At 37.6% G+C, this 83157-nt stretch carries 85 protein-coding genes and 1 pseudogene (1 of these 86 cut by a window edge); 32 read left to right on the top strand and 54 right to left on the bottom strand.

Annotated elements, in window-relative coordinates:
- Positions 1-217: 217 nt before the first annotated feature.
- The 9 genes from DX933_RS00680 to DX933_RS00645 all read right to left on the bottom strand — a co-directional run bounded on the left by DX933_RS00680 (position 218) and on the right by DX933_RS00645 (position 13108).
- Complete coding sequence (locus tag DX933_RS00680) at positions 218-781, bottom strand: hypothetical protein (RefSeq protein WP_190279363.1); 564 nt, start codon at positions 779-781, stop codon at positions 218-220.
- Positions 781-1416, bottom strand: coding sequence for an SCO family protein (locus DX933_RS00675; RefSeq protein WP_123314554.1), 636 nt, complete (start codon positions 1414-1416; stop codon positions 781-783). Before DX933_RS00675 ends, DX933_RS00680 begins: the two co-directional genes overlap by 1 nt.
- An 85-nt stretch (positions 1417-1501) precedes the next feature.
- Positions 1502-3184 (bottom strand): cbb3-type cytochrome c oxidase subunit I, encoded by a 1683-nt coding sequence (locus DX933_RS00670; protein WP_123314553.1) that lies wholly within the window; start codon positions 3182-3184, stop codon positions 1502-1504.
- Between the two features lie 17 nt (positions 3185-3201).
- Complete coding sequence (locus tag DX933_RS00665; RefSeq protein WP_123314552.1) at positions 3202-3669, bottom strand: cytochrome c oxidase subunit II; 468 nt, start codon at positions 3667-3669, stop codon at positions 3202-3204.
- A gap of 13 nt (positions 3670-3682) precedes the next feature.
- On the bottom strand, positions 3683-3829 hold the full coding sequence (locus DX933_RS18305) for a hypothetical protein (RefSeq protein WP_190279362.1): 147 nt from the start codon (positions 3827-3829) through the stop codon (positions 3683-3685).
- Positions 3830-4206: 377 nt separating this feature from the next.
- Positions 4207-7920: a helicase-exonuclease AddAB subunit AddA gene (gene addA / locus DX933_RS00660; RefSeq protein ID WP_123314551.1), complete on the bottom strand. Its 3714-nt coding sequence runs from the start codon at positions 7918-7920 to the stop codon at positions 4207-4209.
- 171 nt (positions 7921-8091) lie between these two features.
- Positions 8092-11574 (bottom strand): helicase-exonuclease AddAB subunit AddB, encoded by a 3483-nt coding sequence (addB, locus tag DX933_RS00655; protein WP_123314550.1) that lies wholly within the window; start codon positions 11572-11574, stop codon positions 8092-8094.
- Positions 11575-11856: 282 nt separating this feature from the next.
- Entirely contained in the window at positions 11857-12408 is a 552-nt protein-coding gene (gene lepB / locus DX933_RS00650) for a signal peptidase I (RefSeq protein WP_397315581.1), read from the bottom strand.
- A 49-nt stretch (positions 12409-12457) separates the two neighbouring features.
- Entirely contained in the window at positions 12458-13108 is a 651-nt protein-coding gene (locus DX933_RS00645) for a TVP38/TMEM64 family protein (RefSeq protein WP_123314548.1), read from the bottom strand.
- 273 nt (positions 13109-13381) lie between these two features.
- Here DX933_RS00645 and DX933_RS00640 point away from each other — a divergent pair, with 273 nt between their 5' ends.
- The 3 genes from DX933_RS00640 (at position 13382) to DX933_RS00630 (ending at position 16871) form a co-directional block, all read left to right on the top strand.
- Positions 13382-14740 (top strand): APC family permease, encoded by a 1359-nt coding sequence (locus tag DX933_RS00640; RefSeq protein ID WP_123314547.1) that lies wholly within the window; start codon positions 13382-13384, stop codon positions 14738-14740.
- A 62-nt stretch (positions 14741-14802) separates the two neighbouring features.
- Positions 14803-15759, top strand: coding sequence for an acetamidase/formamidase family protein (locus DX933_RS00635; RefSeq protein WP_123314546.1), 957 nt, complete (start codon positions 14803-14805; stop codon positions 15757-15759).
- 737 nt (positions 15760-16496) lie between these two features.
- On the top strand, positions 16497-16871 hold the full coding sequence (locus tag DX933_RS00630; RefSeq protein WP_123314545.1) for a hypothetical protein: 375 nt from the start codon (positions 16497-16499) through the stop codon (positions 16869-16871).
- Here the strand turns inward: DX933_RS00630 and DX933_RS00625 are convergent.
- The 3 genes from DX933_RS00625 to DX933_RS00615 all read right to left on the bottom strand — a co-directional run bounded on the left by DX933_RS00625 (position 16868) and on the right by DX933_RS00615 (position 19457).
- Entirely contained in the window at positions 16868-17356 is a 489-nt protein-coding gene (locus tag DX933_RS00625; RefSeq protein WP_123314544.1) for a competence protein ComK, read from the bottom strand. The two genes, DX933_RS00630 and DX933_RS00625, sit on opposite strands and share 4 nt — an antisense overlap.
- A 232-nt stretch (positions 17357-17588) precedes the next feature.
- Positions 17589-18584 (bottom strand): lipoate--protein ligase, encoded by a 996-nt coding sequence (locus DX933_RS00620; protein WP_123314543.1) that lies wholly within the window; start codon positions 18582-18584, stop codon positions 17589-17591.
- A 144-nt stretch (positions 18585-18728) separates the two neighbouring features.
- Positions 18729-19457: an MBL fold metallo-hydrolase gene (locus tag DX933_RS00615; protein WP_123314542.1), complete on the bottom strand. Its 729-nt coding sequence runs from the start codon at positions 19455-19457 to the stop codon at positions 18729-18731.
- 99 nt (positions 19458-19556) lie between these two features.
- On the opposite strand from DX933_RS00615, the gene yhfH reads away from it, so the two are divergent.
- The gene (gene yhfH, locus DX933_RS00610) at positions 19557-19685 is read left to right on the top strand and encodes a protein YhfH (RefSeq protein ID WP_123314541.1); all 129 of its coding nucleotides are present in this window, start codon (positions 19557-19559) and stop codon (positions 19683-19685) included.
- A gap of 231 nt (positions 19686-19916) precedes the next feature.
- Entirely contained in the window at positions 19917-21725 is a 1809-nt protein-coding gene (gene pepF, locus DX933_RS00605; protein WP_190279361.1) for an oligoendopeptidase F, read from the top strand.
- Between the two features lie 62 nt (positions 21726-21787).
- On the opposite strand, the gene hemY is transcribed toward pepF, so the two are convergent.
- The 4 genes from hemY to DX933_RS00585 all read right to left on the bottom strand — a co-directional run bounded on the left by hemY (position 21788) and on the right by DX933_RS00585 (position 27447).
- On the bottom strand, positions 21788-23194 hold the full coding sequence (hemY, locus tag DX933_RS00600; RefSeq protein WP_123314540.1) for a protoporphyrinogen oxidase: 1407 nt from the start codon (positions 23192-23194) through the stop codon (positions 21788-21790).
- Positions 23184-24122: a ferrochelatase gene (hemH, locus tag DX933_RS00595; protein WP_123314539.1), complete on the bottom strand. Its 939-nt coding sequence runs from the start codon at positions 24120-24122 to the stop codon at positions 23184-23186. Before hemH ends, hemY begins: the two co-directional genes overlap by 11 nt.
- Positions 24123-24146: 24 nt before the next feature.
- A complete protein-coding gene (gene hemE / locus DX933_RS00590; RefSeq protein ID WP_123314538.1) occupies positions 24147-25181 on the bottom strand; it encodes a uroporphyrinogen decarboxylase in 1035 nt (344 codons plus the stop codon).
- Between the two features lie 103 nt (positions 25182-25284).
- Positions 25285-27447: a transglycosylase domain-containing protein gene (locus tag DX933_RS00585; protein ID WP_123314537.1), complete on the bottom strand. Its 2163-nt coding sequence runs from the start codon at positions 27445-27447 to the stop codon at positions 25285-25287.
- Between the two features lie 467 nt (positions 27448-27914).
- On the opposite strand from DX933_RS00585, the pseudogene DX933_RS00580 reads away from it, so the two are divergent.
- From DX933_RS00580 to arsC, 9 genes and pseudogenes are all read left to right on the top strand, one after another.
- Positions 27915-28085 (top strand): annotated as a pseudogene (locus DX933_RS00580) (helix-turn-helix domain-containing protein); the annotation flags it as partial.
- 271 nt (positions 28086-28356) lie between these two features.
- Positions 28357-28665: an ArsR/SmtB family transcription factor gene (locus DX933_RS00575; protein ID WP_123314535.1), complete on the top strand. Its 309-nt coding sequence runs from the start codon at positions 28357-28359 to the stop codon at positions 28663-28665.
- A 175-nt stretch (positions 28666-28840) separates the two neighbouring features.
- Positions 28841-29149, top strand: coding sequence for an ArsR/SmtB family transcription factor (locus DX933_RS00570; protein ID WP_123314534.1), 309 nt, complete (start codon positions 28841-28843; stop codon positions 29147-29149).
- Between the two features lie 57 nt (positions 29150-29206).
- Positions 29207-30091 (top strand): permease, encoded by an 885-nt coding sequence (locus DX933_RS00565; RefSeq protein WP_190279365.1) that lies wholly within the window; start codon positions 29207-29209, stop codon positions 30089-30091.
- Between the two features lie 15 nt (positions 30092-30106).
- Positions 30107-30262, top strand: coding sequence for a hypothetical protein (locus tag DX933_RS18300; protein WP_190279360.1), 156 nt, complete (start codon positions 30107-30109; stop codon positions 30260-30262).
- Between the two features lie 31 nt (positions 30263-30293).
- Positions 30294-30494 carry a hypothetical protein gene (locus tag DX933_RS00560; protein ID WP_123314532.1) on the top strand — a complete coding sequence of 67 codons (201 nt, stop codon included), beginning with the start codon at positions 30294-30296 and terminating at the stop codon, positions 30492-30494.
- Positions 30495-30656: 162 nt separating this feature from the next.
- Complete coding sequence (locus DX933_RS00555) at positions 30657-31004, top strand: ArsR/SmtB family transcription factor (RefSeq protein ID WP_123314531.1); 348 nt, start codon at positions 30657-30659, stop codon at positions 31002-31004.
- A 15-nt stretch (positions 31005-31019) separates the two neighbouring features.
- Positions 31020-32318, top strand: a complete 1299-nt coding sequence (locus DX933_RS00550) for an arsenic transporter (RefSeq protein ID WP_123314530.1) — start codon at positions 31020-31022, stop codon at positions 32316-32318.
- Positions 32319-32343: 25 nt separating this feature from the next.
- A complete protein-coding gene (arsC, locus tag DX933_RS00545) occupies positions 32344-32763 on the top strand; it encodes an arsenate reductase (thioredoxin) (RefSeq protein ID WP_123314529.1) in 420 nt (139 codons plus the stop codon).
- A gap of 56 nt (positions 32764-32819) precedes the next feature.
- On the opposite strand, the gene DX933_RS00540 is transcribed toward arsC, so the two are convergent.
- The 7 genes from DX933_RS00540 to DX933_RS00515 form a co-directional block, all read right to left on the bottom strand.
- A complete protein-coding gene (locus tag DX933_RS00540; protein ID WP_123314528.1) occupies positions 32820-34073 on the bottom strand; it encodes an NAD(P)-binding domain-containing protein in 1254 nt (417 codons plus the stop codon).
- 134 nt (positions 34074-34207) lie between these two features.
- On the bottom strand, positions 34208-34363 hold the full coding sequence (locus DX933_RS18295) for a hypothetical protein (RefSeq protein ID WP_190279359.1): 156 nt from the start codon (positions 34361-34363) through the stop codon (positions 34208-34210).
- Positions 34364-34376: 13 nt separating this feature from the next.
- Positions 34377-35249, bottom strand: coding sequence for a permease (locus DX933_RS00535; protein WP_123314527.1), 873 nt, complete (start codon positions 35247-35249; stop codon positions 34377-34379).
- 52 nt (positions 35250-35301) lie between these two features.
- Positions 35302-35616, bottom strand: a complete 315-nt coding sequence (locus DX933_RS00530; RefSeq protein ID WP_123314526.1) for an ArsR/SmtB family transcription factor — start codon at positions 35614-35616, stop codon at positions 35302-35304.
- Positions 35617-36518: 902 nt separating this feature from the next.
- Positions 36519-36902, bottom strand: coding sequence for a DUF6262 family protein (locus DX933_RS00525; protein ID WP_123314525.1), 384 nt, complete (start codon positions 36900-36902; stop codon positions 36519-36521).
- Complete coding sequence (locus tag DX933_RS00520) at positions 36892-38916, bottom strand: tyrosine-type recombinase/integrase (RefSeq protein ID WP_123314524.1); 2025 nt, start codon at positions 38914-38916, stop codon at positions 36892-36894. Before DX933_RS00520 ends, DX933_RS00525 begins: the two co-directional genes overlap by 11 nt.
- Entirely contained in the window at positions 38913-39980 is a 1068-nt protein-coding gene (locus DX933_RS00515) for a tyrosine-type recombinase/integrase (RefSeq protein ID WP_123314523.1), read from the bottom strand. The genes DX933_RS00520 and DX933_RS00515 overlap by 4 nt, the downstream gene beginning before the upstream one ends.
- Positions 39981-40230: 250 nt before the next feature.
- Between DX933_RS00515 and DX933_RS00510 the strand changes: the two genes are divergently transcribed.
- The gene (locus DX933_RS00510; protein ID WP_223805827.1) at positions 40231-40737 is read left to right on the top strand and encodes an antibiotic biosynthesis monooxygenase family protein; all 507 of its coding nucleotides are present in this window, start codon (positions 40231-40233) and stop codon (positions 40735-40737) included.
- 79 nt (positions 40738-40816) lie between these two features.
- Here DX933_RS00510 and DX933_RS00505 read toward each other — a convergent pair whose 3' ends face one another.
- The 6 genes from DX933_RS00505 to DX933_RS00480 all read right to left on the bottom strand — a co-directional run bounded on the left by DX933_RS00505 (position 40817) and on the right by DX933_RS00480 (position 45122).
- Positions 40817-41293, bottom strand: coding sequence for a thioredoxin family protein (locus tag DX933_RS00505; protein ID WP_123314522.1), 477 nt, complete (start codon positions 41291-41293; stop codon positions 40817-40819).
- A gap of 1 nt (position 41294) precedes the next feature.
- Positions 41295-41726 (bottom strand): disulfide oxidoreductase, encoded by a 432-nt coding sequence (locus DX933_RS00500; protein ID WP_123314521.1) that lies wholly within the window; start codon positions 41724-41726, stop codon positions 41295-41297.
- A 169-nt stretch (positions 41727-41895) separates the two neighbouring features.
- Positions 41896-42525: a response regulator gene (locus DX933_RS00495; RefSeq protein WP_123314520.1), complete on the bottom strand. Its 630-nt coding sequence runs from the start codon at positions 42523-42525 to the stop codon at positions 41896-41898.
- Positions 42522-43592: a sensor histidine kinase gene (locus DX933_RS00490; RefSeq protein ID WP_123314519.1), complete on the bottom strand. Its 1071-nt coding sequence runs from the start codon at positions 43590-43592 to the stop codon at positions 42522-42524. The genes DX933_RS00495 and DX933_RS00490 overlap by 4 nt, the downstream gene beginning before the upstream one ends.
- A gap of 8 nt (positions 43593-43600) precedes the next feature.
- Positions 43601-44368 (bottom strand): cell wall-active antibiotics response protein LiaF, encoded by a 768-nt coding sequence (gene liaF, locus DX933_RS00485; protein ID WP_123314518.1) that lies wholly within the window; start codon positions 44366-44368, stop codon positions 43601-43603.
- 112 nt (positions 44369-44480) lie between these two features.
- Complete coding sequence (locus DX933_RS00480) at positions 44481-45122, bottom strand: phosphatase PAP2 family protein (protein WP_123314517.1); 642 nt, start codon at positions 45120-45122, stop codon at positions 44481-44483.
- Between the two features lie 105 nt (positions 45123-45227).
- Between DX933_RS00480 and DX933_RS00475 the strand changes: the two genes are divergently transcribed.
- Positions 45228-45665 (top strand): ferritin-like domain-containing protein, encoded by a 438-nt coding sequence (locus DX933_RS00475; RefSeq protein ID WP_123314516.1) that lies wholly within the window; start codon positions 45228-45230, stop codon positions 45663-45665.
- Between the two features lie 215 nt (positions 45666-45880).
- Positions 45881-47059, top strand: coding sequence for a M20 metallopeptidase family protein (locus DX933_RS00470; RefSeq protein ID WP_123314515.1), 1179 nt, complete (start codon positions 45881-45883; stop codon positions 47057-47059).
- A gap of 49 nt (positions 47060-47108) precedes the next feature.
- On the opposite strand, the gene DX933_RS00465 is transcribed toward DX933_RS00470, so the two are convergent.
- Positions 47109-48323, bottom strand: coding sequence for an ABC transporter permease (locus DX933_RS00465; protein ID WP_123314514.1), 1215 nt, complete (start codon positions 48321-48323; stop codon positions 47109-47111).
- Positions 48316-49059, bottom strand: coding sequence for an ABC transporter ATP-binding protein (locus DX933_RS00460; RefSeq protein ID WP_123314513.1), 744 nt, complete (start codon positions 49057-49059; stop codon positions 48316-48318). The genes DX933_RS00465 and DX933_RS00460 overlap by 8 nt, the downstream gene beginning before the upstream one ends.
- 519 nt (positions 49060-49578) lie before the next feature.
- On the opposite strand from DX933_RS00460, the gene DX933_RS00455 reads away from it, so the two are divergent.
- The 3 genes from DX933_RS00455 to DX933_RS00445 all read left to right on the top strand — a co-directional run bounded on the left by DX933_RS00455 (position 49579) and on the right by DX933_RS00445 (position 51314).
- On the top strand, positions 49579-50007 hold the full coding sequence (locus tag DX933_RS00455; protein ID WP_123314512.1) for an HIT family protein: 429 nt from the start codon (positions 49579-49581) through the stop codon (positions 50005-50007).
- Between the two features lie 154 nt (positions 50008-50161).
- Positions 50162-50683 carry a tryptophan transporter gene (locus DX933_RS00450; RefSeq protein ID WP_123314511.1) on the top strand — a complete coding sequence of 174 codons (522 nt, stop codon included), beginning with the start codon at positions 50162-50164 and terminating at the stop codon, positions 50681-50683.
- Between the two features lie 271 nt (positions 50684-50954).
- Entirely contained in the window at positions 50955-51314 is a 360-nt protein-coding gene (locus DX933_RS00445; RefSeq protein ID WP_123314510.1) for a YtxH domain-containing protein, read from the top strand.
- Positions 51315-51560: 246 nt separating this feature from the next.
- Here the strand turns inward: DX933_RS00445 and DX933_RS00440 are convergent, their stop codons facing one another.
- From DX933_RS00440 to DX933_RS00430, 3 genes are all read right to left on the bottom strand, one after another.
- Positions 51561-52451, bottom strand: a complete 891-nt coding sequence (locus DX933_RS00440; RefSeq protein WP_123314509.1) for a glycine betaine ABC transporter substrate-binding protein — start codon at positions 52449-52451, stop codon at positions 51561-51563.
- Between the two features lie 65 nt (positions 52452-52516).
- Positions 52517-53374, bottom strand: a complete 858-nt coding sequence (locus DX933_RS00435; RefSeq protein WP_123314508.1) for an ABC transporter permease — start codon at positions 53372-53374, stop codon at positions 52517-52519.
- Positions 53367-54566 carry a quaternary amine ABC transporter ATP-binding protein gene (locus tag DX933_RS00430; protein ID WP_123314507.1) on the bottom strand — a complete coding sequence of 400 codons (1200 nt, stop codon included), beginning with the start codon at positions 54564-54566 and terminating at the stop codon, positions 53367-53369. The genes DX933_RS00435 and DX933_RS00430 overlap by 8 nt, the downstream gene beginning before the upstream one ends.
- A 315-nt stretch (positions 54567-54881) precedes the next feature.
- Here DX933_RS00430 and DX933_RS00425 point away from each other — a divergent pair, with 315 nt between their 5' ends.
- Entirely contained in the window at positions 54882-55364 is a 483-nt protein-coding gene (locus tag DX933_RS00425) for a GbsR/MarR family transcriptional regulator (RefSeq protein ID WP_123314506.1), read from the top strand.
- A gap of 93 nt (positions 55365-55457) precedes the next feature.
- Here the strand turns inward: DX933_RS00425 and DX933_RS00420 are convergent, their stop codons facing one another.
- Positions 55458-55808 carry a DUF1878 family protein gene (locus DX933_RS00420; protein WP_123314505.1) on the bottom strand — a complete coding sequence of 117 codons (351 nt, stop codon included), beginning with the start codon at positions 55806-55808 and terminating at the stop codon, positions 55458-55460.
- Positions 55809-56040: 232 nt separating this feature from the next.
- Between DX933_RS00420 and DX933_RS00415 the strand changes: the two genes are divergently transcribed.
- The 3 genes from DX933_RS00415 (at position 56041) to DX933_RS00405 (ending at position 58270) form a co-directional block, all read left to right on the top strand.
- Positions 56041-56583: a DUF3267 domain-containing protein gene (locus DX933_RS00415; protein ID WP_123314504.1), complete on the top strand. Its 543-nt coding sequence runs from the start codon at positions 56041-56043 to the stop codon at positions 56581-56583.
- Positions 56584-57075: 492 nt separating this feature from the next.
- The gene (locus DX933_RS00410; protein ID WP_123314503.1) at positions 57076-57261 is read left to right on the top strand and encodes a hypothetical protein; all 186 of its coding nucleotides are present in this window, start codon (positions 57076-57078) and stop codon (positions 57259-57261) included.
- A gap of 103 nt (positions 57262-57364) precedes the next feature.
- A complete protein-coding gene (locus DX933_RS00405; protein ID WP_123314502.1) occupies positions 57365-58270 on the top strand; it encodes a peptidylprolyl isomerase in 906 nt (301 codons plus the stop codon).
- 103 nt (positions 58271-58373) lie between these two features.
- Here DX933_RS00405 and DX933_RS00400 read toward each other — a convergent pair whose 3' ends face one another.
- The 5 genes from DX933_RS00400 to DX933_RS00380 all read right to left on the bottom strand — a co-directional run bounded on the left by DX933_RS00400 (position 58374) and on the right by DX933_RS00380 (position 64497).
- Positions 58374-58574: a sporulation YhaL family protein gene (locus DX933_RS00400; protein WP_123314501.1), complete on the bottom strand. Its 201-nt coding sequence runs from the start codon at positions 58572-58574 to the stop codon at positions 58374-58376.
- Positions 58575-58684: 110 nt separating this feature from the next.
- A complete protein-coding gene (gene yhaM / locus DX933_RS00395) occupies positions 58685-59629 on the bottom strand; it encodes a 3'-5' exoribonuclease YhaM (RefSeq protein ID WP_123314500.1) in 945 nt (314 codons plus the stop codon).
- Positions 59630-59682: 53 nt separating this feature from the next.
- The gene (locus tag DX933_RS00390) at positions 59683-60231 is read right to left on the bottom strand and encodes a GbsR/MarR family transcriptional regulator (protein WP_123314499.1); all 549 of its coding nucleotides are present in this window, start codon (positions 60229-60231) and stop codon (positions 59683-59685) included.
- Between the two features lie 35 nt (positions 60232-60266).
- The gene (locus DX933_RS00385) at positions 60267-63257 is read right to left on the bottom strand and encodes an ATP-binding protein (RefSeq protein ID WP_123314498.1); all 2991 of its coding nucleotides are present in this window, start codon (positions 63255-63257) and stop codon (positions 60267-60269) included.
- 16 nt (positions 63258-63273) lie between these two features.
- A complete protein-coding gene (locus tag DX933_RS00380) occupies positions 63274-64497 on the bottom strand; it encodes a metallophosphoesterase family protein (protein ID WP_123314497.1) in 1224 nt (407 codons plus the stop codon).
- A 271-nt stretch (positions 64498-64768) separates the two neighbouring features.
- On the opposite strand from DX933_RS00380, the gene DX933_RS00375 reads away from it, so the two are divergent.
- Positions 64769-64954: a YhzD family protein gene (locus DX933_RS00375; RefSeq protein WP_123314496.1), complete on the top strand. Its 186-nt coding sequence runs from the start codon at positions 64769-64771 to the stop codon at positions 64952-64954.
- Between the two features lie 69 nt (positions 64955-65023).
- Here the strand turns inward: DX933_RS00375 and DX933_RS00370 are convergent, their stop codons facing one another.
- Positions 65024-65797, bottom strand: coding sequence for an enoyl-CoA hydratase (locus DX933_RS00370; protein WP_263363154.1), 774 nt, complete (start codon positions 65795-65797; stop codon positions 65024-65026).
- A gap of 154 nt (positions 65798-65951) precedes the next feature.
- Entirely contained in the window at positions 65952-66320 is a 369-nt protein-coding gene (locus tag DX933_RS00365) for a YlbF family regulator (RefSeq protein ID WP_123314495.1), read from the bottom strand.
- Positions 66321-66467: 147 nt separating this feature from the next.
- On the opposite strand from DX933_RS00365, the gene DX933_RS00360 reads away from it, so the two are divergent.
- Both DX933_RS00360 and DX933_RS00355 read left to right on the top strand, forming a co-directional pair.
- The gene (locus DX933_RS00360; RefSeq protein WP_123314494.1) at positions 66468-67343 is read left to right on the top strand and encodes a PucR family transcriptional regulator; all 876 of its coding nucleotides are present in this window, start codon (positions 66468-66470) and stop codon (positions 67341-67343) included.
- Positions 67344-67465: 122 nt separating this feature from the next.
- Positions 67466-68563 carry an ABC transporter ATP-binding protein gene (locus tag DX933_RS00355; RefSeq protein ID WP_123314493.1) on the top strand — a complete coding sequence of 366 codons (1098 nt, stop codon included), beginning with the start codon at positions 67466-67468 and terminating at the stop codon, positions 68561-68563.
- 100 nt (positions 68564-68663) lie between these two features.
- Here DX933_RS00355 and DX933_RS00350 read toward each other — a convergent pair whose 3' ends face one another.
- Together DX933_RS00350 and fumC are read right to left on the bottom strand one after the other, a co-directional pair.
- Complete coding sequence (locus DX933_RS00350; RefSeq protein WP_123314492.1) at positions 68664-68870, bottom strand: alpha/beta-type small acid-soluble spore protein; 207 nt, start codon at positions 68868-68870, stop codon at positions 68664-68666.
- Between the two features lie 141 nt (positions 68871-69011).
- Positions 69012-70400, bottom strand: coding sequence for a class II fumarate hydratase (fumC, locus tag DX933_RS00345; protein ID WP_123314491.1), 1389 nt, complete (start codon positions 70398-70400; stop codon positions 69012-69014).
- Positions 70401-70741: 341 nt separating this feature from the next.
- Between fumC and DX933_RS00340 the strand changes: the two genes are divergently transcribed.
- A complete protein-coding gene (locus DX933_RS00340) occupies positions 70742-71656 on the top strand; it encodes a zinc dependent phospholipase C family protein (RefSeq protein ID WP_123314490.1) in 915 nt (304 codons plus the stop codon).
- Positions 71657-71763: 107 nt separating this feature from the next.
- Here the strand turns inward: DX933_RS00340 and DX933_RS00335 are convergent, their stop codons facing one another.
- From DX933_RS00335 to DX933_RS00325, 3 genes are all read right to left on the bottom strand, one after another.
- Positions 71764-73065: an MFS transporter gene (locus DX933_RS00335; RefSeq protein ID WP_123314489.1), complete on the bottom strand. Its 1302-nt coding sequence runs from the start codon at positions 73063-73065 to the stop codon at positions 71764-71766.
- Between the two features lie 41 nt (positions 73066-73106).
- The gene (locus DX933_RS00330) at positions 73107-73691 is read right to left on the bottom strand and encodes a YdcF family protein (protein ID WP_123314488.1); all 585 of its coding nucleotides are present in this window, start codon (positions 73689-73691) and stop codon (positions 73107-73109) included.
- A 154-nt stretch (positions 73692-73845) separates the two neighbouring features.
- Positions 73846-74079, bottom strand: coding sequence for a hypothetical protein (locus DX933_RS00325; protein ID WP_123314487.1), 234 nt, complete (start codon positions 74077-74079; stop codon positions 73846-73848).
- A gap of 257 nt (positions 74080-74336) precedes the next feature.
- Between DX933_RS00325 and DX933_RS00320 the strand changes: the two genes are divergently transcribed.
- Positions 74337-75218 (top strand): cation diffusion facilitator family transporter, encoded by an 882-nt coding sequence (locus DX933_RS00320; RefSeq protein ID WP_123314486.1) that lies wholly within the window; start codon positions 74337-74339, stop codon positions 75216-75218.
- An 85-nt stretch (positions 75219-75303) separates the two neighbouring features.
- On the opposite strand, the gene DX933_RS00315 is transcribed toward DX933_RS00320, so the two are convergent.
- The 3 genes from DX933_RS00315 to DX933_RS00305 all read right to left on the bottom strand — a co-directional run bounded on the left by DX933_RS00315 (position 75304) and on the right by DX933_RS00305 (position 76951).
- Entirely contained in the window at positions 75304-75861 is a 558-nt protein-coding gene (locus DX933_RS00315) for a GNAT family N-acetyltransferase (protein ID WP_123314485.1), read from the bottom strand.
- 77 nt (positions 75862-75938) lie between these two features.
- A complete protein-coding gene (locus DX933_RS00310) occupies positions 75939-76232 on the bottom strand; it encodes an AzlD domain-containing protein (RefSeq protein WP_123314484.1) in 294 nt (97 codons plus the stop codon).
- Positions 76229-76951, bottom strand: coding sequence for an AzlC family ABC transporter permease (locus DX933_RS00305; RefSeq protein ID WP_123314564.1), 723 nt, complete (start codon positions 76949-76951; stop codon positions 76229-76231). The genes DX933_RS00310 and DX933_RS00305 overlap by 4 nt, the downstream gene beginning before the upstream one ends.
- A 386-nt stretch (positions 76952-77337) precedes the next feature.
- On the opposite strand from DX933_RS00305, the gene nhaC reads away from it, so the two are divergent.
- Positions 77338-78714: a Na+/H+ antiporter NhaC gene (gene nhaC / locus DX933_RS00300; protein WP_123314483.1), complete on the top strand. Its 1377-nt coding sequence runs from the start codon at positions 77338-77340 to the stop codon at positions 78712-78714.
- 157 nt (positions 78715-78871) lie between these two features.
- Here the strand turns inward: nhaC and map are convergent, their stop codons facing one another.
- Positions 78872-79627, bottom strand: a complete 756-nt coding sequence (map, locus tag DX933_RS00295) for a type I methionyl aminopeptidase (protein WP_123314482.1) — start codon at positions 79625-79627, stop codon at positions 78872-78874.
- Between the two features lie 414 nt (positions 79628-80041).
- On the opposite strand from map, the gene DX933_RS00290 reads away from it, so the two are divergent.
- Together DX933_RS00290 and DX933_RS00285 are read left to right on the top strand one after the other, a co-directional pair.
- Entirely contained in the window at positions 80042-80203 is a 162-nt protein-coding gene (locus DX933_RS00290) for a YjcZ family sporulation protein (protein ID WP_123314481.1), read from the top strand.
- A 37-nt stretch (positions 80204-80240) separates the two neighbouring features.
- Positions 80241-80357 (top strand): YjcZ family sporulation protein, encoded by a 117-nt coding sequence (locus tag DX933_RS00285; RefSeq protein WP_123314480.1) that lies wholly within the window; start codon positions 80241-80243, stop codon positions 80355-80357.
- Between the two features lie 124 nt (positions 80358-80481).
- Here the strand turns inward: DX933_RS00285 and DX933_RS00280 are convergent, their stop codons facing one another.
- From DX933_RS00280 to DX933_RS00270, 3 genes are all read right to left on the bottom strand, one after another.
- Positions 80482-81858, bottom strand: coding sequence for a dipeptidase (locus tag DX933_RS00280; protein ID WP_123314479.1), 1377 nt, complete (start codon positions 81856-81858; stop codon positions 80482-80484).
- Positions 81859-81928: 70 nt separating this feature from the next.
- The gene (locus DX933_RS00275) at positions 81929-82396 is read right to left on the bottom strand and encodes an S-ribosylhomocysteine lyase (protein ID WP_123314478.1); all 468 of its coding nucleotides are present in this window, start codon (positions 82394-82396) and stop codon (positions 81929-81931) included.
- A gap of 118 nt (positions 82397-82514) precedes the next feature.
- Positions 82515-83157, bottom strand: the 3' portion of a protein-coding gene (locus tag DX933_RS00270; protein ID WP_123314477.1) for a YhcN/YlaJ family sporulation lipoprotein. The gene runs 17 nt beyond the window's last position; 643 of the gene's 660 nt are visible here — the last part of the coding sequence; the start codon falls outside the window, past its right edge — the gene reads right to left on this strand; it ends in the stop codon at positions 82515-82517.

The following is an 83157-nucleotide window of genomic DNA, read 5'->3' as shown; positions in this document are numbered from 1 at the left end:
AGACTCCTCTCGTTATTTAAAGTTGGTTTGACGGCCATCTTCTATTATAACGTTTGGAGTTTTTTTGGATACAACTCTAAAAGTTTCGTTTGCACACAGGCAGAGCCTGTGGTTTAAAAAGATTAATAAAAACAGTCATGTTTATCTTTTCGTGATAAACATGACTGTTTTTTCATGATGGGAGACTAGCTATGTTCCAGCCCATCTCCCCACTGATCTATTCACTTTCATATTCCGATTGGTCTGTAAACGTAATATAGATCAAATAAATAATGATACAGATTGCCATGGTAAGAAAGCCCCACCCCAGTGTTAACTGGTCCACAAGCAAGTAATTATTACAAAGCTGAACTGGTACGGCGATATAAAGCCAGCCCATGGCAACAAATAAGATTGCAAAAAACATAAAGATCGCATATTTAAAGGACTTTGATAACTTTTTCCAGCTGTCTCGAAGTGGAACTCCCGCTAGAAACGTTAAACTAATAAATTTAAACCATTCCATTGCTTGAAAAGTAAGTGCCTCATCCATCGTTCTGGGAATCATCCAATAACCAAACACAACTAGAAATAACAATATTCCTGGAACACCATCAGGGTTCCATTTCTGAAAAAAGCTTGGAAAGCGGTGTTGGAAATATTTTGCCATCAAAAATCCAGCTGCAATCAACATAGGCATTTGCATATGCATGTGAATAATCATGATCGATTCCATTAAGTTTGCGACGGGAGGAAGGACGAGAAAGATAAATAAGGCAAGCCCGTAAAGAAATTGCTTCATCAGCCTTTCCCTCCCTTGGTAAGATAATCTTCAATTTTCTTAGCTGAACCATCGATGTCTGTATAATCCATTACATCCAGCAATGTGCCCTGTTGATCAACCAGGTAAAATGCCGAATTATGAGCGAAATTACCATAGTTATCAGGGATAACGATTACCCCAAACTCATCCAACAGGTTATCTAATTCTTGCTGATCTGCAATCCTCGCCATTCGCCACGTTTCACCATCACTATTAAAATAATCCTTATATTTATGCAAGGTCGCTGGATCATCTCTTTCCGGGTCAAAGCTAATACTTAGAAAGACGATATCCTCGCCAATATAAGACGTAGGTATCTTGTTATACACCTGTGCCATATTCATTTCTAAATCCAGACATACAGTCGTACAATTTGTATAAATGAATGTAATTAAAACATATTTCCCCTCAAACTCCGAAAACGAATAAGTACGATTATTACTGTCTTCCAACGTTACATTGGGAAAATCCGGTTGCTCCTCTACCAACTGATTCACACGCGCTGTTTCAGCAGTAAAAGCGGTAAATCCATCTGTGCCGACATAATATAATAGAATTCCAAAAATAAAAATAAGACCAATGGCAATTTTTTTCCGCTTGCTTCCGTTGACCATGAGGGTTCACCTCCCAAATTGAGTTGGCGTAAAAAAATAGATGGAGATTGCCCAATTCAGATTGGACAACCTCCAGTGTTTCACATTACCAGGTCTTAAATGGTGGAGATCCTGGAGGTGCGTTCACAATTAAGTCTACTAATGGGATAACATAACCCATTGCAACTACTGCTAGCATCAAGATAATCCATAGACCCCAACGTTCTGTCCACATAGGGGTTGGTGCAGCGTTATCCTCTGGTTCTCCGATTGGAAATTCTGTTTCACCCTTAGGTGCTTTGAACATGAGATAAAATACGATATAAACCATCATGACTACAGCGATAATCAGTAAGGTTCCGCCGATGGCCAACAAGATGAGATATGGATCCCAGCCTAATGCTGTTGCATTATCTCCGTAAGTGGAATAAGAAGTTCTTCTTGGTGAACCAAACAATCCAACTGTATGCATGGCACCAGACATGAACAACATACCAACTGTCCAAATAATCGTCTGGATGATACCAAGTCGATTCATTCTTGGTGTAAATTCACGCTTTGCCATATGTGGTACAAGCCAATAAGCAATTCCGAAGAATGTCAGTGCGACTGATGTACCTACTGTTAAATGGAAGTGTCCTGTTACCCAAAGTGTGTTGTGTACAACTTGGTTTAATTGGTTGTTGGTCTGTGCAATACCACCAGCTCCAGCAGGGATAAATGCTACCATTGCGATGAATGGTGCAAGGAAACGAACATCCTTAAAAGGAAGCTTTTTAAACCAACCAAGTAAGCCTTTTCCGCCTTTCTTTCTTCCAGCACGTTCGAAGACAGCAAACATTGCAAAAGCAGTCATCAATGATGGGAATCCAATAGAAAGACTCATAAATACGTGCATAAATTTCAAGCCTTCTGAAAATCCTGGGTCAACAATTTGGTGGTGGAATCCACCAGGAATATTTAAGATAACAAGCAAGAACACAACAACTCTTGCCAATGTATCACTAAATAATCGTCCGCCAATTATTCTTGGAACTGCAACATACCAGGCGGATACAGCGGTTAAATACCAAATATTAACCAATGTGTGTCCAAAGCTCCAGAATAATGTTCTGCTTAACATGACATTGACTGTTTCGGTCCAGCCAAATGCCCATGGTATCAAAGTTAATACTTCATAGGTAACACCAAGGCTACCAAAGAATAATAACGTAAACACACCAACTGCAAAATAAGATAATAATGGAATATGTTGTCCTTTATTATTTTTTCTCCAGTTCATTACATTCGTAAATACACCTAATGCAGAAGTCCAAATACCTAAGACAATAAATACAAGTCCAATATAGAAATATGGAGATGCTGCCATTGGTGGGTAGAAGGTATATAGTACAGATGCTTCACCCATTACGATTGTTGTAACGACAAACACAACACCGATAACCATTAATCCAAAGGCTACCCAACCCATTTTACGTACTTTGGGAATTAACCCTCCCATTGTATGTGAGATTCCCGCGTAAAAATAACCGACAACAAAGGTTGCTGTAAATATGAGTACAAGTAATACGCCATGTGCTGTTAATACTTGATAATAGTTCAACCAAGATGGTAATTGCAGTAAACCTGCACGTTCTAGTCCTTGAAGCAGACCCAAAACTCCACCAATCAACAATGCTATAAATGCTACTGATAGATAAGTTAGTGTTAGTTTGGCATCTTTTTCATTAACTCCTAACGCACGATTTGCTTTTTCAGTAAATGAATGTTTTATTGCTGTTGCTTCCATGTTAGCTCCTCCCTCCTTTATTTAACCGTAATTGTAGTACTCATAAGCTGGTGACCTGATCCGCAGTATTCATTACATAGCACGAGATATTCCCCAGGCTTATCGAATTTTTGTGTGATTTTTTGAATATGTCCTGGCATAACCATTGCATTCAGGTTCGTACCAGCTACTTGAAATCCGTGTACAACGTCTTTTGAAGTCATTGTAAAATGAACAGTTGATCCTGCTGGAATTTCAATATCACCGGGATTAAAGCTGAATATTTGCAGTGTCATGACCACTTCATATTCGTTTTCACCAATTTGGTAAACACCTGGTTCATCGAAAGGTGCAGTTTCATCAACTTTTTGTGGGTCAATTGTTTCTTTATTACTTGGTGGTCCCATACCAAGTGCAAATGTTTGATAACCTGTTACAACCATGGAAAGGATAATTACTCCGGCAGCAAGCACCAGCCAAATTTCCTCAAAGCGATGCATTTTCATAGCTTTAGCCTCCTTATAGTCTTGTCATATATAATGCGAATAGCAGTACAATAAATAAAATAATACCTCCACCTACAAATACCAATGTAGAGAATAATGTCCCCTTGAGGGAATTAACCTCCACTTCATGTTCAGGAGTTTTCACCTTCGTTGTTTCCATTTCTATTTACCTCCCTTTCATTTGTAACTCTATCCTAATTGGGAATCATTCTCACCGAAGTGAATTAAATCACATGCAGGTGTGATTTAAATTACATTGGAGAGTCCTAAACATCTTAAATACATCATTTTTCTCATGAAATCTATATATAAATAAAATGGTATAAACTAAAAACCCTTTCATATCAAGCTTTTATCTATTTTCTATCCGTCCAAAATATGATTTTATGCTTGTTTAATTTGTGTCCAATTTGTTAAATGAATCCGCTTTCAACTTGTGACAAATCTTTGAACAACTGTTCATATCCTCTTTATGTATGTTTAAAAATAGAAAAAGCATGTGCAGCATCGCACATGCTTCTCTCGTCCTTGTATTTTTTATACTTCTTCATCTAATGGTACTTTTAAGAGCAGTTGTTTAGAAAAATAATATACATAGGCAGCTTTGACTGGTTCTTGCCAAATGGTTTCCAGTGCTCTTCGGTATAAGCCAAGTTGGATTTTATATTTATTGGCTAATTGTTCCTTCAATGCTTCCGTCAATTCTCCATGTATCGCGTCGGTTTTATAATCCAGTATGAACCAACCACCATCAGTAGGAATAACGCAGTCGAGTACCCCTTGAATGAGGACATGCTCTTCAATTTCACTTGTCCAGTTCGCATAAACATCGCGTGCTGGTAAAGAAAGACTAAACGGAATTTCACGATAGAAATGCTTCAATTGCTGCATATATTTTGCCATATCTGTCGCAAAAAACCGTTGAATTGCAGCAACATCAATTTGATCTGCTTCCTGTTGCAGTAAAATTTCCCGCTCAACTAATGTAGCAACAAAACCCCGAATGTTTTCATGGCTCATGTTCATTTGAAAAGGGATATGCTGCATAACTGCGTGCATCGCAGTCCCCACTTCTGCAGCGGAAATCCTTTTTTCCTTTTGCATAAATGTCGGCTGACTATGAATGGGTGCTTTAAATGGTTCAACCAGCTGTTTAGCACTATACTCATCTTTGAATGCTCGTTGTCGCTTGATTTCAGTTACAGACTGCTTCGCACGTGAAACGGTTGATTCCTGGTACGGGTATTGGTAAGATAGCTTACTTTCTACTTGCTCTGTCATATCTGGATTATTCGTCGGAATCGGCTTCCATTGTACGATACTTTCCTTCATATCTGTATCAGGCGCTTCATCTACTGTTTCCAAATGGATTAATTCATTTCCAGGAATAATCGTAACCTGCCACTGGGAAATATCAGAGCGGATATCAGCAGGAACACTTTGATCGATCGCTTCTTCTTGCAATGCAGTTGCATCATCATGCCGTATAAGTGCTGGACCTATCCAATCCAGAAAAGTTTTACATTCCAATCGATAATGGACCGGTAAAGTCCATTCAGGATGCTTCGCCATTCTTTGCCATTTATTTTTTCGTTCTGCAAATGATTTTACATTTCCAACCATCACGAGCTTTTCCTTTGCTCTCGTTAAAGCTACATAAAGAATGCGCATTTCCTCCGCCAAGGATTCACGAAGTTTTTCCCGCTTCATCGCATGATAAAATAGTGTCGGATAAGCGATTCTTTTCACTGGATCTATAAATTTACTAGCAAAACCAAGATTTTTATGCAGTAAATACTTTCCACTAAGATCCCGTAAATGAAACTCCTTGCCAAGCGCACCTACAATCACAATTGGAAATTCTAATCCCTTGCTGCTATGGATGGTCATCATTCTAACGACATCTTCTTGCTCGCTTAGTGAACGTGCAGCACCAAGATCATCCCCTCGCTCTTCCATACGTTCTATAAAGCGTAAGAAGCGGAACAACCCGCGAAAGGATGTTGTTTCATAGCTACGCGCCCGGTCATAAAGCGCACGCAGATTAGCCTGCCGTTGACGACCACCAGGCATGCCGCCAACAAAATCGTAATAGCCTGTTTCCCGGTAAATATTCCAAATTAATTCAGACAAAGCGCCTTCCCTGGCAGCAGAACGAAATTGTTCCAACTGTAGTAAAAATGTCTGAACCCTTTGTGCAGCTGTATCCGTCTGTTCTTCACTGAATCGTCGTAAAGCATCATAAAAGGTTCCTCTCTGATCTGCTAGACGTATCCTTGCTAACACTTCCTCATTCAATCCTACAATCGGTGATTTTAGCACGGATGCTAACGGAATATCCTGACGTGGGTTATCAATTGTTTTCAAAAAGCTGATTAAAACCTTAATTTCAATTGCCTCAAAATATCCGGTTGATAATTCTGCATAAACCGGGATACCCTGTTTCTTTAATTCTTCCACGATTAATGGCGCCCATGTCATCGAACGCATGAGTAGTACAATATCACGATATTGAATATCACGTTGCTTTCCTGTTGATTTATCGACCACTTGTAACGGTGGCGTTTCTTTCAACCCAATCCACGTTTTTATTTTTTCTGCATATAAACGTGCCTCCAGCTCTGCTTTTTCCAGGTCAGCTTCATCTTCTTCTGTCCCACTGTCTTGTGACGCCTCTTGATCAATAATTAATAACTCAGGAGCTGGCTCTGCATATTCCAATGCATCGTACATCCGGTTTCCATATATTAATTCTGCATCACTATCATAATTAATTTCCCCAAGTGCTTCATCAAGAATTTGTCGAAAAATATAATTCGTCCCTGTCAACACTTGCTCCCTGCTTCGAAAGTTTCTAGCCAAGTCAATTCGGTGACCAGGATCAGCTGAAGATGAAAAACGTTTATACTTTTCTATAAACAAGGTTGGCTCTGCATGACGAAATCGATAAATACTTTGCTTCACATCTCCAACCATAAACATATTACCTGGACCACTGTCATTGCGTAATAAGGTCAAAATGGTTTCCTGTACCAAGTTGGTGTCCTGATACTCATCAACGAGCAGCTCACTGAATTGCTGTTTTAAATTTTTTGCAACAGCAGATGGAGTTATGGCGTCTTCCTCCATTAATATTTCCAGACAATAATGTTCAAGGTCAGAGAAATCAACAATTGCTCGCTCTTTTTTTTCCATTGTAAAACGACTCTTGAATTCTTTTACCAAATGAGTTAGCTGTGAAATGATTGGTGCCAATTCACGCATATCATCAATATGTCCTTGTAAATTTCTGCTGAACCAATCTTTTTTCATATCATTCCATCTTTTTTTATACCGGTCACGTAATTGCTTTACTTGCTCTTTCTTGTCTTCATCACAGTCCTGTTTTTTACGTGATAAAGCTTTAAATTTTGAGGACTGCATATATGTTTGCATGTCATCCCATACGTGAACATGTTCATTCGCTTCTGCTAACATAGCCAAATCAGCATCAATCGTTTCCACATATGCAGATGGCCCATCCACATCTGTAGCAAGCTTTTTTGCGGCATGCATTTCATCTGTTATTCCGACAAGCATATTCTTAACTTCACGTTTGATAATCGACAGCCAAGCCAAATCATCTTCTTGCCAGTTTTCCGGAATTTGATAGGTCTTCGTTAATTCATCCAACCAGCTTTCCGGTTGCGGATTTTGAATCGAAAAGGTATATAAATCAAGAATGAGTTTCTCCACATCTACATCGTTTCGATCACTAGAAAATCGATCCACAACCGCAAAAAACTGTTCCTGCTCTAATCCTGTTTTGGCATAGTTGGCTTCAAATAAATCATCTAATACATCCTGCATGAGTAAATCTGCTTCCATATCGTTAGCAATTCGAAAACTCGGATCAATATCCAGTAAATAAGCATGTTGTCTCACGATGTCTAGACAGAAGGAGTGCAAAGTTGTAATGGATGCCTTCTGTAGTAGTGAAAGCTGTTTCTTTAAATGAATCGATGATGGATCATTTGCTAATGCTTTCTCTAAGGCTTCCGCAACCCGATTCCGCATTTCCTGTGCAGCAGCATTCGTAAATGTCACGACAAGTAATGTATCAATATCGGTCGGGTTATCTTTATCCAATAGCTTTTGGATAATTCTTTCTACCAATACAGCTGTTTTACCAGAACCGGCCGCAGCAGCCACGAGCACATCTTGTCCAGACGTATATATAGCTGTTTCTTGTTCTTTTGTCCAATTCACCATGCCATATCCCCCCTAGCATCATATTTAAGAAGAATGCGCAGATAAGCTTTAAAGCCTTTCCGTGATGATGCATTTATTATTTATAAAAACACTGCATTCAGTATTCCCTTTATTAAACCAATTGCTCTGTAATTCATTACTTATTTCTTTTTTGCCACATTGCTTCAGATGTTATGAATCTATTCCAAGCTTTCTCATCATTTCTTCATCATCCATCTCCTGAAGTCTATGATAATTATTCGTATCCAAAGTAGGATCAAATTGACAAACAGAACGAAATGGACAATAGGTGCACGCATTATTTCCTTTATATTGAAAAGGATTGAGATGTACACCTCCAGAGGTGATATCCAGTCCTGCTTGCATCATCAAAGTGTGCATATGACTCCGAAGTCCAGCAAATGTTCCTTCTGCAGCAATTTTGGAATTGTAGAAGCCACCATCTCTTTTAATCGCTGCTGGAACAACCTGGCTATAGCCTGATTCTAAGTCCGTATCCATCATTCGGACAATTTCTTCCTCCGCTAGCAGAAGTCCTTGCATTTTATAGCTTTTAAAAATTTCTTTTTCTAAAGCTGTTTCAGACAGCTGCTCATTTTTATTAATGAGTGGATTGTGCACATGAAAATAAAGTACGCCTGCAGGTGATGCTTGGATACCTAGCCATTTCTCTGATTGAGAAAGTACCACATCCAGATAAGTGAGCATTTGTAGGGCTAACCCATAATACACCTCAACCAATTCCAAATCCTTGGCACTCGATTTATAATCGATGATTCGTAAGTAAAGACGTCCGCCAAACTCCGCACGATCCACACGATCAATTTGTCCACGTAACATTAGCTCATAGCCATTATCAAGTGGTAATATGACGGGGTCTAACGTTCCCTTTGTACCAAAACCAAGCTCCAGCCCTATCGGTGAAAAGTTACTCTTCCGCGCCTGTTCCCCAAGTACAAATGTTGCACGAGCAATAACCTGTTCCAGTTTTTGTTGAATATACCGATAACGACTGGAACTATGCAAAACTTGATGCTGTAATACTGGTGCAAGCTTTCCGATTGCTCTTGCAGCATATTGTTCTGCTTCTTGTTCAGATACCTGTTTGAAATCGTGGTTTTCCTGCTGAATCCATTCTGTAATCATTTTTAACGCCTCATGGAATAATTGCCCAATGTCTGGAGCATCCAACTTGTAAGACGGCCGTTCTTCCAACCGGAGACTGTATCTGGCGAAATGCTGATAGGAACAGCGATAATACGATTCCAAACGTGATACACTTGATTTTACTTTTTTCGGAAATAACTCCTGTACCGTACCTTCCTGTAAGTCTACTGGTTTATTTTCATAATATAGACTTTGCAATATATGATAGCTTGTACTATATTTCGCATGATGTTCAACATACCAATTGAATACATGCCACCATATATCCTTGACTGGGTAACCCGTTTTTCCCCTTGTCAACTGGGCTGTTAATGCCCCTCTTGTTTTAGTTGGTGTCGTAATAAAGCGTTCGGCATCTGCAGATTCTTCTGGTTCCTGTAGTAACAGATGGTTACAGCAGGCTGCAAATAAATCTTCCATACGTTTAATGAGCTGGGATGGCATGAGCGATTTTCCTTCTTCGTTACTAAATGGGTAACTAATCCACAGCCTATCCTTTGCCGATGTAAATACAGTGTACATATAGAACCAATCATCCAATAGTTGGCGTTTACTCGTATCAGCCAATCGTAATCCGTTGGTTTCCAGCATTTCACGTTCGCGTTCGTTGATTACACTGTCCGCAGATGGCTTTAGTGGCCATACCCCTTCATTGACACCTAGTAAAAAGGAACATTTAATGCCACTGATACGAGAATGATCAACTGTACCTACAATGACATGGTCTATCGTTGGTGGTACATGGGAAAACTCCAAGGATTCAAACCCTGCATTCAAAATCGTTCGGAATGTAGGAATATCTAATGCTTCATTCCCTACCATCTCCACCATTTCATCGATTAACTGTAAAACAGCAGTCCATACTTGTTCTTGTTCACGACCTTTTTCAATTTCACCACGCTCGTCATGTGACTCACGCATTTGTTCCAGCTTTTCCGGAACACCAATATCTACCAAAAATAAATAAATAAGCTCACAGCGTTCACGAATTGTCTCTACCTCTCTAAATTGGATATCAAATGGTTGTAATGCTTGTACGACCTGCTTACGATAACGATTAATTTGTTGCTGCTTTTCTTTTTCGATATCGGTTTGGGCAGCATCCTGAAAGCCACGAAATCTTTGATAAATCCAATCCTCTTTCGAAAACCATTTTTCGCGTGAACGAATCCCGTATTCAAGCACATAGTTTTCCAGCTCATCAATCGCATCCATTGTAAGTGGCGCTTCTTCATCTGTGATTGGAATCAAACCCGTTTTCAGCACACGAAAAACAGCATCATATCGCCAATTTCCTTCTATAACATCAAGCATAGAACGAATAAATTCAATGAGTGGATGATGGAGCATTGTTTGCTTTTCATCTACAAATACTGGAATGCCATAATCATGAAAGATCGTAGCAATCAAATCTTGATATACTTCTGTTTGTCTAATGAAGATTGCCATATCACGATATCGATATCCTTCCTCACGAATAAGGCGCAACATTTCTTGTGCAACGCCCTCCACTTCTGCTCGTGGATGAACCGCTTCGGCAAGCTGTATTGGGACTGGCCCATCAAAAACAGGTGCTGGGCGTACATCAAAATACTTTTCCAAATGGGCAAAATAGGCTCGATCTCGAAAACGCCCATTGGCAGGCTCCAACTCTATTGTTTCTATAATAGGCACTGCCTGCGCTTTCGCCATTTGCAATATCGTTTGATAGGTTTCACCTGTTTGGTAGAATAAATCTAATTCCGAAGTTGCGTTTGCTGGTTTATTTTCAGTTGTTAAGACAACTGTTACCTCTCTACAGTGTAATAATAAAGCTTCAACCACCTGTAGTTCCTGTGGTGTAAATTGATGGAAGCCATCAAAATATATTTCAGCATTCGCTAAAAAGTCTGTTTCTCCAATTTTATCTGCGAGCAATTGTAACTGATCTTCCCCATCCATATAGTTACCTTCCAATGCTGTAACCAAGTGCTGATAAATATAATGTAGATCATCCAGCTTATTAGCCAATGCCTGCTCACCGGGTTCTTTATGTACATATGATTTCAGATCTAATAGCTGTCCATATAAAACTTCGGGAGTGACCTGGTAACGCTTGAACTCCGTAATCATTCTTTCGAGCTGCTGCAGAAATCCATGCTTCTCAACTGCCTTATGAAATACCTTCCAGTCCGTTTGTTTTTCCTCAATGATTTTACGCAGCATCATTTGAATACCAATCGAACTAATAAATTGTTTGGTTCCACCACCAGTTTCTTGTAACACACGCCAGGCCAATCGTGAAAAACTTACCACTTGTGTACGTATGCTACCCGGGAAATCTGAATCAGAAAATAATTTATATTCTTGTTCAAAAGTCATCTGATCCGGCACAATATAAAAAATTGGTGCCCCCTGCGGATCCTTTAAAGATTTCTCTTTTATTTCATCCATGGCTCGCCCGCTTTTACCGGTACCTGCACGTCCTAAAATAAATCGAAGACCCATTTACATCCCCCGCTCATTTTTAATTATTTCACCAAAACCACTACATATATGAGGTATGAACATGACAGCTTGAAACGATGCTGAAGCTCATTTCACTGAAGTTGTCAGGAATACACCATACCCATACCTGCCTTACCAAAAACTGTAGGTAGCTTGACGTTCAAGCTGAACCACTCCACTACAGCTAATTCATCTATAAGAATCAAATCTGATGTTTTCTTTGCTATTAAAAAAATCTCTATCCTTGATAAAATTTTATCAAAGATAGAGACGAACTTATAGTTATTTGCCAAACGTTGCTTGTGATTTCTGATTTGGCCAATAGGCAAGGTCAACCTTCCCGACAATTGCATCCGTGTTAATAAAACCAAAGGAGCGGCTATCTAAGCTATCTATGCGATTATCTCCCATAACAAAGTAATTGCCTGCTGGCACCCTTTTATTTCCAGTTAACTCCTGTAAAGTAAAATCTTCTGTGTATCTTCCCTGATGATTTTTTTCTTTATATGAATCTAAAAAATCTTCTTCTATATATTGACCATTAATATATAAACGGTCATTATGGTATTCTATTTCGTCACCTGGGAGTCCGATCACACGCTTGACATAATCCTCCTGCTCGTTCGCATGAAAAACAATGATATCAAAACGATGAACATCTGTTAATTCATATACGACTTTATTGACCATCATTAAATTACCATCTTCCAACGTTGGTTCCATTGATTTACCATCCACCACATAATTGGAAAACAACAATGATTTGATAGCAAATCCAACGAGCACAACGAGTACAATCACAGCAATAGCTTTAAATATTCTTACCTGTTTCATCATTATTTCCTCCAAGCTGTATAATTTTCTATACCCCGGAGGAAAAAATTTAATCTTGGTTTGCTTGTTCATCCTTGATTTCAGAAACTTTTTGTAGTCTTTTCTCTACATATTTTCCTATCATCCAAAATATAACTATACAAATACCAACTACTATCGTCTTTACAGGATTTTTGGCAAACTCGAAAATACTGGAGCCCACATAAGCAATAGAAAAAATCATAACAGATTTCCCTAGAAGAACAGCTAGGAAGAATTGTTGTTTACTAATATGGGATAACCCTGCAACGACATTGATAACGGAGGATGGTGAAAACGGGAAACAAAGTAATAAAAACAAGGGACCAAATCCATGCTTTTCTAACCATCCAGTCACTTTATGTACCTGTTTATTATTGCGGATTTTGATGAAGATACGGCGATCCCCCAGCTTACGAATAATTAAAAATACGATGATGGACCCCAGAGAGGAACCAATCCATGAAAATAGAAATCCCTTCGCCAATCCGTATGCAGCAGCATTTGCAAATACAAACACAAATAAAGGCAAAAACGGTAAAAACGCCTCAATAAAAGGCAGTAAAATACCCGGTAGCGGTCCAAGCTTTTCATAGTCACTTAATAACTGCATAATATATTCTTCAAGCTGATCATTTTCCAGCATTATTTTCCAATCTGTAATGATGTTATTTATGAACATGGCTTCAATACCCCTCATTAGTTTCACACATTTATATCTATTGATCATGATATCCAGTAATTAGCATATCTTTTATTTTAATAGATACATTACATTTTTCCTAGTACTCAATTAAAATATTCCTTTTTTCCTGCAATTTATAGACAACCTTGCTAGCAAAATATACAGAAGAAATGGCTTTAAACTAAAATAATCATTTCCCACATGGATAGATGGATACCATTGCATTGCAGGCGTTTGTATCCTTCAAAAAATTGTAAAGGAGCATTTAGAATGTCTAAAGATCAACAAAATGGATCATTATCGCAATTTGGCTACAAGCAAGAGCTTCAGCGTTCCTTGTCATTCAAAGATTTACTTATTTATGGACTTATTTTTATGGTTCCCATAGCTCCATTTGGAATCTATGGGGAGGTCATGCTCGAATCGCAAGGCATGGTTGCACTTGCCTATTTAATCGGTATGGTCGGGATGATCTTTACTGCATTAAGCTATGCACGAATGTCCGAAGCATTTCCAATGGCGGGTTCTGTCTATTCCTATGCTGGCAGAGGAATCAATCCATATGTTGGATTTATAGCAGGTTGGGCTATATTGATGGATTATATTCTTGTACCAGCATTACTTTATGTCGTGAGTGCAACAGCGCTTACAGGGATGTGGCCAGCAGTTCCAGGTTGGTTTTGGCTTATTTTATTCATAGCCATTAATACAGTTATTAACTATTTTGGAATTAAGTTTACCGCAAGAACCAATATCATCTTTTTAATCTTTGAGCTTGCTGTGCTCATCATATTCCTTGTTGTCGGTGTAACTGCCATTGTGAATGGTGTCAATGGAGCCACCTTTTCTTTTGATCCACTTTACAATCCTGACACCTTTAGCATGAAGGTTGTCATGGGAGCTGTTTCTATTGCAGTACTCAGCTTTCTTGGTTTTGATGCGATATCCACATTGTCTGAGGAATCCTCCGGCGGTCCCAAAGCGATTGGGAGAGCAACCATTTGGTCATTACTCATTGTTGGCGTACTCTTCATGGTCCAAACGTGGGTTGCAGCATTAATTTATCCTGATTTCAACAGCTTTGATGATATTGGCACGGCCTTCTATGAAACAGCTACAATTGCTGGTGGAAAGTGGCTTGGAGTTCTCACGGCAATTGCAACTGCACTTGCATGGGGTATTGCCGATGCGCTCGTGGCTCAGGTAGCGATTTCAAGGGTATTATTTAGTATGGGGCGTGATCGAAAGCTACCAAGGTTTCTAGCCAAGGTTCATTCTAAATATAAAACACCTTATGCAAGCATTCTTGTCGTTGCAGTCATATCCCTACTAGTTGGGCTCATATTTATGGGGAATATTGGGATATTAACATCTTTCATAAACTTTGGCGCTTTAACTGCATTTCTATTCCTCCATGTGTCTGTCTTTACGTATTATATCGTTAAGCAAAAAAGCAAAAATTATTTTAGCCATCTTGTTTTGCCACTAATCGGATTTATTATCATTGCCTACGTATGGATAAATCTGGCTACTGAGGCGAAGACACTTGGACTCATTTGGTTATCCATTGGAATAATCATTGCCATCTACTTTAAGATAGCTAAAAAGGATGCTACGATGGATATATAATTATGATTTACAAGTTTCTTAGATTCCAGAGAAAATGACGAACAGGAAGGAGTCATCAACAAATGACAATCCATCATCATCACCACCCTTATATGACGATTCATGATTTTAATGCACACAGCCACATTGGCTGGGACAATTCACTGAAGCCTATTGCAGAGGTAGATTCAGGCCAGACGATCACATATGAAATTACAGAATCCTCTGGCGGCCAATTTCATAAGCATGCTACAGTACAGGATGTGCAAAACTTGGATTTTGGAAAAGTAAATCCCACAGCAGGTCCGATATATGTAAAAGGGGCTCAGCCTGGTGACACACTCGAAATTGAAATGCTTGATTTTTCGCAGCTTGATTGGGGCTGGACCGCTATTATTCCTGGGTTTGGCTTGTTGGCAGATGAATTTAAAGAACCGGCAATTAAAACCTTTGATTTGACGAAAAAAAATACAATGGAATTTCTAGATGGTATCCAGCTTTTCATCAAGCCATTCCCCGGAACAGTCGGTGTAGCCCTGCCGGAACCAGGTCATTTTAGTGTTGTACCACCTCGTAAAAATGGTGGTAATATGGATATTCGCCATTTAACCCGTGGTACAAAGCTTTATTTACCAGTTTGGGTTGAAGGTGCTTTATTCTCCATCGGGGATACGCATGCTGCACAAGGGGACGGGGAGGTTTGTGGTACAGCTGTTGAGGCTTCTATGGAAACAACCGTCCGTTTCAAACTGCATAAAGGGAAAACCATTGCAGAACCACGCTATGAAATACCTGGTCCGCCTACACCAGAAGCAGATAGCCGTGGTTATTATGTTACTACTGGTCATGGAGAGGATGTATATAAAGCTTCCCAAAATGCCATTCGCTATATGATTGAACATCTCATGGACACCTACAAGCTTTCCGCCGAAGAGGCCTATATGCTGTGCAGTGTCGCTGTAGACTTACGAATCAATGAAATTGTCGATATGCCAAATTGGCTTGTATCAGCATTTCTGCCCAACTCCATCTTCCGTTAAGTCACGCTATATAAAGTGAAACTTCAATCAGGGGGGTGCACTTCTCCCCCACTGATTGTTAGTTGAACCAATCAGGCCTTTACTGGCTGTTGATCCACCACTTACTATTCTTGTGAACAACAAAACGCTTGATGTGGGGGGCTTACAGCCAGTTAATCCGTGATAAAGTGAAACTTCAATCAGGGGGGCGCACTTCCCCCCCACTGATTGTTAGTTGAACCAATCAGGCCTTTACTGGCTGTTGATCCACCACTTACTATTCTTGTGAACAACAAAACGCTTGATGTGGGGGGCTTACACCACCTTGCATGGTTGATTATAATATCTAACAAAAGTGAACATTATCAATAAAGTATCGTTGATTGTAAACGTATTGTGGTTTCACCTAGATGCCGTGTCAGCTGTTACAATAAATATAATATTGAAATGGATAAGTTGAAATAAAACATTTATAAAAAAGACACCACCAAATTCCGTTTTGGAAATTTTGGTAGTGTCTTTTATTGTACAGCTGTGATGATATACCAGCATATCTGAAGTTTTTCAGTGGACCCTTTATGACGACCTTTTTTATCTTTTCTCACCCGCAACCTGTTTCTCACCATATTTATTCCATATCCTAGATACAATGATCGCCTCAATTTTTTCATTGCACGATTATATTATTTTGTATTTTTTATTTGAATAGGATATAATAAAATAAACAGGAACAAACGTTCGATTGGAGGAGATTTGATTTGCGACATATTGCAGAAGAGGACTACCAGCTGATGTCTCGTTTTCTTTTCCTTTCTATGGCCATTGTAGTAATGGAACAAGACATGCATCACTTCCAACAAGGAATCTTTAAAATTAAAGAACCCTACATAAAGCTTTTGGGACAGATGCTCGTGGAGGCCAAACAACAACGCAAACAACTGCGGCAAACGATGAACAATGGAAATATGCATGTATCCATCCTCAATCGAAATGATTCCTTCTCATCTTATCTGTTTCGCAGTAAAGGCTTGGAAGAAAAACGAAATTACTTTAATCCTGCAATTCGCAAAAAAGTAGAAGGTATCATGCAAGATCTGATGCTAGTGACGAAGAATCCATCCACGTCTTCTTAGGAGAAAATTTTATCAAACCGACTGCCGAGCAAATATCTATATTGTGCAGTGCGTCGAACTTGATTCTGCATAATACCTATGGAAACCTTTATTTCCACTTTTTGTCCATTTTTGAAAACAACCTCTACACCCTTTTTTCCTAGTGAGTTAATTTGCTCAACGTGAGAATGTGCAATCCAGGAGCAATTCGGATTCGTTGGAGAGGCAGTCGGAAAAAAATACATACCACTATGGTGTTCAATCGCCAATGGGGCCTTATGTGTAATACCACATACACTTTTCGTCCCATCTTGTAAACCACGCAAACTTTTCCCAAAAAATTTGCAAGCATAGTCAATGATTTTAAGTGGTTTGTCACGAACAATGTATTCTTGTTGTTGTTCTAAAATGCGCGATTGAATGTTGCCATAGCTGTCTCGATCCGACAAAACGGCCATCGTTTGAGGAGTAATTTCATAAGTAGAATGGTAAATTTCTTTTAACATTAAAATAAACATCCTTTCAATGCTAAATGAAAAAACCGAGGCTATATCTAATTTACCAAATATTTCTCCAAAAAGAAAGATAAATATACAAATTTTTTAAAAATATTTTCTTTTCCAAAATCAAACATTATTTTTAACCAAAAAAACAGAAATACATGCTATTTTTACTAGGTTAAACTCCATATATAAAGGCTATCCAGGTAAACATACTTGGATAGCCTCATTTCGCATCTTAATAGATTAAATTAATAAATTCTTCTTTGGTAACTTTGCCTAAATAATGTGGCACATCGATATCTGCTAATGCTTGCTCTATAGCCTGACGATTATATTGAACACCAGTTAGTTTATCTTCGAGCACATCAATCGATCCTAGACCAAAGAAATCACCAAAAATCTTACAACTTTCAATCATTCCCCGGTTCACATCTAAGCGAACATCAACTAGACCTGAAGGAAACTTATGAGATTGTTTCATGTTAAATTTAGGGGATTTACCATAATTCCAATCCCAATTTTGGTATCGTTTTTGGGAAATTTCATGTACATTTTTCCAGTCTTCTTCTGTTAATTCATAGCGTGGAACATCATTAACGTCTTCCACATTAAAGATATAACGCAGGATCATATCCTTAAATTCAGCCATTGGCAATTTTTCATTCATAAATTCAGAAATATTGGCCACTCTACTGCGAATGGATTTGATTCCTTTAGATTCGATTTTTTCTTTGCTTACGTTTAATGCAGAAACGACGTGTTCAATTTCAGAATCATACATCAGTGTTCCATGGCTAAACATTCTACCTTTCGTAGAAAATTGCGCGTTTCCGGAAATTTTTCTGCCTTCTACAAGTAAATCATTTCTTCCTACCAGCTCTGCAGGAACACCTAATTTATTTAAAGCTTCTACAACTGGCTGCGTGAACTTAGCAAAGTTATGAAAACTATCCCCATCATCCTTGGTAATAAAACTAAAGTTCAGGTTGCCTTCATCATGGTAAACTGCGCCCCCTCCTGAAAGACGGCGAACAACTTTAATACCGTTACTATCGACATATTCTGTATTGATTTCCTCAATTGTATTTTGATTTCTTCCGATAATGATGGAAGGGCTATTAATATAAAACAATAAATATGTATCCTTTTCACCAAAATTCTGCAGCACATATTCTTCCAGTGCCAGATTGATGGATGGATCAGTAATTCCTTTATTATCAATAAATTTCATTTTATCCTGCTCCTCCTTTACGATATCGCTCCACTTTATTTTAACAAATAATCGGCAAGAAGTCCTACAAACAAGATCGTAAATGAATCTAATTTATCATATGAATAATTTAACAAGTACAAATAACATGCATGGCCAGTCATACTAGGACCATTTTAGACCTTTTGTCGCCAAATACACATTGCCATGATAGACAGACTTCGCTTCTTCCACTAATTGTTCTAATTGCCCGTACTGAGGTAAATGACTAAGCAAAAGTCCCCCTACTTGTGCCTGTTCCGCAATATATGCTCCTTCTTTACTTGTCATATGTCCTGCAGCAGAACCATCCTGCTCCGCATAAAAGTTACAATCTACTATTAAAAGATCAGCATCCCTGCTAAAAGGAATCCATTGTTGTTGATAGCTCGTATCTGCGGTATACACAATTGATTGATTCCCAGCTGAAATTCTCATCCCATAGCATGGAACCGGATGCTTTGTTTTTAAAAAGGAGATGGAAAAAGGACCAAGCTCCAGACTTTGATCTGGATGGTACGCTATTCCCCTCGTAAATTCATGAGTCAATGCATCAAATCCGGCCTTATCCTCTGTATGACCGTATATAGGCAAAATTTCTTCCCTCTTTTCCACATAATGCGCAACCAGCTTGGCATATTGTAATACACCAATGTCAGCAACGTGATCATGATGATAATGGGACAGTATAACTGCATCCAAATCTCGTATGTTTTGAAATGCTTGTAAGTGAGACAATGCCCCACTCCCCAAATCGATTACAAGCTTAAATCCATCCTTTTCCAATAAATAACAAGACGTCGCCCCGTTTGGTGCAGGAAATCCTCCCCAACAGCCAACCACCGTTAATTTCATAAGGAAAACACCTCTTTTTCATTTTTGTTGTAACACAGGCTTGACAAAAAACATACTGTTATAATACAATGTAAATTATCAACGAAAAGGGGGATATACATGATCAATGTCATTGAATTTTTCCGGAATCTACCAAAGAAAAAATGCCATCAGTGTGGCCATGACATGCATGAAAAAGCAGATTGCTACGGCAACATCTGTGATGAATGCGATCATCCGGCAAGATGATCTACCGTATATCCCATTAAAATCGGGGTTAATACTTGGCTGTACTTTACCACAAAAATGCATTTCCGTAAGCAGCTGAATCATCGGCTGCTATTTTTTTGTTTTTTTTAAGCACTTAGACACTCCTTTTATCAATTTATAAGACTGAATTCAGAAAACTCATATCATTCCATTTGAAAATATATTATAATTATTTAGTGTAACGAAATAAATAAGAGGGGATTGATTTCAATGGCAAAAACATCACGTTTGGTACGCTCCGAGGTTCCAATCGAACAAACCTGGGATCTTCGTGATTTATTTGATTCTGCGGAAAGCTGGGAAAAAGAGCTGGAAGCAATCCAAGAAAGTGTTGGCGAAGTAACACAGTATAAAGGAAAGCTTGGGGAAAATGCTCAAACACTGTATCAATGCATGATTGCATTGGAAGCACTTCAAAAACGAATGATACATACAGCAACATATGCAAATTTAAAAATAAATGCAGATGGTGTAGACCCTGATAATCAACGAGACGCAGCTAAAATATCTGCTGTATTTGCCCAAATAAGTGCAAAGCTTTCCTTTTTTGAAACAGAGCTGCTGACCATTTCAAATGATAAAATCAAACAATATTTTCAGGAACTTTCAGATTTAGAAACCTATCGAAAAGTAATTGAAGATATCATGGAAAATAAGGCACACACTTTGGCTCCGGAAATGGAAGAAACACTAGCGGCATTAAAAGAAGTGCATGATGCACCTTATATGATCTATCAACGAAGTAAATCTGCGGATATGATTTTTGATCCGATTATAGACAAGGACGGAAATGAACTTCCAATGTCTTTCGCTCTCTATGAGGATCGTTACGAATTATCTGCAGATAATGAATTACGCAGAAAGGCTTATGCCTCCTTTGTGAAGACATTGAATCAATATAAAAATACGTATGCTGCAACCTATGCCACGGAAGTGACCAAACAAGTAACGATGGCCAAGTTGAGAAACTATGATTCCGTAACTGATATGTTATTAAAGCCGCAGCAAGTTACGAAGCAAATGTATGAGAATCAATTACAGGTAATTCAAAAAGAATTGGCTCCACATATGAGAAAATATGCCAGACTACTAAAACAACAGCTAGGTGTAGATGAATTACAATTTTGTGACTTACAGGCACCGACGGATCCTGAGTTTAATCCTACAACAACCTATGAAGAAGCAACAGCAACCATCTTGGAAGCTTTGCAGGTAATGGGACCAGAGTATAGTGAAATTATGGAAAAAGGAATCAAAGAACGCTGGGTAGACTATGCCGATAATGTTGGAAAAGCTACTGGAGCATTTTGTACAACACCATATGGGGTTCATCCATACATTTTAATTACTTGGACAGATACAATGCGTGGTGCCTTTGTTTTAGCACATGAACTAGGTCATGCGGGACATTTTTACTTAGCTGGACAAAATCAGGTGCTGACAAACACACGTACATCGACATATTTTGTAGAAGCACCATCAACCATGAATGAAATGCTGCTTGCAAATCATTTACTGGAAAAAACAGACGATCCGCGTATGAAACGGTGGGTAATTAGCCAATTGCTCGGTACGTATTACCATAATTTTGTCACACATTTACTAGAGGGAGAGTACCAGCGCCGTGTTTATGAGTTAGCCGAGGCAGGTACACCACTAACAGCGTCTGTACTTTGTGAGCAAAAGAGGGAAACACTGGAGAACTTCTGGGGGGATACTGTTCATATTGATGAAGGGGCAAGCTTAACTTGGATGCGTCAGCCACATTATTACATGGGCTTATATCCATATACGTACTCTGCCGGTTTAACCGTGTCCACTGCTGTTTCCCAGCAAATCAAGATCGAGGGACAACCAGCTGTAGACCGCTGGCTCGATGTATTAAAGGCAGGCGGCTCATTAAAACCGCTTGAACTTATTAAGAAAGCCGGTATTGATATGACGAAGCCAGATGCCATTCAAAGTGCAGTTGCCCATGTAGGCTCTTTAATTGATGAACTGGAAAAAAGCTTTCAATAAAAAATGTCCCGTAGATAGCTTCATCTATCTACGGGACATTGTAATATTTGTATGTCTTTTATTTATTCTTCATTTAGAAAGGCAAGTACTTGCTCTACCGCCTGTTCACCCTGATCAATACAGTCAGGAACTCCAACACCTTCGTAAGAACTTCCTGCCAAAAAGACACCTGGCAAACCGGCAGGCATCTGCTCTCGAACCGATTGTAATCGCTCCACATGTCCTACCGTATATTGCGGCATTTTATTTCTCCAACGTGTGACAACAGCAAATTCAGGTGCTTGCTTTATTTTCATGATCTTCTGTAAATCCTTGCGAACGAGTGCAATTATTTCTTCGTCCGATAGATTTACTACCTCAGGATTATCTGGGCGTCCCACATAGCAACGCAGCATGGCTTTTCCAGTTGGTACTGCTTGTGGCCATTTTCGATGTGTCCATGTACAGGCAGTTATTTGTACCTTGCTATTTCTGGATACAACAAATCCAGTACCATCCGGTAATTTCTTGAGGGATTTTGAATCAAAACCCATCGCAACATTTGCTACAGAACCAACAGGGACTTGCTGTAATGTATCAAAGATAGGAAACTTGCTAAACACCTTTGATAGCACCGTATGTGGTGTAGCCATTACCACTGCATCGGCCTTTAGGACATCTCCACTATCTAATAGGACATGATAGCCATGATCTTTTTTTTCAATATGATCCACCGCATGATTACGCATTATTGTAGTCTGTCCAATTTCTTGTTCCAATGCTTCAACGAGGGTGGAAAAGCCATTTTTAAAAGCAAAAAATTGACCAGGTTTTTTCCCTGTACTTCGTTTACTTTTTGGCATGGTTTTCTGAAGTCCTATCATTAAGCTTCGATGCTTCTGCTCCAATTCAAGGAAATTAGGAAATGTTGCCTTCATACTCATTTCATCCAGATCACCAGAATATATACCAGATAATAATGGTTCAATTAAGTTTTCAACCAGTTCATCACCAAACCGGCGACGAAAAAAATGTCCCAAAGATTGATCCGCTTTCGCCTTTCCTCTTGGCAGCACATAGTCAAGCCCCGCTCTTAATTTGCCAACAGGAGAAAACATGCCCGTAAATAGAAACGGTCTCGCAGTCGTCGGTATTCCCATAAATGATCCGGATGGGATTTTATGAAGCTTATTCTTTACAAGTACATATGCCTGACCCGTGTCATTTCGGACTAGCTCATCCATCAACCCCAAAGCTTTTATCAACTTCACGGCTGGTTTTTTACGCGCTAAAAATGAATCAGCACCTCGTTCAATAATAAATCCATCACGCCTTAGCGTCCATACCTTTCCGCCAAGACGGTCTGTAGCCTCTACCAACTTCACTTCATATGGCAGATTTGCTTCTGCAATCCTTGTTTGCAAATAATATGCTGCCGTTAGCCCCGTAATTCCACCGCCAACAATGACAATGTTTTTCTTAGTTGCCATTGTGATTCACTTGTTTCATCACGACATTTGCTAACGCTTGAATAAAGGTTTTATCTGTGTTTGGCATTTCTGGGCGATAATAAGCTGCTCCCACCTCATCACACACTACTTTGCATTCATAATCATTGTCATATAGCACTTCCAAATGATCCGATACAAAACCAACTGGTGCGTAAACGAAGGTGCGGAAACCTTTTTGTTCGAATAAATCTCTTGTTAAGTCCTGTACATCCGGGCCGAGCCATGGATCCGGTGTATTCCCTTCACTTTGCCAACCAATTTCATAGCTCGCAATTCCTGCCTGTTCAGCAATTAGTCTTGCAGTTTCTTCCAGCTGCTCCGGATATGGATCACCATGTTGCAGGATTTTCTCTGGTAAACTATGTGCGGAAACAATGAGTACAGCTTTTTCTTTTTCAGCCACTGACATTTCTTCATATACTGCACTTATTTTTTCAACCCAATATTGAATAAATCCTGGTTCTTTATACCAGCTCTCAACAGATGTTATAGAAATACCATACTTCTCAGCTTCTGCATGTGCTCGTTCATTATAAGATTTCACACTAAAAGTGGAATAATGCGGTGCAAGTACAATGGAGACAGCTTGTTTAATTCCATCAGCAGCCATTTGCTCCACTGCATCTTCAATAAATGGTTCAATATGCTTTAGACCAATATACATATGGAATTCATATTGATCCTGAAGCTCATTTAGTTTGGTTTCCAGTGCTTTAGCCTGCTCTTCTGTGATGTGTGCCAACGGAGAAATTCCTCCAATGGCTTTATAACGATCAGCGAGATCCTGTAGAGCCTCTGGAGATGGTTTTCGTCCATGACGAATATGCGTGTAATACCTTTCAATATCCTCTTCTTTATAAGGGGTTCCATAAGCCATAACAAGTAAACCTATTTTTGTTTTTTCCATTTTCAGCACCTCGTTTACTAGATTTTATCGTTTCGAATAGGCATGAATCCATGCTGTCAATTTCTTCAATGTATCTTGTGTGACATCTGGTGTAACACCGTGCCCAAGGTTAAATACATGTCTGCCATCTTGCATTCCTTCATCCAAAATACTACGCGTTCTGCTTTCAATGGTGTCCCAATCTGCTAGTAAAATAGCTGGGTCTAAATTCCCTTGCAGCACTTTAGTAACCCCCATGCTTCTTGCCTCTTTAATGGAAGTTCGCCAATCTAATCCAATCACATCAACAGGCAAATCATTCCATTCTTTTAATAAATGACGTGCACCAATTCCAAATAATATAATCGGTACATTTTCTGCCTGAATCTCATTACAAATGCGTGTCATGGTCGGCTTAATATAAACACGATAATCTGCTGCATTTAACGCTCCAACCCATGAATCAAATATTTGAATCGCTTTGACGCCTGCTTTCACTTGGGCGCGAACATACGTAATAATCATATCAGCCAATACGTCCATCAGCAAAAACCACATTTTGGGATTTTCATACATCAATGCTTTTGTTTTTCCGTAATTTTTTGACGGTCCACCTTCAATCATATAGCTAGCCAATGTAAATGGAGCTCCGCTAAAGCCGATTAACGGCACATCCAACTGCTCTTCTGTTAACAAGCGTATCGTATCCAAAACATACGGAATATCTTCCTCAGGTTCTAGCTTTCCAAGCTTTTCCACATCTTGAAGCGTACGAATTGGTTGGTCAATTACCGGACCAATTCCTGCTTTTATTTCCACATCCACCCCAATCGCTGGAAGTGGTGTCATAATATCCTTATACAAAATAGCTGCATCCACACCATATTGCTCTACTGGCAAACGTGTCACGTATGCACATAGCTCTGGTTGATGTGTGATTTCAAATAAAGAATACTTTTTTTTGATCTCCAAATATTCTTTTTGGGATCTTCCAGCTTGCCGCATAAACCAAGCAGGGGTATAGCTTGTCTTTTTCCCCCGGTATGCAGAAAGTATCGTTTCATTGATTTTTTTAGGCATTCCATTCACCCTTTTATTTGACTATTTTATTCGTCCCTAATTATTCACTATATCGATTATGCTAATATGTGTATAGTATATAGATACCTTTGTCATGAGATTGTCACAACGTTGGTTGAATTGACGCTGACCGCTCTCCTTCCATCCCTGTTAATGGATCGAATGGCACAATGTAATAGATGCTATCTTGAAATGGATTGGTACCATTAATTGTGTAGAACGTTTCTCCCTTCACTTCGCCAATTCTTTTATCCAAACCATCTTGTTCCTTGTAAATATGGTAAATAATTCTTTCATCATTACTTCCCTGCCAGCTTAACTTCGCTTGCAAACCACCAAAAGTTAGTTTGCCTTGTACATCGGAAATAACAGGCAGGACAATAGGATTTGGAATATCCTCCACACCTCGAGGTTTTTCAAATGTTTGGGCCAATGGATATAACTGGTCCACCTCTGTTAACAGCTGCTTAGCAAGTTCAGTCGGGTAGCTGCTTCCTCCTGTTACAAAATGTTCCTTGCTGACACGATCATAACCCATCCAAATAGAAATGGCATATTCAGGAGTAAATCCTGAAAACCAAATATCATTATTTTTTCCAGCAACAAATGGATGCTGGGTAGTACCTGTTTTTCCAGCTAATGCATTTGAATAGCTACCAGCACTGGCCGTACCTTTCTCAGCAGTCTGTTCAAGCATTTTTGTCAGATTCCAAGAAACCTGCTTGCTGAAAATATCGTCTTCTTTTAAATTCGCCTCATGCTTCAACTGTCCGTCTCTGTCATAAATCTTCCCAATGGTGTGTGATTCAACCAAACTTCCACCATTAGCAATCATCCCATAGGCATCGACAAGCTGTGCAGGAGTAACGCCATATTCAAGTCCACCTAATGCGATGGATAATCCTTCATCAGGGATATCCATTCCCATCTGTTTTAAATATCCCTTCGCGTAACGGATCCCAATTTGATCCAAAAGCCAGACGGCAGACGTGTTTTTAGATTGCATTAATGCAGTAAACATGGATACATTTCCTGCATATTGATTATCCGCATTTTTCACAGCATACTTTCCCTGCTCCAGGAAATAATCAGGCAGCAAAGAATAGGGTTGATATTTGTCTGACATCAAGGCCGGTCCATAGACTGCAATCGGTTTAAAGGTGGAACCAGGCTGTCTATTTACCTGAACGCGATTCAAATCACCTAATTGATATTCTCTTCCACCTAGAGCAGCAATAATTTTTCCGCTTTTGGGCTCCTTCATAACAAAAGCGCCTTCCATATCAGGAGTACTACCTGGGAAATACGCATCCTTCTGGAATAGCTCATATGCAATCTTTTGTACATCTTCATTTAAGTGCACAACGATGCGATATCCGCCACGTCTTAATTCATTCATGGATAGCTTATAACGTTCAGCCGCTTCTTTGGCTGCAAGATCAATGTAACTCGCAAGCCATGGACGGTCCTTCTTCTCTTTTACATTTAAGCCAAGCGTCTTCCCCTGTTCTTGTAAACGTTCTGCTGTGTCCAATACTCCAGCAGACTCCATTGCACGGAGCACGATATTGCGGCGCTCCAATGCACGTTCAGGATGATTTATTGGAGAGTAATTGTTTGGTGATTTACCAAGACCCGCTAACAGGGCACCTTCTGAAACAGTTAAATCCTGAACCGATTTACTGAAATATTTTTCAGATGCCGCTTCTATCCCATATACACCATGCCCAAAATAGATACTATTTAAATATAGTTCTAATATGTTGTCCTTCGAATATTCTTTTTCTAAATAAATTGCCGCCATGATTTCTTTCGTTTTTCGTAACCACGTTTTATCCTGTGATAAAAATAAGTTTTTTGCCACCTGTTGCGTAATTGTACTAGCCCCTTCTACCTTTCCTCCTGCCAATATATCACGATAAACAGCTCTGGCAACAGACTTAAAATCGACACCCGCATGCTTATGGAAACGTCTATCCTCAATAGCGATAAATGCCTGCTGAACATGTTTAGGAACTGTTTTTATTTCCACAGGCAGTCGATATTCATGATACAAGCTGCCAATTTCTTCTCCATCTTCTGTTTCAAAAACAGTTGCTGCATCCAATACCAATGCCGCTTCATCAACAACGTGCTTTCCGCCAAATAAAATAACCCCGTACCCTGCTAAAGCTAACAAGAAAACCATCGCAATCATCACTAGGGCGGTTTTTAATTTAAAGGGTGGTGGAAACCATCGTATAAACGCATCTATTTTATCTTTCATAACAAGTCATCTCCCACGCTGCATTCCATCCGCTTGCAGCTTATCAAAATCACATCTGTATTTCACTTATTATACGACACAATTCGCCAATGAACAAAAGCACATGGACAAGATAGCTTATCTGCCAGGTTTCTTTCTTTTACCAGCTTTATCAGCATCCTATTTCTTCATCCGGCGAACCTATTTTAAAAATTTTTAAGCTGTTTTAATCCGTTTCTATTTTCATCAATACACGCATAATACTCCTGAAATCAAGAGTATATTAAAAACTTTTCTTATTTGATAGTATACAATTCATTGAATACATATATTTAACGATAGGAAATATAATGGTCTAAGATTTAGTATTTTCGTGTTGCTCAAGTACTCTTTTTCCAGAATTCAAGATTTTTTGATATTCTGGATAAGGAATCAACTTATTTATTAATTCTATTTTACCAAGACTTATATAGGTTTTTTTCAAATTCAAGTTTTCACAGGAAGAGTTAGCCCATATTTGTGGTTTAGATCGCACGTATATCAGTCTAATGGAAAGAGGAAAGAGAAAGCCGACAATCAATACTATTTTTGTATTGGCTTCAGGCTTGAATGTATTACCTAGTTCACTTATAGTGGCAACTGAAGACTTTTTGAGTTAAGCAGTTTATAATTAAAAATGGTTGGTTATAATCCAGATTCGATTCCGACAAGAGCGTCTTTGTTGTGATGAGTTGAAATAAAAGGTAATAAAGTTATGACGTTCATCAGGGAATTTATGAGCTCAGTGGACGTCTTTACTAGCTTTAATCAAATGAACCGATATCAAAAAAAGTCTTGATTGAAAGCCGAAACTTATTGGTTGATATCTTATACGACTTAGTATATTGTAATACATATCAAGAATATTTGATTTGAGGAGGAGAAATAGTTATGGTAAAACAGACGGCTGTTTGTGATACAACTTTACTTGACTATGAGAAGAATTTTAAAGCTTTATCGGATCAGAAGAGACTTCATATTTTGCGCATTCTAGCTACAGAAGGAAGAACTTGTGTATGTGATTTGAGCGAATTACTAGCGTTACCTCAATCTAAATTGTCCTATCACCTAAAAATATTATTAGATGTAAACTTCATTTCTGTTGAGAAAGAAGGGAAATGGAATTATTATTCGGCAAACTCTGATGAAATCAAGAAAATTTTATCGCCGGATCTTTGTTGTCTATTTTATCCTGAATAAGGATATTTTTTCACACATTGCATCAAGAAAAATTGATGTGAGTAATCAGAAAGGATGATTTATTTGGATATACTGGAACTTAATAGTAAGTTGAAAATGGTGGGTTGACATTTTTTATAACTTAGAATATGATACTACACATCAAGAATATTTGATGCGAGGAGGAGAAATAGCTATGGCAAAACAGATGGGCATTTGTGATACCACTTTATTCGATCATGAGAAGAGTTTTAAAGCGTTATCGGATCAGAAGAGACTTCATATTTTGCGCATTTTGGCTACAAAAGGAAGAACATTCGTTTGTGACTTAGGTGAATTACTAGGGTTACCTCAATCAAAATTATCCTATCATCTAAAAATATTACTAGATATGAACTTCATTTCTGTTGAGAAAGAAGGAAAATGGAATTATTATTCGGCAAATTCCAATGAAATAAAGAAAGTTTTATCTTCGGATCTTTGTTGTTTATTTTATCCTGAATAAGGATAATTTTTTACACATCAAATCAAAAAAAATTGATGTGAGTAATTGAAAAGGATGATTTATATGGATATTATAGGATTTATCAAAAATTTCCTAGTGATGTTTGTTGAATTAGCAGCGTTATTTCTTGTGATTAGTTTCCTTGTGAGCTTGCTTCAACAAGTTGTTACGGAGGAAAGAATCAAAAGTGTTTTAGAAAAAGGGAATAAAGCGACAGGATATCTCTCTGGAACTTTCTTAGGTGCACTTACGCCATTTTGCTCCTGCTCAACCGTTCCAATTTTGGCAGGGTTATTAAGTTCAGGGGCTCCATTTGGTCCATCTATTTCTTTTTTAATCGCATCACCTTTATTAAACCCAATTATCGTGGTTTTATTGTGGAAGCTATTAGGCTTAAAATTGACTGTGTTTTACGTTGTCAGTATGTTTATTTTTGCGGTGCTAGCAGGTGTCCTATTTAATGCATTAGGATTGGAGAAACATCTGAAAAATGTACAAATTCGACGCAAACAAAATGAAAATGGAGAGCCAGAATCAAAATGGATTCTCGCTTTAAAAGATGCATGGAACTTCTTTTACCCGGTTTTACCCTACTTGCTCATCGGTGTCCTCATTGGTGCCGTTATTCATGATTTCATTCCTGCTGAGTTTATAACAGCAATTGCAGGGAATGATAATCCGTTTGCAATCCCTGTGGCTGCTGTAATAGGAATTCCAATGTATATTCGGGTTGAAACGATGATTCCTATATCGGAAGCATTGGTAGCTAAAGGAATGAGTATGGGGGCTGTGATTGCACTGATAATTGGAGGTGCAGGGGCGAGTCTTCCTGAAGTTCTACTGTTAAACAAATTATTTAAGCCGAGATTATTAGCAGCCTTTATTATTGCGATTTTCATCGGTGCTGTCACAACAGGATACATTCTGTACTTTATATTTTAAGGAGGTGAAAGAAGAATGAAAAAGGAATCGTTATTTAAAAAGATCTTTTCATCAAAGCAAGATTGTTGTTCAGTCGAAATTGAAGAGGTTGAAGAGCAAGATGAAAAGGTTACTGATAAAGGTACGGCAAGTAAAAGTGAGTCTTCATGTTGTTCCACTGAAAAGAAGTAATCAAAAATTATAACTTTAAAAGGTGACAGTAATGATCATTAATCGTGCAGGTGTACTAAGTGATGCCTACTTTAAATCCTACTTCAAGCTAATACTAGCGTCTCGAACGTCCGATTTAGACGAAGCTAAAAAAATTGTTTTTCAACTCTTATTTAACAATGATTCACGCCAATTAGGTAGTGAATCATATCAAAAGTTTTTACAAGCGTATAATGATTTAGCGAATAAGTAATATTGAGGAATTATGTTCCTCAAAATGAGGTGCTTAGCTCTAAACGATTTGGAATCGTTTAGAATTAAGCACCTTAATTAATTTTTCATCCCAAAAATGATTAACGCACTTGCGTATATAAGCATATGGTTATATACTGATGACGAAGAGGAGGGATGATACATGAATACAACAGTAACGATTGATCTGCAACGAGCATCACAGCTGTTAAAGTTGCTTGGAGATCCAACACGTTTGACGATGATGAAGTTACTCAAGTCACATGAATGTTGTGTTTGTGAATTTGTTGAGATTTTTAAAATGAGTCAGCCGGCGATTAGCCAGCATTTGCGTAAACTTAGAGATATTGAGTTGGTTAAAGAAGAACGCAGAGGCCAATGGATTTTCTTTTCGATTAATGAACATCATGAAGATTATCCGTTTATTAAAAGTATCCTTGAACATCTCCCGGATCAGAATGAATCAATCGCTGAACTGGAGGCACAAGGGCTTCGAGTTTGTTGTCAGTAAGGAGGAGAATGCAAGTTGGCTTCAATTATTACCGCATCATTGATCTTCGTAATCACACTGATTTTTGTCATTTGGCAGCCTAAAAAATTATCAATTGGGTGGTCTGCCTGTATCGGTGCAGTAGTTGCTTTATTAGTAGGGGTAGTTAATTTTCAAGACGTGATAGACGTAACGGGGATTGTATGGAATGCCACACTCGCTTTCATCGCGATTATTATTATCTCATTAATCTTAGACGAAATTGGATTTTTCGAGTGGTCTGCCCTTCATATGGCCAGATTAGCCAAGGGTAGTGGAATTCGCATGTTCGTATACGTCAGTCTTCTGGGGGCAGTAGTTGCTGCTTTGTTCGCAAATGATGGAGCTGCTCTCATACTAACGCCAATTGTACTTGCAATGGTACGAAATTTGAATTTCAATGAAAAGATGATTTTCCCATTTATTATTGCCAGTGGTTTTATAGCTGATACCACATCATTGCCATTGGTTGTGAGTAACTTAGTCAATATTGTTTCAGCAGACTTTTTCGGTATTGGCTTTGTCGAGTACGCATCTCGGATGATTGTACCTAATTTATTTGCATTAGTTGCGAGTATTTTAGTGCTGTTGTTATTCTTCCGTAAAAGTATTCCTAAAGACTATGAAGTTGCGGATTTAAAAGAACCGAAAGATGCAATTAAAGATATAAAATTGTTTCGACTAGCTTGGGTAATCTTAGGCGTATTACTCGTAGGTTATTTCTCTAGTGGGTTTACGGGATTGCCAGTATCTATTATTGCTGGAATTACAGCCATTTTCTTTATGCTTATGGCGCAAAGAAGTCCTGCTGTCCACACGAAGCAAGTAATTAAAGGGGCTCCTTGGGCAATCGTATTCTTTTCAGTTGGGATGTACGTGGTTGTTTACGGATTGCGTAATGCCGGACTGACAGGTGTTTTGGCAGAAGTCATTCAAATGGCAGCCAATCAAGGACTTTTTGTAGCGACGATTTCGATGGGCTTTATTGCAGCAATCTTATCTTCGATTATGAATAATATGCCGACCGTTATGATTAATGCGCTAGCAATATCGGAAACGAATACAACAGAACCAATTCGTGAGGCATTGATTTATGCAAATATCATCGGATCGGATTTGGGTCCTAAAATAACGCCGATTGGTTCTTTGGCCACTTTACTATGGTTGCATGTACTGTCTCAAAAAGGTGTGAAAATCTCTTGGGGTAGGTATTTTAAAATCGGTATTATCCTAACAGTGCCTACACTCCTGTTTACATTAATTGGACTATATACGTGGCTATCATTCATACAATAAAACACAAAAAAAGGGGATTTTTATTATGTCAAAAAAAACACTATACTTCTTATGCACAGGCAACTCATGCCGTAGCCAAATGGCTGAAGGTTGGGGTAAAAAATATCTTGGTGAAGAATGGCAAGTTCTGAGCGCTGGAATTGAAGCACATGGACTAAACCCTAATGCTGTAAAAGCAATGAAGGAAGTGGATGTGGATATTTCAACACAAACATCTGATCTCATTGATCGAGATGTTTTAAACAATGCAGACCTTGTTATTACGTTATGTGGTGATGCGAAAGATAGTTGTCCTATGACACCACCACATGTTACAAGATGGCATTGGGGATTCGATGACCCTGCGAAAGCAGAAGGCACAGAAGAAGAAAAGTGGAGTGTTTTTCAGAGGGTAAGAGATGAAATTGAGGAACGTATTAAAGAGTTTGCTGAAAATAATAAGTAAAAATCCGAGGGATAAAATGCCCTCGGATTTTTTATTCACAAACATCGCAAGCTTATCTATTCATTTTCATACCAAAATGATGGCAATGTTATTTTTGTTTGATGAGATGAAGTAATATCCTCTGATAAGTATGATACAACTGAACGTGCTTGTTCGTAACCAGTTGTTAAAAAAAACGTTGAAGCTCTTCCAAAACTTTTAGCTCCTATTATATAAAAGCCTTCTTCTGGCTGTCGAAGTCTTTCTTCTCCATGCGGAGGTACAATTCCTTTTTGGGGATTAATAATATCAACTAATTTCGGTGCACACTCTATTGCTGGATCCCTGTCAAAACGAATTTCCCTTAAAAATTTGAAATTAGGTCGAGATCCTGTAGTGGATATAATTTCATCTACATTTGTAATGATTTGCTCTTCTTTACCTAACTTTCCAAGTACGTTTACTTTGTTGTTTTTTTGTCGAACTTCATTTATATAAAAAGGTGTATGGACCTCTATATAACCTTTACTTACTAGCTGTTCTATGTTTTCTTCTAATTTGTATCTACCTAATATTTTATCTTTCGGAGTACTAAATGTTTCAGAAACTTCTTTTTTTCGCAACACCCATACAATCGTTGTATTTGGATTTTTTCTTTTTAGTTCACTTAAGTTTATCAATGTATTTACAGCAGAATGACCACTTCCTACAACCAACGTTTTTTTCCCAATGTAACGTTCTTCATGTTTATTTAAAACGTCAGGAATCCCATAAAATATATGTTTTGAGGATTCTTTTTCACCTCGTGCATAAATTCCACCTGCTCCTATCGGGTTTTGTTGTTGCCATGTACCAGATGCATCTATTACTGCTTTGGCAAGAAAGGATTCTCTTTTTCCGGAAGATTCCACATGAAGAATAAATGGTGTCTTATTTCTATTTGTTGACTTCCTTTTGTCTTTATTATTTCTCCCAATAGCAATAACTTCGCTTTTTAAATGAATGTGTGGTTTTAAATCAGGATGCTCTGAAAGTGGCTTTATATACTCATAAAAAATATCGCTAGCATATGGTAACCTTTTAGGAACAGGCTCGTTCCAGCCATTTTCGATTAAAAGTTTTTTTGAGGCAGGATCTATATTATATTCCCAAGGGGAAAACAAGCGAACATGACCGTAATCTAAAAAGCTTGTTCCTACCTGTTCACCAGACTCAAATAATATAAATGGTTGATTTCTACTTACTAAATGGGATGCTGCAGATAAACCGACTGGTCCACCACCTATAATAGCAACTGGCAGATTATTAATGTTATCGTTATTATAGATCATATGATTCCCTCCTAGTTGTGAAGTGAAGTATACGTTACTAAATTTATTTACATATAGATTAGTAAAAACATATATACCGTCTAAAATATTAGACGGTATATTAGAATTGCTCTTCAATAGAATGGAATTAGTTTTTATTCTGCTTTAGACGAGCAACTTAAAGATTCGTTTTTGGTCGTTTTGTCTTTATTTTGTTCCTTTTCATTGTTTTCTTCAACCTCCTCAAATTCAACAGAACAACAATCTTTATTTGAAGAGAATATTTTTTTAAATATTGATTTTTTCGTCATAGATCACACCTCCTTAAAAAATGAAGTAAAGAATATAACCTGTAACAGTAGCACCTAGAAGAATTGCAATAACAAATGCCGCCAATAAACGTGGTTTGAAGAGTTTATTTAATAATAATACTTCTGGTAGACTTGCTCCTGCACCTCCAATGATAAGTGCAATGACAGCCCCCATACTCATTCCTTTACTTACCAATGCTTCTGATATTGGAATCATCGTTTCAACCCGAATATACATTGGTATTCCTACTATAGCGGCAATAGGAATTGCAAATGGATGTTCATCTCCGGCAATGGATGTAATAAATTCCGCTGGGATAAAATCATGAATGATTGCTCCGATGAGTACCCCTATAACCAAATAAGGTAATACTGGATAGAAAAAATTCCAAGCATCTTTTAATGCAATGATCCACTTCGATTCTTTCTGTCCTACTCCATTTTGTGAACTACGTATTCTTACATTTCTTAGATGCTTTTCTAATTTTAAACCATTAAAAGTTACACCAGCCAGTACTGCGAATATAAACATTGCAATAACGTAGAAGGCGGTTAACTTAAAGCCCAACAGTTTCCACAAAAGAATAACAATAACAGGATTTAATAATGGTGAAGATATTAGAAAAGAGATAGATGGTCCAAAAGGGGCGCCAGAGCTTAATAAACCAGCCAATATAGGTATTGTCGAACAAGAACAAAAAGGAGTAAGTGCACCCAATAATGTTCCTGAAATATACCCTGTTGCTTTATTACCTTTTTGTAAAATTCCTTTTATTTTTTCTTCTGTAACAACTTGCTGTAATAAACTAACAATAAAACTAATTACGATAAATAGAGCTGTTAATTCCAAAAAAAGCAGAATAAAGTTTTTTAAGAACTCAATCATTTGATATAATTCCCTTCTTTCACATCAAAAAAATTGATTTATTAAATAAAAATTATTTATCAATAGGATATAATTTAAAATAAAGATCTTCTGATAAAATCTCTTTTATTTCTTTCGGATTCGCAGAATAGTAATTCCACTTCCCTTCTTTTTCGACTGAAATAAAATCTGCATCTAATAATATTTTAAGGTGGTAAGATAATCTTGATTGACTTAACTCTAATAGCTCGCTAAGATCACAGACACATGTTTCTCCATTTTTTGATAGTATATTTAAAATGTCAAGTCTATATTCATCAGAAAGAGCTTTAAATTTTTCTTGATAATTAAGTAGGTTATTCGCACATATATCGATTTGTGTTTTCATGCTGTTTTCCTCCCATCGAATTATTTTGATATGTCTTGGTTTTATATTACGCTTTTAAAAAAGACGTGTCAATGAAAATGAGTATGATTAGATATGTTCGAAAATTTTCATGACAAGGGATTGAATTAATTCTAAAGCACATCATTTTGCCAAGAATGTTTATTTCAATCCCAAATTGAGGACTTTTTAAAGTCGTTTGATCTTAGCGTTGAATACAAAGAAATAACAATTTATTTTTCAAATACATATATTTGGGATGATTCTGCTGTGAGTATATTAGATAAAGTCGTAAGCAAATATCGTGAAAAAGACAATGAGAAAAGAAATATATTAAAAATATTATTGACTGTAGACGAATCAGGGAACTCTTTGTGAGTAATCGATGAAGCAATAAAGATTGCATCTCTAATTCCAGAATATAAAAATTCTGGAATTTATGTTACTGATTTTGAAAAGGCTAAAAATGAAATTCTTCATTTACAAGGAAAAGCAGAGTTAGAATATTCTCGACGTAAAAAACTTGCTCCTGTTGATAAAAAACAAAAGAAAAAATATAGTTTATGGGGTTAAAATATTACGTTGCTATCCTAGTCCTACAATTATTGAACATGCGAATAATGAAAATATAGGTATGGTTGTAATAGGCAGCTGGGATCTCAATACGTTACAAAAACAGGAATCAGGCTTTTTATGTTTCATCTTTGCATCATAAAAAGAAAGGAAATACCCAAATACTCCAATAATAATAAGATATATTACCCTCAAAATAGTTATTTTTTCTGGTTTTTATTTTGAAAGTATCTCAATTTTGGGTGACGGATGACTTTTTGGTAATAATTAAACTGAGAATACTTTAACTTCAAAGTTGAGATTAAAATAGACAAAAAAGCTCACTACAACAATCACAAATTTTTATAGAAGTCGTTATACTTACTTGCTAGAGCTTCTTTTAGGTCTTTGTTTTCTTTTACTAACCGTTCAATTTTAAATTTTAAAGATTCAATTATGATATCTTTGGATTTATCCGATGTATTTGGTTTATGATTGACTACACTTTTTAATTTGGATTGCTCGTTTCTAAGCATATCTATTTTTTTTCGAATCCCATCATTTTTATATAGGAAGGACTTGGAGATTTTACTTTCTTTCGATACTGTATTGTAATTGATTACTTTTTTCTCTTTAATCATTTTTTTAATAGTCTCGAACACCTTTTTTTCTGTATCATAAGACTTTTGCTTAGCTAAAGCGATAATTTTAGATGTATTTGGTTTTTTATTGGCCACTCTTTACTCTTTCCTCTCCCACGTATTCACGTCTTTCTTTAGGTATACCACTTACATTTTCATGTTCAGTAATTTCATTTAAAACCTTTCTATAGCTTTCAATTTTTTTATTAGCAAACTCTAACGATCGTACATGTCCATTTTTTTCATAAATTTTTATATCTTTTTCTAAAGCAGCTATTTGAGATTTGTAGTAATCACCAAAGGAACTGTCTACATGAAAGCTTCTACAATTGTTTGCAATACATGGTGGTTCTATGACTTTTTCTGCGTAATCACATTTCATTTTTGTACTCTTAATACACATTCCATGATCCATTCGTATTGAATCATAATTATGTCTAACCCACTCTAGTTCTAAATCATTTTCTAAAGCTTGTTCATCGATATTAGATTTGATTAGAGCGCCTTCTATATCAAATCTGACTCCACCTTTACTTTTCGCTTTAAAATAAGCATCCTTTAAGGTTTGGTCATGTATCTTCGCATAAGCTAATGTCATTTCAGGTGAAGCATGAGCCATTAATCTTTGCACGTGTACGATACTCATACCATTGTTAATTAGTGTTACACCATACCTATGCCTAAAAGCATGATTTTTAAATCTATAGATTTCACCATTGACATCCCTTATATTCACTTTTTTAGCAAAGTTATTTAAAACAGTAGAAAGCGTTGCCGTAGTTTGTGGTTTACCTTTTCGTGGACCTCGGTAAGAAACAAAAAGATAGTTATCTGGATTATTTTCAGAAGTTGATTTTTGCTTACAGATTTCTTGTTGAGCTATAACAACTTTAGCTAATTCTACCGAGATCGGAACTTTATGATCTTTATAGTTTACTTTCCTTTGATCACCAACTAACCAATAATCACCTTTATTATCTTTTTCTAAACAATTAATCTTTAATCCTAGTACGTCAGTACCTCTAAACCCTGTACCTTCCATAATTAAGATAATGGGTATATACCTGTCACCAATTAAATGAATATTTTCAACGACTTGGTCCCATATATAGTCTGGAATATACTTGGGGTTGTCGTAGCTCTGACTTTTAGTTCGACGGGGATTATCATTTGGTAGAAATAAAGCTTCGATATGCTCAATTGGTGCATCTTTCCAGTTGAAAATTTTCAAGTCTGTCAGGAATTTTCTTACTATTGTTAGATTGCTACTTACATAAACATTGGTAGCCATTATTTTCTCACGAGTTTTCTTGTTTAATATTTTTTTGTTCTTTATATATTGTAAATAACTTACTAAATGTTTACGGTCAATATCTTTTAATTGTAACTTTGGATAGTTATTATTTAAGAAATTCACAAATAAGGTAATTTCGCGAACGTATCGGATTCCAATTGAAAAACTTAAGTTTTTCAATTCTACAATTCGAGTATATAGATATTTTTTCACTAACTCTTTGTGTACTTGATTTACTTTTGTAAATTTTATTTTTTTTGTACCTGTATTAGTATAGTTCAATTCTATAGGTAATTTCTTTCCATCCCAGATATCTTTTTCATACTCAGGTGTCAGATCAAAGACGTCATATATATAATCATAAAATATACTCATTAATGAAACTACTGCTGTCACATGCATACTGTTTGTTTTCTTATTAATTCTTTTAACTTTTATACCAGCATCAATTAAGTAGTTTGTATATTTTAACATTAATTCTTCTTTAGGAATGTCCAACACCGTTTTTATATAGGGATATCTTGTATCCATAAATCTAAGCATCCGTCTTAAGTGATGTCCTTTTCCTTCGAATATAGTAATAACAGAATATAAACTATCTTTCAGGTTTTTTCCGAAATAATATTTAATCTCATTCTTTATATAATTATTTTTACATATAGTAAAGTCAAGTGTATTTCTGTACTTATTCACTGGTCTGCTGGATTCTTTTGCTACCTTCAAGTTATCGCTATTCCAAACATCCGGTCTAAAACATAAATTATGGTCAAAAAAATCTTCAATAATATTTTGTATTCTGACAGTTTCAGGATTCATCTTATATAGCTCCTTTCTCTATGTAACATTACCTTGTTGTATTCATCTCTTATAGATTCTTCTGAAGGATGGATATACATGTTCATGGTTGTTTGAACGTCCTTATGCCCCAATAATGCTTTAATTATTGATATTTCAACTCCTTTTTCGTGAAGTTCAGTAGCCAAGGTATGCCGAAACATATGAGGAGTAACTTTGAATTTTAGTTTTGTGGATAAATCTCTAAAAAATGCATCTATAGTTTCATAATCACAAACCTGACCTTTGGATGATCCACTTAATTTTAAAAATAAATAATCACTATCAAAGTTGTTTTTTTCATGTACTTCATATATATAATCTTGCAATAAATTGATTGTGTCTGCGGATAGAAAAACTAATCTGTTTTCGCCTGATGATGTTTTAGATTTAGTTATCACTACTTTTTTATCAGAGAGGTCGATATCCTCAAGTTTAATGTTTAATGCCTCCGAAATTCTTATACCAGATTCATAAAGGACACTTACTAATAGCATATTTCTTATATTTAATTTGGATTGGAATATTTGGTTTAATTGCTCTTCAGATAATTTTTTATATGGTCTTTTTGTTTCTTTCAGTTTTATAGCATTTAACTTATATTTAACACTGGTCTTTGTATGCTCAAGAAAGGATTTATAAGAATGCTTCTTGTTTGAATTAGAGTAAAAGTCCAACTGGCTTTCGAGTATATCTGAATGAAATCTTTCCAAGTAATTGTAAAATCCGAAAACTGCCATAACATTGTAATTTATAGTGCTAGGTTGCCTCCTCTTTGCATTAATATTGGATTTACCTTGCAGCCACCCTATAAACTTTACTAAATCCTCCATTGAAATCTTTTTAAAGTCAATCTGATTTAATTCAATAAAGTCCCAATACAACTTCAATCTATAAGCGTAAGACTTAATGGTGTTTGATGCCAAATTTATAGTCTTCAAGAACTTCAAATACTTATTAGGATAAAGAAAGGGGACACCTTTATTGGAAGTTAGAAGATAAAGATTATCAGAGTCCTCATTTTTAAATTTAATAACTTTAGCCATACTACACTCCTTATCTCTAAATACCTTAAAGACTTTAAAATTCTTATACAGATATTTAGTGTTTTAAGTTAAAAAAATAAGTATCTATATTCTTAAGATACTTTAACTACATACGTATATCATACTCTAGATAACTCCCACACTTTTCTTGCAGGTTCATATTGGGTGTATGTATCATTAAAATGACTAATATTAAAAAAGTTCGGGTATGATTACGGTAGAGCGTGTATTTTAGAAGGGAGCGTATAACATGGGGATGAATGTTTATATGACGGGAGGCACCATTGATTTTCTCATCAAAATCAAGGAAAAGCATCCTTCTTTGGATTTTCATTTCATGACAAGTGGTGCGAATGCAGTAGCATACTATGAAAACGCAACAAAAAATGTATTTTCCTCTGGCAGGGCTTATGAAGCACTTTATACGAGTGGTTCATTACAGGATAAAGGCTTTGTAATGATGAACAATGTCCCAGTAGCTGATGATGGTCGAACTATTTTTGAGGATCGCTACCGAGACCGCAATCAAGTCATTGAGAATGTACCAGGTTTTCAAGCATTTCGTTTTCTAAGACCCAAAAAAAACAATACGTACGTCATTTTAACCCAATGGGCTACAGAACAGGATTATGAAAATTGGAAAGGGTCTCATGCTTACCAACAAATATTTCAAGATTTATCTGCTAAACCCCCTGCGTACTTCTTGGAACGACCATTTATTGCAACCTATCATATGTATTCCACAGATGAAGCATAGGCTGTTTTAGATATGACACGAAGTATATCTTAGTTCCAAAAAAATCGACTGACCTATTTGGCTAGTCGATTTTTTTATCTTATTTCACGTATTCATCAAAAAATGCGATAAATTCTTCTTTTGTCTGTTGTCCAACTAAGCGAGCCACTTCTTCTCCATCTTCAAAATGAATCAATGTTGGTGTTGCCTCAAGTCCCCACTTATTCCACTCATCTTGGAATTCCAGGACATTCATCTTTTTAACATCTATCCCCTCATCCTCAGCAGCAGGTACCAATATCGGTGTGGTTGCTCTACAGTATGAACAAGTAGGACTGTAGAAATAGACCGTCATTGCGTCTCCATCAGAAACTTTTTCATCTAGTTCATCAGGCAGAATCTGATTACCATAGTTTGGGTCATCCAATTGATCGATGGTAGCTTGATCCAACTTCTTATCCCCATATGGATTGTCATCCCGATTTGTCAGTTGATTATTTTTATAGCTGTTCAACATGTATAGACCAACGAACAACAGTACAATAATACCTAGAAAAACAAACATTTTCTTTTTCATTTTATTTCCTCCTTGATTGCTTCCACAACATCATATGTAATACGAATATCACGATAAATGCAACGCCTGCCAAAAACGGAATCGTAATAAAGCCAAAGTAATTCACATATTGTAAATTACAAGGGACAACACCACAGGCATCCCCAGCCTCCTGTAGCGCGGGAAGCTTTTGGATTAAATAATGATAGGTTGAAATGAACATACCTATTCCACTCATCAATAAGCCTGGAATGGCTATATCGACATTTTTCTTGAATAATGTAAAACCATATATCACAACAAGCGGATACATAAAAATACGCTGAACCCAGCATAATTCACAAGGCACATATCCCATTACCTCAGAATAATACAGACTACCTGCCGTAGCGATAACTGCCTGAGCCCATATTAAAAACAATAACTGTTCTTGTTTTTTCATTTCATTCGTCATCATACATCTCCTCTGTCCCATATCCCCACTACTACGTTTCTCTATTATACAAAGCTATTAATAAAATAACAAAAGGAACGCCCAGTTAATATATAAGTAGTGAAATGAACAAATCCACCAAATACATACGAGTATTGCGTTCCTTCAAATTTATTAAATTTATATGAAATTATTTTAGTAAATTGTTGCGATGCACATAAACAGCTGCCTGTGTTCGATCATTGACATCCAGCTTGGATAATATATTGCTCACATGGGTTTTTACTGTCTTAATTCCGATAAACAAATGCTCGCTAATTTCTTGATTTGTCATCCCGTTCCCAATGCATAGCAGTACTTCCAATTCTCGTTCTGTTAACTCATCATGCGGACTTTTCTGCCCTGTTCGAAAACTGGACATCATTTTACTCGCCACCTTAGGCTCAATCACATTTTCTCCTAAAGCTGCTTTCTTTATCGCTTGTACAATTTCATCTGCGGAGGACGTTTTGAGTAAATAGCTGAATGCACCTGCTTCCAATGCTGGAAAAACCTGCTCATTATCATAATAACTCGTTAAAATAATGATTTTGCAATTGGGGTAGGATTGCATAACTTGTTTCGTTGCATCAATACCAGACCCATTTTCCATCATTAAATCCATCAACACAACATCTGGTTTCTTCGCTAATATAAGCTCCGCCCCTTCATATCCACTGGAAGCTTGACCAATGACTTCTATTTCGTCATCGGTTCGTAAATAAGCGATAATTCCATTTCGTACAACCTCATGGTCATCTACAACAACAACCTTTATCATCTAGCTCCCTCCCATTTATAAGGAATCCGAATCTCAATATATGTACCTTCTTTTTGAATGGAGCGAACGGAAAAATGACCCCCAAGCTCCTCACTCCGTTCTCGCATCGTCTTTAAACCATATGAGGTCTTATTGCTTTGTTTTTGTTCTAAATCAAAGCCCACTCCATTGTCACCAATATGTACAAAAAGCTCTGTACCCCGTTTGAGGATTTGCAATTTAACGGTAGAAGCATTCGCATGCCGTAATATATTGGATAGCGCTTCCTGAATGATACGAAATACGTGTTCTTCTATTGTTTCCGGAAGATCCTCAAGGTGATCTAAGGAGACAATAAATTCTATTTGACTTTTTCTTCTTAATTCCGAAATAAGCTTCTCTACACCGCTTGCCAAGGAGTCACCGGATAAATGTACTGGGCGTAAATGAAGTAATAAAGCCCGCATTTCCGATTGGGAGTGAAGCGCTGCCCGTGCCACTTCTTCCATTTGTTGTTTAGCTAATCGAGGATCTTTTTCAATTTGTTTTACCGCTGCTTCTGACATCATCGTTAAAGCAAAAAGCTGCTGGCTCACGGCATCATGCAAATCCCGAGCCAAACGCTGACGTTCTTCTATTACAGCTGCTTTATGGGCAGATTTGGCAAAGTCTGCTTTTTCATCTGCCATCCGGCGCAGAGATGTCACCTGGTTTTTTAGTTTTTCTCCAAGTTCATTTAATTCGTTGCTTATCCGTAAAATTTCATCGTTCGCTTTAAAATAAACACGTGAATCATAATTTCCATTTGTAAATTGAATGATCTGAAGAGAAATATAATCAAGTCTTTCCTTTAAATCACCACTTGAACGAAAGCCAGCATAGAAAGATATAATGATTGCCAAAAACACATAACTAAAAATAAACACAAAAATAGCTGTTACAGTTAACCAATCCGGATGAAAAAGAACATGAATGGTTAGTAATACCGACAATAGCGTTACCGTTGTCAAAAACATCCCAAATAAATGAGAACGGATAAAAATGAAACGAATACTGCCGAACCTCGCATGAAGCTTCACTATGTGCATCCCCCTCCCTATACATAATCCACTCGAATGGAACCTGCCTTTAATTTCAATCGAAAGTCTAGTCTACGTTCCGCATTCGTATAATCATTTGTTTCAAATTCCAAGGAACGATTAATCCCATCCACTTCTTCACCAACAATTTTAATATCGCCTGCTTTCACTGATGCATGAACTCGAAACTCCACTGACTCTGGTATGATGATATGCACATCACCTGCAAGGGCGCTAATGGTAATTGGGGTCGTTGTTTCCGGTATAAATGCTTTTGTAAAGTCCAGATAGAAGTCACCCGCCATTGTGTTAAGATACATCGGCTCTACCTTCCAGTTCGGTTTGTTATATTCATAATCTCCAATGGAAAATTTGGAAACAGTCTCCTTATATTTCGCGTCTTTTATATCATCGTAGTTTTTATTCACATAGGTTTTATATCTTTTTGACCTTGATGAAAAACCAATAATGGAAAAGCCAACATAGATAATAAGGAGTGGCCATAGCTTAAAAATATCTCCAAAGACAAAATTCAATACGTCAAACCGATCGAGCATGAGTAATGAGCCAAATATAAATAAGAATGAACCACCAACCCAGCTGCCGCCCCTATAACGAAATCGGTCTGCCATCCATTTTAAACCAAAAATAATAAATAAAGCTGGATAAAAATAACCCCAAGCATTTTTAAAATTTAATGACCCCATCCCTAAATTTTCTAAGATAAGCATGGCACCAAATGTTACAAATGCAGCTGCAAGTAAATAACGCAAAAAGCTATTCATCAAACTCCTCCTCTCTTGTCCGCTTTTCATTCCCTCATTTCATTCGCTTAACCTTATTCTATCGGGTGTTCATAACTTCAGCTACCATCCCCAGCATGTTTTAAGCTCAGACTTAAGACGGATGTCGAAGTCTTTCCATAAACCGATACAGAAAGATCAAGATTAGTAATAGCATATAACCAAGCATAAAACCAGTTAGTACATCAGTCAGGTAGTGAACATTAATAAAATATCGGCTGATACCAACCATGCAAACAAGGAATGCAAATACAATTTGAACGAATAAAGCAACTTTCATATTTTTACATTTTTTAGCTAGAAAATAGGCAAGTAAGCCATAGCAAACAATAGAAGTCATTGCATGTCCAGATGGAAAGCTAAATCCAACAGCATCCAGATCAATGGAAATACTGGGACGTTCTCTTTCGACCAATAATTTGAGCCCATGATTTAGCAAATGACTTGCCAATGTACCCAATCCAAAAATAAGTCCAGGAACAATATGTCGGTAAATTATGATGAGTACGATTGCCATTATAATCGTCATCGGCAACACAAATGATTTAGAGCCTAATTTTGTAACCCAAGTGAAAAATATATAAATCGGTGTGCCATCAACCTTAGCGACTAAATTCCTTGTCCACTGATCAACTAGTGGAAGCTCGCCCTGCATGATATTCCAAATCCAGGTCGTAATGAACAACAATCCAAATATATATAAAAAAACAATGAAATAATTCCGCTTCGAGTACATTCTTATTCCTCCTTGGCTAAATCATACATGAAAATAGTTTGAAAAAAAATATACAGGGAACATTAAAGTGTAGAATAAATTATAGATAAAGGTTGGGATCAAGTTATGGATGCAAATGTAGAAAAATTGATTGAAGGATTAAATGAAGATTTATCAAACGAGTATGGAGCTGTTGTTCAATATACGTATAGTGCATCTGTCGTTTCCGGATTGTATCGCTCTGCATTAAAACCATTCTTCGAAGCAGAAATTACGGATGAATTAGGTCATGCGCTTTATCTTTCCGAAAAAATTAAGTCATTAGGTGGTACACCGACAACAAAGGTTGCTGATATACCACAAGTAACAGATGTTAAAGACTTATTAGAAGCTGCATTACAATCTGAAAAAGATACCATCAAACGTTATGAAAAGCGAATTAAACAAGCAGAAGAACTTGGTTATACAGAGCTTGTCGTAAAGCTGGAAGATTTATTATCCGATGAAACACATCATAAAGAAGAAATTGAACGTCTATTGGAAGATGCTAGATTTCAATCCTAAATACAACAACAATTTAATATAATAATGTAAACTTCAATCAGTGGGGATTTTCGCACTTCCCCCACGGATTGTTAGTTGAATGAATCAGGCCTTTACTGGCTGTGACAAATAAACCAACCCCAAATATTCCATATTAAATGAATATTTGGGGTTTTTATGCATTTCTTCCACATTTACATGCTATAATGATAGAAAATCAAAAGGGGGAATCCTATTTGTTACACGAAATCCACCATTCTATTGATGCGCACGCAGAGGAAATGGTTGCTATTCGGCGGTATTTGCATCAGCACCCAGAGCTCTCTTTCCAGGAAACCGAAACTGCAAAGTACATTTGTGCATTTTATGATAAACTCGGCATCCCTTACATAAAAGATGTTGGCGGTAATGGTGTTGTAGCTACTTTAAAAGGTGCCAAGCCTGGTAAAACGGTTGCACTCCGGGCTGATTTTGATGCACTGCCTATTCATGATGAAAAAGATGTTCCATATCGCTCAACTGTTGACGGTGTTATGCATGCTTGCGGTCATGACGGTCACACAGCTACCTTATTGACTCTTGCGAAAGTGATGCAGACTTTTCAACAAGAATTAAGTGGAACGATTCTCTTTTTACATCAGCATGCAGAAGAATATGCTCCTGGTGGTGCAAAGCCAATGATTGAAGCAGGAGCTATTGAAGAAGTAGATTATGTATTTGGTACACATCTATGGTCGACTGTCCCACTCGGTGTTCTCCAAACATCCGAATCGATTTTAATGGCTGGTGCAGATCGATTCGAAATAACCATCCAAGGCCAAGGTGGGCATGGCGCATATCCACATGAAACAAAGGATGCTCTTGTAATTGGCAGTCAGCTTGTTCAGGCACTCCAACAAATTATTGCAAGACGTATCGATCCGATGCAGACAGCAGTAATTACTGTCGGAAAATTTGAATCCGGGAATGCTTTTAATATTATAGCTGACAAAGCAAAACTTACCGGAACAGTCCGTTATTTAGAACCTCAAGTACAAACACAAATTATGAAAGAAATGAAAGCAGTCGCAGAAGGAATTTGCCAAGCCAATCAAGTAACCTGCGACTTCCAATATGAAACAGGCTATCCGCCATTAAAAAACCATAAAAAAGAAGCAGAACTTGTACTTGAAGCAAGTAAACAAGTGACTCAAATTAAAACAGCAGAAAAAATAATTCCCGTGATGGGTGCAGAGGATTTCGCCTATTACATGATGGAAAAACCAGGCGCATTCTTTTTTACAGGAGCACAAAAGAATGATAGCTTATATCCACATCATCATCCGAAATTTGATTTTGATGAACGGGCAATGCCAATTGCTGCCAAGCTTTTAATCGGAGCATACTTTACAATTAACCCCATCACTGTCCCCTAACCAATGAAAAAATCCGTGGCAATCGGAAAGATGCCACGGATTTTTATAGTTATGAAACAAGCCGACGTTTACCGTAACCTTGAATAAATATATAGCTAAACAACAGACCAGCAACCAGCACCATTGCAGCAGCTATCATATACATGCCCAACAGAAGTATGATGACGTATATAATCGTTTGTATGACAGCAAGCTGCATCAGCCATTTTAGTAACGCCTTTTGTCTAATGCTTGTATCAACAGGATAAATATCTATCCACATGATTGTCCGATGATGTTGAAATAAGGCCATCATTTGGAAAATACTCATGTAAAGGAACAAGACAGCAAATGCTAATTTCATCCAATCTGAAGGTACAAAGAAGATAAATAAACCACCGATGATCAGTAACCGCACATACATTCCGAAATAATCCCCGCTTCGAACAAAAGTAATTCTGTATAAATAATCATATGTGAATCGTTTTTCAAATGGGACCCGGTTGACCAGGTTTACTAACCAGTGTCGTTTCTTCACTGGATTCTTCAAATGTGGTACATCTGTAAACATATTGGCAAGACGATAAAATGCCTGCATACGATTGCGGTCTTTCTCAACAAGTAATTCCCATGCTAAACCCGCTTGCTTATTGGAAATATGACGATCATACAGAAATATCCCCATAAACATAAGGGTAATGATAGCGGCAAGTAGCATGTGACCTTCGATTAGAAAATAGAATATCGCTATATTTAAAATAAATCGAACAAGTCCATCGATTCGACGTGTACGACCATCTTGAATCTTTAGCATCCACCAATTCGTTAGCAAGTTCCAGATTTTAAATATAAGCAACACAATTATGGTAAGTAAATAAGCGCGACCAGAGCGCTCAGCAAATCCAGCAAAGTATAGTGGACCTAAGGCAGCGGCCGCAAGCAATAAAATATACAGCTGGACAATAAAGCTATACATAATCGCATTACGAAAATAAGCACCCATTTTTTTCTCCGCAGCAATTAGAAAAACCAAATCCGGCTCTTTTAATAACGTTTGAACAGGACTGTAGCTTGCCACACCGCCAAACACAACAGCAACAAGGAATGCGACGGGGAAATTCTCAGGCAACTCTGCCAGCCATTGCTGATAATAATAGGCCAATGCCGAAATAAAGAAGAACATGGCAACAGCAATATGCCCATTAAAAATATAACGTAAATAACGACTTGTTTCCTTCAGATGTTCACCCAATCGCCTTTTAAAAAAAGTGTGCGCATTAAACATGATGATCTTCCTTTGTCAGCTGCACGTATAAATCATCAAGTGCAGCATGTGGCATACCAAACTGGTTACGTAGTTCCTCCAATGTTCCTAATGCTCGTATTTTACCATCATGGAGAATAACAAAACGATCACAGTACCGCTCAGCTGTTGCCAAAATGTGGGTAGACATCAATACGCCTGAACCTTGCTGCTTCATATGATCCATTAATTGCAAATAGGACTGAATACCAAGTGGATCCAATCCAACAAATGGTTCGTCAACAATATATAAAGGTGGTTCAATTAAAAAGGCACACATAATCATCACCTTTTGACGCATCCCTTTTGAAAAATGGGTTGGAAACCACTTTAATCTATTTTCCATGCGGAATTCTTTTAGCAATGGCTGCAGTCTTTTTTCAAATACATCCTCCGGCACATCATAAGCCATTGCTGTTAAACGTAGATGCTCATATAATGTTAACTCATCATATAAAATAGGCATTTCTGGTATATATGCCATTTCATTTCTGTAGTTGGCTGGATTGTCCCGAAATGTTTTGCCGTTGACACTAATACTGCCTTTTTTCGGTTGCATCAATCCAATAATATGCTTAATGGTTGTACTTTTACCCGCTCCATTTAAGCCGATTAAACCTACAATTTCCTTCGGGTGTACATCAAAAGAAATGCCATGTAGTACATTTTTATGTGTATAGCCTCCGATTAAATTTTCTATATGCAACAATGGTTTCAACACTTTCGCCCCCAAGAATTTCACTTGTATCAAATTTTATCATTATCATACAGGAAAGCCAACTTCCATAAGCCCTACATTTTAAATGATGTGTATATTTTTTAAAATGCTGCAGAAGATAAGTCATGAAGAAAGCAGGATGTCTCACCACAGTAAATGCGTGCAAAACGCTAAATGAGGTGTTCGCGATGGGCAAAGAAGTTGCGACTGAAATATGCGTATTCCACACATGGATGGGGTGTTTCCAATCGATAATCTAATGCACTAAGAAACCCTTTTAGCAGCTCATATCCCAGCGCCACGGGATGTTGCTGAAATGGTTTTTGTAAAAACAGCTGACTAAACATCACTGCATTTTACAAGTCCCCAACATTGGATTTCATTTACATCCTCTTTCTTCTTAAGGCAGACTGCTCCTCGTGGGCAGTCTGTTTCCTTTTGCATACAACGTATTTTGCATATACAATAATACGTATAGACACTAGCGATAAGCTAAAAAATGGAGTAGGAGATGATGTCGTGAAACATGAAGATTGTATTTTCTGCAAAATAATTGATGGGGAAATCCCTTCTGCCAAGGTGTATGAAGATGACCATGTATATGCATTCCTTGATATAAGCCAAGTTACAAAAGGGCATACACTGATTATTCCTAAAACACATACCAAAAACATTTATGAAACACCAGCAGCAGTTGCAAGTGAATTATTTGCACGTGTTCCAGCAATTTCTAACGCTATTAAAAAGACCTATAAACCAATTGGTATGAATCTGCTTAATAACAACGAAGCACCTGCAGATCAATCTGTTTTCCATCTTCATATTCACCTTATTCCTCGATATGGAGAAAATGATGGTTATTCCTCTAATTGGATTACCCATGGAGATGACTATACCTCGGATGATTTGCAACAAATTGCTAAAGACATAAGCAACGCAATCGAATGAAAAAATGAACTGAAAATGAATACTTCTCATTATGGTGAACGTCTGTTATAATTACAATACGTTTCCGCAGCTGACGATGAGCGTACAGTTGGGAGGCAATTGGAAGCTTACCCTTCCATACAGTAGAGATTAGTGGAGAAGAGGAGAGTTAAAAATGAATACAAGAATTTTAGTCGTATTGTCACTTTTAGTTGGCATTGGAGCGGTGCTTCATACTGTCGTTCCACCTGTCTTATTTGGGATGAAGCCAGATATGCTATTGGCAATGATGTTTTTGGGGATTCTATTATTTCCACAATTAAAATATGTCATCATCCTATCCATTACAACAGGCGTCATTTCTGCTTTAACAACTGGTGTACCGGGCGGGCAGATTTCAAATCTTATTGATAAGCCAGTAACAGCACTTTTATTCCTTGGTTTGGTATTATTACTAAAGGATCGTGTAAATGGTCATATTGCTGCACCTGTGTTAACAGCAATTGGAACATTTATTAGTGGTACTATATTTTTAAGTGTTGCATTATTCCTAATTGGATTATTAGATGGTTCTTTTCTAGCGCTCTTTACCGGCATCGTATTACCTGCCGCTGCAGCGAATACGATTATTATTGCAATTGTTTATCCGGTAGCCCAGCGTATGGCAAAGCGTACCCGTCTGCAAGTAGCATCTTAAATCAAAAGTGCAACCGTCTGTTCAAGTTTAAGTTACCACAACTTGGGTCTATCCATTCAATTTAAATACTTGGGTCTGCCCCATGCTTTACATGATTAACATTTCTTATGCTATCAGCTACCTGCCCTTCATCATTAGTTTGAAGGGCAGTTTTTTGTATAATGGGTTAATTAATATACTATCTTAGTGAAAACGTTTATAATGGAAATATACCCATCAGCAATACATGAAATTTGTTTTGTTGAAGATTTTTGAAAGGGGCGAATAAGATATGACAAAAGGGAAATCCCTTATTCTAGGAATTGTGGTAGGAAGTGCTGTAGGCGCGGCAACAGCATTATTGTCTGCACCAACATCAGGTAAGGATCTCAGAAGCCGTGTGAATATACAAAATCTAGAATGGAAGACACTAATCGAAAACCTAAAATTAGATGGATTACGCTTAAAAAAGCAATTGGCAGAAACCTCCAAAGAAGGAGCCACCTTAATTAAGGAATTGACTTCAGAAATGAAACACTCCGTTGAAGAATGGAAACGCACGGTTGAACCACATCAAGAAAATATTTATGAATATTTAGCTCAAATTGAGTCCAGTTTAAAAGACCTCGAAGATAAAGTTAAAAACCATTAATCAAAAATAGACACCCGTCGTCATTCCTACGAAACGGGTGTCTATTTTTTAATCCAGACAAACACAATTGTTTGACTTCTTCCCACTGTTGTTGCTATTCCTCGCATCAAACACAGTGAAACTTCAATCAATGGTAGGTTTACGGCCAGTTAATCTGTGATAAAACCAAATCCAAAACGTATATTTTTCTAAGTCAAAAAAAGTAAATCGCCTCATTCATAAGGCGATTTACTTTAAATTGTTTTCTTATTTTGCTTCCAGATCTTCAATGGAGTCAATATCCATATAAGATGGTACAACAAGGCCAATTTTTGCACCTTCTAAGTTTGGACCTAAGTCTACCAACTTGTCTTTATATTCTTCATATAGTTCACCATGTGTACCTGGTAGCCATGCTGCCACCATTCCATCAGCTTCACCATTTGCAACAGCTTGCCACATGACCGCATTATCAAGTGGGGTAATGGTTACTTCATAGCCAATGCTTTCCAAAGCAAGCTTCACAACATTTGTAGAAGCAATTTCTGTATCCCATTCTACATATGCCAATTCAATTTCGTCACCATTGCCTTCTTCTGCACCATCTGTCCATTCAGCAACAGCATCTTCATTCTCGTCCACCCAAGCCTGTGCTGCTTCTGCTGGATCTGTACCATTTTGAATCTCTAGCATGACAGATTCGATATCATCTGATTCCCAAGCAAACTGATCCAAAACAGTATATGCTCCTGGTGCTTCTGTTTCTAAGCCTTCACGCACCATCGTTCCAATTGTTTCTTCTTCACCAAATACGCCTTTTGGATCATCTAAATATTTCAAGTCATATTTGGAGAATTTCCAATGCGGAGACCAACCAGTTACAATAATTGGTTCTTCATTTGAGATGGCTTCACCTAAAGCTGTTGCCATTGCACCACTGGAAGAAGCTTGTACCTCCCAGCCGTCAAGACCATATTCATCGAGCGCTTTTTCAGATGCTTGGAACACTCCTGCACCTGGCTCAATTCCAGTAATTTTATAATCTACATCTTTACTTACACTGTCACTGCCACCTTCATCAGAACCACAGCCCGCAGCTGCTAGCGTTAGTGACAAACCAGCGATTAAACCTAGACGCTTCCAATTTAATTTCATCATATTGAAAGAAACTCCCCTTTTTATTTATTTGCTATATATGGAACTTTTCTAATGAAAAGATGCCATCAAGATGCTTTTTTCTTATTCATGCTTTGTGTAAAACGGTCAATGACAATCGCCAAGATAACGATACCTAGACCTGCAACAAAGCCTGATCCTACCTCTGCACGCTGTAGTGCAGATAATACTTCTCTTCCCAAACCTTTTGCACCAATCATGGAAGCGATAACTACCATAGAAAGTGCAAGCATCACAGTTTGGTTAATACCAGCCATAATGGTTGCTTTAGCCATTGGCAGTTCAACTTTAAACAATTTCTGTGCCCCTGTGCTACCAAACGCTTCCGAGGCTTCTACCAGTTCCTTGGAAACCTGACGTATTCCCAAGTTGGTAAATCGAACAGTTGGCGGTGTTGCAAAGATAAAGGATGCAAACACTCCTGGAACCATACCGATTCCAAAGAAGGCAACTGCCGGAATTAAATATACGAACGCTGGCATCGTCTGCATAAAGTCTAAAACTGGCGTGATAATTGCCTCTGCAGTCTTACTTTTAGACATCATGATTCCAACTGGTACACCGACCAATATCGATAACAAGCTGGAGATGAGTACAAGGGTAAAGGTATAAATTAAATGATCCCATAGCCCCTGATTATAGATCAGCCATAATCCTACAATTGAAAATGCTGCTAAACCAAATCGTTTTCCCGAGATAAAGAAGGCAATTACTGCGACCACAAGAATAATAATGATCGGCGGTACAGACATGAGTATATCTGAAGATACCTCCATGAAATCTCCGAAATATTGCTTTATTGGTTTAAACAGAAAAGAAAATGTATCTGTTATCCATTCCGTTGTTGACTTTGTTGCTTCAGCAATCGGAATTTTAGGTGCGAAGTTCAATAGTTGATCAAGCATTGTCAAAGCTCACCTCGCCATCCTTTGCCAATCCAGCAATCACTGCTCCACGAACAATGATACCGTCAAGCCGATTTCCTTCCACTACTGCAACTGGAATCGGCGAGTCATAAATTATATTGAATATATCATTCATTGTTGTATCCTTCTCTACTCGTTGAATATCCGTTCTTAAAATGTCGCGTAAATCGCTGTTTTCTTTTTTAATTGCATCTAGTGCGTCATCAGCAGTTACATAACCTTGAAGATCCCTATTACCGTTCACAACCAAGATGCTTGAAAGTCCTTCTTCCCTCATTCGTTCTAAAGCAACACGTGGTCCATGACGATCAATATTAATCGTTTCAGGACGCTTCATAATATTTTGTGCCGTCAAAATTTTAGAGCGATCTACATCCTCAACAAATTTCTCAACATAGTCATTTGCTGGACTCACTAAAATTTCTTCCGGTGTTCCAATTTGTACGATAGAACCATCACGCATTAATGCTATTCGATCACCAAGTCGTAATGCTTCATCCAAATCATGCGTTATAAATAGAATTGTTTTCTTCATTTTTGCTTGTAGATCTATCAATTCATCTTGCATTTCCTTACGAATAAGTGGATCCAATGCAGAAAACGCCTCATCCATAAGCAGTACCTCTGGATCATTTGCAAGCGCCCTAGCTAAGCCAACACGCTGCTGCATACCACCAGATAATTGACTTGGTTTTTGATGGAGGTATCCTCCGAGCCCAACCATTTCCAGAGCTTCTTTAGCTCTTTTACTGCGCTCTTCCTTTGCTATATTTTGAATTTCCAAACCGAACTCTGCATTTTCAAGAATGGTTCGATGCGGAAATAATGCGAAACGTTGAAAAACCATGCCAAGTTTTTCTCTCCTTGTTTTTCGCAATGCTTTTTTATCCATGTTAGAAAGGTCTTCCCCATCAATAAGAATATTTCCTTCTGTTGGTTCTATCAGACGGTTAATTAACCGAATTAAAGTAGATTTACCACTTCCAGAAAGTCCCATGATGACAAATATTTCGCCTGCTTCTACTGAAAATGAAGCCCGGCTTACCCCAACTGTACATCCTGTTTCTTTCAATATTTCACTTTTAGTAGAGCCCTCATCCAGTAACTGTTTTGCCTGTTTTATTTGCTTACCGAATATTTTTGAAAGCTCCTTTACTTCAATTAATGGCATGTCTTCACCCCTCTTTAACTTCTATATCTGTTCTTCTCATGTCCACGAGCAAATGCATATCATGAGTTGTATGCTGTGTTGCTGCTTAACGAACAAATTTACTTACTTTACAACTATAACTATCCGTGGACAACATTACAAACTGTATATACCATTGATTTTGTATATAATTTACGTACAGTTTAAACTGTACACATTTTAAGCGATGTTTTCTTTTATTTTCGTGGATTTCCTTCCAAATACTTAGCAAAACCCCATTTCCATCTCTAAAGTATTTAGTGTAACCTTGATATAGCAACGTTTTAGGAGGATTTCATGTTTGAGCATACTGGTGAATACATCAAAAACGATATGATCATTGAATTTTCAAAGACACTTGAGATGTTTGATTTAAATCAGTCAGAAGCTCGTTTGTTTGCTTTTATGTACTTATCAAACAAGCCATTAACTTTAGATGATATGAGTGAAGCATTAGGGAAGAGTAAAACATCCATGAGCACAAGTGCGCGCAGTCTAACAGAATTAAAGCTCATTTCCCCTGTTTGGAAAAAAGGAGTCAGAAAGGATTTATATCAAGCGAATCCACAGCTTTTTAAAATTTTTATGATGACTTATATTGATAAATGGGTCGATGCATCGAAAAGTCAGAAGGAAGGTTTAGAAAAAATAAAGAGACAAATTCATGAACAGGAAGCACTCCCCAATATGGAAGATCGATTGGAAGAAGTCATTGAATTTCACCGTCAAATTGAACAGTTCTTTGCATGCATGAAACAGGAACATTCTTCATTAAAATAATAAAGTGAAACTTCAATCAGTGAGAGTCTTACAGCCAGTTAATCTCTGATAAAAAAACATGGCTGGATGCGCATTGCTATGAGAGCAAGTGCTTTACATCGAGCCATGTTTATAAAAATAAGTTTGTTCTTTATCCATAACCTTCATAAATTCTGTCATCAATTCCGGAAAATACCCTTCCCGCTTCAAAGCTTGAATCGTCTCTGTCGGCTCCAGTTTTTCGTGAAGCATACCAGCAAAATGTACAAGTAAAGAGGAAAAGTTAAGAAGTCCTTCTTCTTTTTGCTGTTCGTATTTCCTTTCAATTTCATGTAGCAAATGGAACAGTTCTTCATATTCTTCATGTGTTAATTCTTTTTCAATCACCATTTGAATGAATGGAAATTGTTCTATATCTATTATTTTTAGCAATAGTTGTATATGAAAGGTCGTTGTATCCCCCAAGACTAATCCCCCCTACGTGTATATCATACCATAAATAGCATATTAATTTATCCGCAAGAATGGGCTCAAAGCGATTATTTTTCATATTCAAATAGATTCATTTCTTCCATATATAAACCAATAAAAAAAGAATATATTTTTTATAAAAAAAGTATTGCTTTTTTAGTTCAAACATACTATCATTCTTTAAGTATTCCATTTGAACTACTGTAATATGGAGGGAATCACTACCATGAATTGCTGGAAATCCTACAACCTGAACAAAGAATTTGGCATCAATCGAATCATTATTATGTCAGCCTTTGTTGCATTGGCATCCTTCATACTACTGTATGTGCCAATCTCAACGTTTCACGGTACACAAAACGCAAAAGATACTGGAATATATTTTTTTATTATAGCAATCATTTTTTTATTTCCAATGCACACGTTTATGCATATGCTGCCACTCATCATTCTAAAAAAGAGTGTAAAACCAGCCATTTTAAATCATAGCAAGCTGCCGTTATTTACCTATTATGCAAATGAACCGCTTGCCAAAAATATTTCTTTATTCGTAACACTAGCACCGACAATCTGCATCACATTGCCTTTACTCGCTGCAAGTATCATACTAGCTGATTATTATGTGTATGTATTGCTCATTGCGGCACTGCATATTGGAATTACCTACACCGATTTCCTATATGTAGCCCAAATTTATAAAGCGCCAAAACAAGCATATGTAGAAAATGATGTAGATGGTTTTGATATACTCATTAAAAATGCTGACTAAAGATCCGATTCATTATCGGATCTTTTTTATTTTATGGGTTAATTGCCCACAAATTTCCCACAGATTAACTGGCTGTAAGACCCCCACCTCAAGCATTTTTGTTGATAACGAGAATTGTAAGGGGGGGATCAACAGCCAGTAAAGGCCTGATTGGTTCAACTAACAATCAGTGGGGAAAGGACGAAAACCCCCACTGATTGAAGTTTCACTTTATCACAGATTAACTGGCTGTAAGACCCCCACCTCAAGCGTTTTTGTTGATAACGAGAATTGTAAGGGGGGGATCAACAGCCAGTAAAGGCCTGATTGGTTCAACTAACAATCAGTGGGGAAAGGACAAAAACCCCCACTGATTGAAGTTTCACTTTATCAAAAAATGAATCCATTAACTGAGTGAAAATGTCTGTTCAGATTGGAAATAGTTTGGTACAGTATTAGATATGGTGTTTGGCATGCTATAGAAAGAGAGGTTTGGGTAACAGGGGGGCTTTTATGAACATTGTTTTCATTGTTTATGCATTGCTGATTTTGTATATTTTTAATTCCATGACCCAGCGATATTGTGATAAGTTGGACATGAATCAAGCAAAGCAGGCAAGGGTATTTCGGGTTACTAATATTATGATTCTAATTTTATTGGTATCCTCATATGTGAAGGTATTAAATATCAGTGGGTAGGCTAGGCTAAAATTATAGCGGAAACTACTGTATGAAATACTTGAAAATATGGTATATTTAATTTTGGAAATATAAAAGCAACTAGAAAATGGGAGTGTAATGAATGAAAAAATTAGTTATTGCAATGACTGTAGCATCCGGATTACTCGTTCTTGGGGCTTGTTCCTCTGATAAGGGTGATTCAGAAGCAGTAGTAGAAACGAAAGCAGGAAATGTAACGAAAGAAGAATTTTACAATGTATTAAAAGATCGATACGGTGAAGCTGTATTGAAAGAGCTTACTACAATTAAAGTTCTTAGCGATAAATACGAAGTCTCTGACAAAGAAATAGACGCAGAAGTCAAAAATTTCAAGGACCAGCTTGGGGAAAACTTCGAAATGTGGTTGATGCAAAACGGTATCAAGGATGAAGATGCGCTACGTGAAGCATTAGAGCTAAGTCTACTTCAAGAAAAGGCAGCTTCAGAAGATATGGACATTTCCGAAGATGAAATAAAGCAGCGTTATGAGAACATGAAGGTTGAAATCGAAGCGGAGCACATTCTAGTTGAGGACGAAGAAACTGCAAAAGAAGTAAAAGAAAAAGTTGATAAAGGTGAAGATTTTGCAAAGCTAGCGAAAAAATATTCCAAAGATGAAGGAACAGCAGAAGACGGTGGAAAACTTGGTTTCTTCTCTGTTGGAAAGATGCTTCCAGAATTTGAAGAAGCAGCGTATGGTATGAAAGTAGGCGACATTAGTGAACCAGTAAAAACACAATATGGCTTCCATATTATTAAAGTAACGGACAGACGTGATGTGGAAGAAGATATCGGTTCATTCGAGGACAATAAGGATCAGATTCGTCGTCAAATTGCTAACGAAAAATTAGACGTTGCTAAAGCACAAGAGAAAATCGATAAAATGATGAAAGATGCTAAAATTGACGTTAAAATCAAAGAATACAAAGATATATTCAAAGAGGAAGAAGAAGCAGACAAAGAGGCTGACGAAGATACGAAAGGCTAATATCGTAAACAGTGCAGGGATGATAGCGAATATCCTTGCACTGTTTTTTTTCTTCCATTTTGGAAATAGGCTGGATGCTACCTTCTCCTGAGACATTAGCTTATCAACTTGAGGCATGGTATTCCTTTTGCTCTTTACGATTTTCCCGCTCTTGCTCCATTCTTTCTACATAGATTCTTCCTTCCCTTTCAATAAACTGATCCTCTAACTTACGTTCAGCCTGCATCGCCCGATAAGCCATGTACCCACATAAGAAAATAAGTAAAACGAGCATGAACACCCACCACGGTATTCCAATAATCATGGTAATCCCTCCTTGTCCGAGTTCCTACCAAAAGTATATGAATCACTTTAACGTAAAATAACTAAAAAAATGGACTGGTATTCCTACCAGACCATTTTCATTCACTTCGATTATTTTTCAAAAGTTGGTTTATAAAAGGAGCGATTATCCATTGCAAAAATTCGTTCACTGAATTCACCAGGTTTTACCTTCTCTAATGCACGATTCAGTGTGTTCATTTTTGCATCGATTAGATCGATCATATGAAGCATCTCTGCTTCAAGGACAAGAGGTGGAGTAGGACTCCCCCACTCCGGTTTACCATGGTGACTAAGGACAAGATGCTGTAAAACAAGCACTTCTTCTCCCTCTATTTGCAATTCATCCGCCATATGACCAATCTCTTCAACCATCATAGGTATATGACCAAGCAGTTTTCCTTCTATCGTGTAGGTTGTTGACACAACACCTGATAGTTCCTTGATCTTTCCAATATCATGTAAAATAATTCCAGCATATAATAAATCTTTATTCAACTGTGGATATAATAACTGCAGCTGCTTTGCTATAGCAAGCATACTAACAATATGATGTGCCAATCCAGATGCATATGCATGGTGGTTTTTAGCAGCCGCTGGATAGCTTAGTAGCTCATCTTGGTATTTTTTTATAAATGCCCTCACGATTCGCTGCAGTGCTGGATTTTCCATTTCGAAAATAGCTTCTGTTAGTTTTTCCTGTAAGATTTCTTTCTCAACAGGAGCCTTTTCAACAAACTGAGAAACTTGTACACCATCTGTCGGTTGCGCTGGGCGTATAGAAGAAATTCGCATTTGCGCCCTGCCACGAAATTGATTGATATCCCCTGTTATACGAATAATCTGTTCCGAAACAAATAAAGCTTCATCTTCCTTTGTTACATCCCAGAGCTTTGCTTCAATCTCTCCGGTTGCATCACATAAAATGAGCGTTAAAAATGGTTTCCCATTACTTGCTGTTCCTCGAATCGAATCCTTAATAAGTACAAACCCTTCAAAAGCATCACCGATTTGATGGTGCCCAATACTATGATTCATCATACTTCCCCCTTTTGGTTACTGCTATCCATTTTCATTCGCAGTACGCCTTTTTAATCTTCCTTTGGGATTAATTCAAATATCTTACCAGATTCTATCGTATGAATAAATTTCATCAGCCAAGTATAATAATTTTTTGCGTAATGCAAACGAGAGATATCATTTTCAATCTTTTGTTTTAAAGTTTCATCTGATGCTGAAGCGGATATCTTTGTTAATTCATGAATAGCCTCTTCGGCTTCTTCAATATTCGTTTCCGTATAATGACGCCAACGATTTCCAAATAATGACGTAAAAGATTTATACCAATCCTCTTCTGATTGGTATAGGTCCTTTCGAATTCCCTTTTTAAAAGTAGATTCTGCCATTTTCATATCCATCAAGGTTCTTACACCTGTAGACATGCTTGTTTTGCTCATCTCTAATGCATCACGCATTTGATCTAAGGTCATCGGCTCATCTGAGAAATACAAAACGCCATACAATCTTCCAATAGAAGATGTAAGACCATATAAATTCATATTTTTGGCAATGGCCTGAATGAAGTGATCGATAATTTCCTCATATGTTTCCCAATCTTTTGATTGTTCTTTCCCAGGCAATGAAAACCCCTCCGTTTGCTCTAACAATATAATTGCTAAGCATGTTTACTAAACCTATCATGGTGTTTAGGAGATAATAAAGCTAGCTTTACTCCCTCAACTGTTTGTAATACATCTTTTCTGCATGTGAAATAAATGACCTGCTGGCTATGGGCAATGGTTTCCAATATATCCAACATTCGCTCTGTACGTAATGAATCAAAATGTACAAATGCATCATCTATCATAAATGGCAGGGAATTGTTTTGGCTCACCATCTCACTCCCTGCTAAACGCAAAGACACATACAGCTGGTCAATCGTTCCCTGTGACAATTCATTCACAGTATACCGTATTTCATCTTTCGCTTCTACCTGAAAAGGTGTTCCTTCCATCGGAGGTATTACTTTGATGTATTTACCGTCTGTTAATTGACAAAAGAAAGCTGTCGTTCGAGCAATGACTTGCTCTACATGCTTGGATTGATAGCTTCTTTTAGTCTCTGCCAATACTTCTTTCGCCGTTTTCAGCACTGCCCATTCCCGTCCAAGCTGCTGGAGTTTTTCTATTTCCATCTGATACTGATGATTCATACGTGATAAATCTTCAGATGCTTCCAGTTTTGATAATTCGGCATGTATGTCTGCCAGCTGTTGACGTTTGCTATTGAGTTGTTCCTCCAATTCAGTTAGCAGTTTACTTTTCTCGTCGTATGCTTGTTCAATTTCAGAGGAAGTTGGCTGTTGATTTAATAATTCCCGCCATTGCTGTTTGGTAAATAAATGGGCGGTTTGCTGAATTATTTTGTTTATCCCGTTATGCATATGTTGCCATTCTTGCAGTTGATTCGCTTTATGGTAAAAGTCATCCTCTGTGTCTGCCCCTGCCAATTCCCACAAAACTTGCATTTCGTTTTCAATAGCTTGTCTTTGATGCGTAACTTCCTTTAGCCCTTCTTCATTTGATGAAAATGATTTCTCCAAGCTTTGGTATGCCATTTCTTTTTCCGCATATTTCTTTGCAAAGGTTGTTATCTGTTCCAGCTGATTTACTGTTGATACATGATTCCATTCCCAGTTCAGCTGTTCAAAAAACCTGTCTAAATCATGTTCAAATTTTTGTTGTTCTGTTTTCAGTCGATTCAAATTGTCCGTTTGTTTTATTTTCTCTCGATATAGCTGTTGTAAATCTCTTAGCTTCGGATACAGTTCCGGCCAATAAACCGGTTCCATCTGATCCAAAAAAGGAAACGCCGCTCTCTCTGTCTCAAGCAGCTGTTGATGACGATGCATTTTTTGTTGCCATGCCGAATTTTTCTCATCCAACTGAATAGACTGTATATCGATTTTCTTTTGCTGTTCCTTCAAAGACTGGAGCTGATACACCTGTAAATCATGCGTTTCCAGCATGCTTTCCAATTTGTTTTTTTCTTCATCAGTCAAGATGGTTTCCGGCTTTACATTTGTGGTTATGGCTGTCCATTCTTGATCCATTCGGTTAATGGCACGATTCTCAAACAACCATTGTCCTACACCCAACAATAAGATAATCCACCCCATATTCTTTACAATGTCTTGCTGTTGAAGCAATCCATATGCCAAAAAAACGATTGCTAAACCAATACCAGCACTTAAAAAGCGTAAAGCTTTTGTCTTGCCGGCACGTTTCTTTTTTTCCCAGTCATGTTTTTTTTGCTGTACTTCTATTTGTGCATTTAAATCATATTGTGCAGCTTCATTTTGCTTTAACTTCGTCTGCATTTCCCTGCGGTCAGCAGGCTGTAATAATTCTTCATCCACTGACATGATTTCCTGATGCACATGATTTTCTTGCTGCTGTAATTGCTGCCCTTCCAGCTGCAGTTGATCGTGTTCGACTCGTAATTGTTCGTCATTTGTTTTGAAAGCTTTCCATTCCTGTTCTATATGAAATGGAAGATGCAATTGTTCAAAATCCAGATCATTAGTGCTCATATTTAATTCCTGTTGACCCATATTAATTCGGGTTAACAATTTGTTTAATTTCTCAGCTTCCTCAGCAATTCTCTCTTCCCGTTCATGATAGGTTTGACCTCGCTCCATGAATTGGATTGCAGTCTGATAAACAGCTTCATCATTGGACAGGCTCTCCTTCAATTCCTTAAGCTTGGCAGCCTGTTGATCATGTGTTTCCTTTCGTAGTACGACATGACTATTCATTGTAATCCATTTATTTTTCAGGGCCTGATGCCGCTCCAGACCATTTTCAGGAAAAGGAACCTCACCAGGAAGGTGCTGCAACTGTTCCTCATACTGCTTATATTCATAAAGCTGAGGCAATACTTGTTTCTGGCGCTCCAGTTCAGATAGATATTTACGATATGTTACCAGCTCTTCCTGAAGCATTTGAATATCCTGTTTCAGCTGTCTCATGCTATCTACTTCTTCATTATAAGATGCTTCCAGCGCTTGTTGTTCTATCCGAGATCCATATAAATCATCCAACTTGGCTAACTGTTTATTGATGGTTGGCAGTTTTCCGTATGGCTTAAATAACGCTTCCATTTTCTGTTGCAGTTGCTTTTCTGCGATGTTAATTTGTGTTGAACCAGTCATCCCTATACTTAAGAGCAAATCTCCTAAATCTTCTTCTTTCATATCGCGAATGGTTGCAAGATCAACTGCAGAAAACGAGTGAATGGAACGATACATTTCTAACGTCATGCCATTCAAAAGCTGATTTAACCATGTTTCATGATAGGTTGATCCCTTCTCGTCCCGACATAAAGCTGCACCGTTTCTTTCTCCGTCCATTCTTTCAATAACTATTTCACCTTTGTCTTTATGCCAAATGGTTAACCTTCCGCCCATTTTACTGCTCGTTTTCGGTCGGAAAAACTTTCTTTGCTTTGGCGGCATTCCAAAGAGCATAAATAAAATAAATTGCTGAAGTGTAGATTTTCCAGATTCATTTTCTCCATAAAAACACAGAAAATGATTTCCAGTAAAATCAAATTCCTGATCAATCCATTGGCCAAACCCATAAATAAATGCTTTTTGGAGTTTCATCCAGCCACCTCCCAGGTTAACTTTTTAACAGTGCGTGCAGCAGCATTTCTTGTGCCTCTTGTTTAACTACTTCTATTTCGTCCATATCCAATGATTCTAAATATCTGCTTGCTTGTCTATGTCGATAAAGCTCATTTATATTTTGTTCAACAGAAAAATACTCCATTGTTCTAGCTAATTCTCCGATAAAATGATCCCCTTTTTCCAATGATGCTATGGATTGTTTTTTTGTCGATAGGGATAGCCGATAAATATACTTCCAATGATGGTGACGATGGATCAACCTTTCATTAATTAATTCGATAAGCTCCTCAAGCTGATTATCTTGCTTCCATTCTTCAGCACTTGCAGCATTACATGTCAAAGTCACATCAATTAAATAAGGTGTATCATCGGTAAGCTTGGCAATCATTTCATTTAGTTGATTTTCCACATCAAAAATATGTACACATTCCAATCCATTTATTTCTAATTTCGAAAACTGTATCGACTGTAATGGAATAAAGGATAATTTGGCTTCATGTTCTGAAAGCTGTACATAATAACATCCTTTTTCACCAGTTTCGTTGCGATGTCTGCCCTGAACATTTCCCGGATAAACAACTGGTGGCTCCTGTTTCAATACATTTCGTTGATGTATGTGACCTAGAGCCCAATAATCAAAGGGCTTGCTGGTCAATTCGCTTAGCTGAAATGGTGCATAAACATCATGCTCTGTATTACTTTGCAAGCTGCCATGTAACATCGCTATATGAAATGGGATATCATCTCGCGTAATAAGATACTCATTCGTTTTATTTTCAGTTACTGCGCGTTGTTCATAGCTAAAGCCATAAATAGCTGCTGTTTCTTTATCATCTTTAGAATAAATATAGGAACGAACCTGTTCGGTAGGAAAAACATGAACATTTGATGGAAATGATACCGGCAGCTTCGTCCCTGTCACATAATCATGATTGCCAAATGAAAGATAAACATCAATATGATGCTGTTTTAATATCTTAAACCCATCCCGCAAATGAATTTGTGCCTTCAAGCTTCTACTTTCTTGATCAAAAATGTCGCCCGCTAATAGCACAAAATCGACTCGATAATCAATCGCTGCACGAACCAATCGGTCAAATGCTTGAAATGTACTATTCTGTACCGTATCAAATAACTGCTCTGGTAAGTCAGATAGCCCCTTAAAAGGACTATCCAAATGTAAATCCGCTGCATGGATAAAGGAAATACGAGACATCCATCCACCTCCATCTTATTCCTTCTATTATACCAAAAACAAAACACGAATGCACGTTCGCTCAGCGGAGAAATCAATCAATATTGAGGTTTTTAAACGAAAATATCTCCACCTGTTTCATCATAAAATAAACGATGATAACAGGAAATTTTAATCACTGGTGGCCTAAATAGAAGCGGATAGAAGTTTTCCTTCTATCCATAAATGCGCTATAATTTAAATGATTAAGAAAATATGAGGAAAATTGTATACCGATTAGGAGGTACATAAAATGAAATCCTATGCATTAACCGTGTTTGAAAAAAGTGGTGAAAAACTTCTCGACGAAACATTTCATGCACCAAGTGATGAGGAAGCAAAAAATATTGCCTCTGCACGTTTACAGGAAGAAGGATTTAGTGATCACACCCATCGTTGTGTATCACCCGAAGCAAAATTAATCCTATTTCACAGATAAATATAATATAGCAAAATGCTCTATTAGCAGTAAACGACTTGAACCCTAGATTCAAGTCGTTTTCATTATTTATTCCCCTTTAAAGACAGGTTTTCGTTTAGCTAAAAATGCACGAACTCCTTCTTGATGATCTGCTGTACCGCGAAGGTTCCACTGGGCTTTCTTCTCTGATTCAAGAAAATATTGAAGCTCGGAAAGTTTTTGCTGATGATATATGTGCTTCGTTTCCAGCATGGAGACAAGTGGCGAATGTAGTAATCTATCGGCCAGTTGATTTGCAGCCTCTTTTACAGGCTGATCTGTGCATACATCAACTAGTCCCATTTGTTTAGCTTCCAATCCTTTCACCTGTTCCATACTCCAGATAAATTGCTTAGATTGTTGTACTCCCAATCTTTCCTTCAACCAAAAATGTCCACCACCATCTGGGGCTAATCCTACACCAAGGAAAAGCATGCCAAATCGGGCCGCTTCTTCAGCAATCACATAGTCAGCAGTCAATGCCAAACTCAGTCCAAGACCAGCTGCAGAACCATGCACCGCAGATATGACAATTTTGGGCATCATATAAAGTTTTTCCACAATTGCACCTATCGTATCCATCACCTGATCAAAAAATGATTGATCCGCAAAATCGGCCATCATTTGAATGTCACCGCCAGCACAGAAGGCATTTCCTGCGCCAGTTAAAAGCACTATTCGATCATCGCTTTGTTCCACCTGTTCTACCGCCTGTAATAATTCATCCAGCATTTTCAAATCAAGTGCATTATAACGATCTGGTCGATTCAAATGAATCTGAGCAATTTGTTTATTACTGGATAACTGAACCGTTTCCATCATCTGCTTCCCCCTTGTATAGATTGTTTATGTACATCTATCTACAACATTCGAGATACGTATACAAAATTCCTGCTTTTATTCTAAACAGGATAGTATCTAAAGCGATTTTCTTATTCCATAAAAAAAACGACAGCGCTGCTGCCGTTTTTTAAGATTAGTTAAATGGTTGATCCTTATCATCCACCATACCATATAATTCTTCTAATGATTTAGTGATGATGCGACTAACGTCGTTAATAACCAAGTGTAAACGTTGTTCTTGCTCCATCAACTTGGAAATATCAGGTTGTTGTTGAACAAGTTCAACGACTTTTCGAGCCTGGTCTAATTCTTCTTCAGTAATCTCTTCCCCTTGCATTTGCTTTTCCTGCAAAGCAAGCTGAGTATCACGAAAGCTTTCAAATAACTTCTTAGAAGATTCTTCCTTCATCACAGTCTCATAAGCTGCTTCCAGATTTTGAAACTCATCACTTTCACGAATTGCTTTTTCTAATTCATAGGCTTTATCATAAATATTGGACATCTTGCGTCCTCCCTTCTAGTGAAACTATAACAAACGTAAAGCATGATGTATACCAATTTAATGGGAGTGAATTGTCATATTGTTTAGTTTATATGGAATTCCTTGCTATAATATTGGAATAGACTTAAAAGAAAGAGGACGTTACCTATGCTGAAACAGCTAAAGACTTTATTTCCTTCTCTTTTACCAGAAGCAGAAATCAATCATGATGCCAAAGCAGACTATTGTTTATTTATTACTGCTAATAAAGCGGTCATCGGTATTCATAAACAAGAACTTCAAGAACGGGATATCCAATTATTATCGGCTTTCTTAGAGCCTTACAATGCTAATTTCCCCGTTCCAACTTCCAAAGAATTAAATTGGATGGAAAAAATTCAACAGGATAGCGAAGATATTGCAAAACGTCCATACCGTTTTGTCTATTTTTCAATCCCTGGAAAGGAAATTGAACCAACTACATTTAAAGAAGCTATTACAGAGGTATTCAAACAAGAGTTACCTATTATTTGGAATACCGCCCATGAGGGAATAATTATCGAAGAAATGTCAACAGAAAATGGAGAAGCTATTTCTTATAAACAAATTATCAACGTATTAATGAGTGATTTGTATGTAAAAATGAACTTCTTTGTTGGCCCCTTCCAATCGGGCTTCCGATACGTAACAAACCATTATAATCAAATCCTTGATAGTGGTAAACTGATTTTCACACATACGGACAAGAACGTTTTGACTTATGTTGAAGCTATTCCCCTTATGTATGTGAAACAAGCTACATCACAAATGAAAGACGATATTCGGACCAATATCTTAGGAGAGTTTGCACATGACCCAGATTTCTTAAAAACAATCAACATGCTATTTCAATGCAATTTGAATATATCTGAGACCGCAAAAAAATTATACCTGCATCGCAATACACTACAATATCGATTGGATAAGTTTTATGATCAGACTGGAACAGATATTAGAGACTTTCACCAAGCGATTACGGTCTTTTTGGCATTGTTGTCGAATTGATTCGTCACCGTGCACAAAACAAGGATAGAAACTTCATGCATTATTGCTATTTCCCTTAGATGGGAGCTCCGATATAATAAAATTAGTTATAAAAACGCTTGCAAAACACGGAGGGAAAACATATGGCAGAATTACGTTTAAACAACATTCAAAAAGTATTTGATAAAGATGTTATTGCAGTAAATGATTTCAACCTTCATATTGAAGATAAAGAATTTATCGTTTTTGTTGGACCGTCTGGTTGCGGTAAATCTACAACACTTCGTATGATTGCTGGTTTGGAAGAAATCTCAAGCGGAGAATTATACATCGACGAAACAAAAATGAACGATGTCGCTCCTAAAGACCGCGATATTGCGATGGTTTTCCAGAACTATGCGCTATATCCACATATGAATGTTTATGATAATATGGCATTCGGTTTGAAACTGCGTAAATTTAAAAAAGACGAAATCGACAAACGCGTTAAAAATGCTGCCAAGATTCTAGGCCTGGAAGCATATTTGGATAGAAAGCCAAAAGCTTTGTCAGGTGGTCAGCGTCAGCGTGTAGCATTGGGACGTGCGATTGTTCGTGATGCGAAAGTATTCTTAATGGACGAACCTCTGTCAAACCTTGATGCAAAACTACGTGTACAAATGCGTGCTGAAATATCTAAGCTACACCAACGTCTACAAACGACAACAATCTATGTAACACATGACCAAACAGAAGCAATGACGATGGCAACTCGCCTTGTTGTTATGAAGGATGGTATTATCCAACAGGTTGGTGCACCAAAGGATGTATACGATTATCCTGATAATATTTTTGTTGGTGGATTTATTGGATCACCTTCCATGAACTTCCTAACTGGTAAGTTGGAAGAAGGCTTCTTTACAATGGACGACATCAAAATCGCTGTGCCTGAAGGAAAAATGAAAGGACTGCGTGATCAAGGCTATATTGGCAAAGACATTGTGCTTGGTATTCGTCCTGAGGATATTCATGATGAGCCTGTGTTTATTGAGTCAACACCAGATACAAAAATCACTGCGTTAATCGAAGTTGCGGAATTAATGGGTGCGGAATCCTATCTATACTCAAAAGTGAACAACCAAGATTTCATCGCTCGTATTGATTCACGTACAGATGTTCATGGTGGCGAAAAGCTTGACCTTGCATTTAACATGAATAATGCACATTTCTTCGATGCTGAAACAGAAGAACGCATTAAATAATGTATTGACCCAAAAAGGAATGGTCTTCGGATCATTCTTTTTTTTGAATAATAAAAGAGGGAAAGCAATTAGCTCTCCCCCTTTAGCCATATATTATTTGTTATTGAGGATACTGCTGTCCATTCAACTGTGCCTGTGCAGTCGCAACAAGACGCTTTGTAATTTCTCCACCGACAGAACCGTTGGAGCGGGAAGTTGAGTCAGGGCCCAGGTGAACACCAAACTCCTGAGCAATTTCAGTTTTCATTTGATCTAGTGCCTGCTGTACACCAGGAACTAGCAATTGGTTAGAGTTGTTGTTAGCCATGTTTATCACCTCCTGTATCTATATTGTTCACATAAAAAAAGAACTTATCACAAATTCATAATGGTAAATTGTGCTTGAAATGCTATATTCTATAATGAAAACATCCACCCGTCATTTAACAGGTGGATGTTTTATCATTTCTTACGCTAATGGATGTGTCATTTCTTTTGGATTAACATATTTATCAAATTCTTCTGCTGTCAGTAATCCTAACTCAACAGCGGTGTCCTTTAAGGTAGCTTTGTTTTCAAAAGCAGTCTTAGCAATTTTTGCTGCATTTTCATAACCAATATGCGGATTTAGAGCTGTAACAAGCATGAGTGAATTTTTTAAATGCTTGTCAATCTGTTCCTGATTAGGTTCTATTCCAGTTGCACAACGCTCATTAAAAGAAAGCATACTATCTGCAAGCAAAGTACAAGATTGTAAAAAGTTATATGCCATCACTGGTTTAAATACATTTAATTCAAAATTACCTTGACTCGCTGCAAAACCAATTGTAGCATCATTTCCCATTACTTGTGCAACAACCATAGTCACTGCTTCACTTTGTGTTGGATTTACCTTCCCAGGCATAATAGAACTTCCTGGCTCATTGGCTGGAATCGTAATTTCACCAAGCCCTGAACGTGGTCCACTTGCTAACCAGCGGACATCATTCGCAATCTTCATCATATCTGCTGCTAATGCTTTTAGCGCACCATGCGCATATACTGTTTCATCATAGCTTGTTAAGGAATGAAATTTATTCGGCGCAGGAACAAAGCTTTTTCCTGTCGTCTCGCTAATAGCATGACATACTTTTTCGGAAAATGCTGGATGCGCATTCAGACCTGTCCCAACTGCTGTACCACCAATTGCCAGTTCTTTCAGATGCGCCGCACTTTCTTTCAGCATATGTTCTGATTTCTCGAGCATACGATGCCAACCACTAATTTCCTGTCCCAATGTAATCGGTGTCGCATCTTGTAAATGTGTTCTTCCGATTTTCACAACATCCATGAATGCCTCGGATTTTTCTTTCAATGTATTCTTTAAAACACCAACTGCAGGAATAACCACATTCTCCAGTTTTAACACTGCGGCAACATGCATGGCAGTTGGATATGTATCATTTGAACTTTGTGATTTATTGACATCATCATTCGGATGGAGCCTCAAGCTGCTACCCTTTTCCTCCAACCACTTATTTCCAACAAAGGCAATGACTTCGTTTACGTTCATATTGGATTGCGTTCCACTTCCCGTTTGCCATACAACGAGTGGAAAATGCTCTGTCAACTTCCCGTCTGCAATTTGATCTGCCGCATGGGCAATTGCTTCCGCTTTTTCTTCTTCAAGTAATCCTAAATCTGCATTTGCTTTTGCTGCACTTTTTTTCAATATGGCAAATGCCTGAATAATTTCAGCTGGCATTTTTTCTCCACCGATTGGAAAGTTTTGCTTACTTCTTTCTGTCTGTGCGCCCCAAAACTTATCGGCAGGTACATTTATTTCCCCTAGTGTGTCATGTTCTACACGATATTCCATCTGGACTTCCTCCCTTATTTAAACTCCATTATTATTGTATCAAATTTTTTGACATTCTACCTACTTTTGAACGAAGTGAGACCTTAAGGGCTTACAGCCAGTTAATCTGTGATAAAAGCGTAACAAGATTGTGAACAAACCTTTGACATATAGGCTTCGTCACAAAATTGTCCACATTTTAACTGAACCATTGTTTAATTTCATATATACTTATTAATGCAATCCTATATTTTGGAAGACAAGCAAGTGAAAAACTGATGAACTACAATAATCATGCAATCTTAATCAAGCATATGTCTTCTATATTGAACGAAAGCAACACGATGCAAGGAGGAAATACCATGCCAAATATTTGGACACATATGCTGTTTTGTGAGGATTTAATTGATACGATTGGTAATCCGAATTCTTTTTCTAAACACGAAGCATTAATGAAATTGGGAGCACAGGGACCAGATCCTTTTTTTTACCACCATTTCTGGCCTTGGTTAAAAGAATCACATGTAAATAAAATCGGTAGTCTGCTGCATACACAGGAATGCGGGCCTGTGATAATGGAAATGATACAAAAGGCAAAGAATAAGGACAAACCAGTGCAGGCTTATGTATTTGGTTTTGTGACTCATCATATCTTAGACAGAAATGCACATCCATATATAAATTATCGTGCAGGATATGAAGGAAGCAATCACCAAAAACTGGAGGTATGCATTGATACTACCTTAATGGAAAAATATCATAACTTAAAAACATGGAAAGTGCCTGTCTATAAAGAAATTAACGTCGGGCGGGCAATGAATAAGGATGCTGCTCAATTGCTGCATCACACAATTAAAACATTTTTCCCAGCGTTGCCATTCGATAACCCATGCTATATTCAAAAAGCATACCAGGACATGAAATTTGCCTTAAAATTACTGGCAGATCCATACGGTTGGAAAAATATATTCCTAAAATCATTTATCTCTTCTTACTCTCATCAACCAATAAAAGATGAAGTAGATTATTTAAATCTTAACCATACAACCTGGTATCACCCAGCGACAAATACCCCTTCTACAGATAGCTTTCTTGATTTATATGAACAAGCAAAATTAGAAGGAATCGAAATAATGAGTGAGGTTATCCGTTTTTGGGCAGGTAACGAAGTAACTCCAAATGAACAGTTGCAGAAGCTGGTTGGTAATATTTCTTATGATACCGGTCTACCACTTGAAATGAAGTTAACGAATCAATATTGTGATCCTATTGTTTAAAGGTAAAGCCTAAAATTCTCATGGAATTTTAGGCTTTTATTGTTTGACTCAGATTAACTGGCTGATCCCCACAGATTGAAGCATCACTTTATATCGTATTCACTCCATTATTCAGGCTTTACTTCAACTTTTCCAACCTTTCCAGATTGACGACGTGCATCTTCCATTCCTTTTTCAATGTCTACAAACTTTAACAAAATAATTCCGACGATGAAGAAGAAAACCAAAGAAACAATCCCCAATCTTGATGAGCCAGTGAGCTGCCCAACGAGTGCGAAGATGAATGGCCCAAAAACTGCCGCAAATTTAGCAGATATACCATAAAAACCATAGAATTCAGCGTGTTTATTGGCAGGGATCATTCGTCCAAATATGGAACGACTTAAAGACTGTGCTCCTCCTTGTACAAAACCAACGCATACGGCTAACATATAAAAATGGAATGCCGATGTCATAAAGTAGCCAAGCACAACAATTCCCATATAAATATACAGTGACAAGGTCAGTGCTTTTTTAGCACTAATCTTGTTCGCCAGCCATCCAAAGAAAAACGTACATGGTATGCCAACAAATTGTGTTATTAATAAGGCCGTGATCAATGAATTGGTATCAATACCAATGTCTTTTCCATAAATGGTCGCCATTTTAATAATTGTAGAAATACCATCATTGTACATCCAAAATGCAAGTAGAAAAATTAATAATTGCTTATATTGTCGTATTTCCTTAAAGGTTCCTGCCACTCTTGAAAACCCAATTGCAACATAGGACTTTTCGCGTTTTACAGCAGTCTTTTTCTCTTCACGAATATTTTTGAAAAGTGGAATGGAAAAAATAAACCACCAAACCCCCACACTGGCAAATGCTGCCTGACTAGCAGCTGTTGCATGTGGCAATCCAAATAAATTCGGCTTTAAAATCATCAGGACATTAATCGCCAATAAGATTCCACCACCGACATAACCCCAAGCGAATCCAGACGCAGAAACCCGATCAATTTCCTTCTCGTCTGTAATTTCTGGTAAAAATGCATCATAAAATACATTTCCCCCTGAAAAACCAATCGTTCCAACAATTAACAAGATGGAAGCAAATATGTAATCCCCTTCTCCTACAAAGGCCAAAAGTACACTTGCAATCATACCCATATAGGCGAAGAAGCGGAGAAATTTCTTTTTGGCGGCAGAATAATCGCTGATTGCGCCTAGAATGGGAGCCATGATGGCAACAATCAATACAGCAATCGAATTGGAATAGCCCCAATAGCTAGCTGCCAAATTCTCTTCCAGTCCTTTTGCTGCTACATCATAATAAAATACTGGCAGCACAGCAGCCATAATGGTCGTAGCAAAAGCGGAGTTTCCAAAATCATATAATACCCAGCTAAATACTGTTTTTTTACGTTTCAAATTTGTCCCCCTCCTTTGATTTAAGATGCTTGTCTAGATGCTTATTTCCCCGATAGAAATAACCTTGTAATTGCAGCATATTCGCGAATAAATAATTTTGTTTTCACTACTTTCGGCGTTTCAGCAGCTAAAGGATATCCTTTGATACCAAGTTTCTTTGCATTTTGAATCGATCGAAATAGATGAAAATCATTACTTACAATTACTGCCTCTTCCACTTCAGCATACAATTGTTTAGCATAAGCAATATTATCGAAGGTCGATGTGGAACGTTCTTCCAATAGTAGGCGTTCTTCCAATAGTAGGCGTTCTTCCGCTATTCCTTGATCCTTTAAATAATTTTTTACGGACACTGCTTCTGTAATATCCTCACCTGGTCCTTGGCCGCCCGTAAGAACAGCCTTGGTTGATGGATTATCTTGTAAATAGGCTAAAGCCATTTTTGCTCGATTAAATAGGCTCCGCGACATTGTTTTCCGATCAACTTTCGCGCCAAGTACAATTAAATATGGAATATTTGGTGGTGTCATTTGATTTGCAGTATGTCGAATCAAATGGTGTGCATATAAGATATAAATAGGAGATAGTATAAATCCTGCAAAAATTAAATTTTTGATTAACTTCATTTCCTCACCTACACTTACAACAATAATGATGAACCATGCTAAAATGTTGTGGCAGTATTAAAAATTTGGACATATCCCCCCTTTTCACTTTTTCGATATGAAATAAAATAGCCTCGCCATGGGCAAGGCTATAAAACAATACTATCATGTTTGTTTACTCTCGGATATAAGCGCTAAAAACTTTACTCCAGGTAAGAAAGGCATGTCGATCGTCGTTATCAATAGCTTGATCCAGCTGTGCTTGTATATGCTTTTTATTCCATTTGTAGCATAATTCATCCAGCAATAAGCGAGATGAAAGCTGAATTTCATAAGATATTTCTCTTCTTGCTCCCAACACTTTTCCTTTATAACGTTTAAATTGATAATTGACCCTTTCTGTTTTCATGGAACGCGCCTCCTTGTTCCTTTTTTCTATTATCCTAAATTTTACGAATAATTGCAATGGCAAACGCTTACAATATGAAAAAATCTCAATATTATCTGCAGCTAATACTGTTGCGTATACGCTACATATATAGCTTCATGCGTTAATGTTTCTCTAGACCCACCAATGATTGCTTTGTTAAACTATGGTAACATGCAACATGAGATATTCCCTTATCATGTATAATCAATCATTCATATGTACATAGGAGGAAAAAAATGGATCAATCCTATGAGAATTTAAAAAAAGGTGAAAAAGGAGCTTGGCTAAGCATCATCGCCTACTTGGTACTATCGATAGTCAAATTATGGATTGCCTATATCGGAAACTCAGAGGCATTGCGAGCTGATGGTTTAAATAACTCTACTGATGTAATTGCATCGATTGCATTGTTGGTCGGATTAAAAATATCAAGAATCCCCCCCGATCAAGACCATCGTTATGGCCATTATCGTGCTGAAACCATTGCTTCCCTATTCGCTGCTTTTATCATGATGACAGTAGGTATTCAAGTCATTATCAATATTATTCAAAAACTTTTTTCGGGAAGCACGGTTCAGCCGGACTTATTAACTGCTTGGACAGCATTTGGCTCTGCAGTCATCATGCTACTTGTTTATCGTTTTAATTTATCGCTTTCCAGAAAGATCAATAGTAGTGCCATCTATGCAGCTGCTCAAGACAACCGCTCCGATGCACTCGTAAGCCTCGGTGCCTTTATTGGGATCATTGGTGCCCAATTCGGTGTTTTTTGGCTAGACCCCATTGCTGGATTACTCGTTGGTTTCATTATATGTAGAACTGCATGGCATATATTCAAAGATGCAACACATTCTTTAACAGATGGCTTTGATGAAAAGCAACTCGAAAAAATAAAGGCGAGTGTTTCAAACGTTTCACAGGTAAAGCATATTCGTGATATTAAAGGCCGTTTTCATGGTAATCAAGCACTTATTGATATTACCATCCTGGTAGACCCACATCTAGATGTACAAGAAAGTCACGATATCACAGTTCAGGTCGAACAGCTTCTCGCTGATAAACATCATATTGCCTATACACATATTCATATTGAACCATATAAATCAATAGATAAATAAATAAAAGCGAACCATATAGACAGGGATGGAGAGGAATGGAGCGACATTACTCCTTCTCCCTGGCACGATATGGTTCGCTTTTAAATTAGCTCTTTTTCTTGTATCGATTATTTTTTTCTAAGCGCATTAGTAAATCATCAATATTTTCCCAGCCATATGCGGTTTCTTGATAGGTTCCTTCTCCAATAGATGTTTCTACTGTGCCAACAGGCTTCGCTTCATAGCGCTCATAAAAACGACTCGATGGATTCTTCTTTAAAATCCATACAAGGATAGAGCGATAGCCTCGCTTTTTCATCTCCACAGCAAACACATACAATAGTCGTACACCTAAGCCTTGTTGCTGGAATTCATCCAATAAATAAATATTATAAATCTCTGTATCATAATTGAATCGTTTTGTTCTTTCTGGACCGCCGGAAATGAATCCTACAATTTGTTCTTCATTGTGAATAACATATGTACAACGGTTCCCCGTTTGAACGCTAAGTATCGTTTCCCAAAGTGTTTTTCGATTTTCATAAGTAATATTTGAAATATCCTTTTCATCAATTAAATCTTTATATGTATTTTTCCAAGTGCGCGCATGAATATCTGCAATAGCTTCCGCATCGTCATATGTTGCCTTCCGAATAGAAAACATCATCTAATCCCCCTCTGGACTGTACAAACATATCCTGCTCGACAGTTTTAGATTTCATCTATTTCTATTCTAATATATCACGTTGAGAGAATGAAAACAGTTACAATCGCTCCGATAACGACTAAAATAACATGTGCACCCAAATATGCTAATACAACCGCTGTTAACCCTCCAATGATGCTGATATGGGGCTTATCTGGTGTCACAGTCAATATTCCCGGAAAAACCAAAGCACCAAGTGCGGCAAAAGGAATTGCATTTAACCAGCGATTTACCCAATCACGAAATCGCAGCTTGTCCACAATAAATGCAGGTATAATCCTTGGTATCATTGTGGCCAGTGACATGCCAATAATAATTGCAAAAATCATGCTTGCTCCTCCTCCAATAAAAATATCCCAAAGAAGCCGCCGAAAACTGTACCAATTACGATAGCCCAGCCAGAGCTCATATGAAATAACTCCATACATAATGTGTTAATTAACATTGCAATAATGACAATGAGTCCAACCTTTAATTCTTTCTTTACCGTTGGCACAATCAGACCAATAAACATAGCGTACAATGCAATGCCCATACTTTGACTTAAGTTTTCCGGAATAACTTCACCAAGTACACCACCTAAAAAAGAACCTACAATCCATGAGATATAGGCTGTAATAAATATGCCTGCATAAAAATAGCCGCCTTTATCCATCCCTGGTTCTTTTGTATGCATACTGGAAACCGCAAAAGATTCGTCCGTCAGCCCTAGCGTAAGTGGTGCTTTCCAATTGATCCCAACGGAACGCAATCGATTGGTAAACGACAAACTCATCACAAAGTGTCTAAAATTAAGAACAAAAGTTGCAATAATAATTTCCATTGCTCCTGCTCCAACTGCAATCATATTTGCTGCCATAAATTGGCTGGCTCCTGCGTACACAAGTATACTCATGAAGGTTAATTCTACAAGACTCATGCCCGCCTGTTTGGCAAGTACACCATATGTAATAGCAATTGGTAAATAACCTAACATAATTGGTATTCCAACTGTCATTCCACGCCTCAGCATCATCACTCGCTGTGAACGGTGCTGCTTGATATCCATTTGTTCCATATCGCCTCTACCTCTTCTCGCACACATGAAATTCTAATCATTATAACTGATTTCTCGAAATATAAAAAGAACTTCATTTTCAAACTTCAAGGATTGACAATAGCAAACAACTAGCTGTATAGTAATTTACAATCATATATTGCATATAAATCCAAAAATGCGCAGTAAATATTTATCAAGCAGCATAAAGAAACAGAGTGGATGATGTAAACTCTGGCAGATAAATGATTGAATTACACATTTTGTTTGAATGGATTTAACCGATTGAGCTGGACAGTTTCATTAGAACTGTCAATCAGGGTGGTATCGCGGAGTAAGCTTCGTCCCTATTTTTGGGGACGGAGCTTTTTTAATTTACATCATGAAGGAGAATCAATATGTTTCCCATTGAACCCAAACATAAGCCATTGCTTATAGAATCATTACTTTTATCGATATTAATCATTGGAATCATAAGTTATTTTATTATTGGATTAGGAACAGTACCACATATTCCGATTTTACTTGGAATATTTTTACTAATTGTATTTGGACTGATAAAAAGAATTTCTTTCTCAGATTTACAATTGGCCATGGTAGATGGTGCTAAAACTGGCATGGGGGCTATATTTCTTTTTTTATTAATTGGCATATTGATTAGTAGCTGGATGGTAAGTGGAACCATACCTTTACTCATGAATGTAGGGTTTCAACTGATTGGTGGTACATGGTTTTATGCCATCGTATTTGCAGCTACTGCGTTGATTGGTGTATCGCTCGGTAGCTCGTTAACAACTACTGCAACAATCGGTGTTGCTTTCATTGGAATGGCAAGTGCCAACGATGCATCTTTGGCCATCACTGCGGGTGCAGTAGTGTCTGGAGCCTTTTTTGGTGATAAAATGTCTCCATTGTCCGATACAACAAACCTTGCCTCGACAATTGTGCAGGTTGATCTTTTTGAGCATATAAAGCATATTAGTTTAACGACCATACCAGCATTTATTATTTCATTTATAATATATGTTTTTCTATCACCTAAGGGGCAAATTTCTCCAGAAGCAGCACTAAGCTATCAATCAGCACTAGCTGAAACACAATTGATTCACTGGACTTCCTGGATCCCATTAATTGTACTTATTATTTGTACCATTTATAAAATCCCAGCTTTTATTGCAATTGGAGTGAGCAGCCTTGTTGCAACTAGTCTTGCTTTTATCGTAAATCATATTCCTTTCACTCAGCTATGGGAGTATTGGTTTGAAGGATATACCGCTTCAACGAACTTTGAACCGGTAAATGATTTATTATCGAAAGGCGGAATGAACAGTATGTTATTTACTGTATCACTTGTCATTCTTGCACTCGGGTTTGGCGGCTTACTATTTGTAACCGGGATTATTCCAACCATGCTTGCATCTATCCAAGCGAAATTAAAAAAGCTGCGACTCATTATTTTGTCTACAGCAGCAACTGCTATCGGCATTAACGTACTAATTGGTGAGCAATATTTATCCATCATGCTGACCGGTGAAACGTATAAAAATATTTACCAGCAACAACAGATTCCGAATAAGGTGCTGTCCAGAACACTTGAAGATGCTGGAACGGTTATCAATCCACTTGTACCATGGAGTGTTTGTGGGGTATTTATCGCTGATGTACTAGGCGTACCTGTACTCACCTATTTACCATTCGCCTTTTTCTGTCTGCTTAGTCCCATCATTACCGTTTTATTTGGTGGTAAGGGAATCAAACATCATCCAACAAATTGAAGTTAATGTGAAACTTCAATCAGTGGGCGTTTCGCACTTTCCCCATTGATTGTTAGTTGAACAAACAGGCCTTTACTGGCTGTTGATCGATAAAAAACCATAACAAAAAGACAGCGTGAGGCAGCTGTCTTTTTGTTATAATTCGTTTCATTATTCATTATTTTGGATTTTGTTCTGTTAAAATGAGCGGTTCGTCTGCTGTAATAACAATTGTATGCTCATACTGTGCCGAACGTCCGCCGTCTGTTGTTCTTGCCGTCCAGCCATTATCATCCATTTGACTTTGCCATGTACCTTCGTTGATCATCGGCTCAATTGTAATGACCATTCCCTCTTTTAGCCGTAGTCCTTTATGAGGTAATCCAAAATGCGGTATATGTGGCTCTTCATGAATGGTTGGTCCTATACCATGGCCGGTAAAGTCACGTACAACAGAAAAACCCTCTGCCTCTGCATAGCTTTGTATGGCGTGGCCAATGTCACCAATTCGATTACCTGCTTTAGCAACGGCAATTCCACGATACAAGGATTCTTCGGTAACCTCCATGAGACGCTTACCCTTTTCATCCACATTGCCAACAGCATATGTCCATGCCGAATCAGCTAATCCCCCCTTATAATTTACCACCATATCAATAGTAACGATATCCCCATCATTTAATTTTTCATGCCGTGGAAAACCGTGGCAAATTTCATCATTAATGGAAGCGCAGGTAGCGTAGCGATATCCGCTAAATCCTTTTTGTTCTGGAGTTGCATCATGTTGTTTTAAAAAGTCTTCTACAAAATCTTCAATTTCCATTGTCGTAAGACCTGGTTTGATCATCTCTGCGATTTTTTTATGACAAGCAATTAAAATATCTGCTGCTTGCTGCATTTGCTCAATTTCTCTTTTACTTTTTCGTGTAATCATCATACATGTTCCTTTCCATCCATTTTCTACATATACATATTATGTTTACAGCTTATTCCGACGTGAACCATGAAAAGTGAAACTTCAATCAATGGGGGTGGGCCTACACAGGAAGTAGATTATCCAGACGTTACCACAGCGTGTAGTAGGGTTAGTCTTCGTTCCCCTATCCCCCACTGATTGTTAGTAATCGAGCCTTTACTGTCAGCAATTCTTAGTTTCCTTCGAATTTTTAAAGTCGGAGTCTTACTGACGGCTGCACTGCGATAAACAATCAATCTAAAGTTTATCATAAAGTTATTTTTTCTGCAGAGCAAACCATATGAAACAATAGGTTTTTTCCCAGTTATAGGGACATTCGCCCTAACACCTTATATATCCCAATCATACATTGGTAAGAAGGGAGGTGGGATAATGAGCAAGGAACAAGGAGAGAAAAGGAATAATGGCTTTGCTTTTGTGGTAGTATTGTTTATCCTTCTGGTGATTGTTGGCGCCAGCGGATATGGCAATCAAGGTACCTATGATTATGGCGACAATTACTGCGGCGGCGGATACGGTGGCGGCTGGTGGTAAACCTTCGCCATGTTGATATAAAGGAGGTGTTCGGAACATGAGCTACGGTGGTGGCTGTGGAGGAGAATTCGGCACAGGCTTTGCTTTGATTGTAGTATTGTTTATATTATTAATCATTGTAGGTGCCTGCGGATTCGGGAATGGTTTCAATTAACCCATACCTTTCATAACGTATATCCAAATTGAAAAATCTGCTGACATAGAGCAGATTTTCAATTTGGATTTTTATATTATAATGAAGCTGTATTAAGGAAATGATGTGGTATATAGGGTCGATTCTATTTCATTTCATTATGTTGAATCTTTGTCCAATAATGGACCAACGTCTCCATGCCCTTATCATAGCTATCCAATGGAAAGCTTTCATTTGGTGAATGCAAACGATCCTCTGGTGTACCAAAACCCAGTAAAACAATTGGAATTTGATAAATATCCTCTATCCATTCTACAACAGGTATCGATCCACCCATTCTAATAAACAGGGTTTCCTTGCCAAAGGCTTCTGTGTAGCTTTCAGCAGCCTTTTTAATCAGTGGATGATTTGGTTCTACTTTATATGCTTTAGAGGACAATTTTTCTTTTTTGACATGAACAGTTACACCTTTTGGAGCTACCTGTTGAACATGTTGTTCTAATAGTTGTTGAATACGGTCTGGATCTTGTCCGGGAACGAGTCTGCATGTTATTTTGGCAGTAGCTGAAGTAGGGATAATGGTTTTGGTTCCTTCACCCTGGTAGCCACCAAACACCCCATTGACCTCAAATGTTGGTCTAGCCATTGTATGTTCTTTTGCCGTATATCCTTTTTCTGATACAGTTTGCGGAACACCAGTTGCGGCTTCATAATCTTCGCCTTCTACCTCTGCAATTAGCTTTCTTTCTTCTGATGATAATGGCTCAACCCCATCATAAAAACCAGCTACTGTAATCACTTCGTCTTCATTTTTCATCGATGCTAAAATATGTGATAATGCCATAATAGGATTTCGTACAGCGCCGCCATACATTCCAGAATGTAAATCATGATCCGGTCCATCTACCGTAATTTCTATACCAGTAAATCCTTTTAAACCATATAAAATAGTTGGTTGATTTTTTGCTATCATTCCTGAATCGGAAATCACGCAAAAGTCAGCTTGAAATTGTTCTTTCTTCTCTTGTAAAATCTGATACAAATTCTCACTACCAATTTCTTCTTCGCCTTCGATACAAACCTTTACATTAATCGGCAACTTCCCTATCGTTTTCATAAATGCCTCGAAAACCGCTAAATGCATAAAAACTTGTCCCTTATCGTCACTTGAACCACGCGCGTATAAGCGACCGTCCCGTACCTCCGGCTGAAAAGGATCACTATCCCACTGGTCAATCGGATCGACCGGCTGTACATCATAATGTCCATAAAATAATACGGTTGGTGCGTCTGAACCAGCTTGATTATATTGTGCATAAACCAAAGGATGCCCTTGTGTATCCAACTGTTCTGCTTCAAAACCAATTTCTTTTAAATATGTTTCCAAAAAATTAGCTGCATGCTTAATATCAGCCTGATGTGCACTATCTGTACTCACACTTGGGATAGATAAAAATGTATTTAACTTATCCAATAAACGTTCTCGATGTTCTGTTAAATAATTGGAAACTTGTTCCTGCATGTCTATGACCTCCATCAATATGAACTACCTCATATTTTATCATACAACGGTGTGGCATGACTTCTTTCCATTACTTTACATACACCTGATGCCACTCAGAACGTTTTTCCAACATCTCCTGTGCAAGCTGCTTGGCACCTTCTAAGCTATGATTAGCAGCCCAGCCACATTGAACCTCATTACAAGCAGGGACTTCATCAGCTTGGAGCACGTCCTGCAATGTTTTTTCAAATAGCTCCAATACATCGTCATCATCTGCCTGATTTAACAAAGATAAGTAAAAACCAGTCTGACATCCCATTGGACCAATATCTAATACTTGATCCGTATGATTACGAATATTTTCTGCCATTAAATGCTCAATGGAATGCAGTGCAGCCATATCCATATGTTCCTTATTCGGTTGTTTGAAGCGAATATCATACTTATGAATCTTATCCCCATGTTTCCCCTTGGTCACATCTACTAACCGAACATAAGGTGCCTTTACCTTTGTATGATCTAAATTAAAGCTTTCTACATTCATTTTTTTATTCATTTCTATTCCCTCCGCATTCATATTAGTTAGAATTATATGCAAACTCATTTTGCTTTTCAACCGATGCGATTGGGAAATAAAGAAAGGAGCAAAATCATTTGATTTTGCTCCCTGTCAGTTATGGACGATTTTGTGGAAACAGTCTTTCAACCATATTTCCGAATTGGTCAAAGAATCCTCTAATCGGACGTCCTTCTTCCATATCATCTACATAATTATTCGTTAGATCAAAAAAGTCAGGGTTTGTGGAAACATAAACATTATCGATGTTGTTATCGACGGACTTTACGATATCGCCAATACGAGATTTTACATCATCTGTTAGATTATCTCCTGGGTCCGCATTGTCCTTATTTCTTGTTCCAGCATGGTCACTATCTCGAGTTCCCATTTTCTCGCCGCTGCGATTGCCCTCATTACGGTTATTATCCGCATTCAATCCTGCTGCAACATAAGCAGTTTTATTTGTTGTTAATACATAGGCACGATCTATTTCGGGAATGTCACGGGTGATTTTATCAGCTGCTTCCTTAGCAACGGTATAATCCTCTTGACGGTCCCCTTTATTACCGGTTCGCTCTATATTACCATCCTGTAAACGATTGTCATTCCGGTTTCGATCCCAATCATTTGCACCACTATTCTGATTGGTGTTATACCGTGTAGGCTCCACATTATCATTCGTTTTATCATTATTTTTACTGTCCGTATTCATGCCATTACATGCAGCAAGGATAATTGCCAAAAAGGCAACGACACCA

It is taken from the genome of Ornithinibacillus gellani (genome assembly GCF_003730295.1).
Taxonomy (GTDB): Bacteria; Bacillota; Bacilli; order Bacillales; family Amphibacillaceae; genus Ornithinibacillus_A; species Ornithinibacillus_A gellani.
The sequence above is the reverse complement of the archived record's forward strand: the minus strand, read 5'-3'. Positions and strand labels throughout refer to the sequence as shown.

Bases quoted from the DNA above. Each gene is read 5' to 3' on its own strand.
- DX933_RS00680 (WP_190279363.1), bottom strand. From the start codon at position 781: ATGAAGCAATTTCTTTACGGGCTTGCCTTATTTATCTTTCTCGTCCTT.
- DX933_RS00675 (WP_123314554.1), bottom strand. From the start codon at position 1,416: ATGGTCAACGGAAGCAAGCGGAAAAAAATTGCCATTGGTCTTATTTTT.
- DX933_RS00670 (WP_123314553.1), bottom strand. From the start codon at position 3,184: ATGGAAGCAACAGCAATAAAACATTCATTTACTGAAAAAGCAAATCGT.
- DX933_RS00665 (WP_123314552.1), bottom strand. From the start codon at position 3,669: ATGAAAATGCATCGCTTTGAGGAAATTTGGCTGGTGCTTGCTGCCGGA.
- DX933_RS18305 (WP_190279362.1), bottom strand. From the start codon at position 3,829: ATGGAAACAACGAAGGTGAAAACTCCTGAACATGAAGTGGAGGTTAAT.
- addA (WP_123314551.1), bottom strand. From the start codon at position 7,920: ATGGTGAATTGGACAAAAGAACAAGAAACAGCTATATATACGTCTGGA.
- addB (WP_123314550.1), bottom strand. From the start codon at position 11,574: ATGGGTCTTCGATTTATTTTAGGACGTGCAGGTACCGGTAAAAGCGGG.
- lepB (WP_397315581.1), bottom strand. From the start codon at position 12,408: ATGAAACAGGTAAGAATATTTAAAGCTATTGCTGTGATTGTACTCGTT.
- DX933_RS00645 (WP_123314548.1), bottom strand. From the start codon at position 13,108: ATGTTCATAAATAACATCATTACAGATTGGAAAATAATGCTGGAAAAT.
- DX933_RS00640 (WP_123314547.1), top strand. From the start codon at position 13,382: ATGTCTAAAGATCAACAAAATGGATCATTATCGCAATTTGGCTACAAG.
- DX933_RS00635 (WP_123314546.1), top strand. From the start codon at position 14,803: ATGACAATCCATCATCATCACCACCCTTATATGACGATTCATGATTTT.
- DX933_RS00625 (WP_123314544.1), bottom strand. From the start codon at position 17,356: ATGTTAAAAGAAATTTACCATTCTACTTATGAAATTACTCCTCAAACG.
- DX933_RS00620 (WP_123314543.1), bottom strand. From the start codon at position 18,584: ATGAAATTTATTGATAATAAAGGAATTACTGATCCATCCATCAATCTG.
- DX933_RS00615 (WP_123314542.1), bottom strand. From the start codon at position 19,457: ATGAAATTAACGGTGGTTGGCTGTTGGGGAGGATTTCCTGCACCAAAC.
- yhfH (WP_123314541.1), top strand. From the start codon at position 19,557: ATGATCAATGTCATTGAATTTTTCCGGAATCTACCAAAGAAAAAATGC.
- pepF (WP_190279361.1), top strand. From the start codon at position 19,917: ATGGCAAAAACATCACGTTTGGTACGCTCCGAGGTTCCAATCGAACAA.
- hemY (WP_123314540.1), bottom strand. From the start codon at position 23,194: ATGGCAACTAAGAAAAACATTGTCATTGTTGGCGGTGGAATTACGGGG.
- hemH (WP_123314539.1), bottom strand. From the start codon at position 24,122: ATGGAAAAAACAAAAATAGGTTTACTTGTTATGGCTTATGGAACCCCT.
- hemE (WP_123314538.1), bottom strand. From the start codon at position 25,181: ATGCCTAAAAAAATCAATGAAACGATACTTTCTGCATACCGGGGGAAA.
- DX933_RS00585 (WP_123314537.1), bottom strand. From the start codon at position 27,447: ATGAAAGATAAAATAGATGCGTTTATACGATGGTTTCCACCACCCTTT.
- DX933_RS00575 (WP_123314535.1), top strand. From the start codon at position 28,357: ATGGTAAAACAGACGGCTGTTTGTGATACAACTTTACTTGACTATGAG.
- DX933_RS00570 (WP_123314534.1), top strand. From the start codon at position 28,841: ATGGCAAAACAGATGGGCATTTGTGATACCACTTTATTCGATCATGAG.
- DX933_RS18300 (WP_190279360.1), top strand. From the start codon at position 30,107: ATGAAAAAGGAATCGTTATTTAAAAAGATCTTTTCATCAAAGCAAGAT.
- DX933_RS00560 (WP_123314532.1), top strand. From the start codon at position 30,294: ATGATCATTAATCGTGCAGGTGTACTAAGTGATGCCTACTTTAAATCC.
- DX933_RS00555 (WP_123314531.1), top strand. From the start codon at position 30,657: ATGAATACAACAGTAACGATTGATCTGCAACGAGCATCACAGCTGTTA.
- arsC (WP_123314529.1), top strand. From the start codon at position 32,344: ATGTCAAAAAAAACACTATACTTCTTATGCACAGGCAACTCATGCCGT.
- DX933_RS00540 (WP_123314528.1), bottom strand. From the start codon at position 34,073: ATGATCTATAATAACGATAACATTAATAATCTGCCAGTTGCTATTATA.
- DX933_RS18295 (WP_190279359.1), bottom strand. From the start codon at position 34,363: ATGACGAAAAAATCAATATTTAAAAAAATATTCTCTTCAAATAAAGAT.
- DX933_RS00535 (WP_123314527.1), bottom strand. From the start codon at position 35,249: ATGATTGAGTTCTTAAAAAACTTTATTCTGCTTTTTTTGGAATTAACA.
- DX933_RS00530 (WP_123314526.1), bottom strand. From the start codon at position 35,616: ATGAAAACACAAATCGATATATGTGCGAATAACCTACTTAATTATCAA.
- DX933_RS00520 (WP_123314524.1), bottom strand. From the start codon at position 38,916: ATGAATCCTGAAACTGTCAGAATACAAAATATTATTGAAGATTTTTTT.
- DX933_RS00515 (WP_123314523.1), bottom strand. From the start codon at position 39,980: ATGGCTAAAGTTATTAAATTTAAAAATGAGGACTCTGATAATCTTTAT.
- DX933_RS00510 (WP_223805827.1), top strand. From the start codon at position 40,231: ATGGGGATGAATGTTTATATGACGGGAGGCACCATTGATTTTCTCATC.
- DX933_RS00505 (WP_123314522.1), bottom strand. From the start codon at position 41,293: ATGAAAAAGAAAATGTTTGTTTTTCTAGGTATTATTGTACTGTTGTTC.
- DX933_RS00500 (WP_123314521.1), bottom strand. From the start codon at position 41,726: ATGACGAATGAAATGAAAAAACAAGAACAGTTATTGTTTTTAATATGG.
- DX933_RS00495 (WP_123314520.1), bottom strand. From the start codon at position 42,525: ATGATAAAGGTTGTTGTTGTAGATGACCATGAGGTTGTACGAAATGGA.
- DX933_RS00490 (WP_123314519.1), bottom strand. From the start codon at position 43,592: ATGCACATAGTGAAGCTTCATGCGAGGTTCGGCAGTATTCGTTTCATT.
- liaF (WP_123314518.1), bottom strand. From the start codon at position 44,368: ATGAATAGCTTTTTGCGTTATTTACTTGCAGCTGCATTTGTAACATTT.
- DX933_RS00480 (WP_123314517.1), bottom strand. From the start codon at position 45,122: ATGTACTCGAAGCGGAATTATTTCATTGTTTTTTTATATATATTTGGA.
- DX933_RS00475 (WP_123314516.1), top strand. From the start codon at position 45,228: ATGGATGCAAATGTAGAAAAATTGATTGAAGGATTAAATGAAGATTTA.
- DX933_RS00465 (WP_123314514.1), bottom strand. From the start codon at position 48,323: ATGTTTAATGCGCACACTTTTTTTAAAAGGCGATTGGGTGAACATCTG.
- DX933_RS00450 (WP_123314511.1), top strand. From the start codon at position 50,162: ATGAATACAAGAATTTTAGTCGTATTGTCACTTTTAGTTGGCATTGGA.
- DX933_RS00445 (WP_123314510.1), top strand. From the start codon at position 50,955: ATGACAAAAGGGAAATCCCTTATTCTAGGAATTGTGGTAGGAAGTGCT.
- DX933_RS00440 (WP_123314509.1), bottom strand. From the start codon at position 52,451: ATGATGAAATTAAATTGGAAGCGTCTAGGTTTAATCGCTGGTTTGTCA.
- DX933_RS00435 (WP_123314508.1), bottom strand. From the start codon at position 53,374: ATGCTTGATCAACTATTGAACTTCGCACCTAAAATTCCGATTGCTGAA.
- DX933_RS00430 (WP_123314507.1), bottom strand. From the start codon at position 54,566: ATGCCATTAATTGAAGTAAAGGAGCTTTCAAAAATATTCGGTAAGCAA.
- DX933_RS00425 (WP_123314506.1), top strand. From the start codon at position 54,882: ATGTTTGAGCATACTGGTGAATACATCAAAAACGATATGATCATTGAA.
- DX933_RS00415 (WP_123314504.1), top strand. From the start codon at position 56,041: ATGAATTGCTGGAAATCCTACAACCTGAACAAAGAATTTGGCATCAAT.
- DX933_RS00410 (WP_123314503.1), top strand. From the start codon at position 57,076: ATGAACATTGTTTTCATTGTTTATGCATTGCTGATTTTGTATATTTTT.
- DX933_RS00405 (WP_123314502.1), top strand. From the start codon at position 57,365: ATGAAAAAATTAGTTATTGCAATGACTGTAGCATCCGGATTACTCGTT.
- DX933_RS00400 (WP_123314501.1), bottom strand. From the start codon at position 58,574: ATGATTATTGGAATACCGTGGTGGGTGTTCATGCTCGTTTTACTTATT.
- yhaM (WP_123314500.1), bottom strand. From the start codon at position 59,629: ATGAATCATAGTATTGGGCACCATCAAATCGGTGATGCTTTTGAAGGG.
- DX933_RS00385 (WP_123314498.1), bottom strand. From the start codon at position 63,257: ATGAAACTCCAAAAAGCATTTATTTATGGGTTTGGCCAATGGATTGAT.
- DX933_RS00380 (WP_123314497.1), bottom strand. From the start codon at position 64,497: ATGTCTCGTATTTCCTTTATCCATGCAGCGGATTTACATTTGGATAGT.
- DX933_RS00375 (WP_123314496.1), top strand. From the start codon at position 64,769: ATGAAATCCTATGCATTAACCGTGTTTGAAAAAAGTGGTGAAAAACTT.
- DX933_RS00370 (WP_263363154.1), bottom strand. From the start codon at position 65,797: ATGATGGAAACGGTTCAGTTATCCAGTAATAAACAAATTGCTCAGATT.
- DX933_RS00365 (WP_123314495.1), bottom strand. From the start codon at position 66,320: ATGTCCAATATTTATGATAAAGCCTATGAATTAGAAAAAGCAATTCGT.
- DX933_RS00360 (WP_123314494.1), top strand. From the start codon at position 66,468: ATGCTGAAACAGCTAAAGACTTTATTTCCTTCTCTTTTACCAGAAGCA.
- DX933_RS00355 (WP_123314493.1), top strand. From the start codon at position 67,466: ATGGCAGAATTACGTTTAAACAACATTCAAAAAGTATTTGATAAAGAT.
- DX933_RS00350 (WP_123314492.1), bottom strand. From the start codon at position 68,870: ATGGCTAACAACAACTCTAACCAATTGCTAGTTCCTGGTGTACAGCAG.
- fumC (WP_123314491.1), bottom strand. From the start codon at position 70,400: ATGGAATATCGTGTAGAACATGACACACTAGGGGAAATAAATGTACCT.
- DX933_RS00340 (WP_123314490.1), top strand. From the start codon at position 70,742: ATGCCAAATATTTGGACACATATGCTGTTTTGTGAGGATTTAATTGAT.
- DX933_RS00330 (WP_123314488.1), bottom strand. From the start codon at position 73,691: ATGAAGTTAATCAAAAATTTAATTTTTGCAGGATTTATACTATCTCCT.
- DX933_RS00325 (WP_123314487.1), bottom strand. From the start codon at position 74,079: ATGAAAACAGAAAGGGTCAATTATCAATTTAAACGTTATAAAGGAAAA.
- DX933_RS00320 (WP_123314486.1), top strand. From the start codon at position 74,337: ATGGATCAATCCTATGAGAATTTAAAAAAAGGTGAAAAAGGAGCTTGG.
- DX933_RS00315 (WP_123314485.1), bottom strand. From the start codon at position 75,861: ATGTTTTCTATTCGGAAGGCAACATATGACGATGCGGAAGCTATTGCA.
- DX933_RS00310 (WP_123314484.1), bottom strand. From the start codon at position 76,232: ATGATTTTTGCAATTATTATTGGCATGTCACTGGCCACAATGATACCA.
- DX933_RS00305 (WP_123314564.1), bottom strand. From the start codon at position 76,951: ATGGATATCAAGCAGCACCGTTCACAGCGAGTGATGATGCTGAGGCGT.
- nhaC (WP_123314483.1), top strand. From the start codon at position 77,338: ATGTTTCCCATTGAACCCAAACATAAGCCATTGCTTATAGAATCATTA.
- map (WP_123314482.1), bottom strand. From the start codon at position 79,627: ATGATTACACGAAAAAGTAAAAGAGAAATTGAGCAAATGCAGCAAGCA.
- DX933_RS00290 (WP_123314481.1), top strand. From the start codon at position 80,042: ATGAGCAAGGAACAAGGAGAGAAAAGGAATAATGGCTTTGCTTTTGTG.
- DX933_RS00285 (WP_123314480.1), top strand. From the start codon at position 80,241: ATGAGCTACGGTGGTGGCTGTGGAGGAGAATTCGGCACAGGCTTTGCT.
- DX933_RS00280 (WP_123314479.1), bottom strand. From the start codon at position 81,858: ATGCAGGAACAAGTTTCCAATTATTTAACAGAACATCGAGAACGTTTA.
- DX933_RS00275 (WP_123314478.1), bottom strand. From the start codon at position 82,396: ATGAATAAAAAAATGAATGTAGAAAGCTTTAATTTAGATCATACAAAG.